Origin of the sequence: Boseongicola sp. (genome assembly GCA_014075275.1) — a bacterium.
Taxonomy (GTDB): Bacteria; Pseudomonadota; Alphaproteobacteria; order Rhodobacterales; family Rhodobacteraceae.
Genome location: CP046179.1, coordinates 1,106,668 through 1,221,331, shown reverse-complemented (window position 1 = coordinate 1,221,331; position 114,664 = coordinate 1,106,668). Strand labels below are relative to the sequence as shown.

Genomic DNA, 114,664 nt, shown 5'->3' with positions numbered 1-114,664 from the left:
CGCAACGCGCGGCGCATCAATCGACGGGGGCAGATGAGCCAAAATCCCAATCCAGACAAGGCTTTTGCCCGTCAAATGCGGGTGATTTCTATTGTTATTGCGTCGACGGTCATCCTTTGGATGGTGGCGCAGTGGATTGGTTTGCGGATAGGCGTGCAGGAAAGATATTTTTTTCTGTTTGATCTTTTCGCGCTGGCGGGGTTTTTGTGGGCAATGATCGTGACCTGGCAAATCTGGCGCAAGCGCCGGAGTGACGATTGATCTGGAATTGGCTGATGGGTGCCTGGCACCTTGTTTAAGAGGTAGACATGCTGGACGACAAGGACCGCATTTTCACGAACCTTTACGGGATGCACGACCGCTCATTGGCAGGTGCCAAGGCGCGTGGTCACTGGGATGGCACGGCTGGCATCATTCAGAAGGGTCGCGACTGGGTCGTTGATCAGATGAAGGCCAGTGGTTTGCGCGGCCGTGGTGGTGCGGGTTTCCCGACTGGTCTGAAATGGTCGTTCATGCCGAAAGAAAGCGACGGGCGGCCTGCTTATCTGGTGGTGAATGCCGACGAATCTGAGCCTGGCACGTGTAAGGACCGCGAGATCATGCGCCATGATCCGCATACGCTGGTTGAAGGGTGTCTGATTGCCTCTTTCGCGATGAATGCGAACACCTGTTACATCTACCTGCGTGGCGAATACATTCGCGAGCGCGAGGCGTTGCAGATCGCAATTGACGAGGCTTATGACGCTGGTCTTTTGGGCAAGAACGCCGCTGGCTCTGGCTGGGACTTCGATCTGTTCCTTCATCATGGCGCTGGGGCGTATATCTGCGGTGAAGAAACCGCTTTGTTGGAATCGCTGGAAGGTCGCAAGGGGATGCCCCGGATGAAGCCGCCGTTTCCGGCAGGTGCGGGGCTTTATGGTTGCCCGACCACTGTGAACAATGTGGAATCGATTGCTGTTGTGCCGACCATTCTGCGTCGGGGGCCGGAATGGTTCGCCGGCTTTGGTCGCCCCAACAACACCGGGACCAAGCTGTTTGCGATTTCGGGGCATGTGAATAACCCCTGTGTCGTCGAAGAAGCGATGTCGATTTCGTTTGAAGAACTGATCGACAAGCATTGCGGTGGTATTCGCGGTGGCTGGGACAATTTGAAGGCGGTTATTCCGGGCGGTGCTTCGGTTCCGATGCTGCCGGGCAAGATCATGAAAGAAGAGTGCATCATGGATTTCGACTGGCTGCGCGAGCAGCGGTCGGGTCTGGGCACGGCGGCGGTGATCGTCATGGACCAGTCAACCGATGTGATCAAAGCGATCTGGCGGTTGTCGAAGTTCTATAAGCACGAAAGCTGTGGCCAATGCACCCCGTGCCGCGAAGGCACCGGCTGGATGATGCGCGTGATGGACCGGTTGGTGAAGGGCGAGGCAGAAGTCGAAGAGATCGACATGTTGCTGGACGTGACCAAGCAAGTCGAAGGCCACACGATCTGCGCGCTGGGCGATGCGGCGGCCTGGCCGATCCAAGGTTTGATCCGGCATTTCCGGGATGAGATTGAAGATCGTATCAAGGCGCAGCAGACCGGGCGGGCCAGCGCGGTGGCGGCGGAGTAATCTTTGCGTTTTCTGATTGTCATCTGTTCCGCATTTGCTCTTTCGGGGTGTGGCGTTGCGTCGGCTGTCAGCGGTTGGTTTGGTGGCGAAGGGTTGTCTTCGCGACCATTGCCATTCCGTGCCAGCTTAAGTCGTGGTGACGACGATCGGCGTGATTTTGTAGTGACGGTAAGTGGTGCAGCGGATGCGTCGCTGGAGGCAGTGCGCGAGTCGGCGCGTTTTCAGGCGACCCGGTATTGTCTGACCACATATGGCGGGTCTGAAGCTGGTTGGGTTGCTGACCCTGTCACGGGCGACTGGGCGTTTCGCCGGGAAGAGGACCGGATGATATTTCAAGGGCGGTGCGTGGCGCGGTAGCGAATGCGCAATCTAACGATATTTGTTTTGGGTGTTTCAGCTTTAACATGAGAAATTTGTTTGAGCGTTTCATGAATTGGCTGCAGGGTCTTGAAGTTCGCGCGCACGACGACAAAACTGGCGTCCCGGATTGGTGTCCGTTTTGTGGCGAAAAACCCTATCCAGCGGGGACTTGCCAAAACTGTGGCGCAACGCGCCCTAAGCCGCGCACATACAAGGTCTTTGCCAAAAACAGTTTGCCTGCTCTGTTGTTTGCGGTTGTTTGCCTGACTTTGGGTATGAGCTCGATAATCGCTCTATTTATCGTCAATTCTTGATCGGCGCGAGACGGAGAGGAACGATAAAAATGCACCTTGCTGAATTCAACATTGGCACACTTCGATATGACTGGGACGATCCACGCGTTGCGGATTTTCAAAGCAATCTTGATCGTGTGAACGGTATCGCCCAGCGCAGTCCTGGGTTTGTTTGGCAAATGTCGGGTGACCAAATGGGGGATGCGCAGCTTGATCCGGCAGGCCCGCTTGGCGGAAATCCACGCACCGCATCCACACTTTCGGTCTGGAAAGATGCCAAAAGTTTCGAAGCCTTTGTTTGGAACACAGTTCACAAGCAGTTTTATGATCGAAAAGCCGAGTGGTTTGGACAGCGTGATGGCGCGCGCCTGGTCATGTGGTGGGTCGTAGAAGGCCATCGCCCTACAATCGCAGAAGCCAAATCACGGCTTGATCACCTTGATATTCATGGTGACAGCGATGATGCCTTTGGGTGGGCTCATCTATCTGGTGCGCACCTATGGAAGACCAAGGTCTGCGAGGGCGCATCGGCATGACACATCATCTGGCAGAACTGAACATTGGCCGGCTTGTTGCCCCAACTGACGACCCGAAAGTTGTGGATTTCATGAGTGCGTTGGATCGGATCAACGGGCTGGGAAAGCGGATGCCGGGATTCGTCTGGATGATGGAAGGTTCGGGCGAGCCTGGGACGGGGAATACCGAGAACGCGATTGGGGATGACCCGCAGTTTGTGGCGAACCTGACTGTTTGGGAAAACGTTGAAACGTTGGAAAACTTCGTCTGGAGCACGGTGCACAAGCAGTTTTACGACCGGCGGCAGGAGTGGTTTGAAGTTCTGGGCGATATGCATTTCGTGATGTGGTGGGTGCCTGAGGGGCATCGGCCGACGTTGGAGGAGGGGTTGGAGCGGCTTGAATTATTGAAGTTCAACGGAAATTCACCGGAAGCGTTCGGCTGGGATGGGATTGAAGAGGCGACGCTGTGGCGGGATCGGTCCTGTGCCTCGGCCGCTGAATAGGCGCTTACCCTGCGTCAAACCCTCACAAAGTGTTACAAAGGTGGCGTGAACCTGCTTGGTTCGTGTTTTGCGGCTTAGAAGCCGCTTCGAAACCCCCTATATTGGTGCAACGGGCGGAATGCGGGCTGCCTGCATTGGAACTGGCAAAAGTGAAGCCTGACTATGAGACGAGTATTTGTCCCCGCTTTCGTGGCAGCGATAATTTTTTCTGCGCCTGTTTTTGCGCGCCAACCGCTGCATGAAAACCCCACTGTGATCGCCGGATTCTACGACATCGGTTTGGCCGATGAATTGCGTAAGAACTGTAATGATCTGCGGCCGCGATATTTTAGGGCGTATAACTATTTGAAAGCCTTGGAAAACTATGCGCGCGATCAAGGATATACCGATACCGAGATCGATGCATTGGTAGAAAATCGTGATGAAAAAGAACTGCTCAGACTTCGCATTCGCGCCGATCTGGCCAAGCGTGGTGCGACACCGGATTCCCCGGAAGGCTATTGCACTGTCGGCCTTGAAGAAATAGCCAAGGATAGCAAGGCAGGTCGACTGCTGCGCGCAAAATAACAGCCGCCCGGACAGAGGCGGCGGAACCCAAGGGGACCACGGCCAATGTCCGATCTGAGGAAGATCATCATCGACGATATCGAAGTCGAAGTTGATCCGGCGTTGACTCTTATTCAGGCCTGCGAACAGGTCGGGATCGAAATTCCACGTTTCTGCTATCACGAACGGCTGTCCATCGCGGGCAATTGCCGGATGTGTCTGGTGGAAGTTGTGGGTGGTCCGCCGAAGCCTGCGGCTTCCTGTGCGATGCAGGTGAAGGATTTGCGTCCCGGACCCGAAGGCCAGCCACCGGTGATCAAGACCAAGTCGCCGATGGTGAAAAAGGCGCGCGAAGGGGTGATGGAATTTCTGCTGATCAACCACCCGCTGGATTGCCCGATCTGCGATCAGGGCGGTGAGTGTGATCTTCAGGATCAGGCGATGGCCTATGGCGTCGATTTCAGCCGCTTCCGCGAACCGAAGCGCGCAGTTGATAACATGGACCTTGGGCCACTTGTCGGCACAGCCATGACGCGGTGTATTTCCTGCACCCGCTGCGTGCGGTTTATTTCCGAAGTCGCCGGTATGCCCGAGCTTGGGCAGACGGGCCGCGGTGAAGATGCCGAGATTACCAGCTATCTGGGTCAGACGCTGGACAGCGAGATGCAGGGAAACATCGTTGATCTTTGCCCGGTTGGGGCGCTGACCTCGAAGCCCTATGCGTTTACCGCCCGTCCGTGGGAGCTGACTAAGACCGAGACTATTGACGTGATGGATGCGCTGGGGTCGAACATTCGTGTGGACACCAAGGGGCGCGAAGTGATGCGGATCATGCCGCGCAACCATGACGGCGTGAATGAAGAATGGCTTTCGGATAAGTCGCGGTTTGCCTGGGACGGCCTGCGCCGCCAGCGTTTGGACCAGCCATACATCCGTGAGAATGGAAAGTTGCGTGCTGCTGGCTGGGACGAGGCGCTGGGTGCTGCTGCGGCTGCTGTCAAGGGTGCCAGCAAAGTTGCGGGTCTGGTCGGCGATCTGGCCCCAGTTGAAGCGGTTTATGCCTTGAAGGCCCTTGTCGAGGGTCAGGGCGGCGCCGTGGAATGTCGGATTGACGGTGCGAAGCTGCCTGCGGGCAATCGCTCGGCCTATGTCGGCACTGCGACGATTGAAGATATTGAAGACGCAGAGGCGATCATGCTGATCGGGACCAATCCACGGGCCGAAGCCCCGGTTTTGAACAGCCGTATCCGCAAAGCCTGGACGAAGGGTGCCAAAGTTGGGGTTGTCGGCGAAGCCGTTGATCTGACTTATGACTACTTCCATTTAGGGACGGGCCGCGACGGCCTGCGCAAGATCCTTGAGGGTCCGAAAGAAGACGCGCTGTCCAGAAATACTATTGTGATCGTTGGAATGGGTGCGTTGGCCGGAAACGGTGGCAAGGGTGCGTTGGCCGACGCAATGGCCTTTGCTGAAGCGACCGAGTCTAAGTTTCTGATTATGCATACTGCCGCCAGCCGCGTTGGTGCGCTGGATGTGGGGGCGGTTGCTAATGGCGGCGTTGACGGCGCGCTGGAGGGTGCGGACGTTGTTTTCAACCTGGGTGCGGACGAAGTGGACATTCAGGCCGGGCCGACAGTTATTTACCAAGGCAGCCATGGGGATCGAGGCGCGCATCGTGCCGACATCATCCTGCCGGGTGCCGCCTGGACCGAGGAAAACGGGTTGTTCGTAAACACCGAAGGCCGCCCGCAACTGTCTATGCGCGCCAGCTTCCCACCGGGAGAGGCCAAGGAAAACTGGGCTGTTCTGCGAGCGTTGTCAGGTGAGATGGAGGCGACGCTTCCCTATGACTCGCTGGCACAACTGCGCAGCAAACTGATCGAGGACGTGCCTCATCTGGGTGGTATCGATCAGGTTCCGGAAAACGAATGGACACCGGTCGAGGCCGGCGGCGAAGGCACTGGCGAGTTCACCAATGTCATATCGGATCATTTCCTGACCAATCCGGTCCTGCGGGCCGCCCCTTTGATGGGCGAATTGCAGGCCAATGCGCGGGATCGTAAGGCCGGGAAACTGGCCGCAGAATAGGCACTTCGGGGCTGGCACTTGGCCCCGGGATGTTGTTAACAACAGGGCGGCGACAGGTCGCTCAGAGGAACCAAAGACGTGGCGACAAATGGCTGAGTTTCTATCGACACCGCTGGGCATCTTCGTGACCATTCTGGTTCAGGTGCTTCTGGTCATTGGATTTGTGATGATCAGCCTGCTTTTCCTGGTTTATGGCGACCGTAAAATCTGGGCCGCTGTCCAGATGCGGCGTGGCCCGAACGTGGTTGGCCCCTGGGGTTTGCTGCAAACCGTGGCCGACGCGCTGAAATATGTGGTGAAGGAAATCGTCATCCCGGCGGGGTCCGACCGGGTTGTGTTCATGATGGCGCCCCTGGTGTCCTTCGTGCTGGCGATGGTGGCCTGGGCGGTTATTCCGTTTAACGACACATGGGTTCTGGCCGATATCAACGTGGCGATCCTGTATGTCTTCGCAATCTCCTCGCTGGAAGTTTACGGCGTGATTATGGGGGGATGGGCTTCGAACTCGAAGTATCCGTTCCTTGGATCGCTTCGGTCTGCCGCGCAGATGATTTCTTATGAGGTTTCAATCGGCCTGATTATTATCGGGGTGATCCTATCGACTGGTTCGATGAACTTCGGGGATATCGTGCGGGCGCAAGATGGGGCTTGGGGTATCTTTAGCTGGTATTGGTTGCCGCATTTCCCGATGGTTTTCCTGTTCTTCATCAGCGCCTTGGCGGAAACGAACCGACCACCGTTTGACTTGCCGGAAGCAGAGTCCGAGCTGGTGGCGGGGTATCAAGTTGAATACTCGTCCACACCGTTCCTGCTGTTTATGGCCGGTGAATACATCGCGATCTTCCTGATGTGCGCACTGACGTCGCTGTTGTTCTTCGGCGGCTGGCTGTCACCGGTTCCGTTCCTGCCGGACGGACCGTTGTGGATGGTCGGCAAGATGGCATTCTTCTTCTTCATCTTCGCGATGGTGAAGGCGATCGTGCCGCGTTACCGCTATGACCAGTTGATGCGTCTGGGCTGGAAATGGTTCCTGCCGTTCAGCCTGGGCTGGGTCGTTCTGGTGGCGTTCTTCGCGAAATTTGAGCTGTTCGGTGGGGCTTATGCCCGCTGGGCGATTGGAGGCTGAACATGGCTAACATCGACTGGAACCGCGCAGGGCGATATTTCCTGCTTTTGGACATCCTCGGCGGGTTCCGCCTGGGATTGAAGTATTTCTTCGGGCCGAAGGCGACGTTGAATTATCCCCACGAAAAGGGGCCGCTTAGCCCGCGGTTTCGTGGTGAACATGCGCTGCGGCGTTATCCCAACGGGGAAGAGCGCTGCATTGCTTGCAAGTTGTGCGAGGCGATCTGCCCGGCGCAGGCGATTACGATTGACGCAGAACCCCGCGATGACGGCAGTCGCCGCACGACGCGGTATGACATCGACATGACCAAGTGCATCTATTGCGGGTTCTGCCAAGAAGCCTGTCCAGTGGATGCCATCGTTGAAGGTCCGAATTTCGAATTTGCGACCGAGACGCGCGAGGAACTCTACTACGACAAAGAGAAGTTGTTGGAGAACGGCGATCGTTGGGAAGCCGAGATTGCCAGAAACCTTGAAATGGATGCGCCGTATCGCTGATGGGAACCTGGGGAGTTCATAGTTTTGACAATGACGACGCCGTGGAATGGGCGGCGGCCTATCGGAATATGGGGCTGGATGTTGCCGCGAGCACATTGAGTGTCGCCATTAACGATCATGTCTCGGACTCTTTAGACGCGGGAACGACTTACCGGGGGATTGCGGCCGTTGAGGCCGTGGCCTTTGCCCTTGGTCGCGGTTCAGCAGAGGCCAAGAAGCATTTTGAAGGAGCGCCGGACGCGAATGTTGCCGCTGCCCAGGCGTTGGTTTCGGATGCCGATCAGATGATCATGTGCGCGACAGGTGGATCTGAACTGTCTATTCTTTGGAGTGATGCCGGTGCAGGTGAAAAGGATAAGTGGGTTGCTTCCCTGACCGAGTTACGGGCGCGCGTGAACGGCAGCGCTGCAAGCTCTGCGGACGATGCTGCGCCTGTTGAAAAGGCTACTCCGGTCGAAATTGCTGCCGAAGATATGCTTGAGGGGATCCGCAAGGCCATAGGCGGCTTGGAATACGACATTCAGGTTCTGCGTCAGGAAATGAACGAAAATTTCGCACGACTTGAAAAGCGGGTTGAGGAGTTAGGCCGATGAGCGATCCTAAGAACCCATTTGATGCGATGATGAGCGCGGGTCAGGACTGGGCGAAATCGCTTAATCCGGCATTGGAGTCGTTCACGCCCAAAGGGTTCGAGGCGCTGTGGCCGACCATGCCCAAGGACATGATGGAAACTGTCATGGGCAAGACGTTCAACCCTGAAGGGTTGGATGCGAAAACCAAATTACTGCTGACGTTGGGCGCGCTGACCATTTTGGGTGCGCAGGCCGAGGCTCAGATCCGACTGACGGTGCGCCATGCACTGGAAGCCGGGGCGACGAAACAAGAAATTGCAGAAGCCATCGCGCTGGTTGGCGTCTTCGGGGGTGTCCCGGCGATGACGAAGGCGATGGAACTGGCCGGATCGGTGATGGACACCGACGGCGAGGAGGACGAATGACAGTGCATGTATTTGCTTTCTACCTATTTGCACTGGCGTGCATTACGGGCGGATTGTTCACAGTGATCTCGCGCAATCCGGTGCATTCGGTGTTGTGGTTGATCCTGTCGTTCCTGTCTGCGGCTGGGTTGTTCGTGATGCTGGGCGCCGAGTTCGTGGCAATGCTGTTGATCATTGTCTACGTCGGCGCGGTCGCCGTTCTGTTCCTGTTCGTGGTGATGATGCTGGACGTGGATTTCGCCGAATTAAAAGCGGAGATGGCGAAGTATCTGCCTTTGGGTTTGTTAATCGGTCTAGTGATCCTGATGCAGCTGGCGATGGCGCTGGGTGTTTGGTCGACTGCGGATGGTGTCACGCTGGCGGATCAGCCGGATGCGATTGCCGGGGGCGGTGCGCACAACACAGAAGCGCTTGGGCGCATCCTTTACGACAAGTATTTCCTTTTATTCCAACTGGCTGGATTGATCCTGTTGGTGGCGATGATGGGGGCGATCATGCTGACGCTGCGCCATCGCACTTACGTCAAACGTCAGGATCCATTGCAGCAGATGTTCCGCGATCCCGAAGCGACGCTGGAACTGAAAGACGTGAAACCGGGGCAGGGTCTGTAAGCGCATGGCAAAACGGCGCACAGGATTGTTTGGGGCTTTGGGAAGCCTTTGGCGTTGGACCATCTGGGGTCTGGCGGCAATTTTTGCCGTGGTCTTGTTTGTGAATTTCACTGGCGATAGCGAAGAGGTTGCAGCGGTTCAGCCCGAAGTCGTGTTGCCGGATCCTGAACCCGAAATTGTAGAGCCTGAGGCCGAACCGGAAGTAGTGGAAGCGCCGGTTGAAGAGACCGTTGAGGAAGCCGTTAAAGAAGTCGAAGACGTTTCAAAAGATGCGGTTGAAACCGTGGCCGAGGCGGTGGAAGAGGCCGTAGCTTCAGGTGATGACGACGTTGTTGCAACTGCCAAAGAAGCTGGTGCAGAAGCCATGGCCGAGGCTGGCGACAGCGTGGTTGAGGCCGCAAAGGATGCCATGGCCGACGAGTTGAAAGACGAGGCTGGCGAAGAACTGGCAGCGGTCGCTGAAAAGGCGGCAGGAGCTTTAGGTGATTTGGCTGGCGTGACCAAAGAGGCACCTGTTGAGGCTGCCACCATGATTGTGGTGCCGGGCAGCGATATTTCTTACAGCCTTGTGAATGCGTTTCGCCGTGACAATGGCTCAATCGAAGTGACGACGGAACAAACTGCGGGCGGCGAGGGGGCCACATTGTGGCTGGTAACTTGTGCGCCATTGGCGATGGGCACGATTGCAACCGGCGCAAGCGCCGGTGAACTGGGCCCGCGCTCGGAAGACCCGGAATTGACACGCATCACCCTTGGCCAGCCCGAGGCGATGATCGCCGCCACGGCTTGCGGGGTGATGAAATGACAGACGGAATGACGCGATGATCGGACTTGAACATTACCTCACCGTTGCGGCGACGCTGTTCGTCATTGGGATATTTGGCATCTTCCTGAACCGGAAGAACGTCATCATCCTGTTGATGTCCATCGAATTGATGCTGCTGGCGGTGAACATCAACCTTGTCGCGTTTTCGACCTATCTGGCCGATCTGACAGGGCAGGTGTTTACACTGTTCGTTCTGACAGTGGCCGCTGCTGAGGCGGCGATTGGTCTGGCCATTCTGGTCTGTTTCTTCCGAAATCGCGGCACGATTGACGTGGAAGACGTCAACGTGATGAAGGGGTAAGCGCAAATGGAAACCATCATCCTCTTTGCCCCGCTCATCGGTGCTTTGATCTGTGGCTTTGGCTGGCGGATCATTGGCGAGGTTGCGGCGCAGTGGGTTTCGACCGGCATGCTGTTTCTGGCCTGTTTCCTGTCGTGGATCGTGTTCCTGTCCTTTGACGGGGTGACCGAGCAAATTCAGATTTTGCGGTGGATTCAAAGCGGTTCACTGGCGACCGACTGGGCGATCCGGTTGGACCGTTTGACGGCGATCATGTTGATCGTGATCACCACGGTTTCAGCGCTGGTTCACCTTTATTCCTTTGGCTATATGGCCCATGACGACAACTTCCGCGAAGGCGAAAGCTATCGTCCACGGTTCTTTGCCTACCTGTCGTTTTTTACCTTCGCGATGTTGATGCTAGTGACAGCGGACAACCTTGTGCAGATGTTCTTTGGTTGGGAAGGCGTGGGTCTGGCGTCCTATCTTTTGATCGGATTCTATTTCCGTAAGCCGTCGGCGAATGCCGCTGCGATCAAGGCATTTGTGGTCAACCGGGTTGGCGACTTCGGCTTTGCCCTGGGCATTTTTGCGATCTTCCTGATGGTCGACAGCATCAACTTCAACGACATCTTTGCAGCCGCGCCTGAATTGGCCGAGACCGAGTTGAACTTCCTTTGGACCCAGTGGAACGCGATCGAATTGATCTGCTTCCTGCTGTTCGTCGGCGCGATGGGTAAATCGGCGCAGTTCATCCTGCACACCTGGTTGCCGGATGCGATGGAAGGCCCGACGCCTGTGTCGGCCTTGATCCACGCAGCGACCATGGTGACGGCGGGTGTTTTCCTGGTTTGTCGCATGTCGCCGCTGATGGAATTTGCACCTCATACGACAAACTTCATCATCATCATGGGCGCGGTCACAGCGTTCTTTGCAGCGACGGCTGGTTTGGTTCAAAACGACATCAAACGCGTGATCGCGTATTCGACCTGTTCGCAGCTTGGATATATGTTCGTAGCGGCTGGCGTCGGAGTTTACTCGGTCGCGATGTTCCATCTACTGACACACGCATTCTTCAAAGCGATGCTGTTCCTTGGCGCCGGTTCGGTCATCCACGGGATGCACCACGAGCAGGACATGCGGAACTACGGCGGGCTGAAGGATAAGTTGCCCTATACATTTTGGGCGATGATGATTGGCACGCTGGCCATTACGGGCGTCGGTATTCCGCTGCTTTACATCGGGTTCCCGGTTGGGTTTGCGGGCTTTGTGTCGAAAGATGCGATTATTGAAAGCGCCTTTGCGGCGACTGACCTTGCTGCGCGCTTTGCGTTCTGGTCACTTGTGGTCGCGGCGCTGTTCACAAGCTTCTATTCTTGGCGGCTAATGTTCCTGACGTTCTACGGTAAGCCGCGCGGCGATGCCCACACCCATGACCACGCCCACGAAAGCCCCATGACCATGGTTGTGCCGTTGGGCGTCCTGGCGGTGGGTGCGATCTTTGCCGGGATGGTTTGGTATAAGCCGTTCTTTGGCAGCGACGAGGCGGTCGATAAATTCTTTGGCGTCACCAAATCCGAACAACATGCACAGGTTCTGATGATCGGTGCGGCTTATGCAGCGGGCGAGGAGACGACGGACGATAGCCATGGCGATGACAGCCACGGGGATGATCATGGCGAGGCGGCGGTTCCGGGGCAGGGTGCGATTTATCGCGGTGCTGACAACCACGTCCTGCATGATGCGCATTACGTGCCGATCTGGGTGAAGCTGTCGCCGTTCTTTGCGATGCTGATCGGTTTCCTGACGGCCTATCAATTCTACATCCGGCGGCCTGATCTTCCGGGGCGCCTGGCCGCGAACCAGAAGCATCTGTATCAGTTCCTGCTGAACAAATGGTACATCGACGAGATCTATGACGCGGCAATCATCCGTCCGACAATGCTGTTGGGGCGGATCCTGTGGAAGCGGGGCGATGGAAATATCATCGACGGCTTCCTGAATGGTGTCGCCATGGGGGTTGTGCCGTTCTTTACCCGCCTGGCTGGCCGCGCGCAGTCTGGATACATATTCACCTATGCGCTGACCATGGTTCTGGGCATTGCAATCTTTGTCACCTGGATGACGTTGACCGGGGGGGCTGAGTAATGCTGGAAGGCAATATTCTTTCCATTATCACCTTCATCCCGCTGATCGCGGCGGGTATTCTGGCGCTGTTCCTGCGGGGTGAAGATGAAGCGGCGCAACTAAATGCCAAGCGATTGGCCTTGTTGGCCACGACGGTAACGTTCCTGGTGTCGTTGATCCTCTTGGCCAACTTCGAACCCTCGAACCCTGACTTCCAGTTTGTGGAAGAGGGCGAGTGGATACTCGGGCTGACCTACAAGATGGGTGTTGACGGGATCTCGGTTCTGTTTGTGATGCTGACCACCTTCCTGATGCCGCTGGTGATCTTGGCGTGTTGGGATGTGAACCATCGCGTCAAAGAGTACATGATCGCTTTCCTAGCGCTGGAAACCCTGATGCTGGGCGTTTTCTGCGCGCTGGATCTGGTGCTGTTCTATCTGTTCTTCGAGGGCGGCCTGATCCCGATGTTCCTGATTATCGGCATCTGGGGCGGAAAAGAGCGTATCTATGCTGTGTTCAAGTTCTTCCTTTACACCTTCCTTGGGTCGGTCCTGATGCTGGTCGCGATGATTGCGATGTATGTGGACGCTGGCACAACGGATATTGCGGCGCTTTTGAAGCATAACTTTAGCTCGGACATCCTGAATGTATTTGGTTTCCAGATAGTCGGCGGTTTGCAGACTCTGCTTTGGATTGCCTTCTTCGCCTCTTTTGCGGTGAAGATGCCCATGTGGCCGGTACACACCTGGTTGCCAGATGCACACGTTCAAGCACCAACTGCGGGTTCGGTGGTTCTGGCAGCGATTCTGTTGAAGATGGGCGGCTATGGCTTCCTGCGGTTTAGCTTGCCGATGTTCCCAATAGCTTCGGATTTGCTGGCAGATTTCGTTCTTTGGATGAGCGCGATTGCAATTGTCTATACCTCGCTGGTGGCGCTGGTGCAGGAAGATATGAAAAAGCTGATCGCTTATTCGTCGGTCGCCCATATGGGGTTTGTGACGGCGGGTATTTTCGCGGCGAACCAGCAGGGGCTTGATGGTGCGATCTTCCAGATGATCAGCCACGGCTCTATCTCGGGCGCGTTGTTCCTGTGTGTTGGCGTGATCTACGACCGGATGCATACCCGCGATATTGACGCTTACGGTGGATTGGTGAACCGGATGCCCGCATATGCGGCGATCTTTATGCTTTTCACCATGGCCAATGTCGGCCTTCCGGGCACGTCCGGATTTGTCGGGGAATTCCTGACGTTGATGGGCATGTTCCAGGCCAATACCTGGGTCGCAGCAGTGGCTGCGACGGGTGTGATCCTGTCGGCGGGCTATGCCTTGTGGCTGTATCGCCGGGTGGTCATGGGCGATCTGATCAAGGAAAGCCTGAAATCCATCACCGATATGACCGCGCGCGAGAAATGGATTTTTGCGCCACTGGTGATCATGACAATCTGGCTGGGTGTCTACCCCAGCCTTGTGACGGACATTATCAGCCCCTCTGTGGCGAACCTATTGGGTGAGTATCAGACGGCGGTGGCCGATTACGCGGCCCATAATCAGGTCGCGGCGAACGGAGGGGGCCACTGATGCAACCCGGTGATCTTTCAATAATCCTGCCCGAAATCATCATCTCGGTTTACGTGCTGATCGCGCTTTTGGCGGGAGCCTATGGCGGCAAGGACAAACTGGCTTCGGCAATGCTGTGGGTCACGTCCGGTTTGCTGGTTGCGGTTGGTCTTTGGATCGCGTTCCAGGGCGGTGGTCGCGGGGTTGCCTTCGGCGGCATGTTCGTGGACGACGGATTTGCGCGCTTTGCCAAGGTGACAATTCTGCTGTCGGCTGCTGCCATACTGATCATGAGCGAAGCCTATATGGAGCGGCGCGGGCTGCTCAGGTTCGAATATCCGTTGCTGGTCGCGTTGGCTGTTGTCGGCATGATGGTCATGGTGTCAGCGGGCGATCTGATCGCGCTTTATATGGGATTAGAGCTTCAGTCGTTGGCGCTATACGTGGTCGCTTCATTGCGTCGTGACAGTGTGAAATCGACGGAAGCGGGTTTGAAGTATTTCGTGCTGGGGGCCTTGTCTTCCGGTTTGTTGCTTTACGGTTCGTCGCTGGTTTACGGCTTTGCCGGAACAACAAGTTTTGCGGGGATCATTACGGCGGTCGAAGGTCAAGCCTCGGTCGGGGTGCTGATTGGCATCAGTTTTGTGGTTGCCGGACTTGCATTCAAAGTTTCTGCAGCACCGTTTCACATGTGGACGCCTGACGTTTACGAGGGCTCGCCGACGCCGATCACAGCGTTCTTTGCCACGGCTCCCAAGATGGCTGCCATGGGGCTGTTTGCGCGGGTCGTGCATGACGCCTTTGGTGGCGTTGTGGGCGACTGGCAGCAGATTGTGGCGTTCCTGTCGGTGGCCTCGATGTTCCTGGGCGCAATCGCGGCGATCGGGCAGACGAATATTAAGCGGCTGATGGCCTATTCCTCGATCGCGCATATGGGATTTGCGTTGATGGGTTTGGCCTCGGGCACAGTGTTCGGCGTTGAGGCGATGCTGGTCTATATGGCTATTTATGTGACGATGAATATCGGCACATTCGCCTTTATTCTGGCGATGGAAAAAGATGGCGCTCCGGTGACAGATATCTCGGCCTTGAGCATGTATTCTCGTCGCGATCCGATGAAAGCGCTGGCGATGCTGGTGCTGTTGTTCAGCCTTGCAGGGGTTCCACCGCTGGTCGGGTTCTTCGGCAAATACTATGTGCTTGTGGCTGCAGTAGACGCTGGCCTTGGCTGGTTGGCTGTTGCAGGTGTGATCGCCAGTGTGATCGGTGCGTTTTATTACCTGCGCATCGTCTACCTGATGTATTTCGGCGCGGACGAGAATGAGCTGGATACCGGTGGGTCGCGCATTCTCTGGGGCTTTCTGATGGCCTCGGCAGCGATCATGGTATTTGGCGTCATCAACCTGTTTGGCGTCGACGGATTTGCCGAGGCCGCAGCGGCAACGCTTGTCAATTAAACTGGTTTTGAAATTGAGGGTGCGGAAAACGCGCGTTTTCCGTTCCGATTTCTTCGAAGAAATCGGCTGTGCCCAAGGATGAGCCCGTTGCTTCCCTGGCCTGATAACACTGCCCGCATCGTATTGGACCAAGTCGACAGCACCATGGTCGAGGCTGCGCGTCGTGCGCCAACACTGGATCGTCCCACATGGATCATGGCCCGTCGTCAGACAGCGGCGCGGGGACGACGCGGGCGGTCTTGGACGGCCCCGGACGGCAATTTCGCAGCGACACATCTGATGAAGCCGGGTGGCGATCCAGCCACGGCGGCGCTGCGGTCTTTCATGGCGGCCAATGCTTTGTTCGAGGCACTTGCAATGAAGATCGACCGCACGCACCTGGCACTGAAATGGCCCAATGACGTGCTGCTGAATGGCGGCAAGGTGGCTGGTATCTTGCTGGAAAGCACAGGACGCGCAGGCGGCGTTGACTGGTTGGCCATTGGCATCGGCGTCAACTTAGTCAGCGCACCACCGCCTGACGAAGCCGCACATTTTCCCCCAGTCAGTCTGTCGGGCGAGGGTGGTGAGGCCACAGATCAGGACGAATTCCTGTCGCTGTTGGCCTCAAACCTGGCGACAGAAGAGGCGATCTTTACCACACTCGGTTTCGGCCCAATTCGCGACAAGTGGCTGCGCAATGCCGCCCGTCTGGGCGAAGTTATTACCGCGCGCACCACGCGCGACGAAATCACAGGAACATTTGAAACAATTGACGAAGCTGGACAATTGGTGCTGACAACGGCGAAAGGCCGCGTCACGATACCGGCAGCTGATGTCTATTTCTGAAAACGAAAGGAGGCCGCCCCATGCTGTTATGCATTGACTGCGGCAACACAAATACGGTCATGGCGATCTGGGACGGAAACCAGTTTCTGGGCACGTTCCGCACCTCGACCGAGACCCAGCGCACCTGGGATCAGTATTACGTCTGGCTGTCGACCCTGATGGAGCATCAGGGCATCCCGATGGACATTGACGAGGTTATCATCTCGTCCACCGTGCCGCGCGTGGTGTTCAACCTGCGTGTCCTTACGGACCGCTATCTCAACACCCGGCCTTACGTTGTCGGTAAACCGGATTGCCTTTTGCCTACAAACCCCCGTGTTGACCACGGCACCACAGTTGGCCCTGACCGGTTGGTGAACACGGCTGGCGCTTTTGATCGCCATGGCGGTGACCTGATCGTTGTCGATTATGGCACGGCCACGACGTTTGATGTGGTGGCCGAAGACGGGGCTTACGTTGGTGGGGCGATTGCGCCAGGCGTCAACACCTCGCTGGAAGCATTGCACATGGCCGCCGCCGCGCTTCCCCATGTGGACGTGACCAAGCCGCAAAAAGTCATCGGCACCAACACTATCGACTGTATGCAATCCGGCATCTTCTGGGGCTATGTCGGGCTGGTGCGTGGTGTGACCGAGCGGATCAAAGCCGAATGCGACCGACCCATGAAGGTGATCGGCACCGGGGGTCTTGCGCCCCTGTTCTATCAGGGCGATATGCTGTTTGACGTGATCGAGGATGATCTGACGATGCACGGGCTAACCGTGATCCATCGGCACAATAAGGAAAATTCATGAGTAAAGAACGCCTGATTTATCTGCCGCTGGGCGGCGCCGGCGAAATTGGAATGAACGCCTATGTTTATGGCTGGGGCAAACCGGATGAGGAACGTCTGATCGTGGTTGATCTCGGCGTGACCTTCCCGGACATGGAAGGCTCGCCCGGGGTTGATCTGATCTTTGCGGATGCCGAATGGCTGGAAGCCCGTGCAGACCGGATCGAAGGCATCTTCATCACCCATGCGCATGAAGATCACGTTGGCGCGGTTGGCCACCTTTGGCCCCGTTTGCGCGCGCCGATCTATGCGCGCAAATTTACGGCGCATCATGCAGTTCGCAAACTGAATGATCAGGGGCAGGACGACAATGCGGTCAACGTTGTGAACGCTTGGCCCGAGCAAGTGACCGTGGGGCCGTTCAAAGTTGGGCTGGCCCCCATCAGCCACTCGATCCCCGAAAGCTCGGCCATGGTCATCGACACGCCAGCGGGTCGGATCGTGCACACCGGCGATTTCAAGCTGGATGAAACACCCCTGGTGGGCGAGGCATGGGATCCCGAATTGTGGGACAGTATCGCGGCCGAGGGTGTGAAGGTGCTGGTCTGCGATTCAACGAACGTATTCTCGCCACTGCCGGGCCGATCCGAAGCCAGCGTTGGCCCTGAAATCGTCAAATTAGTCAGCAGTGCCAAAGGGATGGTCGTTGCGACCACCTTTGCGCCAAACGTCGCCCGTGTAAAAACACTGGCCGAGGCCGGGGCTGCCGCAGGGCGGTCAATCTGCCTTTTGGGCCGCGCAATGCGGCGTATGGTCGAAGCCTCGATCACGACCGGCGTGCTGACCGAGTTCCCGACAGTTGTGTCCCCGGAAGAGGCGCAGGATATCCCGCGTGAAAACCTGATGTTGCTGGTCACTGGCAGTCAGGGCGAACGCCGCGCAGCATCGGCCGGGCTGAGCCGTGGCAAGTATCTGGGGCTGCAAGTGGCCGAGGGCGATCTGTTTCTGTTCTCATCCAAGACCATTCCTGGCAATGAAAAGGGCGTGAACCGGATCATCAATGCCTACAGCGAAAAGGGCGTCGATATTGTCGACGACAGCTCCGGCCATTATCACGTTTCCGGTCATGCCAACCGGCCCGATCTGGACACGGTGCATGAGCTTATCAAGCCGAAGATGGTCATACCGATGCACGGGGAACATCGCCACTTGCGCGAACACACAAAGCTGGCAGCGGAAAACGGATTGGCCAGCATTCTGGCGACGAACGGCACCATGGTGGATATAACCGGGGATACGCCAAAAGTGGCCGAATACGTCGAAGCCGGACGCACCTATCTGGACGGCAACGTGCAGATCGGCGCGATGGATGGCGTTGTGCGCGACCGCATCCGTATGGCGATCAACGGCCATGTTTTGGTGACGCTGATTATGGAAGACCACGACGCCCTGGGCGACCCCTGGGTCGAACTTTCGGGGCTGCCGGAAACTGGTAATTCGAAGGCGCCGTTGGTGGATGTTCTGGAAGAAGACCTGAGCCAGTTTATTGGTCGTGCCAAGCGCAAAACGCTTGCCGACGACGGGGCTTTAGAGAAAGAACTGCGCCAGATCGTGCGTAAATCCTCGCAGGATGAGATAGGTAAAAAACCAGAAGTCACCGTTGTCGTTAGCCGCTTAAGTGATTGATATCGTTACTGTAATCTTCGATCTGGACGGCACGCTGATCGACAGCTTGCCGGACGTAACTAAGGCGGTGAACCTGCTTTTGGCAGACGAAGGATTGCCTATGCTTGGCACCTCTGATGTCAATAATTTCGTTGGCAGCGGCGAGCAGGTATTGATGCACCGGCTGATCGCGGCGACGGCTTTGAAGGCGGAAGATTTCGACCGGCTGATGCCGCGTTTCATAACGCACTACAAGACGGCGGCGCTTGATACGAAAGTGTTCCCCGGAGCGATGGATGCGTTGAAGACAATGCGGAACGCGGGCATACCCCTTGGCCTTTGCACCAACAAACCGCGCGCGCCGTTGGAAACAACTTTGGTTGCAGCGGGTTTAGACAATATATTTGATGTTGTGATGGCTGGGGACGATTTACCCACCCGCAAACCGGACCCGGCACCGCTGCTTGAGGCATTTCAAAGACTTGGTGCGCCGAAGGGGATTTACGTCGGAGACAGCGAAATCGACGCCGAGACTGCGGAAAGAGCGGGCGTTCCGTTTGTTTTCTATACCGAAGGCATTCGTGTCGCCGGGATCGACGAAATTCGTCACGACATTGCGTTTGACGATTTCGCCGCGCTTCCGGGTATATGCGAACAGCTGACCGCGAGTGGCAATTCGGGTGGTTAATCCGTACCGGATTTGATTTTCAAGCCGACATCGGTGGTCAGATTTTGACCACCATAGCCCCAACTTCCGCCTTGAACCTCGTGATTGCGGACGGAAACACTGTCATCCAATTTTCCGCCAGCGGCTTCGCCAAAGTCCTGCGTCACGCATTTAATGATGCGGACTTTTTCGCTTCCGTCGAATACACCTTCTAAAACTTTATATCTATCAATGACATAGGCGCAGCCTTGCTAATCACGTTACAGGCATGCTGTCCGGCATCAAGGGAAGTGTGGCGGGTTTAGCTTGCGCGACGTTCTTCAAAACTCATCGCGATAAAACTGGGCATGTGATCGCCCATGCCGACGACCTTGTTGTTGTCGCGGCGATCATTACCGCGGCGTCCCCGGCCTTGCTCTTTCTTGGCGGGCTTGGGCGCGTCGTCGTTTGCGGCTTCGACCGGCGGTTGGACGGCGACGGGCGCTTGCGCAACAACTGGTTCTGCTTCGGCTTTTTTGCGACGAGTAAGGCGCGGTTTTTCTTCTACCGGTTTGTCGTCTTTCACCGCATCTGCCTTTTTCGGCGCTGGTGTGGCACCGCCGGGCAGGTCGGCCCGCGGGATTTCTTTGCCAATCAAACGTTCAATTGCGCTTAGCAATTTCTCGTCGGCGCTGGCACAGATCATGACTGCTTTGCCATCACGACCGGCACGGCCGGTTCGACCAATCCGGTGCACGTAGTCTTCGGAATGCGATGGGACATCGTAGTTGAAAACGTGGCTGACCGAGGGAACATCCAATCCGCGCGCGGCCACATCCGAGGCCACCAGGATTTTCAGACCGCCTTCGCGGAAGCTGTCCAAAGTCTTTGTGCGTTGGGATTGGTCCAGATCGCCATGAATTGGTGCGGCATCAAAGCCGTGTTTTTTCAAAGACTTGGCGACTATGTCCACGTCAGTTTTGCGATTGCAAAAAACCATCGCGTTGGTCAGAGATTCGCCCTCGCGCGTGATCAAGTTGCGAAGAACATCCCGCTTTTCTTTTGCCAAACGGTCCCTGCGGCTGGCGCGGAACATGACAACTTCCTGAGCAATTGTCTCCGACGCAGTTGCCTGACGCGCGACTTCGATACGCTCGGGGTTTGACAGAAACGTGTTAGTGATCCGCTCGATTTCCGAGGCCATGGTGGCCGAGAAGAACAGAGTCTGGCGGGTAAACGGCGTCAGCGCGAAGATGCGTTCGATATCCGGGATGAACCCCATGTCCAACATCCGGTCGGCTTCGTCGACGACCATAATTTCGATACCGGTCAACAGCAGCTTGCCGCGTTCGAAATGGTCCAGAAGACGGCCCGGAGTCGCGATCAATACGTCAACACCGCGGTCGATCAAGACGTCTTGTTCCTTGAAACTGACACCGCCGATCAAAAGGGCTTTGGTCAGCTTGACGTGCTTTGAGTAAGTGTCGAAGTTTTCGGCCACTTGGGCGGCCAATTCGCGCGTCGGGCACAGAACCAGACTGCGGGGCATGCGCGCGCGGGCGCGGCCACGGGCCAGTTTGTGAATCATTGGCAGCGTGAAACCGGCGGTCTTACCTGTACCGGTTTGTGCGATGCCAAGAACGTCGCGGCCTTCCAATGCGGCTGGGATTGCACCTGCCTGAATAGGGGTGGGGGTTTCGTATCCGGCCTCGTCAACGGCCTTGAGGATCTTTGGCGACAGCGCCAGATCAGAGAATTTTGTCATCTCGGTCCATATGTTACGGACCAAATTCTAGGCCCGTCGTCAAAGCGGCATCGGTCCGGATGACCACTGGCTTATCCACAAGCCGCCGCAGGTGGCAGTCTACCTAGGGCAAAGACCCTATTTGGTCAACGTGTTATGGCGATTGGTGCACAATGATTTGATATGGTGTTGATTGTTTCCATAATTGGAATTCCACCCCTAATTGTCGGTTCGAGCCGCATTGCCCTTATTTCATGGGGATTCAAACATGCCAGCCTTTGAATGCCTCGAGAATGTAAGCGCTTTCTTGAATTTTATGCTTTGCTTTCAATGGCAAGACCAGAAAATCTCGATATTTTTAACTGATTTCAGGGTCAACTGTTCTAACAGCTAACGCCATCGATATTGACGCACAGACTTATCCACAGGCGTTCGTTAACTTTGGTTAATATCGTGCTGTCAAAGCGTTGAGCAATCTAAGTTGATTGTTGGCAACTGTCGCTCAAACACCAGATTCGTTCAACAAAGCTAAAAATACGCGTTTGCTCACGTCCAACACTAACAACTGATTGCCCGACTTGAGACCGAGCGTAAGTCCGGATTGTGCGAAATGCGCGACACTGCTTTTGGACATTGGAATATATCCCAGGATGGCATCGCCAGACGAGTTAGAGATACCAGTTGATTGAAAGGGAAAAGGGGTGCCCAATCCGTAAACGGCGGTGATTTCAGGAGCTGCATTTGTTTGAATTGCGTCCAGTCTGATCAACAGTTCCAGTGCGCCGTCGCGTTCAGCCATAACGCCTACGGCTTCGATCTGCCCGGCCTGCGTCTCAGAATGTGCGGTCTCGCTTGCGACGAACAGATCAACACCCGCGCGCGCAACGGGTTCAGACGGAGCAGGAGCGCAGGCCGCCAAAAGGCCCGCAAATATGATCACAACAAATCTCATGGCGGTCACGATGAGCCAGGATCATTAACATTTGGCGAAGGTGAGAATTTTACAGAACTTCGCTGAAAGTCTCACTCGGCAGATCGATTTTGTACACGCCGCGCGTGCCCATCAATTGAAGACTTAACCCTGTTTGCGCAAGTGCGCGAAAAGCCCGTTCGGTCATGGGGATATGGCCAGCTTCCTGCCAGTCGCCGGCAAAGCGGCGACGGTCGTCTTTCGTGTATGGCAGCAAGCGCTGATGGGACTAGGCGCTGGATATTCTGGGATAATTCCGGTCATTTCGGGTGACAAAGGTCTTCAAATACCATCGCGTGTCGCCGTTTTTATAAACCCGAATGGCGCTGACTTCGATACGGCTGGTGGCATCAAGAACCTTGATCACCGGGGCGGATCGCTGAACTGTAACCCCGGTGTGCCGGTTATGGTTGATTTCGCCCGTTGGCGCGCAGGAACAGACTATCGCCAAGGAAAGTTTTGCAAGTCTCAGCATGTGAGCAGTGAAACGCCTTCATGGTTAACCGCTGGTAAATGCGGTCACACCATCATCTCTTTCGTCGCACTTAACTTTAGATCGGGATAGTCTCGCTCGATCCTGTCGATGTCCCATTGCAATCGCGTCAGATAGACCAGATCGCCGTCGTTATCTTCGGCCATATGCCCCTTGTTGGCGTTGGCGAAGGCTTCAACTTTGTCTTTTGGGCCATGCACCCACCGGGCCGAAGTGAATTGCGACGGTTCAAAACGCACTGGCAGTCCGTATTCCAATTCGATCCGGCTGGCGAGCACCTCGAATTGCAATTGTCCAACCACGCCGACGATAAAACCAGACCCAAGCGTCGGCTTGAATATCTTTGCGGCACCTTCTTCGGCGAACTGCTTCAGAGCCTTGTCCAGATGTTTGGCTTTCAGCGGATCGCCCGCGCGGCAGTTCTGCAAAAGCTCTGGCGCGAAACTTGGGATGCCGGTGACTTTGATCACTTCGCCCTCGGTCAGCGTATCGCCGATGCGCAGCTGGCCGTGGTTCGGGATGCCGATGATGTCGCCCGCCCAAGCCTCTTCCGCCAATTCGCGGTCCGATGCGAGGAACAACACTGGGTTCGAGATCGCCATCGGCTTTTTCGACCGCACGTGGGTTAACTTCATACCACGTTTGAAATGCCCCGAGGCCAGACGCACGAACGCCACGCGGTCGCGGTGCTTGGGGTCCATATTGGCCTGCACCTTGAAAACAAACCCGGCGACCTTCGTCTCTTCAGGGCCAACGTGGCGTGGCTCGGCAGATTGCGGCTGTGGCACCGGGCCGAAATCACCGATGCCATCCATCAGTTCCTTGACGCCGAAAGAGTTAATAGCAGATCCAAACCAGATCGGCGTTAGCGTGCCGTCCAAAAATGCCTGCTGGTCGAAGGCGGGCAGTAATTCGCGGGCCATTTCGACTTCTTCGCGAAGCTGACCCAGCAATTCTTCCGGCACCAGTTCGGCCAGTTTCGGATCATCCAGCCCGTCGATCTGAACCGACTCTGCAACCTTGTTGCGATCTGCCCGCTCCATCAACTCCAACCGGTCGTTCAGCATGTCATAGGAGCCGATGAAATCGCGTCCGACACCGATGGGCCAGCTGGCCGGGGTCACGTCAATGGCCAGGTTTTCCTGGATCTCGTCAATGATCTCGAACGTCTCGCGGCTTTCACGGTCCATCTTGTTACAGAACGTCAGGATCGGCAGGTCGCGCAAACGGCAAACCTCGAACAGCTTCTGAGTCTGGCTTTCAACACCCTTCGCGCCATCGATCACCATCACAGCCGCATCCACAGCCGTCAGCGTGCGATAGGTATCCTCGCTGAAATCGCTGTGGCCCGGCGTGTCGACCAGATTGAAGCGGAATTCGCGAAAATCGAACGACATCGCCGAGGCGGAAACCGAAATCCCGCGGTCCTTTTCCATCTGCATGAAGTCTGAGCGCGTCCGCCGGGCTTCGCCCTTGGCGCGCACCTGGCCAGCCATCTGGATCGCGCCGCCATAGAGAAGAAACTTCTCGGTCAGCGTCGTCTTACCGGCATCGGGGTGCGAGATAATCGCAAACGTGCGCCGCCGGGCGATTTCCGGGGGCAGGGGGGCTGTGTTTGAGGCGCGGTCTGACATGGCTTGCGCTATAGCCATGGTCGCGAAGACACGCAATCGACCTTCGCCATAGGATTGACCGATTGCGCGGAATCGACCATCTTTGAGAACGTAACGTGAACAAGAAACTTAAGTGCTTTTGCATCCGCCAATAAGGAGAACTGAAAATGAGCACACAAGACATTGCCGACAAACTCTACCAACACTGCCGAAACCATACCGAGATGCAGGGTCTGGATGAGCTTTATGCTGAGGACGCCGTTTCGGTCGAACCGATGGCGCCGGAAGGGCAGAGTCCGGTGACTGAGGGGCGTGAGGGGATCAAGGGCAAGCACGAATGGTGGGCCTCGGCGTTTGAAGTTCATGATGTTGTCATGGAAGGACCGTTTGTGAACGGCGATATGTTCAGTCTGACATTTGAGATTGATGCCACTGACAAGTCGAACGGCCAGCGCTGGAAATCCAAGGAAATTGCTCTTTATGAGGTGTCGAATGGTAAGATCGTGCGTGAAACATTCATGATGCCGCCGATGGGGTGATCTTCTGGCGGAGCGCATGAGCAGTGACACAATCGCCGGTTGCGGGCCGGATTGTTGGCAAAAACCATCAAAATAGCGGGCGACCAGCGGTTATTTTAGCCGCTACAACAAGTCTTGCTTGATTTGCCTCTGCCCGATAGGTCCAATGCAACGGGTTTTATTGTTTGGGGGTCTGTTCAGATGAACATTCGTTTTGGAGTTACAGGTGCGGCTTTGTTTGCGCTGACGGCGTGCGGCGGCGGTGGTACAGGTACTTTGGTGGTTCCCTATGGGGATCTTGATACTGAGTATGATGCACTACAGCCGTTAGTTCTTGCGCTTTCTACGACGACCACGATGCCCGGAACTGGCTCGGCCGGGTATTCCGGAACAATTCTGATCGGCGACGATCTATCGACCGCGGGAACAGGTTATCTCGGGCGCGCAATCATTGGGGCTAACTTTCAGACCCAAACAATCGATGGCTCGGCAGGTAACTTCTATAATGTGAATTTGGACGGTTCGGGCGATCCGGATACGGTAATCGGCCTGGTTTCCGGTTCAATCGACATCGATTCTGTTGGTTTTTCCGGTGCTGATGGCGACGAGTTCAACTCCACGCTCACCGGAACAATCGCTGGAATGTTAATAGCTGGCGGTATTGACGGCGAATTCGTCGGCGCGACACCGCTGGGTGTCGTCGCGATCGACGATGGAACCGCGACGCTGGGCGGCACACCACAAGAAATTCTGCTTCTGGCGGACTAACCGCCCCCTTTGATCCCAGGATCAACAATGCTACCTCCCCTGTAACGCATACAGGGGAGGTTTTATTTCATGGATCTTGGCATCAAGGGTAAACGAGCGCTGGTTTGTGCGTCGTCAAAAGGTTTGGGGCGCGGGTGCGCCGAAGCATTGGCAGAGGCGGGCGTTGATCTGATCCTGAATGCGCGCGGGGCCGAGGCTTTGGAGGCAACAGCTGCCGAAATTCGCAGCGCCTACGGTGTAGAGGTCGTCACGGTCGCAGCTGATATTACCAGCGAGGACGGCCGCGCTGCGGTTTTGAAAGTCGCGGGTGACGTCGATATTCTGGTCAATAACGCAGGCGGCCCGCCACCGGGCATGTGGACCGACTGGGACCGCGATGATTTTATCCGCGCACTGGACGCCAATATGCTGACGCCGATCGCTTTGATAAAAGCACTGGTGCCAGGAATGATGGAGCGCGGCTGGGGCCGTGTGGTCAACATCACCTCGCAATCCGTGAAATCGCCCATTCCGGTGCTTGGTTTATCGAACTCGGCGCGTGCGGGGCTGACAGGTTATGTCGCTGGCACGTCTCGACAGGTGGCTGCCAGTGGCGTGAACATCAACAACTTGCTGCCGGGTATTCATGCGACAGACCGGGCTGTTTCACTGGATGGCGGGGTAGCCTCCAAAGAAGGCATCACGGTCGAGGAAGCACGGGTCAGACGCGAAGGAACAATTCCGGCGCGTCGGTATGGCACGCGCCAAGAGTTCGGCGCGACATGCGCCTTTCTATGCTCAACCCATGCGGGCTTTATTGTCGGCCAGAACATCCTGCACGACGGTGGAGGAGTAAACGCGACGTTTTAATCGCAGATTAATCTCTAAATGGAATGATCCGAGTTGGTTTTTCAGGAGCACGGAGACCTCGCTTGCGCCCACACCTCAACAATCTGTCCCCCTTGGCTATTGTATTTGTCTTGTCTGCTTGCAGTGCGGGAGATGATGGAAGTTTTCTGATCGATCCTTTAGTCACCGAAGCAATTGCCCTCGCTACGAAGTCGGACGGTCTAACCGTGTCAGCCAGTTTACCTGGTGTCGATGGTGTCGCGATGAACGGTATTATGGTTCTGTCCGATAACTTGGACACAACGGGCGAGCATTATATCGGCGACTTCACGGCAACTGCAAACTTCGCAAGCGGAAACATTAGCGGCGTATCGACCGATTTCGTTGTTGGTCTGTTCGATCCGGATGGAAATCCGACAGGGCCTCAGACTAGTGTTGGCGGGTCAATTACGACGGGTAGCATCGCACTGACACCAGGTTCAGTCCTTTTGGTGCATGCCGGGAATCTTGAAATAAATAGCCTAACAGAAATTGTCACCGGTTCAGGCACTGGCAGCTTTCTTGGTGCGGACGGCGACATGTTTTTGAGCAACGGCACCTTAACGTCGGGCACCAGCACGACCACGTTTTTATCGGCAATCATTGCGGATTGAGCGGTGGGTTTTCAATTTTGTTCACAAGGTTCAGGAGCTCGTTGGGGTAGCACAAGTTTCTGCCAGCTTTGATTGAATTTGAGTGCCAAGTCTTAACGGGTTGCAAAAAGTGTGGAGTTAGCCTCATATCTGCTGGATATACTTAAAGGGGCATTCCATGACTGAATTTCGACTTGCGATTGTTTCGTCGCTGACACTTCTTATTGGCTGCGGAGGTGGTGATCCGGAGCCGGTTCTTCCTGCTGGCCCGCCCGCCTATCTGGCATTGGCCATCGAAACATTGGACTTAAGTGATAAAACATTGGCGTTGCTAGACAGCGGCCCAATTGCAGTTCCACCACCTTCAGATGCAACCTTTGATGGCGTCATGATCGTTCTGGACGACGCGGACCCAGACTTTGGCGGATATGTCGGCGACTTTTCGGCGACCTATACCTTTGCGACCGAAACGCTGGATGGAGACGCGACAGGGTTTTTCTATGATGGCAGCACGGATCCAGCTGTTGCATCTACCGGCACTCCGGTAGCTGGAACGGTGACCGTGGATGGTTCTGGCATAGTGTCGGACGTCATCGCGGTGACACTTGGCGGAATGCTAGGTAGCGACGCGGTCACTGGCACAGGCGACGCATTGTTTCTGGGAGCCGATGGCGACATGGTTTTTGTTGAGGCCTTGGGAGTTACGATTGGCACGCGCTCAACAATGGGAGTGCTGGTATTGGCTGACTAACGCGGTTTCACAAGCACGTCATTTCAATGCATTAAAGCGCCTGGACTCTGGTCCGGGCGCTTTTTGCTTGTTAGCTGCAAAAAACACCGGTGCTTTCAGGAGCAGACAAGATGACCGCTTTTTGGACCATTCCTGTATTTGCAACAATCGTTGGCCTCAGTTTGGCAATGGCGCCGCGACGAGTTTCAGTCGAGGGGTTCTTTGGAGGCAGGGATGTCGCCGGAAAGGCACCGGGACTTTGGACTTTGGTCCTTAGCCAGGTAACCACGTGGATTTTTGCGCGATCGCTGATGAACGCCGCAATCTTGGGGTATTTCTTCGGTATTGCCGGGACGTTGGCCTATGCCGCCTATTATGGGTCATTCCTGTCTGGCGCATTTATCGTCGCCCGTATTCGCTCACAGGGCGGAATGAGCGTGCAGGACCATTTGTTCGCAAATTTTGGGCGCGCTGGCACCGGAACTTATAATATCGTTATCGCTCTCAGACTTTTATCCGAGGTCTTTTCGAATCTGCTGGTTGTCAGCCTGATCTTTTCGGCTCTGCTGCCAGAGACTGCCAGCGCTGGAACCATTGCGATTTTGGCGGTTGCTGGTTTGGGATTGGCCTATTCGGCGTGGGGCGGGCTTTCGGCAGCATTGCGGACGGATGTCGCCCAAATGACCCTGTTTCTGGTCGTGTTTGGCGTGGCTTTTGTTGCTCTGCTTTTGTCGCCGGACTTTTCATTGACGGCGGCTCTTACGGCGCCGGGGGTTTCGGGATCTACGAATGGATGGATTTTGCTGGCAGTCGCCGCACTTCAGGTTTTTAGCTATCCGGCCCACGATCCGGTTATGATGGATCGCGGATTTTTGGCCGATCCTGTCACGACGCGGCGGTCTTTCCTGCACACCTTCTGGATCTCGACATTGTCGTTCATCGCATTTGGGCTGTTCGGTATTCAGGCTTCGATCCTAGGCGCAGAATACGAAGGTCAGCTTCTGGGCACATGGGCGCTGATGTTCCCCGGTTGGGTTTGGTCGGCATTGTTGGTGTCGCTCTTGATCTCGGCACTGTCGACATTGGATAGCGCGATGGCTTCGGCGGCAGGTGCCGGTCTGGGCCTATCTGACCAGTTTTGCTGCGGCGATCTTTGGCGCCTATGCCTATTTTGCCCGCGACACCGAGATTTTGGTGATGATCCTGCCGGAAGGCCATAAATATGAACAACTTTTCTGGATCTGCGTAGTAGTTCTTGGCATCGGCTTTGCGGCGGTTCTGACTGCGACAAAGCGTGTGGCCGGGGTTGCGAGCGACGCCTGACGTTGCTATTTCGCCCTAATCCCGACCGGTTTTATCGGGATTAGAGGTGAGGCTGCGTTGAGCGACACACAATCGGGACTGATGGTTCAGGGGCTGACCCGTCGCTTTGGCGGGCGCGAAGTGGTGTCGAATGTTTCGCTGACTGTGGCACCGGGGCAGGTGATGTGCCTTTTAGGGCCTTCAGGATGCGGCAAGTCAACGACACTCAGGATGATCGCCGGGGTTGACCGGCAAGATGCCGGACAGATCAAAGCAAATGGAAAACTACTGTCTGGAGGGGCGACGCATCTGCCGCCAGAGGCACGTGGTGTCGGCCTGATGTTTCAGGATTTCGCGCTGTTTCCGCATTTATCTGTGCATGACAATATCGCGTTTGGGCTTCGGGGTCTGAAGGCTGAAAAGTCGTTGCGGGTCAGCGAGATGCTGGAGCGCGTTCACCTTGAAGACTTCGCCGACGCCTATCCACACGAACTATCAGGCGGCGAGCAACAGCGTGTGGCGCTGGCGCGCGCTATCGCTCCGCGACCGTCCATCATGCTGATGGACGAGCCGTTTTCGGGTCTGGATAATCGACTTCGCGATGGCATCCGCGATGACACGCTGGATATTCTGAAAGTGGAGAAAACCTCGGTTCTGTTGGTCACCCACGAACCGGATGAGGCCATGCGCATGGCAGATGAGATCGCGCTGATGCGCGACGGGCGCATAGTGCAGCATGGGGCGCCATACAACATCTATAATGCGCCCATCGATCGCGAGGCTGCTGCCTTTTTCAGCGATATAAATGTGATCCGGGGTGTTGTGGAAGGGGCGTTGACCGATACGCCATTCGGCGTGTTTCTGGCACCCGGTTTTGCTGATGGCACCGAGGTCGAGATTGTCATTCGCCCTCAGCACCTGCGCATTGACTTTGATCGACAAGGCCGTGGCCCGAACCCTACAGCAGAAGATGGCACACCGGCCATGGGCGAGGTTGTGCGCAGCCGCTTCATGGGCCGCGAAAGTCTTGTAGAGTTTCGAATGGAGCATGACGGCTCGGTCCTGCATGCCAATATACCGTCGGTATTCCTGCCTAAGCCGGGCACGCGGTTGTGGTTGATGATCCGGCGCGGGCGATGTTTCGTCTATCGGGCTAAGTAGGCATCAAAATCCGACACGGATTTTGAGATGGGGCTCTGCCCCGTCCCTGCCTGGCAGGGACTCCCCGAAGTATTTTAGGACAAAAGAAGCATTATTGGGTCTCGGCAATTTCCATGTAGTCGCCAAGGGTTTTACCGGGTTTTTCTTCGAATGTGTCTGATGTGATGTCGAGGGTTTGTATTCTGTCGACACGGAAGACGCGAAAATCCTCGCGGAGTTCACACCAACTGGTCAGAGTCCAGACGCGCCCCCAGTATTCCATCTGCAAAGGGCGAACGATGCGTTGGGTCTGTGTGTCATCAAGAGTTGTATAGGTGATCCGGGCTTTGCGTCGTGATCGTATGGCGGCGCGTAACGGAGCCATGTGGACGAACCCTCGCGCCGCTTCAGCAAAGGGATAGACGGCGAACCCCCAGCCCGAAGCTGGGGCGGCCCGGTCTTCGGGCAGAACGGCATCGACTTTTTTTGCCAAAGAGTCGGCGGCTGCCTGCAGTTCTTCATCGGCGGCCTTGGCAACGACTGTCAGACCCAGGTGCAGCGCCTCCAGCTCGGTCAGAGTGAGGTTAAGCGGCGGCAAGGTGATGGGGGCCGTCATCATATAGCCCAGCCCCCGTTCACCTTCGACGGGGATACCGCTGGCGATCAGCGTATCCATGTCGCGGTAAAGCGTGCGCAACGACACGCCCAGGTTTTCAGCCATATCCTTGCCACGGTGCAATCGCCCGTCGCGCAGGATCTGGATCAACTCGAAAAGGCGGTCGGTGCGACGCACTCGGTTACTCCATTCGCCACAGGATTGGTGCGTGGCTGAGGTTGACGGTTTCGGGATCGATCATCTGCATCAAAGGTTGGAAATCCGGTTCCTGCATCACTGCTTCTGCTGCGGATAACGCGGCTTCCATCGAGGTCCATTCAATCACATCCGACCATGTTCCTTCGCTGTCTTTGGTCAGAAAGCGCCGGATCAGGGCACCGCCGGCGCGCAACATTGCCTCGGTGCCACGCGCGGCTTCGATGAAATCGTCGTCTTCCGTGCCTGCGTTCAGGCGGAACTGGACCAATTCCAGCACGGGCGTGTCGTCACTGGCGGTAGATCGGGCAGCATCCGCCGGGGCCAGCGTAGGGGCAGGGGTGAAATGCAGGTGTCTCATGTTCGTCTCCGATTCGGGGTTTCAATACGACGCTTCTACGGCACCCCAACTGACAGTAACCTGTCAGTTGTGTTTCTGCACCGGGAAAATAGCGGCATTTCCACCAGTCCGGAGGATGGGTTCGTTTTTCGCGCTTTTCCTTCATGCGCCGAGACCCTACATACGCCGGGATACATTGGGAGAGAGAACCATGGGACTTGGTAATATCGGCCTTCCCGGCCTTCTGCTGATCGCCATCGTCGTTCTGGTCCTTTTTGGACGCGGCAAAATCTCGTCTTTGATGGGCGAAGTGGGCAAGGGCATCACCGCCTTCAAGAAAGGCGTCGATGACGGCAAGAAAGAGATTGAAGACGAAGCCGCTGAAGTGGCCCGCGATGTGACTCCGGAAGAAGAGGAAAAGGACAAGGTCTGAGCGACCTGTCCTGACCTGATCCATGGACATCGGCTGGAGCGAACTTCTGGTCATTGGCGTTGTGGCGTTGATCGTCATCGGGCCGAAAGACCTTCCGGGCATGTTCCGGACACTTGGCAGGTTTACTGCCAAGATCAAGCGCATGGCGCGCGAGTTTCAACGCGCGATGGAAGATGCGGCCGATGAAACCGGCGTGAAAGACGTAGCCGCGGATCTGAAGAGCGCGACTTCGCCCTCGAAGATGGGTCTGGATCGTTTGAACGAAGCCGCTGACAAGTTTGACAGTTGGGACCCGACGAAGCCCTCTGAGAAAGCCAAATCCATAGGTCCTGAAACTGCCAAGCTGGCAGAAGAGCGCGCCGAGACGGCCAAGAAAGCCCGCGCGAATGCCGAGGCAATGGCAAGCAAGTGGAAAAAACCGGAACCGGATGTGGTCGCTGATGCGCCCGCAGATGCGGACGCCCCGAAAGCTGACGCGCCCAAGCCCGGAGACACTGCATGAGCGACGCGACCGATCCTGACCCTGAAGACGGCATCGACGACAGCTCTGCGCCCCTGATCGAGCATTTGGCCGAACTGCGGACACGGTTGATCCGCTCCGTCATCGCTCTTTTGATCGGCATATCGGTGTTTTTCATCCCCATTCAGGGGGATTTCATCGCCGAACATGTGCTGCAATTCATGCTGCGTCCCATCGAAGAAACCCTGCGCGTTCTGGGCGACCCGTCGCCAACGCTGCAATATACCAGCCCGCAGGAATACCTGTTCACGCTATTCCGCATTTCGATGGTGTTCGGGTTCGCGCTCGCCTTTCCGGTGATCGGCTTTCAGATGTGGCGGTTCGTGGCACCGGGGCTCTATCGCAACGAGAAAAACGCGTTCCTGCCGTTTCTGATTGCCTCGCCGGTGATGTTCCTATTGGGCGCGTCTTTCGCGCATTTTGTCGTCACGCCGCTGGCGATGTCTTTCTTTCTGGGCTTTGCCGATGTCAGCTCGATCTTTGCCAATCTATTGTCCGGCGCGGTTGAAGATTTGCCGGAAAGTGCCGCCGTCGTTCCGGAAACGCAAAATGGTCTGCGGATCACATTCTTTGGTAAGGTCAACGAATCCTTAAGCATTTCGCTGACTTTCATCATGGCCTTTGGTCTGTGTTTTCAGCTTCCGGTTCTGCTGACACTGATGGGCAAGGCGGGTCTGGTGTCGGCGCGCGGCCTTGCCGATATGCGCAAATACGCCATGGTCGGTATTCTTGTTCTTGCCGCGCTGATCACACCGCCAGACGTGGTCACACAGGTTATTCTCTTTACGGTCGTTTACGGGCTTTATGAAATTTCGATCCAGCTAGTGAAACGGGTCGAACGCATCCGTGTCGAGACATTGCGCGAAGAAGGTGTCCTGGACGACGACGAAGACCTTTACGGCGACGACGATGAAGACGCCAGCGACGAGGATGCAAAGGCGTGATCGACGATCCGATGGACCGCATTGCCGCCGCGTTGGAACGGATGGCACCTGCGCCACTGGCGGCACCAGACTTCCACACCGCAGACGCCTTTGTCTGGCACGTGTCACCCGATCGGCTGGATCCGGTTAAAGAAGTAAACCGTATCGATGTATCGCTTCTGGTCGGGATCGACCGGGTGCGCGATATCCTCATGGAAAACACCCGGCAGTTCGCCCGAGGGCTTCCCGCCAATAACGCCCTTCTTTGGGGATCGCGGGGCATGGGGAAATCCAGCCTTGTGAAGGCGGCCCATGCAGCGGTTCTGTCCGAAGGTTTGTCATTGAAAATCGTCGAAGTGCAGCGCGAAGACCTGCCCTCGGTCGGGCGGCTTCTGGGCCATCTGCGGGGCTCGGATGCGCGGTTCCTGTTGTTCTGCGATGATCTGTCGTTCAGCCATGATGATCAACATTACAAGTCGTTGAAGGCGGTTCTGGATGGCGGGATCGAAGGACGGCCCGAGAATGTGGTGTTCTACGCCACCTCGAACCGGCGCCATCTGATGCCACGCGATATGATCGAGAATGAACGCTCCAGCGCGATCAATCCCTCGGGAGCCGTAGAGGAGAAAGTATCGCTGTCAGACCGGTTCGGACTGTGGCTGGGGTTCCATTCCTGCACCCAGGACGAATATCTGGCGATGATCCAGGGCTATTGCGACGCCTATGGAGTTTCAGTTGCTGAAGATGAATTGCGGGCCGAGGCCATCGAATGGCAGGCGACACGCGGGGCGCGGTCGGGCCGGGTGGCCTGGCAGTTTTTTGTCGATCTCGCCGGGCGCAAAGGCGTTTCGCTTTAGAACTCACCAAGTTTTGCGCCGCCTGACGGCGTCGCGATGGTCGCGGGGGCAGAAACTGGCGTTTCTGCCCCCGCGACCGTTTTGAGTATTTATACCAGAAAGAAGATGCGATTGGTTACTGAAGGAAGGGCAGCGGATCGACGCTTTCGAAACCTTCGCGCACTTCAAAATGCAGGAACGAAGGGTTTCCTTCGCGCACCGTGGCGATCAGTTGGCCGCGAATGACTTTGTCGCCCTTTTCAACCGCAATGTTGTCGACACCGGCATAGACGGTCAACAGGTTGCCTTCGTGACGCAGCACCAGGATGGGTACCTGATCAGTGTCGCGGGTGATCGCAGCCACGGTGCCTTCGTCAGCGGCACCAACCTGTGCGCCAACCGCAGCGGCAATGCTGATCCCATCGTTGGTGCCCTTTTCGAAGGGACGAATGATGCGCCCCGATACTGGCATTCTAAGACGCGATGTGTCGGAAGCGGCGGTTTGGTCGGTTGCCGGAGCCTCTGCGGCCGGTCGCGACGCTGGGGCTGCGTTTTCCGTTGGCAGTGGATCTGTTGCTGACGGCGGCAATGGCGTTGCCGAGCCGACGCCCGGGGCCTCAAGAGGTGTCGCGGCAACTGCTGTCGACGCAGGGGCCTTAATCGGGATCAGCAGGAATTGACCGTCGCGCAGCGCAAGGTCAGACCCCAGACCGTTCCATTCTGCCAGTGCCGCAACCGGCACGTCGTATTGACGTGCAATCGAGAAGGCAGTTTCGCCCGGTGCGACCCGGTGGCGGGTTGGCTGATTGCCGGCGGGAAGGCCAGGGGCGGCTTCGGCACGGTCAATGGCCGAGCCGGCAATGGTCGCCACGTCCAGCGTTCCACCGCCATTGGTGGCCCCCGTTGCATCTGCGACCCGGACAGGCAGGGCGATGACCTCGCCCCCCTGCAGCGCCAGGTTTGGCGGTAAGGCGTTGTAGCTGGCCAGTGTGCCCCCATCCAGGCCGACACGTGCCGCGATTGTGCCGACTGTATCGCCGGGGCGTGCAACGGCAACCTGATAACCGGTATCCGAGATGACGCCACGCGCATCAGGTTGGGGTGCATTTCGCACGGCATTGCGTGCCGCATCCGAAGTATCAAATTGTCCGGCCCCGCCGCGCAGGTCGAAATCCAGATCGCCCAGACCGCCACAGGCTGAAAGTGCCAGTGCCGCTGTGCCCATTGTCAAAAAGTGTAATGCTGTGCCTGTTTTTTTCATCGCTCAAAATTCCTCATACGCAAATGCCTGCCCTCTTGTTTCGGGACTATGGCAATACAAACCCGGATCATTCCTGACCCATCCCTTCGACCAAAGGCACAAACCTGACAGGTCGAAGTTCTTCATAATCATAGCCAGTTTCGGTGCGGGTGACCTTGATCAGGGTCTGCACCGCGTCTGACTGTCCCACCGGCACCACCATGATACCGCCTGTTTTCAGCTCTGCCAACAAGGGACCGGGTGGGTCCTCTGCCGCTGCTGTCACCAGAATGCGGTCAAAGGGGGCCTGTTCAGGGAACCCGCGCGAACCATCTGCGGCCAATGCAGTGATATTACTCAGATCCAGAGTATCGAAGGCGGCCTGCGCCTGTGCGACCAGCCGCTTGTGGCGATCAACTGTGTAGACGCGCCGTGCCAGATGGCTGAGAACAGCAGCCTGGTAGCCTGAGCCGGTTCCCACCTCCAACACCTTATGGCGGGGTTGAACATTCAGCGCTTTGGTCATCAGGCCGACAACCGACGGCTGGCTAATCGTCTGGCCGCAGGCAATTGGCAGTGGCATGTCTTCATAAGCCCGGTCCGAGAACAGGCCTTTGACAAAGGCGCCACGGTCCACCTTTTCCATTGCATTCAATACACGCACATCGCGCACGCCCCGTTGACGCAGGGCAAAGACGAATTGCATCTGGCGTTCGGCAAGATCTTCGGTCATTCCAGCCGATCTCTCAATGCTGCAAGTTCGTCGTGCGCCGTCAGATCGGCCCTAAGTGGTGTGACCGAAATATAACCGTCAAGGTTCACAGCTGCGTCAGTGCCGGGTTCTGTTGGATGATGCTGAGGTCCACCCTTAACCCAAAGAAACATTCGGCCCGAGGGCGCAATATGGGGTTCGGCGCCAAATTTGGTATCGCGGCGATACCCCTGCGCAGCAACCTTAATGCCCTTCACTTCTTCGCCTGGCAGTGGTGGGAAATTAACATTGTAAAAAGTGCGGTAATCGCGGTCGTGCCAATCGCCGTGGCGCAAGAGACGCCGCACAGTGTCGACACCGTGCATGGCCGCTGCCTCGAACGGATTGTCCAGGGTGTTGTTGTCGGGCCCGTAAAACTGGCTGAGCGCGATGGCGGGTAACCCTTGAAGGGCTGCCTCCATGGCGGCACCAATGGTTCCCGAATACAGCACGTTCTCCGCTGAGTTATTGCCCCGATTCACACCAGACAAGACCAAGTCAGGGCGCGCATCTTTCATGACCTGATGCAACCCGGCCAGCACGCAATCAGCTGGTGAACCTTCGGCCGCAAAACGACGCTCTTCCAACTGGATCAACATTGTCGGGTGAGTATAGCTGATTGCATGGCCGACGCCGGATTGCTCAAAGGCCGGAGCAACAACCCAAACCTCGCCATCGTCGCCCGCGATTTCGGCGGCAATTGCCTCCATGATGCGCAATCCCGGGGCGTTGATGCCGTCGTCGTTGGTAATCAGGATGCGCACTACGGTTGACCTTTTGAAATTGCCTTGTCCAAACCTGATTAGGTCAGTGTTGCGGGGCGGGCAAGGTTAGTGCGTCATCCGCAAGGGGCTGAACAGCGTTTTTCGCACCGCACAGGGTCAGATCTGTTTCAGAACCTGCAATGCGGCGACGTTCGCGGTGGTAAGGGCGTCGCGGTCCTCGCCCGGAAAGAAGCGTGCCCGCGTTGCAGTGGGCATAGGCGGCGGGGTGATAATGCGCACATTTGGGCCGGTATTTGCTGTTTCCGCCTGCCAACTGCGGGCCAACGCCATTTGGGCTGCTTTTGTGGCGCCGTACGCGCCAAAAAACTTCTCGCCAACATGAGGATCATCAAACAAAACGGCTGTTCCGTTTTCGGCGGCCTCCAGCAGAGGTGAGACCATGGTGATCAGGCTGGACGTGGCTGTTACATTGGTGGCCAGTGATTTCGCCAAATCCTTGCCGTCCACATGATTGGCAGGCGCTAGTGGCGCGGCATGAATTGCAGCATGAACCCAGACATCGACCTTGCCCCAGCGGTCATGGATGCCCCGGCATAGCTGAGCCATCGCATCCGCTTTGGTCACATCCATCGGAGCAAGGGTCGCAGCACCACCGGCGGCCTGAATACGGTCGTCCAGTTCTTCCAGCGCGCCGACCGTTTTGGCGACGGCAACGATGTGGTGATCAGCGGCAAGCGCTTCGGCCATTGCGGCACCAAGACCGCGCGAAGCACCGGTTATCAAGGCTATCTTTGTCATGGGCGCGGTTTGGCCGTGCAGGGCAGTGGCGTCAAGAGGATTGCGGCGTTGTTTACTCTGCCGCCTTCAGCACCATGCCTTTTTCGATCATGTCGCGTGGCTCAACCGGATATTGGCCCGAGAAACAGGCATCGCAATACTGTGGGCTGTTAGGATCGCGACCCTTGGCCTCGCCTACGGCACGATAAAGGCCGTCCAGCGAAATGAACTTCAGACTGTCGACACCCAGATGGCTGCGCATTTCTTCGGCAGTCATTGTTGCTGCCAGCAGCTTTTCTCGTTTCGGGGTATCGACGCCGTAAAAACACGGCCAGGCTGTCGGTGGCGATGCAATGCGGAAATGCACCTCAGCCGCGCCCGCATCCAGGATCATCTCTTTGATTTTTCGGCTGGTTGTGCCGCGCACAACGCTATCGTCGACCAGTATGACCCGTTTGCCGCGGATCAGCGCGCGATTCACGTTCAGCTTCAAACGAACACCCATGTTCCGAATTTGCTCGGTCGGCTCGATGAATGTGCGACCCACATACTGGTTGCGGATGATCCCCATTGCGTAGGGAATGCCGCTTTCCAGCGAATAGCCGATGGCCGCGGGCGTGCCGCTGTCGGGCACTGGACAGACCAGATCGGCATCGACCGGAGCCTCTTTCGCCAATTCGCGCCCGATGGACGAGCGCGTTTCGTAAACCGACCGACCGCCAAGGGACGAGTCCGGACGCGAGAAATAGACATGCTCAAAGATGCAGAACCGGGATTTCCGGGTTTCAAACGGGCGGTGGCTTGAAACTTCGCCATTTGCGATCACAACCATTTCGCCGGGATCAATCTCGCGCACAAACTCTGCGCCGATGATATCCAGCGCGCAGGTTTCAGATGCCAATGCCCAACCATCGCCAATCTTGCCAAGAACAAGTGGGCGAACTCCAATCGGGTCGCGCACGCCGATCAGCTTGGTGCGGGTCATAGCGACAATGGAAAAAGCCCCTTCGACACGACGCAATGCATCTTTCATCCGCTCTGGGATGTTTTGCTGAAGCGATCGGGCCATCAAATGGATTATGCATTCGCTGTCAGAGCTTGACTGAAAGATCGAGCCGCGCTCAATCAATTCGCGGCGCAATGCATCAGCGTTGGTGATGTTGCCATTGTGGGCGATTGCAGCCCCACCCATGGAAAACTCGCCTAAAAACGGCTGCACGTCGCGAATTTGTGTTGGCCCTTTCGACCCAGCGGTCGAATAGCGAACGTGACCGATACCAATCGGACCGGGCAGCGTGTTCATGATGCCCTGACTTGTAAAGTTATCGCGCACCAATCCGAACCGATGCGCAGACTGAAATCCGTTCTCAGGCTCGTAGGTGACAATGCCACCTGCTTCCTGGCCGCGATGTTGAAGCGCGTGCAGTCCAAGGGCCACAAAGTTGGCAGCGGAATTGACACCTATGACGCCAAAAATCCCGCATTCTTCGCGCAATTTGTCGTCGTCAAACGGGTTCGTCGTCAGGGATGATTCGGCCATGAGGGCTGGATGAAGTCCATGAAGCAGCAGATGCCGCCTTCTTAAAGGGTCGTCATCAAAGTGTCACGCTGTCTGTCGCCGAATAATGTGAAAAAAAATTGAAGGCCCGCGGCGGACAGGACGCGGGCCTTCTTCGAGCAATCTTGCACCGGATGATGACACTCGTACCTGGGCGGGAAATCTTTACACACACATCACACCAATTGCCCGAACTGGTTATGCCTTATGATCTTTCGATCAGGGCGGGGACTTGGGGAACTCTTTACGCAAGACCTGCGAACCACTGCCGTCTCGCTAACAAGAACTGTTATGCAGGGGTCCAAAGGCGTCAGTTGGGCGCAAATGCTCGGTTTCGGGGCGTCTTTGTGATTTGGGCTGCCCAAACAATTTGGCGCGAAAAGACACGAGTTCAGGTCAGGGTACCAACTCTGCCCCATATCAAAGTTGTGTGGCGACAAATGTCGGCCCAAGGCTCGGCTGTATCCGCAGCGTCGACAATTAGGGGGTATTTTGGCGTTTTCCGGCGTCGCAATTGCTGCCTCATTTCAATCTCGGCCGATATGGAAACGAACTGTTTCCATAAATGCGGTAAAATTTCAGGCGTTGAGGTCGTGCTGAAAAAGCAAAACGCGGCCTCGATTCGAAGCCGCGTTAGCAATTTCAGTAATTTGACGCTCTTAGGTTTCGGCTGCTTCCGAACACTGACCCATCAGATCTTCATAGCGCGCCATGACCCAAGTCTGCGGATCTTCTGGAATTTGATCCATGATCGTGTCCGAGACTTGATTGTAAACCGCAGCGGTGCGGCTTTCGTCGATAACAGCGATGGGATCATTCACGATCACCTGCTCGTAGATCATCATTCCAATGACGACCAGCAAAATGCCGCGCGCCGCACCGAAGAGAAAACCGAACCCCTGATCAATACCGCCAAGGGCCGAACGCTGAACAGCGCCAGCAAATAGCGGCGTAAAGACTGAGACGATGATCAACGCCACCGCAAAGACCACGGCGAATGCACCAATCATGGCCAAATCACAGGATCCTGCAATGAAATCGCGCAGGACAGGAACCTCTTTCATCAGCGGCTCGACAGTCGGTGCAAAAACAAAAGCCACAATCGCGGCCAGTATCCAACCACCTATTGCCAGCGTCTCGCGAACAAATCCGCGCGAATACGCCAGAACTGAAGAGAGAATGATTATGACGGCAACGATTCCGTCAAGAATGGTAAATGCTTCCATGTCTGCCTCGTCGTTCTTTTCCGGGGCGATCAGCCCGCACCAAATACATCACCCACAAGCGCCGTCAGATCCGGTAGTTTCCGCATACTCACACCACTCATCGCGCCAATTTTACTGCGGTCAGGGATCAAAGCATGGGTGAAACCCAGTTTTTGCGCTTCTTTCAGGCGCGACTCTGATTGTCCGACCGGACGCAGGCTTCCTGATAGGCTGATTTCGCCAAAAACGACAGTGTTCGCAGGCAGGGCCACATCTTCACGTGCGGAAAATAGCGCCGCTGCCACAGCCAGATCTGCCGCCGGTTCAGCGATCCGAAGGCCACCTGCCACGTTCAAATAGACGTCCAAACCCGCAAATGGGATGCCACAGCGCGATTCCAAAACCGCCAGGATCATTGCCAGCCGCGCGCCATCCCAGCCCACAACGGACCGTCGGGCCTGTCCTGCGGGGGCAGGGGACACCAATGCCTGAAACTCGCATAGCACCGGCCGGGTGCCCTCGATCCCGGCAAAAACCACTGATCCGGCGCTGGGCGTATCCCGTTCGCCCAGAAACAATGCCGAGGGGTTCGTAACTTCTGCCAACCCGGCCCCCGTCATCTCAAACACGCCGATCTCGTCAGCAGGTCCAAACCGGTTCTTCACAGCGCGCAAAATGCGGAACTGATGCCCGCGCTCGCCCTCGAAATAGAGAACCGTGTCGACCATATGCTCGACCACTCTGGGGCCTGCGATCTGCCCCTCCTTGGTGACATGGCCAACAAGAATCACGCTGATCCCTTTGCGTTTGGCGAATGTCGTCAATTCGTGCGCTGCTGCGCGCACCTGAGAAACCGACCCGGGAGCAGAATCCACCGTGTCCAACCACATGGTCTGAATGGAATCGATGATTGCCAGATCCGGTGCTTCCGCCTCAAGCGTTGTCATGATGTTGCGCAGGTTGGTGTCGGCGGCCAGTTTCACCGCCGCATTGCCCAATCCCAACCTTTGCGCCCGCATCCGCACCTGGGCCGAGGCCTCTTCCCCCGACACATAGATCGCCTTCAATCCCTGGCTGGTGAAGGCTGCGGCGGCCTGCAACAGAACAGTCGATTTCCCGATGCCGGGATCACCGCCCACCAGAACCGCCGAGGCCGGAACCAATCCACCGCCCAACACCCGGTCCAATTCGGCCATGCCCGACATAGTGCGTGGGGGCGGGGCCTCTTCGCTGGCCAGATCGCTCAACTCAATTGCGCGCCCGCGCGCCGCGCCCAAGCCTTTCGACTTCGGACCAGCCGACAAAGGCGTGTCTTCCGATATAGTGTTCCATGCTTTGCAATCGTCGCACTGCCCGGACCATTTGGTATGGACCGCGCCGCAGTTTGCGCATGTGAAGCTTGGGTTTTTTGCCATGTTCCCGCCGTTCTGCCTCAGGCAACAGGCGGCGTCAAACTATGAACGGCTGGGTCGCAGGAAAGGCAGATCCTTCAGATCGCTCATCGCGTCAGGTGGCGGCAGCAATGGGCGCAAACGGCGATTTTCGCTGTTTTCGCGCCCTCGCATGTCGCGAGCCACGGCCAATACACCGCGATAATCTATCGCGCTGGGCGTGTTTTGGTCATTTGCTGCGTTCGCCTTGTGACCACCATGCCGGAAAAGCAGTTTTGGCGCGTCCGGCCATTCAGGCTTCTCCAGAATCAGAGGCGGCTTTGGTGCATGCGCTGAACGGAATGACAGAACTGGTTCGTCGATTACTTCGTCGTCTTCCGCCACACGCGCATCATATTCAAATGTGCGATCCAAACCGCAGACGACAACGATGCCCAACCAAAGAACCGGGCAGATCAAGGCAAATACAATGAACAGCCAATTGAATGGCGCAAACCCGAACGCCCAAGGGGCCAATCCAGCCGTTGTAAATGCTGCAAACAACCCGGACGCCGCATAAAGCCAGCCATTGGCCGAACGCGACAACGCCAAACGTCGAAACGAAAGCCATGCCGTTGCAAACGGCACAGACAATAGAATCGTCTTCAGGACGATTTGAATAAGCAGCGTGACGGCATTCATGCGCGCCTCCAGACAGCCACCCCAAGTAGCACAAGACCGCATCATGGTTAAAAAAGGGTTGCGAGTCCCACATTGTTTCCAAAATGGAACCTAACTGTTGCGCTGTTGCAAAAGTGCTTTTTGGGGAACTGCGTCATGGTCCGCGCCCCGGGCCACAATACACATCCATTTCCACGGGTTATGCCTGCAACATCATTTACGGAATTGCGCCAAGGATGGACCTGGAAAAACTTGAAAATGCACAAATGGAACCTGCGAAGTGGCCCGCTCAGCGCACAGCTTCAATGGGTCCTTCGGCGCTGCCTGTGATGAACTGAGTGACATAAGGATCGCCGCTTTCGTCCATATCGGTGACCGGTCCTGTCCAGCGGATTTTTCCCCCGTGGAGCATGGCAACTTTATCGGCAATGGCGCGCACCGATGTCATATCGTGGGTGATAGTCATTCCCGTTGCACCCATCTCAACCACAATCTCGCGGATTAGATCGTTGATGACACCGGACATTATCGGGTCCAACCCCGTAGTCGGTTCGTCAAAGAAGATAATCTCAGGTTCCGCTGCAATCGCCCGCGCCAACCCAACGCGCTTTTGCATCCCGCCAGACAATTCCGCTGGAAACAGATCGGCCACATCCGGAGTCAGCCCCACACGGCGCAATTTCTCTATCGCAATCTCGCGCGCCTCGTCCTTCGGACGTTTCAAAGACCCGCGCAGCAACCGAAATGCAACATTCTGCCATGCAGGCAGACTGTCGAACAAAGCTCCGCCTTGAAACAGCATCCCGAACCGCGCCAGAAACGCATCGCGTTCGGATGATCCCTGCCGCAGGCGCGTTACGTCCTGACCTTCAACTGTTATTTCACCCCGATCCGCCGTGATCAGCCCCAACACGCTTTTCAACAACACCGATTTCCCCGTGCCGGACCCGCCAATGATCACCATGCTCTCACCACGCGGGATCTCCAGATCCACCCCGCGCAGAACCTCTTTCGAACCAAAAGCCTTATGAACACCGGAAAGATTTATCATGCCGCGAAAAACAACTCTGTCAGAATGAAGTTCGCCGCCAGTATCAGCACGCTCGCCGCTACAACCGCGCCCTTGGTTGCAGCACCCACGCCTTGCGCCCCGCGCCCCGACCGCATCCCGAAATAGCACCCCATCAGGGCGGCGATGAACCCGAATACTGCGCCTTTAGACAGGGACGAGATAATGTCCAATGGCTCAAGGAAATCCAGCGTGTTGGTAAGGTACGTCGCCGCGTTGAATCCAAGGCGGTTCACACCCACCAGATAGCCGCCCATGATCCCGATGATATCACCCACCGCCACCAGCACCGGCATTACCAATGTGGCCGCCAATACTCGGGGCAGGGTCAGATATTTCATCGGATTGGTCGACAGTGTCACCAACGCATCAATCTGCTCGGTCACCTTCATCGTCGCAATCTCGGCGGCAATCGAAGACGTCACCCGCGCCGCGATCATCAAACCAACCAGCACCGGCCCCAACTCGCGCACCATGCCAATGGCCACGATCTGCGGCACTACCGCTTCCGCCGAGAACCGCGCGCCGCCCGCATAGATTTGCAGGGCCAACGCGCCCCCGGTAAATATTGTCGTCAAACCAACCACGGGCAGCGAGAAATATCCGATCTGCAAGACTGAACTGGCAAATTCACGGGGATACCATGGTGGGCGCGCCAGATGTGTCACCGTTTCAAAGGCAAACTGCGCCACCCGCCCAATGGCCGCCAACATACCCAGAACGGCCGCCCCTATACTCGCCAGAAACTTCACGTGTCGCCCTCAAAATGTCGCTGATACCGATGGCCCAGCGACGTCAAAATCTCATATCCGATCGTTCCGGCCGCCTCAGCCAAATCATCTACAGACTGGTCTGGTCCCAATATATCCAATGCTTCCGGCACCGCGTCCAGATGGGTTACATCGACAGTTATTAAATCCATCGACACCCGACCCACCACAGGGCAGGCCACGCCACCGGCAAAAACCTGCGCCTGCGCTCCCATAGCGCGGATAAGACCATCAGCATACCCCGCTGCCACGGTCGCAATCGTGCGCTCGATATCAGCGGTCCAGGCATTGCCGTATCCAACCGTCTCAAAAGGTGTCACTTGCCGGGTTTGAATGACCGGCAGCGAAACTTGAACGACCGTCTTCGCGTCGCTGAACGGAAGCCCACCATACAGGCCAACGCCCGGGCGCACCAAGTCGAAATGATAATCCTCTCCCAAAAGTATCCCACCGGTCGCCGCCAAAGACCGGCGATGTGCGATACCATCGGTCATGCCCCGAAATGCTCGCAATTGCTGGGCGTTCATAGGGTGTTCGGGTTCATCGGCACAGGCCAGATGGCTCATCACCAACCGCGGACCAATGGCCATCAGTTCGTCTTTCAAATCATCCCAGTCGGCGGCTTCCATGCCCAGTCTGTTCATTCCGGTATCCAGCTGAATGCCAAAGCTGGTGCCAGGAGCATCTGCAAAATGGCGCGCGACCTGTTCAGGCGAATTCAAAAGCGGGATCAGATTCGCGGACCGGAGTACATCGGTGTCTCCCGCCATATGACCGGAAAATACATAAATATCTGCGTCTGCTCCAACAGCGCGCCGGACCGCCGCGCCTTCGCTGACCAATGCCACAAAAAATGACTGTGCACCCTCTGCGGCCAGCTTGCGCGCTACGTGTCCTGCATCCAGGCCATAGCCATTGGCCTTAACGACGGCACCGGTTTCGACATGATCACTGCTCAGAGCACCTAAAGCACGCCAATTGGCGGCCAGTGCATTCAGATCGATCTTTAAAGTCGCGGCGCTCATGGCCAAGGGTTTCCGCCAAGGGGCAAGGGGCGTCAAGGCCTGATGCACATCGCCATTAGCTAACCCAAACCAGCAGGCCGAAACCGGCCAATGCATAGACGACACCCAGAAACCATTGCCAGCCAGAGGTTCTGCCGCTGTGGATCGCGCCAGTTTTTGGGTCAAAGCTGCCGGACAACCGGTCCCCAACTTCATGAGCCGCAGACGATGCGACGATGCGCGACTGCCATTCCTTGCCCTGATGCGGTCCCCCGACCACGCGAAAAACCGGCGCAAACGTCGGCGAGTCGGCTTCATAGCCAGAACGTCCCTCAATCAAGTCGATGACATCGATTTCAACAGTGACTGATCGACGATGGTGCATCAGGCTGACAGCCAACATCCAGCCGCCCACCAGAATCAACCCAACAGCAATCGACAGGTAAACCCAGTCCAGGCTGTTCATGGAAGCTCGAACCAGCGCTGGCGTTCGCGTCGTTTCTTTTCACCGATCATGCAGTCCACTTTTGGCCGCGTATGCTCGGCGACTAAAACGACGTCTGGCGGACCGGCCAGCTCCAATACGATTTTGCGGCGAACAGCCAAAGGAAAATCCTCCCAACGATGGACCGGAATGACAAAAGCACCAGGTCCGCCAATCACACAGGCCTCATAGTAGAGGTTAAGATCGGGAATACCCCAAACTTCCTCTGGTTCCCAGGTCATCAGCGGCAATCCGTTGATAACAATCCCGGCCTCAATGGCGCGGTCGCGAGAGCGTTCAACTGGCGAGCCATCATTGTTCGGTCCATCGCCCGAGATATCGATGACACGCCGTAAGCCTTTGAAAGCATTGCCTTCAATGCCCTCGATACCGTATTTGATAGCACCGGAAATCGACGTTCGCCTCATGCCGAAGCCGCTATCCTCCCTCAATATCGCGGCAACCGCCTCGGCACTTTCGCGACCGTCGATAACGGTCCAGGGCACAATAAGACGCTGCGAGCCGTCGCCGGCCCATTCCACGTAGGTCAGAGCAATTTTCCCAGTGAATGAACTCAAAATAGCGTTAACAACTTGATCGCTGACCAGCGCCTCGGCATATCCCCGACGCTGCAAGCTCAATTCGTAAGGCGCCATCGAGCGGGACACATCCACCATCAGTGCCAACTCAACATCGACTTCTTCCGCAACTACCGACCCTGGCACAGCCAAAAGCCCGACACACAGGCCGCCCAAAGCTATCGCCATTGAGTGAAAATGGCGAAGGACCGAAACCAACCGCGGAAAGCACTGTCGCATGCCGAAATCCTGACCCTATCAGCGTCAAATTCCAACCCACACAGTCAAAGTTTTGCCAACTTTGCACGATATCGAAACAATCAACAAATTGTGGAAAGTCCAATGGAATATGGCGCTACCAGCGATCCCCGCCTTGAGTTCAAGGGGATCAAACAACAGATTGTGACCCCGTTGACGGCTGCTGTGGCTGCGCATGACGTGTTGTCAGTCGCGCTGGCTATCTACAGCGGATACCGGTTTGACCCCGGCATGGCGGGCCTCTTGGCAATGGTGCTGGGCATCCTTGTGCCTTGGTTCTTACTGGTGCTTCTGGTGCGCCGGGTTGTGCTTCTGGCCGTTCGCGACAAGTCGCAAAAACCAATTCAAGACCTGATAGGTATCCTCGTCGCCATGGCGAAAAATCGTGATCTGGTCATGGGTGGGGCTTTTCGCCTTCTGTTGATTTGCTTCTTCGTCGGCAGCTTTGGATACCAAAAAGAACTGGTCGCCGTTTTTCAGCCATTCGGATGGGATCAAGCCTTTGCTGAACTGGACAGGTTCTTGCACTTTGGCCGGGATTCTTACGTGCTTTTGCAACCAATGACCGGGTCGCCCATTGCGGTCACCGGACTGAATGCGGCCTATCATTTGTGGTTTTTCCTGATCTATTTCGCGGTCTTCGTCGCTTGCTTCGCCGCCACGCATCACCGCCAGTCTCGCAATTTCCTGGTCGCTCTGGTGCTGACATTTGCAATCGGCGGAAACCTAATGGCCATCGTCTTCTCGTCTGCTGGCCCCGTCTACTTTGAGCGGCTCGGATTTGGCACTGACTTCGCTCCGCTGATGACCCACCTGAACAACGTCGCCGAGGTCTCGCCGGTTTGGGCGCTGGGCGTGCAGGAAGATCTCTGGGCCGGTTATCAGCAAAACGGACAACTGGCCGGTATTTCAGCGATGCCCAGCATGCATGTGGCAACGTCAGTCTTGATGGCACTTTACGCCTTCACCCATACTCGCTGGTTGGGATGGACAATGGCCATTTTTGCCGGGTTGATCATGATCGGTTCGGTGCAACTTGGCTGGCACTATGCAGTTGACGGTTATGCTGGCGGCCTGATCGCTGCGGCCGCATGGTGGGGATTGCGCCGTTTCGCTTAAGTGCCGCGACCCATTTTCTTATTGTAAGAAAATGTCCAAAATTCTTTCATTCAAAGAATTTTTCTCCCGCACCAAAGAAATGTCAAAGGCTTAAAACCCGTCGTCTCTCTCGCCCTGCCAGGTCTTGGCCAGATTACCAAAGCGTGTGAACTGACCTTCAAAACTCAACTCAACGGTGCCGATGGGGCCATGGCGCTGCTTGCCGATAACAACTTCGGCGCGGCCGTGAAGACGTTCCATCTCCTCCTGCCACTTCGCCATGCCCTCCAGGTCGTGATCGCCGGGTTTCTCCCGTTCCTTGTAGTATTCCTCGCGGAACACAAACATCACGACATCGGCGTCCTGCTCGATAGAGCCCGACTCTCGTAAGTCACTCAGTTGCGGTCGTTTATCTTCCCGGTTTTCTACCTGACGCGACAACTGCGACAGGGCCACAACTGGAATATCCAACTCTTTCGCAATGGCCTTCAAGCCTTGCGTAATCTCGCTCACTTCATTGACGCGGCTGTCCTTCGCAGTAGCCGGACGCACCAACTGCAAGTAGTCCACAATCAGACAATCCAACCCATGCTCGCGCTTCAAACGTCGCGCCCGCGCCGCCAACTGACTGATCGGCAAAGCCGCCGTATCGTCGATAAACAAAGGACAGGCCTCCAATGTCTTGGCCGCCTCGACAAACCGCCGGAACTCGGTTTCCGTCATATCCCCGCGCCGGATCTGCTCAGAGGGCACCTCAGCCGCTTCCGACAAAATCCGGGCTGCCAACTGTTCCGCCGACATCTCAAGCGAGAAGAAACCGACCACGCCACCGTTCACCGCACCTTCGCTGCCGTCGTGCAGTTTTCCCTTGCGATAGGCCTTGGCCATGTTGAACGCGATGTTTGTCGCCAGTGATGTCTTGCCCATCGACGGGCGGCCAGCAAGGATCAGCAAGTCGGATTTATGCAATCCGCCCAGCTTCTTATCCATGTCGGTTAATCCGGTCGAAATCCCCGCCAACCCGCCATCACGCTGATAAGCCGCATTGGCTTGGTTTACCGCATCGGTAACTGCGCGCAGGAACGACTGGAACCCCTGGTCGGAATTTCCGGCCTCGGCCAGCTTATAAAGCGCCTGTTCTGCCTCGACGATCTGCTCTTTCGGCTCGCTCGCAACTTCAACTTTCGATGCCTTGGCAGAAATCTCGCGTCCCAAATCCATCAGCGAGCGGCGGATCGCCAGATCATAGATCATCTGCGCATAGTCTTTAGCCGCAAACGATGAAATCGCCGCACCGGCCAGCCGCACCAGATACGCAGGCCCGCCTAGTTCAGCCAATCCGGGGTCATCTTCCATGAACGCTTTCAGCGTCACGGGTGAGGCAAGTGCGTTTTTCGCGATCCGGGCCGAGGCGATCTCGTAGATTCGCGCATGGACTGGGTCGTAAAAATGCCCCTCATTTATGACGCCAGCGACCCGGTCATAAATTTCATTATTGGTCAGGATCGCACCCAGAAGCTGTTGTTCAGCCTCGATATTATGCGGCAGAGTTTCGCCCTCTGCTTCGCCCGTTTCACCTGTTCGGATCTGTGCGATCTCGTTCATTTCTGTCCTCGAATTTCACCCCTGCCGTGGGGAGCAGACATACGCTGTTGCGCAGGCCCGCGTCTATCGGGATATCTTGTGGATAGCCTGTGGATAGTTCGAAATCCACATCATCTTGTGGCAGTATATGCCAATTCATCAATATCGGCTATTGAGTAGGGAAATTAATTTTCCGCTCTAGCATCCTGCCATGCCCGCGGCGCCCGCAAGAACGCCTCAACTTCTCTCAGCGTGTCAGCGTCAAACATCTCGCCATCCCGTGCCACTTCCAGAACGTCCCACCAGGTGCACAAGTGATGCAATTGCACTCCATGGTTGGCCAATGTGTCGATCGTCTCGGGGAAAATCCCATAATAGAAAATCACTGCCGTGTGTCCGCAGGTTGCCCCGGTCTCGCGGATTGCATCCACGAACGACAGCTTCGATCCGCCATCCGTCGTCAGATCCTCAACCAGCAACACCCTCTGGCCCTCGCTCATCTCGCCCTCGATGCGCGCATTGCGCCCGTATCCCTTTGGTTTCTTGCGCACATAGGTCATAGGCAGTGCCATGCGTTCGGCAACAAGGGCTGAAAATGGAATGCCTGCCGTCTCACCGCCCGCAATATTGTCGAAGGCTTCGAAACCGGCGTCACGCATCACTGTCACGGTCATGAAATCCATCAGTGTCGAGCGGATGCGCGGATAGGAAATCAATTTGCGGCAATCGATATATGTGGGCGAGGGCAGACCCGACGCCAAAATAAATGGGTCCGTCGCATTGAAATGCACCGCCCCGATTTCCAACAGCATATTGGCCGATAGTTTGGCCATTTCTTCTTTGGTTGGAAATCCTGTCGGTATCATTTTAATGCCCCTCTCTCAGACGCAATCCGCGTCAATTTCACCCAAGCGCGGTCGAACGCGCGCCTATTTCACGACCCGCCAATGCAAAGACCGTCCCGGATCAAACACCGTCACTGGCCCGGCGCCGGTTTCAACTCTGTCCGGCAGATCGATCGCCGCGCCCTTCTCAAGCACGATCCGATCCTCATTCACGGACAGACCATAAAAGGCCGGACCATTCAGCGAGGTAAAGCCTTCAAGCCGATCCAAGGCACCAGCTTCCTCAAAAACTTCCGCCAGGCACGACAAAGCCACCGGCGCGGTAAAACACCCGGCACAGCCGCACGCATTCTCCTTTGTGTCCGTCGCGTGGGGCGCCGAATCCGTACCCAGGAAAAACCGCTTATCGCCGCCTGTCGCTGCACCCAGCAATGCCTCGCGATGGGTTCCACGTTTCAGGATGGGCAGACAATAGTAATGGGGTCGAATGCCCCCAACCAGCATGTCGTTTCGATCCAGCATCAAATGCTGCACGGTGATCGTCGCACCCAGATCGTCACCGCCGTCGCTGGCATAGGCCACAGCTTCGGCAGTGGTGATATGCTCCATCACCACACGCAATCCCGGCGTCGCCCGTCGGATCGGGTCCAGAACTTCATCGATAAACACGGCCTCGCGGTCGAAGATGTCGATCTCTCCGCGCGTTACTTCGCCATGCACGCACAGCGGCAATCCAATGTCGGCCATGCGCTCCAGAACGCCGCGCACCTTGTCGAAGTCTTTGACACCACTGGCAGAATTCGTCGTCGCCCCGGCCGGATAAAGTTTCACCGCCTTCACCAACCCACTGGCCGCTGCCAAGTCATCCGCATCCGTCGTTTCAGTCAGATACAACGTCATCAAGGGGTCAAAGGTCATGCCATCAGGCAGGGCGCGTAAAATCCGGTCGCGATAAGCCGCCGCATCATCGCCAGTCACAACCGGCGGCACCAGATTGGGCATGATGATTGCACGGGCAAAATGCTTGGCCGAAGACGGCAAAACCCCCTCCAACATGGCACCGTCGCGCAAATGCAAATGCCAGTCGTCAGGGCGGCGTATCGTCAGACGTGTCGTCATGCCCGTCCTCTAGCCCAAGCCCCGCCAAAGTGCCAGAGCCACCAGCCCTCAACGCCGGAAAATTCCTGCCCCCTTTGACACCATTGCGAATACCCGCAAAATGCCCCATCTGAATATCTGTCCAAGGGCCAACGCAGGCCCGAAAAACTTGCTTGGGAGGTTTCGTATGCTCGGCACTTTTATTCTTGGTCTTGCCGCTGGCTGGGCCGCACCTCACGCAGAGCCTCATGTTGTGGGGGCGTTGAAGAACGTATTGAAACTGGATGCTGATCCTGACCCTGTCGAAGCCCGCAGCTTCGCTCTTGCCGCGTGCTTTGTTGCTGCTGCCATCGCCTCTGTTCTGCTCGCCAAAGATGCCGCCGTCACCCTGGCAATAGGAACGCTGGTCGGCGTCGCCGTTCCCCGACTTATGCAGATGCGAAAGTCGGCAAAGACGCCGGACTACGATAGCTAAGGCGCACAATTCCAGATAGATTTCAGTGTAAGTGCCCGCACGTTAACCTATGGTTTCCAAAGGTTGACGCTTATTCCCGGGCAAGTCTCTCCCACTGGCTTTCAATTCAGCCTGTGCCATATCCAGAGCTTGCTGAAAACGCGGCAGACTATGCCGTTTCAGCACGGCCCGACAAAAGACTGCCGCAAGATAATGCCGTTTGTCGCGCATCAGACGCCCAAGAACAGATCGCAAATACTGGATGCTCTGCCTGCGCGCACGCATGACACCAGCAAATGCCGTCCGGTCCAGCTTTTCAGCCGCCGCTTGCTCACACAAAGCCGAAACCATGCCCAACTTGCGCAAGTCTGCATCAATTCCCGCCGCTCCACCGCGCCGATACCCGAATCGGTGAATATTGGCGCCGCGGAACATGGCCGCGTGCATGGCATCTTCGGTTTCACCCGGATCATATATGACAAAGGCAGCCTCGGCTGCTTCCAGCATATCCGGCGCAAATCCATAGCGGCTGGTAAAATCCATCTTCCGGGTGTGGCCAAAACGTGCGTCCCAGGTCGTCAGCCCGCGTTCCAGCGTCGCCTGCGGTGCCACCGAAATAACTGTCGCCCCCGGTGCAACTACGGAAAACGCGGCCGCCGCGTATCCGCACATTCCCGCCCCGTAAAAAAGGACACGGTCAAAGTCTTCAAAGAAGCCTTCATCAACTAATCTGTCAAAATAGCCGTAAACATGTCGGTCGCGATACCAGGTCTCGCCCAATGCCAGAACGGTCAGATGCGACCAACCCTTTTGCTCGCAAACATCGAACCCAAGCGGCAACCCGGTCTCGCTTTGCGACCGAACACCCACCATTGTCTCAAAACAAACGAATAATACTTCCTGCGAACGGTCCACAAAAACCGCCGCATGCATGTCACCCAAAGGTGAAAAATAACCCTCGGTCTCGCCGATTTCTTCCAGCTCTCGCAGCCATTGGAAATCAGAAAGGTCCTCAGGTAAAGCAGCCCCCACTACCATACCAAACATCCTCTTTACCGGCCTCGACCTTAGCGCCAATGCAGACGTAGTGGCAAGTCACTGACCTTGAACCGGGGAAAGTTTGGCAACTCCTTTATGCGTTTATCGTCTTCTTCTGTCTGAAAATACTTCGGGGGTCCCGGGGGCAGGGCCCCCGGCGGATCGCCGACGAAGTCGGGGAAATTAGAAATCTCCGGAACCTGTCCTCAAAACAAAAAAAGCCCGGCTGAACAGCCGGGCTCGTGCGCCATTAAGGATCGATAGGTCTACTTCGCAGGGCCGATCATCATCACCATCTGACGGCCTTCCATCTTGGGCATGTTTTCGACCTTGCCCAATTCCTGGATGTCATCGGCCACGCGTTCCAACAACTCACGCCCAAGGTTCTGGTGTGCCATCTCACGACCACGGAACCGCAAAGTGACTTTCACCTTGTCGCCGGCCTCCAGAAAGCGCGTCACGTTGCGCATTTTAACGTCATAATCGTGAGTGTCGGTGTTTGGCCTAAACTTCACTTCTTTAACGTCGATGGTTTTTTGTTTCTTGCGGGCTTCGCTCTCGCGCTTTTGCTGCTCATACTTGAACTTACCAAAGTCCATGATCTTGCATACTGGGGGCGAGGCATTCGGAGAAATTTCTACCAGATCAAGACCGGCGTCTTCCGCCAGTTCCATTCCGCGCTCCGGGGTCACAACCCCGACATTTTCTCCTTCGGCTCCGATGAGCCTGATTTCAGGGACACGGATTTTTTCGTTGATCCGGGGGCCTGTGTCACGCACCGGCGGTGCGTTGTGTGGTCTGCGAGCGATGATTGTCGTCCTTTTGTCGTTAATCGTCAGGTGGTTCAAAATAAGGCCATCCGCGTCAGCATTCAACAGGGATTTACGGGGAAATATGCCGATAATTGCCCCCTGATGCGCCAGTTCGTGCCCGTTATGACTCGGTCAGGCGCGAATCACTGGACTCTGGTTCAAACCAAAGGCAGATGGCGCAGATATTGTATTCAGGAGGACCCGACATGAGGGGCATGATTATTGCAGCACTGGTTGTCATTTTGGCAGCTGTCGGCTGGTTCGTATTTGGCAACCAAGACGACGCCACACCAACAAGCGCAGTCGAAGAAACACCCGCCGCCGTTGAAGAAACAGTGGAAGAGACAACAAGCACAGTAGAAGAAGCCGTAGAAACAGCCGTTGAAGAGGCCGAAGCGGTCGTCACCGAAGCTGTCGAAGAGGCGAAAGAAGAAGCCGCAGCAGCAGTGGAAGAAGTCAAAGAGGACGCCGCCGCCATGGTCGAAGACGCCAAGGACGAGGCCACGAGCCTGGTCAATGACGCCGTAGAAAACCTTGTCGGAGATGCTACAGAAAGCGTGGCAGAAGAGGCCGCAGAAAACGTCGTCGAGGAAGCCGCCGAAAGCGTGACCGAAGCCGCCACCGAGACAGCAACCGAAGCCGCGGCAGAAACGGCTACCGAAGCCGCGACAGATACGGCTGTTGAAGAAGCAGTCGAAGGTGCCAAAGACGCTGTCGAAGGTGCATTGGGCGACGCTTTGAGCACTGGAAACTGATCCAGCTTTCAGTTCCTCAGTCGAAAACCGAAAAGGCCGCGCTTATCAGGCGCGGCCTTTTTCATTCACTTCAGACGAATTCAGCCCACAAAGGCTTTCTCGACCACATAGTGTTTCGGGTCGCTATTGGCGCCTTCTTCCAGGCCGAAGCTCTCCAAAATTGCCTTGAGATCCGTGTTTAACCCAAGAGAGCCACACACCATGGCCCGGTCGGTTTCGGCGTTGATCGGCTCGATCCCCAAATCCTTAAAGAGCGCGCCGGTTGCCAACAAGGTGGTCACGCGGCCCATCTTTGGGCTCTCTTCACGAGTTGTCGTTGGATAGTAAATCAGTTTGTCCAGACCCGGACCCAGCAAATCCTGCATCATTTCATCGTTGCGGATATTCTCGATTAACTGACGTCCGTATTCCAACTCAGCAACGTCGCGACAGGTGTGTGTGATGATAACCTGCTCGTAATCCTCAAAAGTTTGCGGATCGCGCAAAAGCGACGCAAATGGCGCAAACCCTGTGCCGGTTGCGAAAAACCACAGCCGTTTACCCGGCAACAATGCGTCGTGTACCAGCGTTCCCACGGGCTTCGGGCGCAAGATCACCTGATCGCCCGGCTGAATGTGTTGCAACTTCGACGTCAATGGCCCGTCCTGAACCTTGATCGAGTAAAATTCCAACTCTTCGTCCCAGCTGGGGCTGGCAATAGAATACGCACGCAACAGCGGTTTCTGGCGCCCGGTGCTTGGATCAGGATCGCCCATCAATCCGATCATCACAAACTCACCCGAGCGAAACCGCAATGACGCCGGACGTGTCGTGCGGAAGGAAAACAACCGGTCGGTCCAGTGATGAACTTCGGTTACGGTCTGTGCGTCCGGAAGAACCACCGGTTTTGCGGCAATTTGGGTCAAGGGTCTTTGCTCTGTCATTAATTCTCAGCGGCACCATAGGGCCGCCCCTCGTCTTAAACGTTGATGTCGATCAAGGAAAGTCGGGATCAGGCGCGCAGCCGCGACTGATAATCATGGGACGCCCAATCACTGCGCGCTCGCCATTGGTTTTCAGGCTGCCGGTCCGCCAGGTCCTGAGAGATTTCAACCTCGTCAAAACCACATCGCCGCGCCATAGCATATTGATCTGTGATGACATGGCCACTGGCGCGAAGCCGACCCTGATAGCCCATCAGTCGTAGCCGCCGCGCAATGGTAAATCCGCGCCCATCGGCGAAACTGGGAAAATCCACACGGATCAAGTCGATCGAGTCCAGTCGCGTGCGCAACACCTCAGGGTCCGCGTTCGACGGCACATCCACCGCCAAAACTGGTTGGCAGTCGTTGGCCGCCAGATCGTCTAGGGCGGTATACCCATGCACCCAGTCATCGGCCTCAAAACCAGTATCCGTCACGATAACACTCATTGGTCTTTCTCCTCGGACCTGCGCACAATCTTTTCACCGTCAAAGTGGATGCCGCATTCCTGTTTTACCTGTCCGCGCCACCGACCGGCGCGTTGATCTTCACCTTCACCGACCCGCGTGGTGCAGGGCGCGCATCCAATGGATGGAAACCCCTTGGCGACAAGCGGATGACTGGGAAGACGGTTGTTCTGCATATAATCGCGTATGTCCTCAGGCATCCACTTTGCCAAAGGATTGATTTTGATGCGTTTTTCGTCTTCTTCCTCAAACAGCGAAAGCTCTGCACGCTTGCCGCCTTGAAAGCGTTTGCGCCCCGTCACCCAGGCGTCGAAATCTTCCAGTGCCCGGTTCAGCGGCTCGGTTTTGCGCAATGCGCAACACGCATCCGTATTAGTCGTGTGCAGTCGATTGTTCGGGTCTTTCAGAAACGCCTCGGTGCGATCCGGCGATGTCACCCGCACGTCCGTTAACCCAAGCCGCGCCGCAACCTCTCGCTGATAATCCAGCGTCTCGGGAAACAACATCTCGGTATCCAGAAAAATGACCGGCACAGTTCGATCGATGATCGACACCATGTGCAACAACACAACGGATTCCGCGCCAAAGGACGACACCAAAGCTGTTGGGCCGACGCTCGGATCGAACATAGCATGTTCCAGAACATCGATTGCCGAATGATGCGTATACCGCCGATTAAGATCAGCAACGCGATCTGCAATCAGATCGGGCGGTGACTCAAGCGGCATGAGACTGCTCTTTTTCCGGATACAACGCCGCCTTGAATGGCGGCAGCCCTATCCGACGGTATGTTGACAGGAACGTCTCGTCGTCACTCTCCCGCAGGTCAAGATAGGTCTCAATCAAACGCTCAACCGCAGGCACAATCTCTTCTGCTGTAAACCCAGGGCCAGCTCGTTCGCCAACGGTTGCGGTTTCAGTCCCGTCACCACCCAGCGTGATCTGATAGTTCTCAACACCAGCACGATCCAGGCCCAAAATGCCGATGTGACCCACATGGTGATGCCCGCAAGCATTGATGCAGCCCGAGATCTTGATCTTCAGCGCGCCAATCTCGTGTTCCAGCTTCAACTCGTCGAACCGCGTCGCAATCTCCTGAGCAATCGGGATCGACCGAGCCGTTGCCAACGCGCAGTAATCCATACCGGGGCACGCGATGATATCGCTGACCAACCCGATGTTTGCTGTCGCAAGTCCGTCCGCACGCAAGGCAGCGTAAACCTCGGGCAAATCCGATTTGTGAATATGGGGCATGATCACGTTCTGCTCATGGCTGATGCGTAGTTCGTCATGCCCAAACCGCTCTGCCAAGTCGGCCAAAACGCGAATTTGATCCGCCGAAGCATCCCCCGGCGTATCCCCGTGCTTTTTCAACGAGACTGATACAATTGCATAACCATCCGCTCGATGCGCGCTCAGGTTGGTATCGGTCCACGACCGGAACGCAGGATTGGCCGCACGATGCGCCTCATATCCATCTACTGAAGCATCACGGAACGCCGGCGGTGCAAACTGCGCTTCGATCCCGGCTAGCAGCTCTTGGTCAAAACCAGCAAATTCGGGCCGCAACTCAGCAAACCGCGCCTCAACCAGTTCTCGCACCTTTTCCAGACCGTTCTCGGCGACGGTGATCTTTATCCGCGCCTTATACTTGTTGTCGCGCCGACCAAGCAGGTTGTAGACGCTGACAATCGCTTCGCAATACGGCAGCAAATCGGCCTTCGGCAGAAACTCCCGAATGACTTTGCCGACCATCGGCGTGCGGCCCAATCCGCCGCCCACAATCACCTCAAACCCAGGCGCACCGGCGTCATTGCGCACCATGCGCAGACCAATGTCATGGGCCTTGGTCACCGCACGGTCATTCGGCGATCCGGTCACCGCAATCTTGAACTTCCGGGGCAGGAACTGAAACTCCGGGTGATCTGTTGACCACTGGCGCAACAACTCGGCCACCGGGCGGGGGTCTTCAATCTCATCCGCCGCAGCACCTGCAAAATGGTCCGCCGTCACATTGCGGATCGTGTTCCCGCTGGTCTGAATGGCGTGCATTCCGACGTCGGCCAATGCCTCAAGCATATCCGGCACGTCGCGCAGTTTCGGCCAGTTATACTGGATGTTCTGCCGCGTGGTGAAATGGCCATAGCCCTTGTCCCATTTGTCGGCGATATAGGCCAACTGCCGCATCTGCGCGCCGTTCAGCGTGCCATAAGGAATCGCTACCCGCAGCATGTAGGCGTGCAATTGCAGATATAGACCGTTCATCAGGCGCAGAGGCTTGAATTCGTCTTCCGTCAGCGAACCGTCAACCCGCTTTTCGACCTGTCCACGAAATTGCGCCACGCGTTCGCGCACAAAGGCTTCATCGAAGTCGTTGTAAGTATACATGCTTTATACTCCGGCCTGTTTGCCATGGTCATAGTTCGACGGCCCGCGCGTCCGAAAACTCTCGCGGAAATGCGTCGGCTCAGGGCCGCTATCTGCCGGGGCAGCATCCACCAGATACGCCCCACAGATCACATCCGGCTGAGAGATGGCGAACAACAACCGGTCCTGCGCAACCGCCTCGTCCTCAATCAGCTCGGCCTCGGCCATATCGCGGGTCCAACGATCATCGACCGTCAGCCAGACGGCATCGCCCTCCAGTAAATCATTCGCGGTCACAACCTGGGGTTTGAATGGCTTCCGGCTCATAATGCGATCTCCTGAAAATGGTTGGCCCGTAATTTGGGGGACTGAGCAAATACGCCCGCATCACGCGGAGCCAGCCCATAAAGGATCAAAGCGGGTCCATTGATATCCGCGTCTGTAATCGCGTCGGGCAGTGCAGCCAGAGTGGTGCCAATCACCTGCTGATCAGGACGCGAGGCATTGGCAATCACGCTTACCGGCGTTTCACCGCCCGCACCGTGCATCATCAAACGGCCTTGCACGAAGCGGGATGCCTTCTTGCCCATATAGATCGCCGCGACCGAGCCGTCATTGGCCAGCGTCCGCCAGTCCTGCTCCGCATAACCCTTCATGTCGTGGCCAGTGACAAAGCGAACCGAGGCATTGCGCCCCCGCTTGGTCAGGCTCTGCCCAAGCGAGGCAACAGCCGCCGAAGCCGAGGTGATCCCCGGCACAATCGAAAACTCCACACCCGCTGCTGTGCAAGCGTCCATCTCTTCATCCAACCGCCCGAAGATCGTCGGATCACCAGACTTCAGCCGCACCACGTGCGCACCGCCCAAGGTATGGGCTACGATCAACGCGTCAATGTGTTCCTGCTTCATCGACGGCCCAAAGCCTTCTTTTCCCGCGTCGACAATCAACGCCTCGCGCCGCGCCAGTTCCAATATCTCCGGCGTCACCAACCGGTCGTGGATCACCACGTCCGCTTCGTGCAATGCCCGCCGTGCCTTAAGCGTCAACAATTCCGGGTCACCCGGACCGGACCCCACAAAGCTCACACGACCCTCTTCAAGATCGCGGCTTTGGTGCGCTGCCAGGAGAGTTTGCAACGCAGGTTCCAGTCCGGCTTCCCCGTCAGCATCCAGCGCACGTGGCCCGACGCCAAAATAGTAATCGCTCCAGAATGCGCGTCGCTTGCGACCCATGGGAAGCGCTTCAACTGCCGCCCGAAAACCTTTGCCTACCCGCGCCAGAAGGCCCAAACCGCGCGGCAACCGTTCATCCAAATCGGCCTTGATGGCCCGCGCCAGAACCGGGGCCGCACCTTCTGTCCCAATCGCGACCGTCACCGGGTCCCGGTCCACAATGGCGGGCGTGATGAACTGGCTGTCCGAAAGGTTATCGACCCAGTTGACCAAAACCCCCTCGGTCCGCGCAATTGCCGCGACACGTGCATCCTCAGCGTCGTCATCGTTGGCAGCGTAAAACAGCACGGCGGCTTCAACGTCGCCTGCGATAAGGGCCCGCTCGACCAGAGCAATCCGGCCCTCCATGGCCAACCGCCGTACATCCTCAATCGGTTCTTCGGCATAGACGCAAATCGCCGCTTGCGTCTTCATCAAAAGCCGCAACTTTGCCAATGCAGCTTCGCCTCCGCCTGAAACAACAATCAGCTTGTTCTCGACTGCCAGAAAGATCGGAAAATGCTTCATACCTACGACTCCTCGTTCTTAGGCGTAGATATAGAATATTTTCCCATAATTTTGCACCACAGACTTTCAACTAAGAACATATATTCTAAAAGGACGCCCAAAGAGAACGAATACCCACAAATTGGGAAGGACTTGGAATGTCGGTGCGATTAGACGAACTGGATCGGAAAATTCTCAGGGCGCTTCAACAGGATGCCAGCCAATCTCTGGACGAAATTGCCAAAATCGTAGGCTCATCGAAAACCCCGGTTTGGAACCGGATTCGAAAGATGCGCGAGGGTGGGGTGATCGGTCAGCAGACCGTCATTCTCGATGCTGAAGCTCTCGGGTTCGAGGCGTGTTTCTTCGTCCTGATCCGCACGTCCAGCCACGAAGCAGATTGGCAAGAGAACTTCCTCAAAGCCTTGAAATCACGGCCCGAAGTTCTGGAGGCCCACCGTCTCGCAGGGGATATAGACTACATCTTGAAAGTCCGGGTGCGTAACGCCCGCGCCTATGACGAATTCTATCAAGCCCTGATTTCCGAAGTCCGCATTTACAACGTGACCGCGCTGCTTTCGATGGAAGAGATCAAGTCGACGACAGTTCTCCCGGTATGACGCATCCATCTTCCTGACACCGTACCATCAATCGTTCCAGCCCGCGGAAGTGATACAAATTCGCGACCGTCGGTTCTTCTGCCAGTTTGATACCGGGACATCGCGAGAACAAGGTGGGGAGTGCGATCTGCATCTCAAGCCGGGCCAATGGCGCGCCCACACAAAAATGAATACCCGCTCCAAAGGCGACATTCGGAACGATATCGCGGAACGGATCGAACTTGTCACCGTCCGGCCAAATGGCATCGTCATGACACGCCGATCCCAGCAAACACCCGATTTCGTCTCCGGGTTTGAATGACATTCCCATCATCTCGACCGGTTCATAGACGTGGCGCGTGAACATATGCAGCGGCGGATCAAACCGCAGACACTCTTCAACCGTGTATTCGATCCGATCAGGATGAACGGCCTCTTCACGTAAGGGATGCTTGATCAGATGGCGCACCGCATTTCCCAGCGAATGCACGGTCGCTTCATGTCCGGCGTTCAAAAGTAAAATGCAGGTGGAAATCAGCTCGTCCACCGACAGCTTTTCACCGCCAGCTTCGGCCTGGATTAATTGGCTAATCAGATCATCTCGCGGGCTTGCCCGTCGTTTTTCGACATAACCGCGCATAAATGCCGCGAATTCCCCTGCTGCATTCGACGCTTCGTTCTCAATCTCGACTGTCCGACGCGATTGATACATCGCGACCATCTTATTCGACCAATCAAGCAGTTGGTCCGACATTTCTTCCGGCACACCCAATAGGCGCGCAATGACAATAACCGGCAGTCGCCGCGCATAGGCGTCCAATAAATCAAATTCGCCTTTGGGAAACTCACTTATCAGCTGATCCGAAATCATGGATATTTCAGGCGCCATAACCAGAACTCGATTGCGCGTAAATTCCCGTAACACCAGCCGACGCAGCCGGGTATGCGCGGGGGGTTCCAGTTCAAGCATCGAACTGTCTTCGAGTTTATAAAAAGCCTCAAGACCAGCTCGAACGGGTTTGCGTTTTCCCGGTGGAATTTCCCGACCCATGGACTTGTGGCGAAGCACCGCTGAAACGGCCTCGTGTGTGACCGCCATGGGCAATCCATAGTCCTCCCAAAATACAAAATCACCGGTCGACCGGGCCTGATGATAAAACGGGTAGGGGTTCTGAACAAATCTGCCGTCAGTTGGCGATTGTTTCATTCTTTTCAAGATCATAGATATTCCACCGCCAAAGCGGATCTTTTCCTGTTCATCCCTGTCGCAAAACCTAGCGCGAACCAATATCCCGACAACATGCCCAATTAGACAGGCTGCGGGCCGTAGTGCCCGTAATCGGGTCCACGTCGTTCTGCAGCTTGTGACATCGACAGGACTGTGCGAAATCAGGGGCGTCAATGTCGAATAGGGCAGCGCGTATGAGTGGGCTACTGGCACTTTTGGATGGTGTGGCGGCAATTGCCAAAATGGCAGCCACGCAGGTTGACGACATTGCGGGGCAGGCGGCCAAGGTCGGCGCCACTGTTCTGGATGATGCCGCGAAAGCAGGCGCTAAAGCCGCCGGAGTGGTCATCGACGATGCAGCGGTCACTCCGAAATATGTTACCGGACTGCCTGCGGCGCGTGAACTGCCTATCATCTGGAAAATCGCTCGAGCGTCTTTTTTCAACAAGTTGGTCATTCTCCTGCCAGCAGCGCTGCTACTGAATGCATTCCTGCCTTGGCTCGTTACGCCTCTTTTAATGTTGGGTGGCTGTTACCTCTGTTTTGAAGGTGCCGAAAAGGTCTGGCATGTCTTGTTTCCCCATGGCCACACCAAGGCGGACGACACGCCCAATCTCGACCCCGAACACCTGGAAGAGCAACGTGTTAAAGGGGCTATCAAAACCGATTTTATCCTGTCGGCCGAAATCATGACTATTTCACTGGCCGCGATTGAGAGTGATGACTGGATTATTGCGGCGGCGGTTCTGGCCGTTGTTGCCATCGGGATCACGGCCCTGGTCTATGGAGCGGTCGCGATTTTAGTGAAAATGGACGACGCGGGGCTGAAACTAACCCAGATCGGCCGCTTGCAGGTAACCAGAAACTTCGGTCGCTGGATGGTGAAATTCATGCCGACCCTGATGACGATAATTTCAACTGTCGGCACAGCCGCAATGTTGTGGGTTGGCGGGAATATCATCGTTCACGGGTTGGAAGTGCTTGGATGGCATTGGCCTTACGACACAATACACCACATCGCCGTTTCCGTCGCTGACACTGTTGGCGTGGCAGTCGGTTTTTTGACGTGGGTGGTCACAGCAACGTTGGACGGCATCTTGGGATTGGCCCTTGGGTTTGCCCTTATCCCTGTTGTGACCCGGCTCATCTTCCCAATCTTCAGCCGGTTTTTTCCTGAGAAGTCGTCGGCGCACTAAGATAACTCGGCATTCTCGCTAAAGATCAGCGTGAAATTCTTCCATCAGTGACTTGGTGACAGCATTCATGGCCGCTCCATGATCATTTCCGTTTGCCATGGCCACTTCATAAACCGCCCGCTGACGGTCGGCGCTTGTCCCGGTCTCGATGATCCGCAGCACGCCGCGCGCCTCTTCAACACAGTCCAGAGCCTCTGCGTCTTCGCCAATCAACTCCAACAGTTCATCAACCAGTTCGGCCATTGGCACAATCTCACTGCGTCCAAAGTCGATCATCCCTTCGGCGATGCCAAACCGTTGCGCCCGCCAACGGTTCTCGCCCACCAGAAACCGGTCATAGATGCGCCAGCGTTGGTTGTTGCGCGACAATCGCCATAACATGCGCACCAGACATTGCGTCACGGCCGCCAGCGTCAGCGCATCCTCCATACGAGGCGAGACATCACAAATCCGGCTCTCAATCGTCGGATAGCGGTGCGAGGGGCGCAGGTCCCACCATATCTTCGTTGTATCTTCGATAATGTTCAGGTCCGTCAAAATACTGGCAGTGCGCTCATATTGCCCCCAGTTGTCCAGACGCGGGGGCAGACCGGTGCGCGGCAGATTGTCAAAGACCGTCAAGCGATAGGACGACAGACCTGTGTCCTGCCCCTGCCAATAGGGCGACGAGGTCGACATGGCCAAAAGATGAGGCAGGAAATAGATCATCTGGTTCATCAGATCGACCCGCATGTCCTTGTCACCAATCCCGATATGCACATGCATCCCCGAAATCAGCATCCGTCGTGCGACGCCACCTAACGTCTGTTCCAGTTCGTTGTAGCGTTCCTTGTCAGTGTGATGAGCCTCTTTCCAGTCGGCAACCGGATGGCAGGATACCGCAATCGGGGCCAGGCCATGTTCCGCTGCAATCGAAGCTACAGTCGACCGCAATCGTTTCAGATCGTCGCGCACTTCTGAAATCGTGTTGCATACATGGGTGCCGACCTCAACCTGACAGGCTTTAAATTCTGGGCTGAACTGTCCCGCCAGTTTCTCGGCGCAGGCCTCCATCATGGCTTCGGGTGCCGCCACTAATTCCCCGGTATCCGCCGCAACTAGCAGATACTCTTCCTCAACCCCCATCGAAAACGCTGGTGTGCTCGCTGCCATGCTTTAATTCCCGCCCAATGATGCTTCCACTAAAACAGGCCGCCAAATGTCCTGCAAGTCATCGATGTTTTCAAATTCCAGCCAAAATGCGCCGAACATTTCTTCTATTGTAAGGCCCCATTCCAATGCATTGCCAACAATCCTGCGCAACCACTGAACGGTGCTCAATTGCAGAAACAACCACCGCGAGAATCACCCAAGCCGCGATTCTGCTAATTTCCCGGAATGCTCTCTTTGCGACAGCCGTTCGTTTCGCAACAGGAAACAAAGCCGCGATTTTCGGGAAATTTGCTCGCAATAGGGGCACTTTCTCCTTGTTTTGAACAGATTTTCTTTGGATTCTCGCCGTATTCTTGTTGATCCCCGGACCCCATCCGTGCGACAAATCATTAAGACTTAACAAAGTGCCCGATTTGGATGGGTGCAGTATTTAAATGGTGGGGCCATGATGAACCTTACGAAAACACTCTTAGCAGCAGGTGCATTTGCACTCGTTGGCAGCACAGCTTCGGCGATGGTAGTGACCATTAATACGTGGGTTGAAGACGATCCGCTTTGCTTGACGACTGACATCATACCAAATTCTCTGGACTGTTTTGGCTTCGTCGGCGGAACAACTGACAGCGAAGACCCGGACACAGCAAGTCCTAACATGGATATGAACGTTGACTTGTTCGAGGATCGTAACGGCGTGACCACGACCGGGCTTTTCGACGAAACCACTTGGCAGTTTCTCGACAAGCTGACAACTGATGACGGTTACACGATCGATGGCAGCCTCGCCGAGTTTATCTTTGGTGATACTTCGGACTATTCGCACCTCGCTTACGTTTTCAAAGAAAGCAGCGGCGTAGCGATCTACCTCTACGAGAACGGCACGAAGATGGCCACGTATGATCTGGCCAAACTCTTCAGCGGCAGTACTCTGAGCCACTTGTCGATTTTCGGCATCCCTGGAACACCTACGACCAACGTGCCTTTGCCGGCTGCTGGTTGGCTGCTTCTTGCAGGTCTCGGTGGTCTGGCTGCAACACGGCGCCGCAAGGCATCGTAAGCCAAACGACATCTGAATTGGAAAAGGCGGCTCGTAAGAGGCCGCCTTTTTTCATGACTGAACATCAAACGCACAATATTTCGACCATCATCAGATAAGTTAATTGTTGCCCCTTTGGCCTCGATACCTTCATCGATCACGAAATGTTAAACGCTGCGTCACAATATCACGATATTTCCCCCTAGATTTTGCTACCCATCAGGATCAAGTGTATGCTGTTCTCCGTGAGGGCATGGGTGTGCCTGATCGTGTTTCCCGCGCTGTGCGGGGTGTAATGGTAGGGGCTGCCGTCATGTTTATACGAAGTATATCTCTGTCTGCCGTTTTGATCGCCGCAGCAAGTTCTGCCACGGCGGCAACTTATGCGTTTGATCTGCAGATTGGTGGCGACGACGCCAACATTACCGGCAACGTCATGACCGTCGTCCAGGAAGATCTCTCCGGTGTAGAGGGTGATCTTACCGGTACTTTTGAGGCTCGCTATTTTACCGGCGCAACTTACGTCGCTGACGAGGTCGCAACCGGAACAGATACCGATGCCCACTCCGTCCGCCGCTTCTACAACGGCATTGGTGTTTGTAATGACGGTCCTTGTTACACCAGTGATCCGCTCCATACAGTGGATGGAAGTTCCGGTGGTGGTACCATAAATGACTTCGTTGAAATGTCCTTTGCAATGGACGGCACCGAGGTCGAAGTTTCGCTCGTCAGCCTTGTTTTTGGATGGGTCGGGGACTTTGTCGAAGGTGGCGCCTCGGGGTATGGTGGGACCAACGGCTCCTATGAAGTGATCCTGGACACGCTCGAAATTGACGGCCAGATTGGTATCGGTGACGCATTGGGCGCAAGTGGTATAGCAAGCGTATTGGCAAGCCTGCCGGGCTATGGAACAGCCCAGGTCGACTTTGACGGAACACTGATCGACAGCATGTTTGGTGTCAAAGCCGGTGAAAATGGAAGCTGGAAACTCCGCACAGTCGTCGTAAACTACACGCCTACGGTCGTGCCGCTTTCGGCAGCTGGTTGGTTGTTGTTTGCAGGCATTGGCGGGCTGGCCGCTTTGCGTCGCAAATGCCGGTCGGCATAAGCCAATACTGACGATTTACAGACGTCAAACCGATGGTTTGGTCGCGGTCCTGTATCGTCGGCTGCAATCATCCGCTTTGGTCACGAATTGTTAAGGCGCGCCACCGCAAAATATCTTCAGGACCGATAGTCACCCGGCTATATTCCTGTCGCCTTGCGGCAGTAAGCCTAGAAATCACTGCGAATCCAGCACTTAACCGAAACCGAACTCATTATTGGCCCAGAAATATCCTCGCCGAAGGCACGCGGGCGTCCGCCCGCGCTCCGGATTTCGCGTGGAAATCCGTTTGCGTAATGGGTTAACAAAACCGTAAGCGCGGCTTAGACCCCACATTTCCCATGGCGTGTTGATATGCGATTCCGTCCCTTCATAGATTTGAAGGGCGTTTCTACATGGAAGTTGTGAACGAGTTTCTCGCAAGAATACCGCGGGGTTCAGATGGCAAGCGCCGTTGGCCTTTGGAGCTGAAGGCACGGATAGTCGCAGAAACGCTGATCGAGGGCGCGACTGTGAATGGGGTGGCCAAGCGATATGGCCTAATCCCCAGTAGCGTTTCAGATTGGCGGCGTATGGCGCGGGCAGGCAAGCTTGTTTTACCCAACTTAGATGGCATGGATTTTGCGCCGGTTCAGATTGAAGAGGCTAAGCCCGTTGAGGTGGTTCCAACCCCAGCTATCAATTTGACCAGTGTTGATGTGCTTAAAGGCGGCGTGACGATCCGCTTAGCCGCCGACACCCCTGCCGTGCGGATTGCCGAGATTGCGGCTGCGCTGTGATCCACCCGTCGCACGGTGTACAAATCTTTGTTGCGACCAAACCTGTGGACTTCCGGAAAGGCCACGATGGGTTGGCCGCACTGGTGCAGAGCCACTTAAAGAAGAAGCCCTTTGACGGTGCGGTCTATGTATTCCGCGCCAAACGCGCGGATCGGCTCAAGATGATCTGGTGGGACGGCACGGGCTTGGTGATGGCGTACAAACGGCTTGAACAGAACACGTTCAAATGGCCCGCCATCAAAGACGGTGTTTTACGGCTGGACGTTGCGCAATTTGAAGCCTTGTTTGCGGGCCTGGATTGGCGTCGTGTGACGGCATTAGAGACTCGCCCACCAGCTGCGGCAGAGTGACTCAGGTGGCGCTTTGCACGGGTGGATCGTCCCTGATTTTGATAGATCACAGGTATGACTTCTGCTGCTGATCTTCCCACTGATGTTGCTACTTTGCAGGCCCTTTTGATAGCCTCAGAAGAGCGCAACACGCGTAAAGAAGATCGCATCATTCGCCTTGAGAAGCTGCTCGCCGACTTCAAACGCGCGCTCTATGGCGCGAAGTCCGAGAAGGGCCACCCTGACCAATATCACCTCGCGTTGGAAGATATCGAAACGGCCATGGCCGTCGTCCATGCGGAAGATGAAGCAATTGATCCACCCAAGACATCAGGCGCGGCAAAGTCAGTCAAAGGGCGTGGTGTCCTGCCAAAGCACTTGCCGCGCATCGAAGAGATCATTGCACCGGACGTCACCTGTAGCTGTGGAAACGAACGCCACATCATCGGCGAAGATGTCAGTGAACGGCTGGACATCGTACCTGCCCAGTTCCGTGTCCTTGTAACCCGCCGTCCCAAGTATGCTTGCCGGTCTTGTGAGGCCGGGATTACCCAGGCACCCGCAAAGGCGCGCCTGATCGAAGGCGGTATGCCAACCGAAGCAACCATCGCCAGCGTGATCGTCTCGAAGTATGCTGATCACTTGCCATTGTATCGCCAAAGCCAAATCTATGCGCGTCAGGGCGTCGATATTGATCGTTCCACCTTGGCATTCTGGGTCGGCAAGGCCGCCCATGAATTGAAGCCTGTTCATGACGCGCTGCTGGACCATCTCAAAACAAGTTCAAAGCTGTTATGGATGAGACGCCCGCGCCGGTCCTCAATCCGGGAAGCGGCAAGACCAAGAAGGGATATTTCTGGGCATTGGCTCGCGATGACCGTGCATGGAATGGGCCGGAACCGCCCGGCGTGGCCTTTACCTATATGCCAGGACGTTCCGGCAAATACGCATCAGATATATTGCAGGGCTTTACTGGCATTCTGCAGGTCGACGGCTATGCCGGATACAACCGCGTGCTTGATCTGCGTGACAACCAACCAATAGGGCTGGCCTATTGCTGGGCACACGCCCGTCGCAAGTTATACGAGCTCACCCACAACAATGTCGCCCCCATCGCCGAGGAGGGTCTCAAGCAAATCGCGGCTCTCTATCGGATCGAAGCGCAGGCGCGTGGCACGTCTGCGAATGAGCGTCTGGCTTTGCGCCAAACCAAAAGCGCGCCCAAGATAACGGCATTCAAAACCTGGCTGGATCAGGCCAGATCACAGGTGTCCGCAAAGTCCCCGACCGGAGAGGCGCTCAAATACATTGCCAAATACTGGGACGGGCTGATCCTGTTCTTGAAAGATGGCCGCATCGAGATGGATAGCAACGCCGTCGAGCGCACAATCCGCCCCATCGCCCTGCAAAGAAAGAACGCGCTCTTTGCCGGTCACGACGCTGGTGCCCAAAACTGGGCCATGCTCGCGTCGCTCATTGAGACATGCAAATTGAATGGCGTTGAGCCGCACAACTACCTGACCGGCGTCCTCTCAGCCATCGTCAACGGCCATAAACAAAAGGACATTGACCAGCTGCTACCGTGGAACTTCAAAGGCTGAAGCAACGCTTACACAAAACCTGACCCCGCCGTGCGGCGGCACCGACGTAATACCGACACGATACAGACAGGCCGTGAAATGGTATTCCTTCTTTAAAATCAGACTAGTGACCATAATTCCGCCGCACCCAACAAAAAAGCCCCGCGCGGTCTGGTCAGAGTTTCTTAACCACAACGCACGGGGCCTGTCTTCAGCCAGGATCTGGCCGCGAAGTCTTAATCCATCTGCTTGAAGTGGAACTCCCCGCCTTCTTTTAGACCCGACGGCCACCGCGACGTCACCGTCTTGGTGCGGGTGTAAAACCGAAACGCGTCCGGTCCATGCTGGTTCAGATCGCCAAAGGATGACTTCTTCCAGCCGCCAAATGTATGATACGCCAGCGGAACTGGGATCGGCACATTTATACCCACCATCCCGATATTAATCCGATGGGCAAAGTCACGTGCAGTATCCCCATCCCGCGTAAAGATCGCGGTGCCGTTGCCATACTCATGATCCATGGCCAGCCCCAAAGCCTCTTCATAGGACTCTGCTCGCACTGTCGACAGCACCGGCCCGAAGATCTCTTTCTTGTAGATGTCCATGTCCTTGATCACCCGGTCAAACAGATGCGGCCCAACGAAGAACCCGTCTTCATATCCCTGCAGATTGAAGCCGCGACCATCGACCACCAGTTCGGCGCCCTGATCGATACCCGTCTCGATCAACCTTAGAATATTGGCTTTTGCAGCAGCGGTCACCACCGGCCCATAATCCACATCGTCGCCCGACGTATAGGGCCCAACCTTCAGCTTTTCGATCCGAGGCACCAGCTTTTCGATCAACCGATCGGCTGTCTCGTCACCCACAGGCACAGCTACGGAAACCGCCATGCAGCGCTCGCCAGCTGCTCCATAGCCTGAGCCGATCAAAGCATCCGCCGCCTGGTCTAGATCCGCATCCGGCATGACGATCATATGGTTCTTGGCCCCGCCAAAACATTGCACCCGCTTGCCGTTTGCGCAGCCGCGCCCATAAATGTACTCCGCAATCGGGGTCGAGCCGACAAAACCGATCCCTTCGATCGTCGGGTTATCAAGGATGGCATCGACGGCCTCTTTGTCGCCGTTCACAACCTGAAGCACACCGTCTGGAAGACCGGCTTCGGTCATCAATTCGGCCAGCATAATGCAAACCGATGGGTCTCTTTCAGAAGGCTTCAGGATAAAGGCGTTCCCGCAGGACAGGGCAGGGCCCATCTTCCACATCGGGATCATCGCCGGGAAGTTAAACGGCGTAATGCCGGCCACAACACCCACTGCCTGGCGCATGGAATACATGTCGATGCCGGGACCAGCACTGTCTGTAAACTCGCCCTTAAGCATCTGTGGGGCACCTATGCAGTACTCCATCACCTCAAGGCCTCGCTGCACGTCGCCCTTTGCATCCGGAATGGTCTTGCCATGTTCACGGCTCAAGGCTTCGGCCAGCTTCTCCATGTCTCGGTTCAACAACCGAACGAATTCCATCATCACCCGGGCGCGCCGCTGCGGGTTTGTCGCCGCCCAGGCGGGCTGTGCCGCAGCTGCTTTTTCGACGGCGTCGTTCAGTTCCTCGACCGACGCTAGCGGAACTTTCGCCTGAACCTCGCCGGTTGCAGGGTTGTATATGTCGGCAAAACGGCCGGATGTGCCGGCAACGCGGCGTCCGTTAATAAAGTGACTCAGCTCTTCCATGGAATCCTCCTTAATGTCTCCCTCACTCTACCCTTGCATTTTTGTTCGGAAAAGAGGCAGTTTCCCAAAGAGGTTTTGCAAAAATACATGGGTATCATATGACATTCGATTGGGACGACCTGCGCATTTTCCTGGCAGTGGCCCGCGCTGAAAGCCTGTCTTCCGCCGGAAAGTTCCTGCGACGCGACCCGGCAACTGTAGGTCGTCGCGTCGCCCGCCTCGAAGAGGTTGCGGGCGTTCCACTCTTTACCAAGTCACCACTTGGATATGCCTTGACCGAAAGCGGCGCGCGGCTTTTGACCCATGCCGAGCAAGTCGAACAATAGGTGACTCTTGGTCTGGACGATCTCGCAGGGCAGTCCGGCAGCCTCTCGGGGCAGGTGCGCATAGGTGCAACCGACGGCTGCGCGTCTTACGTGCTGCCACAGGTTTGCGCGCAAATATCGCGCCAACATCCTGACCTTGAACTGCAAATCGTTGCTCTTCCGCGTGTGATCAATCTCTCGAAACGCGAGGCCGATCTGGCGATTACCGTTTCACCGGCCCAGGCCGGACGAGTCAAGATCGAGAAAATTACCGACTACCATCTGCACCTCGCCGCCTCGACGGAATATCTGGCGAGCTCAAAATCAATTATCAATCGCAACGATTTGAAAAATCATACTTTTATTGGATATATTCAGGATATGATTTTCTATTCCAAGCTTGATTTCCTCGCTGAGATTGGCGTCGATCGCGTTTCTTTGGCGTCGAATCTGGTCTCGGTTCAATTGGGTTGTATGCGCCAAAATGGCGGCATTGGTGTGACCCATGACTTCGTTTTGCCCTTTGCACCCGACCTGAAAAGGGTCCTTGAAGACGACATATCGTTCACACGCAGTTTCTATCTGCTGCGCCATGCCGATGACGCTCGAGTAGAGCGTCTTAACCGCGTCGCAAGTGCTCTGATCTCAAGCATCCGGGACGAAGTGGCGCGCCTTGAGGGTATGACTTGACAGGGCAGTGTCTCGGATGGGACGCTACCCCGTAGGCCACGTGTAAAAAGGAGTGGATCATGCTTGTTCGCCAAATACTTGCCATGAAGGGCGGCGGCAACGTCGTGACCATTCCTCCTTCAACCACTGTTAGCGACGCCGTGGCAATGCTGTCGGAAAAACGCATTGGTGCGATCGTGATCTCTGAAAGCGGCTCAGATGCAGCCGGTATCTTGTCAGAGCGCGACATTGTCCGCGAACTTGGCCGCCGTGGCACAGGATGCCTCAGCGACACGGTTGGCGACATGATGACGTCGGATCTGAACAGCACCTCAGCCGACGAAACAGCCGATATGGTGATGGAAAAGATGACCGCTGGTCGGTTCCGCCACATGCCGGTCATGGACGGCGACACAATGATTGGTCTGATTTCAATCGGCGACGTCGTAAAAGCACGCCTTAGCGAGCTTTCAATGGAAAAAGACGCGCTAGAAAGTATGATCAAGGGCTTTTGATCCTTAAGCGCCTGATCTCATTTGGAATTCATGGCATTCAGGGCGATGCCTTCTTACTCACGGAGGGGCCATGCGGGTCGGTCTATACCCCGGAACTTTTGATCCGGTGACATTGGGTCACCTCGACATCATCCGTCGTGCCACAGGTCTGGTCGACAGGTTGGTGATCGGTGTGGCCATCAACCGCGACAAGGGGCCATTGTTCCCGCTTGAAGATCGTGTCGCCATGATCGAAGCCGAATGCAAATCCATTTCGGAAGACACTGGAATCCAAATAGTTGTCCATCCGTTCGAAAACCTACTGGTCAGTTGCGCCAGCGATGTCGGTGCTGGCATCATCGTTCGGGGTCTGCGAGCTGTGGCAGATTTTGAATATGAATTTCAGATGGTTGGCATGAACCGCGTTCTGGATGACAGTATAGAAACGGTGTTTCTGATGGCGGATGCCGAACATCAGGCAATCGCATCAAAGCTGGTCAAAGAGATTGCGCGCTTGGGCGGTGATGTATCGAAATTCGTATCACCGGCAGTTCGTCAGGCGCTGTTAGAGCGATTCAAGCAATAGTCTCAAGGGATACAGAGATCCAGAACGCGATCCGCGCAATACAATGTCGGGCAAGTGCTACCTGCCCGACGAAATTTCATCTGCGAAATGTCAGTCCGGATTAACGACCGTAAACTGCGTGGTGAGCAATCTCAGGGATATCTCCGCGATAGATATCCAGATCCAACCGTGTTTCCAGGGTTGTTTTGTTCAATGCGGCGACTGTAAGATTGTACATGGCGCGCTGTTTTGCAGACTGACGAATGTTCTCAAAAAGCGAAGTCATGTCCAGTTACTCCTTTGAAAGACAGGGTTACGCTTGCGCTAACATCTGGCAGATTTTTTGCCTGGAACAACTGATAAAGATGCAATGCCGCATTGCAGCACGGGCATGGCTGGATGGCGCTTTAAGTATTGACAATCGAGCAAAGAAAAAGCGCGCGATTTCAGGTCGCGCGCTTTGATTAGCTATTATTTATGAGGGGTTAAGCCTCGTCCATCAATTGAGCTTTTGCCTCTTTCATAAGCTCTTCCATCTTGGACCGAATTTCGGCTTCCGAGGCTTTGTCACCAAGATCGCCTGAGACTTTCCGATAGACGTCCTCATCACCGGCTTCTTCAAAATCTGACCGTATGACTTCCTTGGCATATTCATCGGCGGCGTCGCCATCTTTGCCCATAAGTGCGGCAGCCCAAAGGCCAAGCAACTTGTTTCGGCGGGCTTCGGCCTTGAACTGCATTTCAGCGTCGCGGGCGAACTTGTTTTCAAAGGCGTTTTCGCGGTCGTCAAAGGTGGCCATCTAGGGTCTCCGGTTAATATGCGGTTGCGTTAAACAAGATATGCCCCTCCCAGGCCCCTGCGACAAGAGGCTCATCTTGCCGCAACGTCGCAGTTGGCCTATAGCGGCGCCAAAGCGACGGACCGGTTTTGTCGCGGAAATTTGGGAACTCACACATGGCGCGGCGCAAGAAGGTCTACGAAGGCAAAGCCAAGATCCTTTATGAAGGCCCCGAACCCGGCACTCTGGTTCAGTATTTCAAAGATGATGCCACTGCATTCAACGCCCAGAAAAAAGAAGTGATCGACGGCAAGGGCGTGTTGAACAATCGTCTTTCTGAGTTCTTTATGAAGGGCTTAGCTCAGATTGGTGTGCCAACACATTTTCTGAAACGCCTAAATATGCGCGAACAGTTGATCCGTTCCGTCGAGATCATTCCGCTTGAAGTCATTGTACGAAACTACGCTGCCGGAACAATGAGCGAGCGTTTGGGCTTGGAAGAGGGCACTGCATTGCCCCGACCCATTGTCGAATTTTGCCTCAAAGACGATTCGCTCGGCGATCCCCTGGTGTCCGAAGAACACATTCTGGCGTTCGGCTGGGCCAGCCAGCAAGATCTGGATGACATGATCGCCCTTGCGTTGCGTGTGAACGATTTCATGTCTGGTTGCATGATGGCCGTCGGCATCAAATTGGTGGATTTCAAGATCGAGATAGGCCGTGTTTGGGAAGGCGAATTTCAGCGTCTGATCATCGCGGACGAAATCAGCCCAGACAGCTGCCGTCTGTGGGATATCGAAAGCGGTCAGAAGCTGGACAAAGACGTCTTCCGTCGCGACCTTGGTTCGCTGGCGGATGCTTACACCGAAGTTGCCAAGCGGCTGGGCGTTCTGCCATCCAACGTGACCCATGCAAACAAACCAACTCTCATAAACTGAAGGTCTCCCATGAAGGCGCGTGTCCACATCATGTTGAAAACCGGCGTTCTTGACCCACAGGGCGAGGCTGTGCGCCACGCTCTCGGGACATTGGGCTTTGATAGCGTCGTAGGTGTTCGCCAGGGCAAGGTCATAGAGCTTGAATTGTCTGAATCAGACAGTTCCAAAGCTGAAGCCGAAGTTGCCAGAATGTGCGAAACCTTGTTGGCCAACACCGTGATCGAACGCTACGAGGTCGAGATCCTCTGATGCGTGCTGCCGTACTCGTCTTTCCAGGTTCAAACTGCGACCGCGACCTCGCCGTTGCCTTCAAACAGGTTGGCTTCAATGTCGACATGGTTTGGCACAAGGACACCGAACTGCCCAAGGGTGTCGATATTGTCGGCGTGCCGGGAGGTTTCTCGTTTGGCGATTACCTCCGTTGCGGCGCGATTGCGGCCCAGTCCCCAATCATTGGCGCGCTCAAAAGCCACGTCGAAGCAGGTGGTTATGCTCTGGGAATTTGCAACGGTTTCCAGGTGCTTCTTGAAACAGGCCTTCTGCCCGGCGCGCTCATTCGCAATGCCGGTTTGAAGTTTATCTGCAAGCCGGTAAACCTCGATGTGGAAACCTCCGACAGTGACTTCACGGCGTCTTACACCAAGGGCCAGCGCGTCACCTATCCGGTTGCCCATCACGACGGAAACTACATCGCAACCGAAGAAACTTTGACCCGCCTGAACGGCGAAGATCGGGTTGCATTTCGCTACGCCGGGAATGTGAATGGTTCGGCCGAGAATATCGCCGGAATACTGTCAGAAAACCGCAGAGTTCTGGGTCTGATGCCGCATCCCGAACGCGCCGCTGATCCCGTTTTGGGCGGCTCGGATGGTGCCGGAATGTTTCAAACTCTTGCAAGAACAAGCGTCAACGCTTGAGCCGCGGCCACCAAGCCCCTAGATTCCCGATATGAGCGATACAGGCTCAAACACAAAAGAAGATCTCGAACGCTCGCGTTGGCCAATGCGGGCGATGATGATCCTTGTCATCTCGGTGGCAGTTTCCGTCGTTTGGATCACAAACCAACTTCTGACCGAGCGGTTTACCGAAAGCACACGTTCGCGTGCCGAAGTCCGCCTTGCCCTTTATTCCGGAAACATCTTCAGCGAGTTGCAGCGTAATCAGATTGTGCCGCAACTTCTGGCCCGCGATCCCACATTGATCGACGCCCTGAACTCCAGAAACTTCACCCAGTCTTCCGAACGTCTGGTGTCGTACCGAGACGAGATTGGCGCGGCCAGCATCATATTGCTTGAGGATGGTGGAAATGTTGTCGCGGCAACCAATACCGATCAATTCAACTCAAACCACGGCGAAGCGCCTTACTATCTTGAAGCCCTGGAAAGCTCAGCAACGGTTTTCACCACCAGCGTGACGGACTCTGGTGTTCGGCTGTTTTCATACTCTCGCAAAATGGAGTCAGAGGGCGAGATTATCGGCGTCATCGTTGTCGAACTTAATCTCGCGCAATTTGAAACTGCCTGGGCAGGCTTCACCGACGCGGTGATGGTCACGGATAGCGAAGGCACCATCTTGTTATCTACCGAAAGCCGGTGGCGTGGTCTGACCGAAGACGAAGCGCTAGAGCTTCGCTCGGCGCCTACAGCTATTCAACGTGCAATCCGGGCAACCACCGACTGGTCGGCACTGCCGATTGACGCCTACGTTAGAGGACAGGCGGTTATGCGGCAGGAGACCCGGATTGGATTTCAGGGCTGGCGCATGGCCAGTTTCACGACCTATGCCGGTGTTCGCGAGCGTGTGAACGCATTTATCGCGCTCGAGATCATGGGTTTCGCCATCATATTGGCGGTTGGATTTTATTTGGCCAGCCGCAAAGCCACGTCACGACTGGTGTTCTTTCAGCGCGAGTCGGCAGAGCTTCGCCAGTTGAACATCGCTTTGCAGCGGGAAATCGCTCAGCGTGAACAGGCCGAGAGACACCTTGAAGTGGCCGAACAAACGCTGCAGCAAAGTTCGAAACTGGCGATCCTGGGTGAGATGTCTGCGGCGGTCAGCCACGAATTGAATCAGCCCCTGGCGGCAATGAAAACATATCTGGCCGGAGCGAAACTGTTGTTGCAAAGACGTCGCCCCGATGAAGCCCTGACATCGTTCCAGCGAATTGATGACTTGATCGAACGTATGGGTGCGATCACACGCCAGCTAAAGTCCTATGCGCGCAAGGGCGGAGACGCATTTGAAGCAATAGACGTTAGGGATTCGGTTTCCAGCGCGCTGTCCATGATGGAGCCGCAGCTTCGTCAAAGGTCCATGGCAATCTCTGCTTCGCTGCCGCGCGAACCTGTGATTGTCGCCGCTGATCGCATTCGCCTTGAGCAAGTTCTGATCAACCTGCTGCGTAATGCACTGGACGCAACCAAAGGTATTCCCGAGCCCGAAGTGACGGTGATCCTTTCGGTCTCTGACGAGGTGCTTGTTACCGTTCGCGACAACGGTGTTGGCATTGACGATCTGGAGAACCTGTTCGAGCCGTTTTACACAACCAAGGCACCCGGCGACGGTGTCGGGTTGGGGCTTGCCATTTCGTCTGGTATCGTAAACGACCTCGGTGGGCGTCTGACTGCTTCGAATGGGCAGAAGGTCGGTGCGGTTTTTGAAATCAGCTTGCCATTGGCTGCATCAGCGGCAGGGCGGGCGGCAGAGTAACGCTAGAAGAGGTTCTTCATGGCTCAGGCAATGAAAATCGCCATCGTTGATGACGAACAAGACATGCGGCAATCCATCAGCCAATGGCTGGCGCTATCTGGGTTCGACACTGAAACATTTCCCAGCGCCGAAGATGCGCTAAAAAACCTGGGGTCAGATTATCCCGGTGTAGTGGTCTCGGACATCAAGATGCCAGGTATGGACGGGATGATGTTCCTGAAGCGCCTGATGAGCGTCGACAGCGCCCTTCCAGTCATCATGATCACTGGCCACGGTGATGTGCCAATGGCTGTCGAGGCAATGCGCGTTGGGGCGTTTGATTTCCTTGAAAAGCCATTCAACCCTGATCGCATGACTGAACTTGCCAAAAAGGCGACAAATGCCCGGCGGCTGACATTGGACAATCGCGCGTTACGGCGCGAGCTGTCGGACGGCTCTGGCATTATCAAGCGATTGATTGGCGCCTCGCCGGTTATGGAACGGCTTCGCGAAGACATACTTGATTTGGGCCAGGCCGATGGTCACGTATTGATCGAAGGCGAAACAGGCACGGGCAAAACGTTGGTGGCCCACGCACTTCATGCCGTTGGCGCGAAGGCCGGCAAAAAGTTCGTGCTGTTCTCCTGTGCCGCTCACGACGAGGAAACGCTGGCGAAACGCCTGTTCGGGCCAATCGAAGACGGTGACCGGTTACCACTTTTGGAACAAGCCCGCGGCGGGACATTGGTTCTGGAAGACATCGAAGCGATCCCCGAACGTTTACAAGCCAGATTGCTAACCTGGATGAACGAGCAGGGAACTCCTGCCGAGACGCGCATTGTCGCGATCTGCAACTTGCAAGAGGCCGGACGGACCTGCGAAGACGCTCTGCGCCCCGATCTGTTCTATCGATTGGCAGCGATGAAAATTACATTGCCGCCGTTGCGCCAACGCGGCGAGGATATATTGGCGCTGTTCCAAAAGTTCTCGGATCAGTTTTCGGAAGAATACGGCTGCGATACACCCGAAATAACGGCGCAGGAAGCGGCGCAATTACTGCAAGCTCCATGGCCCGGTAATGTCCGTCAGCTTCTAAACATCGCTGAACGCGCAGTGCTTCAGGCCCGTCGCGGTACCGGCACCATTGCTTCGCTGCTGATGGCCGATAACGATGAAATCGACATGAGTGTCACCACTGAGGGCAAGCCGTTAAAAGAATATGTCGAAGCCTTCGAGCGCATGTTGATCGACAACACAATGCGCCGGCACCGCGGCTCCATCGTAAATGTCATGGAAGAATTGTGCCTTCCGCGGCGGACATTGAACGAGAAAATGGCGAAATACGGTCTTCAAAGATCGGAATACTTGTAAATTTCCAACATTTTCCTCATTGCCCCAAGGGCGTTGTAAATAGGGTTCAGCGGTGTTCATTTACCGCTGGAGCTGATTTCAGACGAAATTCATCATTGTAATTTAACTGCTTCCGCACTTATGTTGTGTCGGAAGGGTTTTGTTTGGTGATTTACCCAACGACACCTTCTAAAAGTTTCGCTGTTCCAGTAGTTTAGGTCGCGATTTACGACCAACTGGTCCGGCATATGGCTGATGAAGCCAATTGATGGAATTGCCCGTGACGCGCGAGATTGCGACGCCGGGCCATGAACGGGCGCCTCGACCGCGAGGCGTCGGAGAAGAAACGCGATGACGCGCGTATTGGAAAGTTTTCAACTATCCCCGATCCGAAAGGATCGGCGCGAGACGCATGATTTGCGTCGCATCGCCTTAATCAGCCGCAACTTAATCAGCCGCAACCGAAATCGTCTTTTCGCCACCCGCGAAGGACCTGTTGTGTTGCGCGGAAAGTTAACATGTCAAAGAAAATGCTTATCGATGCCACCCACGCCGAGGAGACTCGGGTCGTGGTGGTTGACGGAAACAAGGTCGAGGAATTTGATTTTGAGTCCGAAAACAAACGGCAACTTGCCGGAAATATATATCTTGCCAAGGTAACACGGGTCGAACCGTCGCTTCAGGCGGCGTTTGTAGACTACGGCGGCAATCGCCACGGTTTCCTGGCTTTCTCGGAAATCCACCCTGATTACTACCAGATTCCCGTCGCGGATCGCGAGGCTTTGCTGGCCGAAGAAATGGCCTATGCCGAAGCCGAAGCAGCCGAGGAAGACAAACCAAAGAAGCGTCGTGGACGCGGACGCGGCAAGTCAAAAGCGGCAGAGGCGACCAAGGATGAGACGGTAACTGCCGAAGTTCCGGCAGAAGAAACACCAGCAGAAACCGAAGCCGCCGAAAGCGGCGAGGATGTTAAGCCTCAAACAGAGGCCGAAGTTGCTGCTGCTGACGATGCGGTTGTCGAGCCGGTTGCCGAAGAAGCGGGGTCGTCTGAATCTGAGGAAGCAGGGGCAAACGCTGAAAAACCGGAAGAGACGCCAGCCGAAGCCAAGTCGTCCGAGGAGTCCACGGCAGAAGAACCTGTTGCGGAAGACGCTTCAACTGAGGCGCCAGCTGATGGTGCTGATGCGAAATTAGCGGCAATTCCGGGTATGGACGTCGTCGATCTTGATGACAGCGATGACGAAGACCCCGCGTTTGAAGAAAAAGAATCTGCGTCCGATAAGGACTCGTCCATCGAGTCGGTGGCTGACGACGACACAACCGAAGAAATCCGCCCACGGCGCAAGCAACGTCCTCGCCGGTATAAGATCCAAGAAGTCGTTAAAGTTCGCCAGATCCTTTTGGTTCAGGTGGTCAAGGAAGAGCGTGGTAACAAAGGTGCTGCCCTGACGACTTACCTCAGTCTAGCCGGTCGTTATTGTGTATTGATGCCGAATACCGCCCGTGGCGGTGGTATCAGCCGCAAAATCACCAATGCATCTGACCGCAAGAAACTGAAAGAAATCGCGACCGAAATCGACGTGCCGCGCGGTGCGGGTTTGATCATTCGGACAGCTGGGGCAAAGCGCACCAAGACCGAGATTAAGCGAGACTATGAATACCTTCAGCGCATGTGGGAACAGATCCGTGAATTGACTTTGAAGTCGATTGCACCTGCGCAGATTTATGAAGAAGGCAACCTGATCAAACGCTCAATCCGTGACTTGTACAGCCGCGAGATTGAAGAAGTGCTGGTCGAGGGCGAGCTTGGATATCGCACCGCCAAAGACTTCATGAAGATGATCATGCCAAGCCACGCCAAGAACGTGAAGTTCTATGCCGAGCCAATGCCGCTTTTTGCGCGCTATCAGGTGGAAAGCTATCTGGCGGGCATGTTCAATCCGACGGTCCAGCTTAGGTCTGGTGGTTACATCGTGATTGGTGTGACCGAAGCACTGGTTGCGATTGACGTTAACTCGGGCAAGGCGACGAAGGAAAACTCGATCGAGGAAACGGCGCTGAAAACCAACCTTGAGGCTGCGGAAGAAGTGGCCCGACAGTTGCGTTTGCGCGACCTCGCTGGGTTGATTGTGATCGACTATATCGACATGGAAGAACGCCGGAACAACTCGGCGGTCGAAAAGCGATTCAAGGATCGCTTGAAGACAGATAGTGCCCGTATTCAGGTGGGCCGCATCTCTGGATTCGGCTTGATGGAGATGTCACGCCAGCGACTGCGCCCCGGCATGCTGGAGGCCACGACGCAACCTTGTCCGTCCTGCCATGGCACGGGCCTGATCCGTTCGGACGACAGTCTTGGTCTGACCATTTTGCGTCATTTGGAAGAAGAGGGCGTGCGCCGTCGTTCGCGCGAGGTTCTTGTCAAAGCGCCGGTTTCGATCATCAACTTCCTGATGAACCACAAACGCGAACATATAGCCCAGATCGAAGCGCGCTATGGTATGGCCGTGCGCCTTGAGGCCGATCCGTTCCTGGTTTCGCCAGACTTCACGGTAGAAAAGTTCAAGACCGCGACGCGTGTTATTGATACCAGTGCACCGGTTGTTTCGGTCGATGCCTCGCTGATGGCGGAGATTGAAGAAGAATTGGCCGAAGAGGCCGTAGCGGAAGCAGCTGCAACACCTGAAGCAGATGAAGGCGAAGAGCGTCCGAAGAAAAAGCGCCGTCGTCGTCGTCGTCGTCGTGGCGGCAATCGCGATGGCGAAGCGCAGGCTCAGACAGCCGAAGGGCAGGGCGAGACTGCCGATGTTGCCGCCACTGAGCAAGCCGCAGAGGCCGATGCCGAGCCAGCGGAAGCAGCCGAGGTGCCTGATGCGCCGGAAGCTGAAGAAGCTAAACCGAAGAAACGCACTCGTACCCGTCGTAAAAAACCTGCGAAGGATGCCGAAGTGGCTGCCGAAGCTACGCCTGAGGCTGCTGCCGAAGAGGCACCGTCCGAAGAGGTGAAGGCAGACACCGCTGAAGTGCAGGAAGAAGAGAAGCCAAAGAAACGAACCCGCAGCCGGGCCAAGAAAAAACCGGCCGCTGAGGAAGCTATGGCAGACGCGACACCTGTTGAATCGGCACCTGTCGAGGCCAACGGCGCCGCGGTTGTGGCCGAGGCCCCCGCGGTTGAAGCTGCGCCAGAGCCAACACCTGAACCCGCAGTCGTCGCTGAGGTGGCTGAAGCACCGGCGGAGCCTGCAAAGCCCCGTCGTCGTGGTTGGTGGTCAGTCGGTAAAGGCTAAGCGCGCGAGTTGCGACGAATGAAATAGGTCTGCACGCTGGTTTCCGTCCTTGACGATACCAGCGTGTGGCCTTGTTCATTGCAAAAATGCGGAACGTCGACGACCGCAGCCGGGTCATCGGCAATCATTTTCAGCACAGAGCCTTCGGCCATGCCCCGCAGCCGTTTCGCGGCTTTCAAGACGGGCAAAGGACACAAGAGTCCTGTAGCATCAAGTTCCTGATCAAATTCCATGCGCAAACCGCTAGACCTCATGTTACAGAATGTCCACCGAGTTGTGAGGCATCGTGTCGTGACCTTTTGCGTTGGAATGCCTAAGTCGGGACTGAAGGGGGATGCCCTATGATCGGTATCGACATTTTTGACGCCTCTCTGCTGCCCGCGATGATGGTCGCGTTGGCGGCCGGAGTATTGTCGTTCCTAAGTCCCTGCGTGCTGCCCATTGTGCCGCCATACATCGCCTATATGAGCGGAGTGACCGTTTCAGATATGGATGGAGGCGAGAGTGCACAGCGTCGCCGAACGATGGTTTCCGCCGCATTCTTTGTTCTGGGCTTGTCTACCGTGTTTATGATCCTGGGCTTTACTGCCTCGGCATTCGGACGGTTCTTTCTGACCAATCAGGATTGGTTTGTCATCGCCGCAGGGGCGGTGATCATGATTTTTGGCGCGCATTTCCTGGGCATTTACCGCATAGGGTTCATGGATTGCGAGTTGCGCGTAGATGCAGGTGATAGGGGTGGGTCTTCGTTTGGGGCTTATATTCTGGGTCTGGCCTTTGCATTTGGATGGACTCCCTGTATAGGTCCGATCTTGGGTGCCATTCTGTCCATCGCAGCCTCAGAAGCGGACGTAGCTCGTGGGACGACATTGCTGGCCGCTTATGCGGCTGGGCTTGGCATTCCATTCTTGTTGGTTGCGGCCTATTTCCCTCGCATGAAGGGTCTGATGGCGTGGATGAAACGTCATATGGAACGGATTGAGCGGATCATGGGGCTGTTGTTGTGGACCGTCGGACTGCTGATGCTGACCGGTAGCTTCACCGATTTTAGCTGGTGGTTGAACGAACAGTTTCCGGTATTGCAGACATTTGGCTGAGTCAGCACCCATTGTTTCCAACATCTGCCAAGACTCTTGATTGATCGCATTTCTGGCAGAATCGGGGTTCTCGGAAGGCATTCCTTACGATAACGTCTCGGCTATGAGGCCAATGGGGAAATCACGGGTGGGCCGACGCCGGGTTTTCTACATTCCCGGCTATGATCCCTATCCGCCCCGTCGATATCGCGAACTGTATCGGAGCGAGAGTCAGCGACAGGCTGAAATCTCAGGATACGAAATCGACCAAAAGTCTGAGCCGGGAGATACTGGCTGGCGCGTCCGGTATCGAGGGCACGGCGGTCAATCGATGGCGAAGATCGACGTCCTGGTTTAGAGCGATCTTGTACAGGGCTCGATGCGCGCGGGTATTGCTGGCACTTATGCGGCTTTGGTCAAGACCGCATGGACTTACATATCCTCGGGCACGTTGCGCCGTTTGACCTGGCTTCGAAAAGGGCCGGTAGTTGCGGCCCTCTATCCCGTAGTCATGCTAATAACGCAGATGCTCTTGAGCTTGTTGGGTGCGACCATCGTCGCGGGCGTGGCGGCTTGGGCAACCATTGGTGCGGCAGGTTCATTGGCGAGCACTCTCGGCGTGACATTGGATTCCGGCGGATGGACTGCATTGCTGGTGAGCGCCGCTGTTTTCTGGCTTTTGTTTCCGCTGCTTACCATCCATGCGCTTAGATGGTTCAAGGGCTGGGATCATAAGACGTTTGCCTACTATCTGATGCATGACTATGCCTATACAGCGTCCCGAAATGGCGCATACCCCGATGAAATTGAAGCACGTCTGCATGAGTTTCGTCACCGCATAGAAGCAGCTTTGCGTGAAGACATTGATGAGGTTCTGATCGTTGGTCACAGCTCCGGTGCTCAAATGGCTGCGTCTATCGTCGCTGACATCGTGAGGCTTAAACGCGTTGGCGAAAAAGGACCGGCCCTTTCGTTGCTTACGCTTGGACAGGTCATTCCAATGGTCAGCTTTTTGCCGAACGCCAAGCGATTGCGGCGGGATTTACGGCTTTTGTCGACATCGCAGGAAATCACATGGCTGGACGTTTCAGCACCAGGTGACGGGTGCTGTTTTGCGCTGTCTGATCCGGTTTCGGTATCGGGGGTTTCGCTAGGGCGCGAACAACAATGGCCGTTGATTATCTCCGCAGCGTTTTCAGACACACTATCCAAAGAGACATTAAAGAAGTTGAAACGCCGCTATTTCCGGCTTCATTTTCAATATCTCTGCGCGTTTGAAAAGCCTCGTGACTATGACTACTTTGCCATAACCGCTGGGCCGCTGAGCCTGGGCGCTCGGTATCGTGGGCGACGGCCATCGGCCAGCCGGATCGACGTGGTTGCGTCGCGGTTTACCTCAACTGTCTCATGATTGCGCCAAAGCCTGCCGCGCGGCCCGAAAAGATCTCTTTGTGGCGGTATTGGCGGTTGTTTCGGCGGGACATTTTGTCGGCGCAACCCGAGAAATTATATCGCGCGCGGATGGCTGAGTTTCGGACGCCGTTCTTTCGGTCTTTTCTGATCAATGAACCGGAGCTGATCCGGTTGGTGTTGCAAGAGCGACCCAAGGACTTCCCTAAGTCCAAGCGGGTGACGGCAGGGCTTCGGCCCTTGTTGGGGCAATCGGTGTTTGTGACCAATGGCGCGGTTTGGGAGCGGCAGCGTCGGATCATTGACCCGGCGTTTGAAGGTGGGCGCGTCAGGCAGAGCTTTGAAGCGATGTGGGCAGCGGGTTTGGCGGCGGCGGATCGGTTGGGCGAGGGCGACTGTGACGTCGAGGAATTGGCCAGCCATGCGAAGGCAGATGTGATCTTTCGCGCGCTGTTCTCGATTCCGATTGAGGATGCCGTTGCAGCGGAAACCTATAAGGAATTCAGGACTTTCCAACGCGCGCAACCGGTGGCCAATCTCGCGGCTCTGGTGCCGGGACTGCCGGTTATCCATCGTCGGGGTGCACGCGCGGCGGCGCGTCGGTTACGCGCGCTGATTGGCGAGATGGTGGCGCGGCGGCAGGCAGAGATTGCGGCTGGGACAGCGCCGGATGATCTGGCGACGAAGATTATGACGACGCCGGATCCAGAGACCGGTGAGGGGTTTGATGCGCAAGAAATGGTCGATCAGGTCGCTATCTTTTTTCTGGCTGGACACGAGACGAGTGCGGCGCTGTTGGGTTGGGCGATGTGGTTGTTGGCGGCTGCGCCTGATTGGGGAGAGCAGGTTCGCGGTGAGGCAATTGCGTTTGCGCAAGCGCCTGATTTCGCTGGGTTAAGCAAGATGGCGGTAACGCGGAATGTGTTGCGCGAGACGTTGCGACTGTATCCGCCGGTGCCGATGTTCGTGCGTGAGGCAACTGGTGCGGAGGAGTTTCGGGGCCGGTCGGTGAAGCGTGGATCGCAAGTGGTGATTTCGCCATGGCATCTGCATCGGCACGAGCGTCATTGGGATGAGCCGGATGCTTTTAACCCCGAGCGCTGGAATGGAACCCAGGCGAAAACAGCGGGGCGGGAAGCCTATTTGCCATTCTCCAGTGGGCCGAGGGTGTGTCCGGGGGCGGGATTTGCGATGGCGGAGGGTGCGGTTTTGCTGGCGGCGCTGATGTCGCGGTTTGAGTTTTCCATATTGGAAACACCGGTGCCGGTGGCGCATCTGACCTTACGGTCACGGGATGGAATACGGCTGGCGGTCAAACCGTTAGCGGCTGCGAAACCGGCGAAGGCAGAAGTATTTTCTGCCTAAAGCGCGTCTTGATAATGGGCCAAAACGTATAGGCGAATGGCGGAGGCGAGGCCGTATTTGGTGCCGCGCGATTCATCAATTTCGGCGGCTAATTCGTTGATTGCACGCTCTTTCTCGGAAGCAATTTTTCGAAAGGCGTCCCAGAATTCATCTTCCAGAGACACCGAGGTTCGGTGTCCGCGCAATGTGAGGGATCGCTTGACCGGACGGCTCATTCCGGGTCGCGTTTATGGTCGTCTACCTGTTTTTGGGCCTTCAATAGGGCAGCGGTGTCGGCTTGTTTCTGCGCTTTTGAACGCCCGAATTTCAGGGCGTTCGCATCGGCATTTTTACGCGAAGCCGCGCGGGTGTGTTCTTTACGTGCTTTGTTCAGATTAGCAGGAGTGCCGCTCATGATTTGGGTCCGATCATCTGTTCGGGGCGCACGACCTGATCGAAGGTGGCCTCGTCGACGAAGCCGAGGCGGATCGCCTCTTCTTTCAGGGTGGTGCCGTTCTTGTGGGCGGTCTTGGCGACCGTGGTGGCGTTGTCGTAGCCAATTGTGGGGGCCAGCGCAGTGACCAGCATCAGGGATTCACGCATTAGCTGGTCTATCCGGCTTTCATTGGCGCGAATGCCGCTGACGCAATTGTCGGTGAATGCGACGCAGGCGTCGCCGATAAGTTGCATAGATTGCAAAACGTTATAGGCCATCATGGGCTTGTAGACGTTGAGTTCGAAGTGGCCCTGGCTGCCGGCGAACCCGACGGCGGCGTCGTTGCCGATGACATGGGCGCAGACCTGGGTCATCGCCTCGCATTGGGTGGGGTTTACTTTGCCGGGCATGATGGATGAGCCGGGCTCGTTTTCCGGCAATAACAACTCATAAAGACCACAGCGCGGGCCGGAACCCAGAAGACGGATGTCGTTCGCGATCTTGAACAGGGCTGCTGCGGCTGCTTTCAGCGCGCCGGACATGGCGACCATGGCATCGTGAGCGGCCAAAGCCTCGAATTTATTCGGGGCGGTTACGAATGGCAGGTCCGTGATGCGCGCCATATTGGCGGCAACTTCTTCGCCCCAGCCAGGACGTGTGTTTAAACCGGTGCCAACAGCGGTGCCGCCTTGGGCCAATTCGTATATGTCACCGAGCGCCGCTTCGACGCGTTCGATGGATTTTGCCACTTGATGGGCGTAACCCGAAAATTCCTGTGCCAGTGTCAGCGGCGTTGCATCCATTGTGTGGGTGCGACCGATTTTGATGATACCGTCAAATTCCTTAACTTTCGCTTCCAGCACCGCGCGCAGCTTGTTTAGCCCGGGCAAAGTAACGTCGCGGGCGGTCATGGCAGCTGATATGTGCATGGCGGTCGGGAACGTGTCGTTCGACGACTGGCCCATATTGCAATGATCATTCGGATGCACCGGGTCTTTCGAGCCGATGGTGCCGCCCATGATCTCAATCGCGCGGTTGGCGATAACTTCGTTGGCGTTCATGTTTGATTGGGTGCCGGAACCGGTTTGCCAGACCACAAGCGGGAAATGATCGTCCAATTTGCCGGTCACCACTTCGTTGGCGGCTTCGATGATGGCATCGGCCTTTTCGGCGGCCAGCACACCGGCGGCTTTGTTGGCTTCGGCGCAGGCTTGCTTGATCACGCCCAGCGCGCGCACGACGGCGACCGGCTGTTTTTCCCATCCGATTGGGAAGTTGATCAGGCTGCGTTGGGTTTGCGCGCCCCAGTATTTATCACTTGGGACCTCTAGGGGGCCAAAGCTGTCTGTTTCGGTACGGGTCTGGGACATGGCAACTCTCCTCGGGGTGGACCGAAGAGAGGTGTAGGCAAGCGACCGGTTGGGTGCAACCGGTCTTGTTGACGCTAGTGATTAGGCCAGTCGGCGCGCAGTGGCGACTGATAAGCCGGGATCGCCCTGAAGCATGACGGCAAGTCCGGTTTTCATTCGCTGAAAGCTGTCACCGTAAAAGTAGAATATCGTCCGGTCGGCGCGTTGCGCCCAGCCGCGGTTGACGCAAACCCCATCAATGGCTTTCGAGCATGCACTGGCAACGACACGGCGATGATCTGCGTCAGGGGCCAGTGCGGTTGGAACGCTGAGTTCAAGGCCTTCGGTTGCGCCGAAAACCATCGGCTGGCCACCATCTGAAAGGCGGATCGAAGACCCTAGTGGCGCATGGAGATGCTCAAGGTATTCTGCGACCGTTTTCAGGCCAGCCTGACTGGCGTCGCGCAGGCCAAGATACAACGTAACACCGCATATGTCGCCGGGCGCGCTTTCATGCGCTCTGACGCTGGTTACGCCCCCAAGGCTGGTGGCAACCATTTGGCGGCTTAAGGGTTCGCCAAACACTTTTTTAGCGTCCCGGTGCCCCATGCGCACAGGCAATCGCACCTCGGCGGGTGTGACGTGCAGAGTTACATTCTTTTTGACGATCAGATCGCGGAAAAACATCAGGCTATCCCCATTAACTCGTGTCAGAGAGTCGCAAAGGAATATGTCCAGAGGCGTCGAAATTCGCGGCGGAAATGTGGCGGATTACTTGCGGAAACTGTCCAGGCTGACGACCTCGGCGTCGCCTTTGGATTTTGGCTCGTCATCCATTTCTTCTTTGGAAACAGCCACTACGGGCGAGGGCGTGGTTTCTTCTTCTTCGTCATCTTCCTGGGACTCGAAACGCAGGCCGAATTCGACAGACGGATCCACGAATGTACGAATGGCATCGTAAGGGATGTAGAGCGGTTCCGGCGAATCGCCAAAATTGAGGGTGACGGCAAAGCCGTCGTCGGTCACATCCAGGTTGTCGAACCAATGCTGCATAACCACGGTCATTTCTTCGGGGTAGCGATCAGAAAGCCAATCGGCAATCTCGACATCGGGGTGCATGGTGTCGAAGGTGATGAAGAAATGATGCTCGCCGGGCAGGCCATTTTCCGCGATGTCGTCCAACACCTTGCGGATCAGGCCACGCATGGCACCATGCATCAGTTTTCCGTAGTCGATCGTTCGGTCCATTTCGCCTCCCGGGGATTGGTCCCAGCATAGAAGAATCCCTTCCGATGGGAAGGCGATTTACGTGGAATTTTCAATGGGGTGAGATGAGGTTTTTGGAAGGGTGGCGTGCGGTGATGTTCTTATGCGGACGTCCGCTCTGAGCCCAAAATAGCAGATGCTGCGCAGTACTCGAATGTCGGCAATGCGAGAAATTCCTAGTTTAAATACACACCAGTAACAAACACTCCACGGTATTTACTGAGGGTTCAGTCCTTCAAAACAAACTCTAGCAGGTAAGATGCTTTTGATAAAACTTCTTTCATTTGGCCGTAGAACACGACGGCGGCGGGCGAGCGGTCAAATTTTCCATAGACTTGAATGACGACTTGGTTTTCCCTCTGCTCGGGGTAGTCGGAGTCCAATTAGCTATTCTCAATGTACTTGAGGTAGCAATTGACCTTCTCTTGTAGTTGCCAAAGGTGCTCATCATCAGACTTTCCGCCAACCCATTCCAGATGGTCCGTGATAATCAGGCGGGTCGTTTTTTCTGTCTGACTGACCTGAATGATATCCACGGAGTTTGGGTCCGATATACTCATAGAAAATTTCAACCTCTTTCTTTACGTGCGTGTGACTAGCGCACTCAAGACAGTCGATCAAAGGCAGACCTTTGATAGTCAATGGCGAACGGCAGCTAAATCCCGCAGAGCCGACACTGCGTTGCCTTTTCGCACAAAATCAACTTCGACACCCAAATGATGATTTTACGAGACACTTCGTGGACTTCCGTTGCCAAGTGCTCAATTTTTTTGAGATGAAAGTGCAGGCTTCTGTTGCCAGGTGCCTGCGAACCCCGCCCTAGACTGCAAAGCCTAGGGACTTAGATTTCAATAGTTCCGACTGCTTACGCTGCCATCGCCATTGGAGCTTTGTTGTCATTTGCAACTAGCTTTAACGGACCGATATCGGTGGTACCTCACCGAGACAAAGCAAACCCCTTTAGACGTCCGTCGATCCTATTTCGTCCCCATGATCCCCAAATGAAGGATGTTTGGTGGAGACGCCGGGTACCGCCCCCGGGTCCGATCCGCTTATTACGAGCGCGTTTATGTCCATAGTCCCGTTGCCGGAACGTAGTGAATATAGGGGCTGAGGCGACGGTTTGAAAGGGTGATTTGTGTCGAAGGTCGATTGTTTGGGCAGCTGTTGCTCTTGACGGCTGAGGGCTTTGAGACAAGGGTATGACCCATGATTACGCAAGAGCATTGCCACAATATGGCGCGGTATAATCGGTGGCAGAACCAAAGTTTGTTCGGGGCTGCTGATGGAATTAGTGACGAAGCCCGGAGACTGGACAGAGGGGCATTTTTTGGTTTGATCCATCGCACCCTCAATCATTTGCTATGGGCGGATGTGAGTTGGATGAGCCGGTTTGATGATTGGTCGCCGCCGGATGTCTATTTCGATGATGCGCCGAACTGGATTGGTGAGTGGACTGATATGCAGGCCCGTCGGGTTGATGTAGATGCGCGGATTTATGAATGGTCACAGCGTGTTGCGACAGATGACTTAATGCAGAAAATCCACTGGATTCATCGCGAGTCCGGCAAAGACGTCGAAGCCGTATTCGGTTATGCCGTCAACCATATGTTCAACCATCAGACCCATCATCGGGGTCAGGCGAACGCCATGGTGACGGCGGCCGGTGGTGTTCCGAGGGTGACCGATTTTTTCATGATGCCGGCGGACGCGTAGGCCCTTGAAGCAGATCGAGATCAACGGCCGGCAACTGGCTTATCGCAAGGGGGGCGACGGTGAAACGATCATCGCGCTGCACTGTTCGTCCAGCCATTCGGGCCAGTGGAAGCCGTTGATTAGCGCTTTGGAGCAAAATGCGCGCGTTATTGCGCCCGATATGCACGGATATGGGCGAAGTGAGTCATTTGTCGTGGATGGACGCCCGTGGTTTGAGCATGATGCGGAATATGTCTTAACACTGATTGAACAAAGCGACCGGCCTGTGCATCTGGTTGGGCATTCGTTGGGTGCAGCGTTGGCGTGCTTTGTCACTCGATCCCGGCCCGAAGCGGTTGCAAGCCTGACGATGATTGAGCCGGTTTTGTTTGCATTGCTGGAGGAGGCTGAAGCGCCTGAGGTGAAGGATGCCTGGTGGATTTCGTCGACTCTTCATGGGTTGTTGCGAGTTGGGCGCCAGGAAGAGGCGGCGGAAACGTTCGTGGACTTTTGGGCTGGGTCTGGCAGTTGGGACGCGACGGAAGACCACGTCAAAGCCTATGTTATACAGACAATTGGGCGCGTTGCTGACGATTGGGCCGGGATGGCGCAATTACTGGAAGGACAGGTTCGGCTGGCGGATATTGCCAGTTTGAAGATGCCGGTATTGATGATGCGGGGCACGGAAACACGGGCTTCGGCCTCGCGGATCGTGGATTTGATGTTGGAGCGGTTGCCGGATGGGCGGTTGGTCGAGTTTTCTGGTCTGGGACATATGGCGGCTGTCACGCATCCTGATATCGTGATGCCTGAAATCATTGGGTGGCTGGATGGTCATCTTAAGCAAAGTTAACGACGGGGAGACGGCGACATGCGGGCATTGCTGGTGGAAAAGGACGACGAGGGCAAAACGAGCGCCTCGGTTCAACAGATTGGCGAGGACCGTTTGCCAAAGGGCGATGTGACCGTTGCTGTGGAGTATTCGACCGTTAATTATAAGGACGGATTGTGCGTTGGACCCGGTGGCGGGCTGGTGCGGAATTACCCGCATGTGCCGGGCATTGATTTTGCGGGCACAGTCGAGGTCAGCGACGATGCGCGGTATGCCGCGGGCGATAAGGTAGTCTTAACTGGTTGGCGCGTGGGCGAGGCTTACTGGGGCGGATATGCTGAAAAGGCGCGGGTGAATGCCGACTGGCTGGTTCCGTTGCCGGATGGTTTGACGACGCGGGCGGCGATGGCGGTTGGCACGGCTGGCTTTACGGCGATGCTGGCGGTTATGGCGTTAGAAGATCATGGGATGAAGCCCGATCAGGGCGAGGTTTTGGTGACCGGCGCCGCCGGGGGCGTGGGGTCGGTGGCGACGGCGATATTGGCGAACCTCGGCTATGAGGTGGCGGCGGTGACGGGGCGGCCGGAGACGGGCGATTACCTGAGCGGGCTGGGTGCCAGCCGGATCGTGGCGCGCGAAGAACTGAACGAGACCGTGAAAAGGCCATTGGAAGCAGAGGCTTGGGCAGGCTGTGTGGATGCGGTTGGTGGTGCCATGCTGGCGCGGGTTCTCGGGCAGATGAAATATGGATCATCTGTTGCGGCTGTTGGACTAGCAGGGGGTGCGGGGCTGCCTGCGACGGTCATTCCGTTCCTGTTGCGCGGCGTTAATCTGTTGGGGATCGACAGTGTGATGCAGCCTTATGATAATCGCGTGCGGGCCTGGGAACGGGTGGCGCAAAACCTGCCGATGGATAAGCTGGAAGGCATGGTCCAGCCTGCAACGCTAGGCGATTTGCCGCGTTTGGGGGCGGAAATTTTGAAGGGGCAAGTTAAAGGGCGCGTGGTCGTCGATGTGAACGCCTAAGCGCCTTGTTTTACGGGACCAGATCGCCAAAAAAGCCGCCAACGAAGCGCGTGTTGCCGTCCAGCGGGGTGGTGAAATTGCCTTCGAATGTGCCGATTAAGTTTTCGTGACCAGCCCCATAGAGCCAGCCTTCGACATCTGTTCCGTTCAGCGGGACATTTGCGACGGGATTGATCAAGTCATCGTATGTGGCGATGAGAGTGCCGGAGACTTCGTTGCCGGTCAGCGTGCCTGCGGGGAAGACGTCGATTGTGATGGTTTCGCCAACGCCGCCGAGCATTTCGCCATGGTAGACAAAGCCGGAAAACAGGTTGTTGGCGAAATCCACTTCTAAGTTCGATGTGCCGCTTTCGACATTAACGGTACCGATGCCGTCGGTGACGATGAGTTCGCTGGTGCCTTCGAATTGGGCGAAATCAACGGTTGGTACATCGGCCGGATCGGTTTGGAAGCCATAGGCACCGATATAGACGCTGGAGTCGGAAATAATGTTAGATCCCAATGACCTGAGAGCCGGGGATAAATCGATCTGCGTCGATGAAATATCGATTCTTTCGTATTCACCTGGGGTCAAAGTTTCATTCAGAAGATAGGTGCGGCCATCGACCGAAACCTCGATTTCGGTAGCGCTAATGACTTTGATTGAACCGGTTCCACGAGTTGGATTCAGGGTGCCGCTGGCATCGACGCCAAGATAGCGGAAAGGGAATGTTTTGCCGATGTAGTCAGCAGCATTAATTGGTGCACCATCTGCCAAAACCGGGGCGACGACCGAGGTGCCGCCACCGCAAGCTGAAAGAGTGACTACTGAAAAAATTCCAGCGATTGCAGCTGGTTTGTTCCAAAATTTCATTCCCATATCCCGATACTATGCTTTGAGTTGAGTTCCATGTTTGCAGCTTGATGCTGGCGAATGCTGCGGGAAATACTGCAGGACATCTAGGCGAAACTGCAGGTGCATTGGTCCGAGCATGGGGGATATTGCCAAGAACCGTTAATGATGCGTGCGGGGTGTGGGTGTTGCGCGCAAAGGGCGAAATCGTAAATGTGTTGTTTCGTTGGGGTTTCGGTCAATTTGACCGTGTCTGTATCACGTCGGTATTACGTCGGTATCGCGTCGGTATTTTTGTCGGTGAGGCGGGGTCTTGCCGCTGATTTCGCGTCGCAGGTTAACGGTTCTTACCGCGCTGTTAAGGATTTGCCGGAGTGGGTATGGCCAGACCATTGACTTCGATTGTAAGTCCCGGTTGATCGGGAAAATCCATTTTGCCCGCAATCTGAAGATCGTCGTCGATTTGTGAAATCGCAAGCGTAGCTTTGGGGGCGTCTTCGGGGTCGGCGAACCCTCCGATACCGAGTGTGCCACTAGCAGTGAGGTCTGGAAGGGTACCGGAGATGGCGCCGGTAAATTCGATGGCCGGAAACGGGTCGAGTGCGGTTATGAGCGTGTCGCCTGATTGAGTGCCGTTGGAAGTCAGGAGCGCGAAAAAATCCAGTGTGCCGCTGGCCGCTCCACCGCGCGAGAGCGACAGTAGAAGCGACGTGTCGGCCTCTTCGGCGGTGGCGATGGTTTGGGTGGTTTCGTCAGCGATCGTCAATGTGAGCCTCTGAATTGTCCAGGATTGAGGGCTGTTCGCGGTGACTGCGCTGAGGCGCGCATTGCCTAGGGAAACGCCACCGGCGAGCGCCGCACACCATATGATTAGGGCGACCAGCGCGGGGATAACGTGGCGGCGGGCTGTTCCCGGGCCACGGGGTTTGCCTCGTGTCATGCGGGCCAGGGTGTCATCGCGGTCTATGATCGCGTGTTTCAACGCTCCGGCGATGTGCAGCAATATTGCAATTGCCAAGAGTTTGGTGGCCAGCCAATGAAAGCCACCCGAGAGTTCTGCCCAGGTGGCTGTTGTCGCGATAAAGGGCAAGGATTGCCCAAAGGGCCAAAGGATCGGGGCGAGGCCGGGAGACGCCGCGTGACTGATCCAACCAGAGAGCGGAACCGCGATGAGGGCAATCGTCAGCGTCCAATGTGTGGTTTCAGCAAGAGCGGTTTCCAGGCGGCGATCTGGGTGGATGGGAGCGGGTTTTTGTTGTGTGAGCGACCAGGGGATCCTCAGTATGCCTAATGTCAGAGCGGCGATACCAACGGTTTTATGAAGAGAAAACAGTGTGATGGCACGCGCAATCTCGGCATCGGTTGTGATGGGTGCACTGTTAGCGACCATGCCGAGGGGAAACGCTGTGAAGATCACCAATGCCGTTAGCCAATGTAAGGCACGGGTGAGGCTGCCGTAGGATTTTGCGTTGTTCGATAGGGCCATGGTGATAATCCCTTGCTGAAGGGGCGGTTTGGCTGCTTGTTCCTGCCATTGTGGTGGGTTACGACCAATAAAACAACATGAGGGAGCAGTTTATGAGCCTGGCATTTGTATTTCCCGGACAGGGTGCGCAAACGATTGGCATGGGTCGCGACTTGGCCGAAGCCTATCCGGCGGCGCAGGCGGTTTTCGACGAAGTTGACGATGCGCTGGGCGAGAAGTTGTCTGCGCTGATCTGGGAAGGCGAACAGGACGAGTTGACTCTGACCCAGAATGCACAGCCAGCATTGATGGCGACATCATTGGCGGCGATGCGGGCATTGGAGGCCGAGGGGGTTTCGGTGACGGATGCGGCCTTTGTGGCCGGGCATTCGCTGGGTGAGTATTCAGCATTGGCGGCGGCAGGCGCGTTTTCGATTGCAGATACCGCACGTTTGCTGAGGCTGCGCGGCAAGGCGATGCAAGCGGCGGTTCCTGTGGGCGTAGGTGCCATGGCAGCAGTGCTGGGCCTGGATATCGATGCCGTGCGGCAGGTTGCGGCAGATGCGGCAGAGGGTGAAGTTTGTGCGGCTGCCAACGACAATGACCCGGCGCAGGTCGTTGTGTCTGGCCATAAAGGCGCGGTTGAGCGTGCAGCGGCATTGGCCAAAGAGCGGGGAGCGCGCCGCGCGTTGATGCTGCCGGTGTCTGCACCGTTCCATTGTTCACTGATGGCACCTGCGGCAGAGGCCATGGCTGAGGCTTTGGCCAACGTAGAGATGCGCGATCCGGCGGTTCCGGTGGTGGCCAATGTTCTGGCGCGGCCTGAAAACAGTGCTGCGGCCTTGTCCGGGCTATTGGTCGAGCAGGTCACCCATTCGGTGCGTTGGCGCGAGAGTGTGGATTGGATGGCAACCGAGGGCGATGTGACCGGATTCTGGGAGATCGGGGCGGGCAAGGCTCTGACTGGAATGATCCGGCGCATCGCTAAGGAGGCTGAGACGCGGGCGGTTGGCACATCGGCAGATGTGGCTACGGCGCTTGAGGCACGGGGCTAGGGGCGCTGCCCCCGCCGCCCTGGCGGGCGGCTCCCCCGGAGTTTTTCTGATCAGAAGAAGGATAAAAGCATGTTCGATTTGACAGGCAAGGCGGCATTGGTGACGGGTGCGTCTGGCGGTATTGGGGCGGCGATTGCACGTGGGCTTCATGCGCGTGGGGCGACGGTTGGTCTGTCTGGCACACGGGTTGAGCCGTTGGAGGCTTTGGCAGCAGAGCTTGGCGAACGCGCCCACGTGTTACCTTGCAATCTGAGTGATGCCGAGGCGGTGGCGGCTTTGCCGAAGGCCGCGACCGAGGCCATGGGCAGCGTTGATATTCTGGTCAACAACGCCGGGATCACGCGGGACAACCTGTTCATGCGGATGTCGGACGAGGAATGGGCATCGGTTTTGCAGGTCAATCTGACCTCGGCCATGATTTTGTGCAAAGGCGCGATCCGGGGCATGATGAAGGCACGGTGGGGGCGGATCATCAATATCTCGTCCGTGGTGGGCGCGACCGGCAATCCAGGCCAGGCAAACTATGCCGCGTCCAAGGCCGGTTTGGTCGGAATGTCGAAATCGTTGGCCTATGAGGTGGCCAGTCGCGGGATCACCGTGAACTGTGTGGCACCGGGGTTCATTACCACCGCAATGACTGACAAGCTGACGGACGATCAGAAGGGCGGGATATTGGCGCAGGTGCCTGCGGGGCGCATGGGGGATGCTGATGAAATTGCGGCGGCCGTGATCTATCTGGCCAGTCAGGAAGCCGCCTATACGACAGGCACAACGTTGCATGTGAACGGTGGAATGGCCATGTTGTAATCGCCGGTGTGCGACGATGGATACTATTTGCTTTCGCAAAATTTATGGTATAGGCGGCGCACATCTTGACCGGAGCACGGGGTGGTCCGGTTTCGTTGTCCCTGTGGGGCAGAAAAGTTAACACACGGGACAAAACCCCGAAGAATTGTGAGGAAATGACATGAGCGACATCGAAGATCGCACACGTAAAATCGTAGTCGAGCACCTTGGCGTCGAAGGCGACAAAGTAACTGAAAACGCATCGTTCATCGATGATCTGGGCGCTGACAGCCTGGACACTGTTGAGCTGGTTATGGCGTTCGAAGAAGAATTCGGAATTGAAATTCCTGATGACGCAGCCGAAACCATCCAAAGCTTTGGCGACGCTGTGAAATTCATCAAAGAAGCTTCCTGATCTAAATCGGATCAAGGCGAGAGACGGCGTTCCTTTGGGGACGCCGTTTTGCGTATTACGCGCATGTTTCGTCGCTCATTACGATTGTGCCCGACTTTCTCTTGTTAACCCTATGGAGGCCGTATGATCATTTATCCGACTATCGAATTGCAGAATGGCAAATGTGTCAGCCTGAACCGGGGTGTGATCGAAGATCCGATGATCTGGCATGTTGATCCGGTGAAAATCGCCGGTAGCTTTGCTGATTCTGGCGCGGAATGGATGCACGTCACCGATCTTGATGCCATTGATGGCAGCGACGGTAATTCCGAGTTGGTGGCCAAGATTATTCGCACGGCGGGCATTCCGGTGCAGCTGGGCGGTGGTTTCCGGTCGCGAGATCAGGTGGAATATTGGATCGACAAGGGGGCGGGGCGCATAGTTGTTGGTTCACTGGCGACGCGCGATCCGCAACTGGTGAAGGCGCTGGCCAAGTATTACCCGGATCAGATCGTATTGTCGGTGGATGTCTGGCGCGGTCAGGTGATGATGGACGGTTGGCGGCGGGCCTCGGCGTTTACGCCTGAAAGCTTTATCCAAGCATATGCCAATACGCCGTTTGCGGCCATTGTCGTGACCGATGTGGATGCAGACGTTGATAACACAGATGGCTCGATAGGGCTGATCACCGGGATCGCAGAATCAACCCGCACGCCGATTATCGGCAGCGGGTTTGTTCGCAACGTTGACGATATCTCGCGGTTGCAACTGCTGCGCAGTGTGTCCGGCGTGCTGATCGGACGGGCCTTGTTCCGCAAGGACGTTGATCTGGTCGAGGCTTTGGCGGCGGCGACTGACCGCGTTGAGCGTCAGGCAGAGTTTATCTGACACGACCCAAGCGGGCGGGAAAATGCCCGCCCGGCCCATTTCCCAGTGATTTCGGCCCGAATTGGGCTGAAAGCCGCCATAGGCGGCCTTGCCCATGGGTTGGGGGACGGGGTATCTCTTGGGAAAATACAAATACGAAATAGGGGTGCAGACATGCGGCGAGTGGTTGTTACAGGGCTTGGCATGGTTTCTCCGCTGGCGAGCGGTGTTGAAGCTACGTGGGAGCGCATTCTGGCGGGTCAATCCGGTGCCGGACAGATCACGCGGTTTGATGCGTCCCATCTGGCGACGACCTATGCGTGTGAAGTGCCACGCGGTGATGGCTCGGACGGGACATTTAATCCTGACGACTGGATGGAGCCGAAAGATCAACGCAAGGTCGATGAGTTCATTGTTTACGGGATGGCGGCCGCTGAACAGGCGGTGCAAGACGCGGGCTGGGCCCCCACAGATACCGAGAGCCTCGAGCGCACTGGCGTAATGATAGGGTCCGGCATTGGCGGTTTGCAGTCGATTGCGGAAACAGCCATTTTGCTGAAAGAGCGCGGGCCGCGTCGGGTGTCGCCGTTCTTTATTCCGGGATCCTTGATCAATCTGGTGTCCGGGCAGGTATCGATCCGCTTTGGCTTTAAGGGGCCGAACCATGCGGTTGTGACCGCCTGTTCGACGGGTGCCCATGCCATCGGCGATGCGGCGCGGTTGATTATGCTGGATGATGCCGATGTGATGGTTGCCGGTGGCGCGGAAAGCCCGATTTGCGAGATCGGGATTGCCGGGTTCAATGCCTGTAAGGCGCTGTCGACCAAGCGCGGGAATGAGCCTGAGAAAGCCAGCCGGCCTTATGATGCGGATCGAGACGGGTTCGTGATGGGCGAGGGTGCTGGAGTCGTCGTGCTGGAGGAATACGAACACGCCAAGGCGCGCGGTGCCAAGATCTATGCGGAAATTTTGGGGTATGGTTTGTCAGGGGATGCTTATCACATCACGGCACCATCGGAGAACGGTGAGGGCGGCGAGCGCGCCATGCGCAATGCTTTGCGGTCAGCCAAGATCAGCGGTGCAGATGTGGATTACATCAACGCGCATGGCACATCGACTATGGCCGATACCATCGAATTGGGTGCGGTTGAGCGCGTGATGGGTGATGCGGCCAAGGGCGCAACCATGTCATCGACCAAATCGTCGATTGGGCACTTGTTGGGCGCGGCGGGATCGGTCGAGGCGATCTTCTGTATCTTGGCGTTGCGCGATCAAATTGCGCCGCCGACGATTAATCTGGATAACCCGGCCACCGAGCCGATGTTGGACCTGGCACCAAACGCGGCGCGTCGGCGGGAAGTTGGGATCGCACTGTCGAATTCATTTGGATTTGGCGGCACCAATGCATCGTTGGTTATGGGGCGGATTGATCGCTGATGTGGCGAAACCTGGCGTCTAATGTTCTGACTCTGTTGATTGTTGCGCTGGTTTTTGGTGCCGGAGCGCTTGGCTATGCCCAGCGGCAGTATTCCACAGACGGCCCGCTTGTCGAGGCGATTTGCTTGCAGGTTGCTCCGGGAAGCAACATGAGTCGGGTTGCGGATGATCTGGAGGCCCAGGGAGCCGTGACCAGTGCGATGTTGTATCGTTTGGGCGCGCAGTATTCTGACCGTTCGCATTTGCTGAAAGCCGGTTCGTTCCTGATCGACGAAGGCACGTCGATGCAAGAGATTGTGGCGCAGGTGACCGGCGACGGCTTGTCGACTTGTGGCACCGAGGTCATTTACCGGGTTTCGGTTAGCGGACAATCGGTGCGGGTGCGCGAGTTGAACCCTGTCAGCCAGGCGTTTGAGGAGACTGCAAACTTTAATCCACGCGATGAGGTTTTGCCGGACCCATATGTGAAGGCGCGAGACGATGTAGCAACGCGGTATCGTATCGTTGTGGCCGAAGGTGTGACCAGTTGGCAGATCGTTGATGCCTTGATGGCGTCGGATGTGTTCGAGGGTGAGGTTGCTGCTGTTCCTGCTGAAGGGACGTTGGCACCGGATGGCTATGAATTTCGTCCCGGTGCGGATCGGGCTGCGTTTTTGGCGCAGATGGAGGCGGCACAGGCCGTTCGGTTGGCCGAGGCTTGGGAAAGTCGGGGATCGGACTTGCAGATCGAAACGCCTGAAGAGGCGATGATCCTGGCGTCGATCATTGAAAAGGAAACCAGCATTGCCGAGGAACGGGAGATTGTCTCAAGCGTTCTGCACAATCGGCTGGATATCGGATGGCGGTTGCAATTTGATCCGACGATCATTTACGGGATCACGCGGGGTGTGGGCACACTGGGGCGTCCAATATCGAACGCGGACATCAGCGGGCGCACTGAAGAACGACGCCACGGTACGATCGAGTATAACACCTATCAGATCGACGGATTGCCGGCGGGGCCGATTGGGAATCCGGGCGAAGCGTCGATTATTGCGGCGCTAAATCCGGCAGAGTCACCGTTCCGGTTCTTTGTGGCCACGGGCGATGGCGGGCATGCGTTTGCCGTGACATTGGACGAGCACAACGCCAATGTTGCCCGATTGCGGGCTATTGAGGCCGAGCGGGCGAACTGAGTCGGATTTGACTGTCTGGCGGCTGGGTGATTCTGGAACATCAGTGATGTTTAGTGAGTTTTGGCGTGCCGGTTCGGCGCGGTTTGACGCCTTTGTTCAGCGGTGGTCGTTGATGTGCGTTGAGCTGTTCATTTTAGAAGCATTGTTTTGGGCCCTTGTTTGTATAGGTGTTAACGTTTTGGTAATTGGACCGAGCGGTATTATTCAATTCTATCAATAACTTAAGCCTTGACGGATCGAACGGTTTAGCCTATACCTTCAGGCAAGCTAGGACAGTTGGCAGAGCGGTCGGGACATGGTTCCCCGGCCGCTTTTGCGTTCCTGGCACTCCAAACAAGATTGGAACCTCTGCGATGACGGAAGACATTTCCAACAGAGCTGGGACCAATGGCGCGCGCGTGTTGCTGATGCATAGCGAGCAGGCATTGGAAGACGTGCTGGCGGCATTCGCGCTGCTGGCCAAGCGGATTAAGGACGGGGATCTGCCGTCAGACACCGACTTTGCACAATCGTGCAGGGTTCTGGCGAGGACGCGGATCACGTTGATTGAGGAGATTCAGAAACATGAAAAACGCGTCCTCGTTGCCAAGGGCAATGCCGCCGAAGCTCCGCTCGATTTCGATGCCATCAAAGACGAAATCGGGCGCAAACTTGATCGCCTCCGTGAGCAAAAGGGATCAGGCGGCGCTTCTAAGTGAGTTGTCGAATGATGCCATACGGGGGCTGCCGTATTTGTTCGAATTCTGGGCGCTGCCGCATCAGGTACCGCCAGAGGGCGATTGGAGAACCTGGGTGATCTTGGGCGGGCGTGGTGCCGGGAAGACGCGGGGCGGGGCTGAATGGGTGCGATCCGAAGTTGAGGGGGCCGGACCGAAGGATCCGGGACGTTCGAAGCGGGTGGCGTTGATTGGCGAGACCTTTGATCAGACGCGGGACGTGATGGTTTTTGGCGAAAGCGGCATTCTGGCCTGTTCTCCGCCGGATTGTCCGTCGTCAGGGTTTTGGGAACCAAGAGTTGCTTAAACAAGTAAAGAGTTTGGCTCGTCTGGTTGATGTTATTATGCGGCGCGCTGTCTGTGATGCAAGCGCCGCGCTTCGAGCGTCTTTCGTTTGATCCTTTCCCGTTGTCTTAGAATGGCTTTGTCACGCCCGAAGTAGACGTCGGCGGGTGTGACGTTGTTCAGGCTCTCGTGGTAGCGCTTGTGATTGTAGTGATCGACGAAGGCTTCGATCTGGGTTTCGAGGTCTCCCGGAAGGAAGTAGTTCTCCAATAGGATGCGGTTCTTCAGGGTTTGATGCCACCTCTCGATCTTGCCCTGTGTCTGGGGATGATATGGTGCGCCCCGAGAATGCTTCATGCCTTTGTCCTGCAGCCATTCAGCCAGATCGCCAGAGACGTAACTGGACCCGTTGTCGCTGAGGAGGCGGGGTTTGTGGATGACGTGAACCTGATCGCACCCTGATGCTTGTAGCGCCAAATCCAGGGTGTCCGTCACGTCCTCTGCCCGCATGTTCGTGCAGAGTTTCCACGAGATGATGTAGCGGCTGTAGTCGTCCAGGATTGTGCTGAGATAGAACCAGCCCCAGCCAAGCACTTTGAGATAGGTGAAGTCGGTTTGCCAAAGCTGGTTGATCGCAGTGGTCTTGTCTTTGAACTCGTTTGCCGCCTTGAGCACGATAAAGGCCGGGCTGGTGATCAGATCGTGGGCCTTCAGGGCCCGATAGACTGAAGATTCCGAGACGAAGTAGCGCTCCCGATCCGTGAACGTCACTGCCAGTTCGCGCGGCGACAGCTCCGTCTCCTGCAGCGCCAGCTTGACGACCTTGCGCCGGACTTCGTCGGGGATGCGGTTCCAGACATGTCTGGGCTTAGGCGCTTGATCCACAAGGCCAGCGTCGCCGCGCTGCCGATACCGATCATACCAACGGTAAAATGTGGTGCGGGGGATGCCCAGCTTTGCCAATGTTCGACGAGCAGACAAATGCGACCCCTCAACAAGCCGGATGATCTCCAACTTCTCAGATGCAGCATACCTCATTCTTGGTCGCCCCCACCGCCGGTCATGCTTTTTTTGAGAAGACGCAGTTCCAGTGTTTGCTCGGCAACGACCTCCTTCAGGTCTCGGGCTTCGCGGCGCAGGTCCTTGACTTCGTCGGTCGTAGCCGCACGCGCCGTATCTCCAGCAAGCCGCCGTTTGCCAGCTTCCATGAAGTCCTTGGACCATTTGTAGTAGATACCTTGAGATATTCCCTCACGACGGCACAACTCAGCAATGCTGTCTTCGCCACGCAAGCCATCCAGCACGATCCGGATCTTCTCTTCTGACGAATACTGTTTGCGCGTCGCGCGCTTGATCTCTTTGACGATCTGCTCGCCGGGGCTCCTGCGAGTTCCAGTTGTCTGTCTCATGTCCCACTCCTCAGTGGTTACGATGAGCCAACAAAACTCTCTTATCAAATTAACCTAATTGGACCCATAGGCGCTGACTTCAGACAGTTGCGGTGCATAACTGGAGTTCTGTTGGTGCTGCCCTTCGTCCAGCTACGGCGAGACTTGATCGCCTCATCCGTGATGCGCGCGTGACTGTATTTGATGACGATCTCGAAATTCTTATCCCTCATCATGAAGCTGTTACCTTGGATGCCAGTTTTGCAGAAGTGCTGGGTTTTCCACCGGTTGCGACGGCGTCCTGTCATCTTGATGCCCGCGGTCGCGTTGATCAGCCAGAAACAAACATTATTGCAAAATGGCGCGACAAGAACTTCAATCAGGTTCGTCCAGAGAGGCATGGCGCTTTTTTGCGATACGCTGGCCAGGACTGGAGGCTAACGCCCACAGTCTACGATCTCCTAAACGCAGTTGACGGATTTAACGCAAGCCAAGGTGACGACCCTATGACTAGGGTACAGGCTTGGGGTCCAGTTCAAGCGGCACTTAAGGTTGTTACTGGCGAAACGGTGGAGGCCGATCAATATCTTTCTAGTCTTACTATCTATCAGGCTGGCAGTTTTGCGCTCGACATTGAGCAGACCTCAGATGGATCCAATTTCGTGCCGGTACTGATGGCACGGGAAAAACGTCCGAAGGACGTCGACGAGACTGATACCCCTGAAGATGGAGAGTTTAGAGAAGACCCGGATGAGTTGCGCGACGAGGCTGCGGATGCGCTTCTCCCACCCGATTTCCAACAAGATTTCGTACGGCATCGATTTATTGCTGATCAAAGTGTCTCGCCAGCCTATGTACTGGGGCGCGGTCATTTCGTCGTCTTAGAACCATCGCTTCAAGCCGCCTTAAAAGTTGTTCAGGAAAAGCGCAAAGCGCCCGATGAAGATCGGCGCGATTTTATCAAGAACCCCCGAGTTTATCTCGCATCGGCCCTCGACGATGATTTGTCGGCAGCCAATCTTTTCGTAGAGACAACACAATACTCGGAGCGCGTAACGGGGCTGAAGCTCTGGGAACCAGTCGAATTGCCTTGGCTTGCAAAGTTCAAGACCGCCTGGTTGCCCGAGGGCGTTCCAATCGTCGTGGAGGGTGAAGAGCTGCTCCTGGCAGAGCCACCGGAAAGCCTGGCAGAGCGCGTTCAGCAGGCGAAATCCGCTTGTCAGGAAATGCTCGAAGTCAGTGGCCGAGAAATCAAGATTTCTGTACTTGAAGAGGCGCTTGAAGCCTTCAAACCTCAGGCGATGGATGAAAGAGCGGATGAGCCTGACGAACCGGCTTCTCCTGAGCCCTCAAGAGATGTTCTCGATATTGAGGACAACATCGAAGAGACAGGGTTCATCGTGGAGATGTCGCCCAGAAGCTCAAAGATCGGTGACGATATTGGCTTGAACTCCCGCGTTCTCTCATCCCCGAAAGTGCATCAAGTTGATGGCATTCAATGGCTCTTAGATGCCTGGAAGGCAGGATGGCCGGGTGTGCTTTTGGCCGACGATATGGGCCTCGGGAAGACCTACCAAACGCTAGTGTTTTTGGCATGGCGCCGCGCAGAAATTTTGGCAAAGGGTAAGTCGAATGCACCGATCCTTGTTGTTGCGCCTACGGCGCTCTTGAAAACCTGGATCGCCGAAGCGGAGGTACATCTTGCACCGAATACTCTTGGCGAATGCGTTGAGGCCTTTGGCGCCGGCCTTCGTGAGCTAAAGGCACCCAAAGGCCCGGGGTGGTCCCCGGAAACAGCACTGGACATGGTCCGCCTGAAGCAAGCCGGCTGGGTGTTAACGACCTACGAAACCCTCGCAACGTATCATCGGGCCTTTGCGCGCGTTGGGTACGACGTTGCTGTCTTTGATGAAATGCAGCGGATCAAGTCGCCGACAACGTTAAACACGCACGCTGCCAAGGCAATGAGCGCGGATTTCGTGCTCGGCCTCACGGGAACTCCCGTCGAAAACAGACTGGAGGACCTTTGGTGCATCATGGATCGAATTGCACCAGGGCTTCTCGGCGACCTTAGGCGGTTCAGTGAGAGGTACTCAGAAGCTGAAGAGCAACAATTGATCGAGCTGAAGGCCAAAATGGAAGACGCCAATTCGGCTCCCCCCGTCTTGAAACGCCGAATGAAAGTAGACATCCTCGATGGTCTTCCGGCAAAAAATATCCAGACCTATAGAGCATCGATGCCAGACAAGCAGGCGAATGCCTACGCGAAGACGGTCAGCGCTGTTCAATCCCTAGGGGCAAATAGGGCAACGATGCTCGAGGCGATCCATAAGTTTCGCGGAATTTCCATGCATCCGGAGCTTAATACGGACCTCGCCTTTGGTGATGTCTCTGCATTTGAAGCCTGGGCGCATCAATCTGCCCGGGTCAAACTTGCTTTGGATGTCCTGAACGACATTCGGGACAGAGGCGAAAAGGCCCTCCTGTTCCTTGAATACAAGGCGGCACAGCGCGTTATTGCGGCAGGGCTCGCCGCTCGTTACGGGCTCGCTTCAGAGCCAATGATTATCAATGGCGATGTAGCAGGGGCTAAGCGCCAGCCGATGGTGGCTGAGTTTCAGAGGCTGCCGCCCGGCTTTGATGTCATGATCTTGTCTCCACGCGCGGCAGGTGTCGGGCTCACGATTACAGCCGCAAACCATGTCATTCATCTCTCACGCTGGTGGAACCCGGCTGTCGAAGACCAGTGCAATGACCGAGTGTACCGGATTGGCCAAGACAAGCCCGTGACCGTGCACATACCACTTGCTATCCACCCCATGTATAAGGAGAAGTCCTTTGATCAGAAGCTAGACGAGCTACTCCAAAAAAAACGGGCTCTGTCGCACAATCTGTTGGCGCCGCCCGAAAGTAAAAGTGATGTCTCCGATATTTATTCAGGGGTTATCTCGAAATTATAGAAGCCGGTGTATTCTTAGGTGTCAAAGTTGAGGAAGAAGATTAATTTCAGCCCCCGTGGCGACTCCGTGGCGATTTAAACTACTATCGGTGATCTTGTCAGAAACAAAAAAGCCCTCAAGCCGTTGAGCTTAAGGGGTTGTTTTTGGCTCCGGCGGTAGGGATCGAACCTACGACCAATTGATTAACAGTCAACTGCTCTACCGCTGAGCTACGCCGGAACACGGCGTGCCGTATAGCAATCAGTTTTCGTCAGGTCCAGTGATAATCTGAACTATTTTTGGTCTTCAGGCAGCTGCCAATTCCAGCGAAATGTTGCTCTGGTCAAATTTTCCTCGCTGGAAATTACGTTATTTTTTTCAATAAGATAAATTAGGTGTGCCAAAACGTTTCTTTCGGCGGCCATGAAAAGTCTCGGTGACAAACTGCCGTAGATCCTGGTCGTCATTGCCGAGAGTGTTGTTTGGCCGTCTTTCAATTGACTGACAATTTCATTTTCCCGTTTCTCACGATGATGCAACAGCCAGTTCAGCCGTTCATTTGGATTGTCGATGGCCGCACCGTGACCCGGCATTAATCGTTCTAAGTTCATTCCAAGAAGCAATCGCGTTGTGGCCCTGAAATCCGCCAGATTGCCATCAGGAGGAGATATTACTGATGACGCCCAGTCAAATACGTGATCTCCGGAGAAAAGTGAGTTTTTTATTCGAAACGCAAAGTGTCCCGCAAAGTGCCCCGGTGTGTGAACTGCTGTTATTGTGCAAGAGCCGATCTCAAAGGCGTCACCACCCTCAACTATCACGTCAGGGCGTAACTCTGTGTCGATGCCTTCGCCACCGCCCAAATGATGTGCTTTGTTTGATCGCGACGCAGTGGCAACTTGCGCAGAAGCCAGAATGGGCGCGCCGGAAATCTCGGCCAACTGTATAGCCAGTTGGCAGTGATCTTTATGCGCATGGGTCACAAAAATATGGCTGATATTCTCGCTGTCTGTTGCTCTTAGTATGGCGTCAAGATGGTTTGGATCGGCGGGCCCTGGATCAATGATTGCGACTTGCCCCGTGCCAACAACATAAGTATTGGTTCCCCAATGGGTCATGGCCCCAGGGTTGGGCGCCAGTAAACATCGGACATCGCGTTGTATGGATATCGGTTGTCCGACCGGTGGTTTCTGCATGTTGGGCTTTCTCTTGCAGTTTGGTGAGACTAAGTTCTGTGTATGTCGCGCATTAACATAAAAAACCTTCTTCCGCGTTCGCTTTTTGGCAGGGCAGCGCTGATTTACTTTGTGCCTGTGTTGACGATTTTGGGTGTGGTCTCGGTGGTTTTCATCCAGCGGCTGTACGAAGATGTCACGCGCCAGATGACAATGAGCGCAATGGATGAAGTCGAACTGATCTTGTCAGAGATCAAGAGTGCGCCGAATAAATCAGCCGCAATTGAAAGATCCAGGCAGCTAGCTGGGCCTCTTGCGATTGAAGTCTCGTTTTCGGACGTTCGTGTCGACACGCGTCGAAGTTCTTTCGATCTTAGCGGCTCGAGAATATTTTCTACTGTGTTTGAACGCAGGTCAGATGTTTTGGGTATCGATCTGGTCGCGCGGGATGGCTGGGTTCGACTAAAATTTGCGTCCATCTACGGCGACTTGACCTTTGATATGCCAAGGACGCGGTTCAATGCGCGAAATCCACACCAGTTTCTTGTCTTGATGGGGTTCACAGCAATTGTCATGACATTAATCGCGCTTCTCTATTTGCGTGGTCAGGTGCGCCCCATTCGTAGACTTGCAGCGGCCGCGTCAGCGTTCGGCAAGGGGCATGTTCTGCCGTACCGACCGTCTGGGGCCCGAGAAGTAAGGGAAGCCGGTAGTGCATTCATTCAGATGCGAGATCGGATCGAAAGGCAGATCGAGCAGCGTACGATGATGTTGTCTGGGGTGAGCCATGATTTGAAGACACCGTTGACCAGGATGCGGCTGGCGCTTGGGTTGATGGACGACGATGAGACGACAAGGTCATTGAATTCCGACGTCGACGAGATGGATAGGATGCTGAATGCGTTTCTTGAGTTCGCGCGAGCTGGAAAACTTGATGATCCAGTCGAGCATTCTTTGGTAGAGACCGTGCAGCATTCCGTTGTGAAGGCTCAAAGAGCCGGATGGAACGTTTCTCTCGGACGAACAGATGAAATTGCTAATATGGTGGTGCGACCGCTTGCTTTGTCTCGAGCGTTAGACAATCTGATTGGGAACGCGTGCAGATATGCGAATTGCGCCATAGTCGAGTTGTTGGACAGGGATAACGTCGCGGTTATCAGAGTTTCCGATGACGGTCCGGGTATTCCTGTCGAAGAACGCGCGACTGCATTGAAAGCCTTCAGCAGGTTTGATGTCGCCAGAAATCAAAACGCGGGCTCCGGTGTTGGCTTGGGTCTGGCAATTGCCAATGAGATAGCACGCCAACACGGAGGACAGCTTAAATTGGGGCGCTGCGAAGACTTGGGAGGTCTGCGAGCGGAGATACTTATTCCGCGCTGACAGGACTGTAAAAACTTTGAAGGTGAAAGGCTTTGGAAAAGGTAGTCGCAGGAACTGCTTCAAACCCAAATAGTTTGTGTCTTCCAATGGTCTAATTGGCCAGCAGGTCGAACCCATTACCAAAAAAATTGGTAGTGCGTCCAGTCCTGCGCTAGACGGTCTGGGCCTGTTTCTCCTGATTTACTGGGAATTAACAGGGAGAATCGCGATAATTGCCCCAAGATCCTCGAATGTCGGTAGAGCTGGCTCTGATTGCTAACTGGATATCAAAGGCTTATGCCCAATTTCCCTGTTATTTTCGGATGAGGGAAATATCACATCCAGAACAGGGTATAATCGACTGCTATCAGGGAAAGAGGTGCGATTTAAAGGGAATGCATATTTCGTGCCTGTATTAGCGGAACTTTGGCATTCCCAGCTCTTCGAATTCGTTGTTCTCGGCCTCGCCATCATCTTGCCGTTCAACCAAGAGCAAAGTCACTGCGTGGCCGTCGCGACCGACGCGGGTCTGCTCCCACAGTTCCAAATCAGACGAGTCTGTCCAGGTCGTTGGATGGGCTTCGATGATGTCAGTGAGACCAAGGTCGCCGTTCGATATGGCCCGGAACGCACTCGTGGTTGGCGCGATGGTGCCGCCCGTTTTCGATTGATCCAGGGAAAGTCTGCCCCTTTATAATGATAGCGAACGCAGCTATTTTGTTACCAGACCGCCGCCAACGCTTCGGGGCGAAGGTCAATCATGCGCCGCACCGAGGCTTCAAGGCTAATGCCAAAAGCGTCTCGAGTGTGCTCGGCATATTCTAGGTCGGGATGGTTCGACAGCAAGGCCTCGAACTTGGGCGCCGGGGCCAATGGCTCGATGGCAAACTGATTGGCTTGAGATTCCTGTTTGAGCTCCCGGTGACCTTCCTGCGTCTCGCGCAAATCCTGCGAACGGCACCGGAAACCCGTCGCATCTGTCAATTGGTGCTTCTCCATCAGGAAATGCCCAAGTTCGTGCGCCACAGTGAACCGCGCGCGTCTTGGGCCCCGTCGCGTATTGGCGAGAATGGCACCGCTGCTGCGAACCGCATCAGTTATCCGAGATGTATCGGGCAGGGGCGAGATTGTGCTGGATGTTTTTGGTGGCTCAGGATCGACATTGATTGCTGCTGAGAGGACTGGACGGCGCGGGTATGTCTCCGAGTTGGATCCCATTTACTGCGATCGGATTATCGCGAGATGGCAGCAGTATGCGATTGATGATGCCGTGCAATTGGTTTGCGGTTGGTCGCCCGAGTTAAATCGGGTGTTGGAGGCCGCGGAAAGAGCGGGGGAAAGGTAAAACTGCCTGCCATGGGGCACAGCGCCTCTTATGATATTGGCTATGGAAAACCACCAAAGCAGACGCAGTTTGCACCAGGCAATTCAGGCAATCCCAAGGGTCGATCCAAGGGTGCGAAGAACAAACGACCGGCGTTACACGAGGAAAGTTTGAAGGAAATTGTGCTGGATGAGGCTTATCGCGACATCTCGGTCCGCGATGGAGATAACAACGTCTCCATGCCCATGGCACAGGCCATCATGCGGTCGCTCGCAGTGAACACAGCCAAAGGGCAGCATCGGGCCCAGCGTCTCTTTGCAGAAATCCTGACCACGACGGAACGACAAAACAAGCAACTCGCCGATGAATGGCTCAGCACTGCGATGGATTACAAGATCGAATGGGACGAAGAGCTCCGCCGACGAGAACGTCTCGGCATCACCGATCTGCCAGACCCACTGCCGCATCTCGATCAGGTGAAGATCGATATGAACACCGGCATGGCATGGGTTCAAGGTCCGATGACCAGGGAGGATAAGGCCAAACTTGAGGAATGGGTCAGAAAACAACACGGCTTCAGAGAGGATCTAGAATTTGTGCGTGAAGAGCTGGAGGTTGCCGAGGATAATGATTGCCGCGCGTCTCTGGAAGCTGATTTTGCCCACACGCGAAAGATGGTCGACGTGATCCAAAAGGTGTTGGACGTGCACGGATACAAGGACCCGGCGTAATTGGCCGGAATGAACCCAGGACCGGTCGTTCGGGCTTTCCGCGGCGAATGTCCGCTTTGAGCCGAGTGCCGCCAAATCCTGTCCATTCGACACAGATGCTGCGGCGCATCTGAGGTCAGATTCGAGCCGGCAGCCGATGCTGCTGTGTCTCTGAATGTCTGCTTGTTTGCATAAGTAAAGAGCGGTCAGACGGCCTACCTATCCGTTTGCGGACACCACCTATCCAATTCGCAACTTGGCCTAATGAGTGCTGTTAGCTGTTAATGTTGACATGTCGCAACGAATGTTTTGGTGTTCTGTTTCCTCCAATTCGACGAGGAGTTGGAACGTTGGGGTTCAATGGATTTTCGTTGCACTGACCGGCACCAGTGCCGCGGTTTGGATATGAGGAAGGGAAGAATTTGTCTGCATTCCTGCGAGGACTTGGCAGACCGGGAAGGACCGCATTGTTGGCGGCGCCTGGAGTGCTCTTCTTTGTCGTATTCTTCGTGGTTCCGCTCCTCTCACTTTTCCTGCTGTCGCTCGATAAACCAACGCTCGGAAACGCCAGCATTCAGTGGATGTTCGACTTTCGCAATTTTGAACGCTTCTTTGGACGCGCGATCTACTACGAGGCAGCGCTAAGATCGGCCGGCCTTGCAGCGCTTGTTTCGCTGATCGCGCTGATCTTGGGTTATCCATTGGCTTTCCTGATCGCCAAGACCACTGACGTGCGCCGCAACACCACTCTGATGATCCTTGTTCTGAGTGCGATGCAACTCGATATGGTGATCCGTCTTTTCGGTCTCATGGTGTTGATGGGGGACGTGGGGCTCATCAACGAGTTTTTCCGATGGGCCGGCCTCATTGGGGACGAGCCTTTGCCCCTGATGTACAATTTCGCGGGGGTCGTCGTTGGTCTGGTGCAGTTTTCGTTGCCGTTCATGATCCTCTCTCTGGTGGGCGTTATTCAGGGCATTAATCCAGCGCTTGAAGAGGCGGCCCGCAGTCTCGGCGCGACCCGGTCACAGACGTTCTGGAAGATTACAATTCCGATGAGCATGCCAGGTATTCTGGCAGGGCTTCTGCTCGTGTTCGCGATTTCATTCTCGTCCTACGTCGTGCCGACATTGATGGGCGGCTGGACCGTCGTGGTGTTGCCAATTCATATCTTCCAGCAGGTTGTCGAGCTGGGGAAGTGGCAGTTTGGTGCCGCAATTGCCGTGGTCATGTTCGCAATCAGTTTCATTATCATGCTGATCTATCAACGCGCCGCCGTTCGTGCTTCGGGAGGGCGTGTCTGATGGTCGAAGCACGAAAAAGAGTGCGTCGTGAGCGACCGGTTCCCCTGATTATGAGCGCACTTGCGATGGTCTCATTGGTCTTGCTGCTGGCCCCGGTGGTAGTGGTCATCCTTGCGGGCCTGAACGCTGGTGATCACCTGACCTTCCCACCCGACGGGTTGTCGCTCCGCTGGGTCGTGGCGTTCTTTCAATCCGGCGCCTTTTTGCCAGCTTATCTCTTCAGCCTAGTGCTTGCCGTTTGCACGATGTTTTTTTCCACGACGCTGGGGACGACGATTGCGTTGGTTCTTGCGCGCAACGAATTCCCGGGAAAACAGATGGCCCGGGCATTCTTCATGGCACCTCTTATGCTCCCGGGCATCGTTCTGGGTTTGGCGCTTTATCTGTTCTATCTCTCAAGTGGTCTTGGGTTAATCCGCACAATGCCCGGCCTCGTGATCGGTCATGTCCTTGTCACCTGCCCGTATGTCATCGGGACCGTGAATGCCTCGCTTGTGGGCTTCGACAAGAGTTTCGAGGAGGCTGCACGGAGCCTTGGCGCCGGTCCGATCAAAACCTTTCGCGCGATCACGCTGCCGATCATTTCGCCGGGGATCATTGCAGGTTCGGTGTTCTCGTTCATCGTTTCCTTCGGCCAGTTCGACGTATCGCTGTTTCTCACGCCACCCGACTACAATCCGCTGCCGATCGCGCTCTACTCGTCGCTTCGCTACACATTTGAGCCGACCGCCGCGGCGGCGGGCATCTTTGCGATCTTTCTTGTGGTGGTATCGATGCTGATTACAGCGCGGTTCACCAACTTGCGCAAACTTGCGAACGTAAATTTCTCATAATGTCAAAGACCCGATGAAACAGGAGAGTGAAATGACCGACACCAAAAAGTTGATCCAACAAAACAAGTCGCTGCTTGGCGTGAACCGGCGCCAATTGCTGAAGACCGGTGCCGCTGCCGGCGCAGTGAGCATGTTCAACATAAACCACGCCTGGTCGCAGGACGTCATGTGGGACGGCGAGCCGTTCGATGCAGGCGGAGCTACGATCCGCATCAACGAATGGGGCGGATTCTGGCAGGAATTCATGACGTCCAACATCATCGAAGAGTTCGAAAAGACATACAACTGCAACGTCGCCTACGATTCATCGTTCCCGTGGTTCCCGAAATATGTCGCCAGCGGACCGCAGGACCCGGCGTTCCACATGGGCAACTGGAATCTCAATGAGATCATAAAGCTCGGCAAGGCAGGAGATTACTTCCTTTCCACTGAAGAGCTGAAGGCCAACATGCCGAACGCGGCCGATTGCTGGGACTTCGCATTCGGTTCGGGCCTGGGTGTAACCTGGGGGTTCGGCCAATATGCCCACGTCTGGCGGACCGACCTGATCGATCCGGCGCCCGAAGGCTTTGCGTCGTTCTGGGAAGATCGTTTTGCCGACAAGCGGGCCACTTACATCACGTCGAACGGCCTGTTCATGACCTTCTTTATGACTGCGGCCGCCGAGTTCGGCTCGGGTCCTGACGATATGGAAGCGGGCTTTGAGGCCATGCGCGCTGCCATGCCAATGAAGATCAGTGATTTCACCGGCAACATGCAGACCCAGGTCGAGCGCGGCGAGGTCCAGATCGGTGTGCAGTGGGAGGGTGAAATCTTCCTCCAGATGGACAAGGGTATTGAAGTCGCACCGCTGACTTGGGAACAAAAGCCAATCCTGACACAGACCCATACCGTGTCGCGTTATTCGGATCCGGTGGAAAAGAAATTGGCATTGGCGCTTGTCAATGCCAAGCTCAGCCCCGAGTTCCAAACCAAGGCCGGCGAAGCATTCTATCTCAGACCGTCCAATAGCAAGGCGGCTCTGCCAGAGCGTTTGACAAACAAGGGTGTGACCAACACGGCCGATGCGCTGGAAGGACTGTGGATCCCTGATTGGGATTGGTATCTCGATAACGAGGACGAAATCGTCGAAACCGTGAACGAGATTTTCGCGGGTTGATCAATCAAACGATATCCCGGCGGGCGGGTCCGCCTGCCGGGATACGACACTGGAAGAATCTATGGCGACGGTTGTCCTTTCTAATCTGAGCAAGACCTTCGGTGACTTTACCGCCGTCGACGATATCTCTGTAGCCATCGAAGAGGGTGAATTCTTCTCGATGCTAGGACCGTCGGGCTGCGGGAAGTCGACGACCCTGCGCATGATCGCAGGGTTCGAAGAGACCAGCGTTGGGCGGATCGAGGTCGGCGGCGTCGACGTCTCTCAATCGCCGCCCGAAGAACGCGAAATCGGATTTGTTTTCCAAAACTATGCGATTTTTCCGCACATGAATGCCTACGACAACATCGCGTTCGGGCTGAAACTGCGTAAGTTGCCCAACGACCAAATTGACAAACGGGTTCGTGACGCGATGGAGCAAGTCGGGATGACCGGCTACGAAAACAGGTTCCAGACCGAGCTTTCCGGCGGTCAGCAACAACGCGTAGCCCTCGCTCGCGTCTTGGTCACGCAACCCCGGATACTACTTCTCGACGAACCGCTGTCGGCGCTGGACAAGAACCTTCGCGAAGAGATGAAGTTCTGGATCAAGGACCTGCAAAAGTCGCTTGGTATCACAACGATCTATGTCACCCACGATCAGGGTGAGGCACTTACCATGTCTGACCGCATAGCTGTCATGAAGGATGGCAAGATTTCACAGGCCGGTACACCGAAAGACATCTACGAGCGCCCTGAAAACCAGTTCGTGACCGAATTCATAGGCGAATCCAATCTACTGGCAGGCAAGGTGGTGTCTAGTCAGGGCGAGACCTGTAGTCTGTCAATCGGCACACATACGGTATCGGCGCCGGTGCGCGCGGGGACCAATTTGAACGACGAAGTAATGCTGGCAATCCGTCCTGAGCGCGTGCTGATCGCGGCGGAGGCAAAATCGGCCCCGGATAATGCGCTGCAACTACCCTTGAAATCTGTCACTTACCAGGGGGCGTTTATCCGCTTTCTGATGGACCTCGATGGGCAAGAGCTAGTGGCAGAAGTTCCGAACCGTTTCGGGACGCCCGACTTCGTCCCGGGCGCTATGATCGACGTGGGTTGGAGGACCGGCTGCGGTTGGATCATCCCCAAATAATGAGAGTGCCTTGATGCTGGATACGCTGAGGATAAACGCGCGTCTGGCTATGGCGTTCATATACGACTTTGCCAGATACCGGCGCTTCAGTTTTGTGGCCCACCAGACTTCGCGCGGGAACCGTCGTGCGATAATCCGGATTTTCACACATTATCTTGAAGGGGGAATGGCATTCCCGAATGTGCGTCTTGGCTACGGGCAAGACAAAGCGGCGTCCGTGATGACGAAGCTTCGATCATACCATGCTGATTTCGGTGTCGATGAGACTGTTTTGTGGGCACTCGCTACACTGAAGTCCTACTTCGCCTATCACGCCGAGCGGGACTTCGATTTGTCGGGATTGGCCCGTGACTTTGATGCCCTGAGCGAAAATTTTGCAGCGGTCGGGCAAGAAATTCGGGGCGGCACGGAAGAAGTGACAGCCGCAAAAATCCGTGCTGCGGGCATGATCGATTTTGAGCAGTTCATGCAGCACCGTCACAGCGTTCGGCAATACGCGCCCGGACCG

The 114,664-nt window shown here is 55.9% G+C and carries 116 protein-coding genes, 1 tRNA gene, 1 other RNA gene and 6 pseudogenes (1 of these 124 cut by a window edge); 74 read left to right on the top strand and 50 right to left on the bottom strand.

The annotated features are described in order from the left end of the window. The first annotated feature begins 33 nt into the window (after nt 1-33). The 21 genes from GKR98_06140 (at nt 34) to gph (ending at nt 19,348) form a co-directional block, all read left to right on the top strand. On the top strand, nt 34-261 hold the full coding sequence (locus tag GKR98_06140) for a hypothetical protein (GenBank protein ID QMU57811.1): 228 nt from the start codon (nt 34-36) through the stop codon (nt 259-261). 47 nt (nt 262-308) lie between these two features. Continuing rightward, on the top strand, nt 309-1,607 hold the full coding sequence (gene nuoF / locus GKR98_06135; GenBank protein ID QMU57810.1) for an NADH-quinone oxidoreductase subunit NuoF: 1,299 nt from the start codon (nt 309-311) through the stop codon (nt 1,605-1,607). A 3-nt stretch (nt 1,608-1,610) separates the two neighbouring features. Beyond that, on the top strand, nt 1,611-1,964 hold the full coding sequence (locus tag GKR98_06130) for a hypothetical protein (protein ID QMU57809.1): 354 nt from the start codon (nt 1,611-1,613) through the stop codon (nt 1,962-1,964). A 346-nt stretch (nt 1,965-2,310) separates the two neighbouring features. Continuing rightward, nucleotides 2,311-2,796 carry a DUF3291 domain-containing protein gene (locus GKR98_06125; protein ID QMU57808.1) on the top strand — a complete coding sequence of 162 codons (486 nt, stop codon included), beginning with the start codon at nt 2,311-2,313 and terminating at the stop codon, nt 2,794-2,796. Next, nucleotides 2,793-3,281, top strand: a complete 489-nt coding sequence (locus GKR98_06120; protein ID QMU57807.1) for a DUF3291 domain-containing protein — start codon at nt 2,793-2,795, stop codon at nt 3,279-3,281. The genes GKR98_06125 and GKR98_06120 overlap by 4 nt, the downstream gene beginning before the upstream one ends. 162 nt (nt 3,282-3,443) lie before the next feature. Further along, entirely contained in the window at nt 3,444-3,848 is a 405-nt protein-coding gene (locus GKR98_06115) for a hypothetical protein (protein QMU57806.1), read from the top strand. 45 nt (nt 3,849-3,893) lie between these two features. Continuing rightward, the gene (locus GKR98_06110; protein QMU57805.1) at nt 3,894-5,915 is read left to right on the top strand and encodes an NADH-quinone oxidoreductase subunit G; all 2,022 of its coding nucleotides are present in this window, start codon (nt 3,894-3,896) and stop codon (nt 5,913-5,915) included. A gap of 88 nt (nt 5,916-6,003) precedes the next feature. Continuing rightward, on the top strand, nt 6,004-7,041 hold the full coding sequence (gene nuoH, locus GKR98_06105; protein ID QMU57804.1) for an NADH-quinone oxidoreductase subunit NuoH: 1,038 nt from the start codon (nt 6,004-6,006) through the stop codon (nt 7,039-7,041). A 2-nt stretch (nt 7,042-7,043) separates the two neighbouring features. Then, nucleotides 7,044-7,538, top strand: a complete 495-nt coding sequence (nuoI, locus tag GKR98_06100; GenBank protein QMU57803.1) for an NADH-quinone oxidoreductase subunit NuoI — start codon at nt 7,044-7,046, stop codon at nt 7,536-7,538. Then, nucleotides 7,538-8,131: a DUF4259 domain-containing protein gene (locus GKR98_06095; protein ID QMU57802.1), complete on the top strand. Its 594-nt coding sequence runs from the start codon at nt 7,538-7,540 to the stop codon at nt 8,129-8,131. Before nuoI ends, GKR98_06095 begins: the two co-directional genes overlap by 1 nt. Next, nucleotides 8,128-8,535, top strand: a complete 408-nt coding sequence (locus GKR98_06090) for a carboxymuconolactone decarboxylase family protein (GenBank protein QMU57801.1) — start codon at nt 8,128-8,130, stop codon at nt 8,533-8,535. The genes GKR98_06095 and GKR98_06090 overlap by 4 nt, the downstream gene beginning before the upstream one ends. Before the next feature lie 2 nt (nt 8,536-8,537). Further along, nucleotides 8,538-9,146: an NADH-quinone oxidoreductase subunit J gene (locus GKR98_06085; protein QMU59991.1), complete on the top strand. Its 609-nt coding sequence runs from the start codon at nt 8,538-8,540 to the stop codon at nt 9,144-9,146. A gap of 4 nt (nt 9,147-9,150) precedes the next feature. Next, nucleotides 9,151-9,951 carry a hypothetical protein gene (locus tag GKR98_06080; protein QMU57800.1) on the top strand — a complete coding sequence of 267 codons (801 nt, stop codon included), beginning with the start codon at nt 9,151-9,153 and terminating at the stop codon, nt 9,949-9,951. Nucleotides 9,952-9,967: 16 nt separating this feature from the next. Then, a complete protein-coding gene (nuoK, locus tag GKR98_06075; protein ID QMU57799.1) occupies nt 9,968-10,273 on the top strand; it encodes an NADH-quinone oxidoreductase subunit NuoK in 306 nt (101 codons plus the stop codon). Nucleotides 10,274-10,279: 6 nt separating this feature from the next. Next, nucleotides 10,280-12,400 (top strand): NADH-quinone oxidoreductase subunit L, encoded by a 2,121-nt coding sequence (gene nuoL, locus GKR98_06070; GenBank protein ID QMU57798.1) that lies wholly within the window; start codon nt 10,280-10,282, stop codon nt 12,398-12,400. Next, a complete protein-coding gene (locus tag GKR98_06065; GenBank protein ID QMU57797.1) occupies nt 12,400-13,959 on the top strand; it encodes an NADH-quinone oxidoreductase subunit M in 1,560 nt (519 codons plus the stop codon). Before nuoL ends, GKR98_06065 begins: the two co-directional genes overlap by 1 nt. Further along, complete coding sequence (nuoN, locus tag GKR98_06060) at nt 13,959-15,395, top strand: NADH-quinone oxidoreductase subunit NuoN (protein ID QMU57796.1); 1,437 nt, start codon at nt 13,959-13,961, stop codon at nt 15,393-15,395. The genes GKR98_06065 and nuoN overlap by 1 nt, the downstream gene beginning before the upstream one ends. 78 nt (nt 15,396-15,473) lie before the next feature. Continuing rightward, nucleotides 15,474-16,223 carry a biotin--[acetyl-CoA-carboxylase] ligase gene (locus tag GKR98_06055; protein ID QMU57795.1) on the top strand — a complete coding sequence of 250 codons (750 nt, stop codon included), beginning with the start codon at nt 15,474-15,476 and terminating at the stop codon, nt 16,221-16,223. A gap of 20 nt (nt 16,224-16,243) precedes the next feature. Beyond that, complete coding sequence (locus GKR98_06050) at nt 16,244-17,017, top strand: type III pantothenate kinase (protein QMU57794.1); 774 nt, start codon at nt 16,244-16,246, stop codon at nt 17,015-17,017. Next, nucleotides 17,014-18,681, top strand: coding sequence for an MBL fold metallo-hydrolase (locus GKR98_06045; protein ID QMU57793.1), 1,668 nt, complete (start codon nt 17,014-17,016; stop codon nt 18,679-18,681). Before GKR98_06050 ends, GKR98_06045 begins: the two co-directional genes overlap by 4 nt. Before the next feature lies 1 nt (nt 18,682). Next, complete coding sequence (gene gph / locus GKR98_06040) at nt 18,683-19,348, top strand: phosphoglycolate phosphatase (protein ID QMU59990.1); 666 nt, start codon at nt 18,683-18,685, stop codon at nt 19,346-19,348. On the opposite strand, the gene GKR98_06035 is transcribed toward gph, so the two are convergent. The 6 genes from GKR98_06035 to GKR98_06010 form a co-directional block, all read right to left on the bottom strand. Continuing rightward, on the bottom strand, nt 19,345-19,560 hold the full coding sequence (locus GKR98_06035) for a 4-oxalocrotonate tautomerase (protein QMU57792.1): 216 nt from the start codon (nt 19,558-19,560) through the stop codon (nt 19,345-19,347). The genes gph and GKR98_06035 overlap by 4 nt on opposite strands. 68 nt (nt 19,561-19,628) lie before the next feature. Further along, on the bottom strand, nt 19,629-21,071 hold the full coding sequence (locus GKR98_06030) for a DEAD/DEAH box helicase (protein ID QMU57791.1): 1,443 nt from the start codon (nt 21,069-21,071) through the stop codon (nt 19,629-19,631). Between the two features lie 481 nt (nt 21,072-21,552). Continuing rightward, nucleotides 21,553-22,002 carry a hypothetical protein gene (locus GKR98_06025; GenBank protein ID QMU57790.1) on the bottom strand — a complete coding sequence of 150 codons (450 nt, stop codon included), beginning with the start codon at nt 22,000-22,002 and terminating at the stop codon, nt 21,553-21,555. A 49-nt stretch (nt 22,003-22,051) separates the two neighbouring features. Beyond that, on the bottom strand, nt 22,052-22,237 hold the full coding sequence (locus GKR98_06020; GenBank protein ID QMU57789.1) for a hypothetical protein: 186 nt from the start codon (nt 22,235-22,237) through the stop codon (nt 22,052-22,054). Nucleotides 22,238-22,249: 12 nt separating this feature from the next. Beyond that, a complete protein-coding gene (locus tag GKR98_06015) occupies nt 22,250-22,495 on the bottom strand; it encodes a hypothetical protein (GenBank protein QMU57788.1) in 246 nt (81 codons plus the stop codon). Between the two features lie 44 nt (nt 22,496-22,539). Then, entirely contained in the window at nt 22,540-24,147 is a 1,608-nt protein-coding gene (locus tag GKR98_06010; protein ID QMU57787.1) for a peptide chain release factor 3, read from the bottom strand. Nucleotides 24,148-24,293: 146 nt separating this feature from the next. On the opposite strand from GKR98_06010, the gene GKR98_06005 reads away from it, so the two are divergent. The 7 genes and pseudogenes from GKR98_06005 (at nt 24,294) to GKR98_05975 (ending at nt 30,065) form a co-directional block, all read left to right on the top strand. Beyond that, complete coding sequence (locus GKR98_06005) at nt 24,294-24,665, top strand: nuclear transport factor 2 family protein (protein ID QMU57786.1); 372 nt, start codon at nt 24,294-24,296, stop codon at nt 24,663-24,665. 180 nt (nt 24,666-24,845) lie between these two features. Then, the gene (locus GKR98_06000) at nt 24,846-25,412 is read left to right on the top strand and encodes a hypothetical protein (protein ID QMU57785.1); all 567 of its coding nucleotides are present in this window, start codon (nt 24,846-24,848) and stop codon (nt 25,410-25,412) included. 69 nt (nt 25,413-25,481) lie between these two features. After that, nucleotides 25,482-26,261, top strand: coding sequence for an SDR family oxidoreductase (locus tag GKR98_05995; GenBank protein ID QMU57784.1), 780 nt, complete (start codon nt 25,482-25,484; stop codon nt 26,259-26,261). Nucleotides 26,262-26,353: 92 nt separating this feature from the next. Continuing rightward, entirely contained in the window at nt 26,354-26,893 is a 540-nt protein-coding gene (locus tag GKR98_05990) for a hypothetical protein (GenBank protein ID QMU57783.1), read from the top strand. A 157-nt stretch (nt 26,894-27,050) separates the two neighbouring features. Beyond that, complete coding sequence (locus tag GKR98_05985) at nt 27,051-27,623, top strand: hypothetical protein (GenBank protein QMU57782.1); 573 nt, start codon at nt 27,051-27,053, stop codon at nt 27,621-27,623. 110 nt (nt 27,624-27,733) lie between these two features. After that, nucleotides 27,734-28,925: pseudogene (locus GKR98_05980) on the top strand (sodium:proline symporter). 81 nt (nt 28,926-29,006) lie between these two features. Next, nucleotides 29,007-30,065, top strand: coding sequence for an ATP-binding cassette domain-containing protein (locus tag GKR98_05975; GenBank protein ID QMU59989.1), 1,059 nt, complete (start codon nt 29,007-29,009; stop codon nt 30,063-30,065). Between the two features lie 91 nt (nt 30,066-30,156). Here the strand turns inward: GKR98_05975 and GKR98_05970 are convergent, their stop codons facing one another. Both GKR98_05970 and GKR98_05965 read right to left on the bottom strand, forming a co-directional pair. After that, nucleotides 30,157-30,837, bottom strand: coding sequence for a WYL domain-containing protein (locus GKR98_05970; GenBank protein QMU57781.1), 681 nt, complete (start codon nt 30,835-30,837; stop codon nt 30,157-30,159). Nucleotides 30,838-30,841: 4 nt separating this feature from the next. Beyond that, nucleotides 30,842-31,183: a hypothetical protein gene (locus GKR98_05965; protein QMU59988.1), complete on the bottom strand. Its 342-nt coding sequence runs from the start codon at nt 31,181-31,183 to the stop codon at nt 30,842-30,844. A gap of 223 nt (nt 31,184-31,406) precedes the next feature. Here GKR98_05965 and GKR98_05960 point away from each other — a divergent pair, with 223 nt between their 5' ends. The 4 genes from GKR98_05960 to GKR98_05945 are packed head-to-tail and all read left to right on the top strand — an operon-like array spanning nt 31,407 to nt 33,928. Beyond that, nucleotides 31,407-31,628, top strand: coding sequence for a Sec-independent protein translocase TatA (locus GKR98_05960; GenBank protein ID QMU57780.1), 222 nt, complete (start codon nt 31,407-31,409; stop codon nt 31,626-31,628). Nucleotides 31,629-31,650: 22 nt separating this feature from the next. Further along, the gene (gene tatB / locus GKR98_05955; GenBank protein ID QMU57779.1) at nt 31,651-32,130 is read left to right on the top strand and encodes a twin-arginine translocase subunit TatB; all 480 of its coding nucleotides are present in this window, start codon (nt 31,651-31,653) and stop codon (nt 32,128-32,130) included. Further along, a complete protein-coding gene (locus tag GKR98_05950; protein ID QMU57778.1) occupies nt 32,127-33,092 on the top strand; it encodes a twin-arginine translocase subunit TatC in 966 nt (321 codons plus the stop codon). The genes tatB and GKR98_05950 overlap by 4 nt, the downstream gene beginning before the upstream one ends. Then, nucleotides 33,089-33,928, top strand: a complete 840-nt coding sequence (locus tag GKR98_05945) for a DUF815 domain-containing protein (GenBank protein ID QMU57777.1) — start codon at nt 33,089-33,091, stop codon at nt 33,926-33,928. The genes GKR98_05950 and GKR98_05945 overlap by 4 nt, the downstream gene beginning before the upstream one ends. A gap of 115 nt (nt 33,929-34,043) precedes the next feature. On the opposite strand, the gene GKR98_05940 is transcribed toward GKR98_05945, so the two are convergent. From GKR98_05940 to GKR98_05880, 13 genes are all read right to left on the bottom strand, one after another. After that, nucleotides 34,044-35,132 (bottom strand): peptidoglycan DD-metalloendopeptidase family protein, encoded by a 1,089-nt coding sequence (locus GKR98_05940; protein ID QMU59987.1) that lies wholly within the window; start codon nt 35,130-35,132, stop codon nt 34,044-34,046. Between the two features lie 103 nt (nt 35,133-35,235). Then, nucleotides 35,236-35,880 carry a protein-L-isoaspartate(D-aspartate) O-methyltransferase gene (locus GKR98_05935; GenBank protein QMU57776.1) on the bottom strand — a complete coding sequence of 215 codons (645 nt, stop codon included), beginning with the start codon at nt 35,878-35,880 and terminating at the stop codon, nt 35,236-35,238. Next, nucleotides 35,877-36,662: a 5'/3'-nucleotidase SurE gene (gene surE, locus GKR98_05930; protein QMU57775.1), complete on the bottom strand. Its 786-nt coding sequence runs from the start codon at nt 36,660-36,662 to the stop codon at nt 35,877-35,879. The genes GKR98_05935 and surE overlap by 4 nt, the downstream gene beginning before the upstream one ends. Nucleotides 36,663-36,779: 117 nt before the next feature. Next, nucleotides 36,780-37,421 carry an SDR family NAD(P)-dependent oxidoreductase gene (locus GKR98_05925; GenBank protein ID QMU57774.1) on the bottom strand — a complete coding sequence of 214 codons (642 nt, stop codon included), beginning with the start codon at nt 37,419-37,421 and terminating at the stop codon, nt 36,780-36,782. A gap of 52 nt (nt 37,422-37,473) precedes the next feature. Beyond that, entirely contained in the window at nt 37,474-38,940 is a 1,467-nt protein-coding gene (locus tag GKR98_05920; protein ID QMU57773.1) for an amidophosphoribosyltransferase, read from the bottom strand. A 677-nt stretch (nt 38,941-39,617) separates the two neighbouring features. Then, on the bottom strand, nt 39,618-40,184 hold the full coding sequence (locus GKR98_05915) for a CvpA family protein (protein QMU57772.1): 567 nt from the start codon (nt 40,182-40,184) through the stop codon (nt 39,618-39,620). A gap of 29 nt (nt 40,185-40,213) precedes the next feature. Further along, the gene (radA, locus tag GKR98_05910; GenBank protein ID QMU57771.1) at nt 40,214-41,578 is read right to left on the bottom strand and encodes a DNA repair protein RadA; all 1,365 of its coding nucleotides are present in this window, start codon (nt 41,576-41,578) and stop codon (nt 40,214-40,216) included. Nucleotides 41,579-41,617: 39 nt separating this feature from the next. Continuing rightward, a complete protein-coding gene (locus tag GKR98_05905; GenBank protein QMU57770.1) occupies nt 41,618-42,235 on the bottom strand; it encodes a hypothetical protein in 618 nt (205 codons plus the stop codon). A 268-nt stretch (nt 42,236-42,503) separates the two neighbouring features. Next, entirely contained in the window at nt 42,504-43,265 is a 762-nt protein-coding gene (locus GKR98_05900; GenBank protein ID QMU57769.1) for an ATP-binding cassette domain-containing protein, read from the bottom strand. Further along, a complete protein-coding gene (locus GKR98_05895; GenBank protein QMU59986.1) occupies nt 43,262-43,996 on the bottom strand; it encodes an ABC transporter permease in 735 nt (244 codons plus the stop codon). Before GKR98_05895 ends, GKR98_05900 begins: the two co-directional genes overlap by 4 nt. A 35-nt stretch (nt 43,997-44,031) precedes the next feature. Next, nucleotides 44,032-45,078 (bottom strand): alanine racemase, encoded by a 1,047-nt coding sequence (alr, locus tag GKR98_05890; protein ID QMU57768.1) that lies wholly within the window; start codon nt 45,076-45,078, stop codon nt 44,032-44,034. Nucleotides 45,079-45,133: 55 nt separating this feature from the next. Then, nucleotides 45,134-45,523, bottom strand: a complete 390-nt coding sequence (locus tag GKR98_05885) for a hypothetical protein (GenBank protein ID QMU57767.1) — start codon at nt 45,521-45,523, stop codon at nt 45,134-45,136. Continuing rightward, nucleotides 45,520-46,308 carry a DUF1194 domain-containing protein gene (locus tag GKR98_05880; protein ID QMU57766.1) on the bottom strand — a complete coding sequence of 263 codons (789 nt, stop codon included), beginning with the start codon at nt 46,306-46,308 and terminating at the stop codon, nt 45,520-45,522. The genes GKR98_05885 and GKR98_05880 overlap by 4 nt, the downstream gene beginning before the upstream one ends. Before the next feature lie 3 nt (nt 46,309-46,311). Between GKR98_05880 and GKR98_05875 the strand changes: the two genes are divergently transcribed. After that, on the top strand, nt 46,312-47,496 hold the full coding sequence (locus GKR98_05875) for an inositol phosphorylceramide synthase (protein ID QMU57765.1): 1,185 nt from the start codon (nt 46,312-46,314) through the stop codon (nt 47,494-47,496). A gap of 90 nt (nt 47,497-47,586) precedes the next feature. On the opposite strand, the gene GKR98_05870 is transcribed toward GKR98_05875, so the two are convergent. The 3 genes from GKR98_05870 to pyrC form a co-directional block, all read right to left on the bottom strand. Then, nucleotides 47,587-49,080 carry a replicative DNA helicase gene (locus tag GKR98_05870; GenBank protein QMU57764.1) on the bottom strand — a complete coding sequence of 498 codons (1,494 nt, stop codon included), beginning with the start codon at nt 49,078-49,080 and terminating at the stop codon, nt 47,587-47,589. 164 nt (nt 49,081-49,244) lie between these two features. Further along, nucleotides 49,245-49,925, bottom strand: a complete 681-nt coding sequence (locus GKR98_05865; GenBank protein ID QMU57763.1) for an orotate phosphoribosyltransferase — start codon at nt 49,923-49,925, stop codon at nt 49,245-49,247. A gap of 63 nt (nt 49,926-49,988) precedes the next feature. Then, nucleotides 49,989-51,023, bottom strand: a complete 1,035-nt coding sequence (pyrC, locus tag GKR98_05860) for a dihydroorotase (GenBank protein ID QMU57762.1) — start codon at nt 51,021-51,023, stop codon at nt 49,989-49,991. Nucleotides 51,024-51,189: 166 nt separating this feature from the next. Between pyrC and GKR98_05855 the strand changes: the two genes are divergently transcribed. Beyond that, nucleotides 51,190-51,477, top strand: coding sequence for a hypothetical protein (locus GKR98_05855; GenBank protein QMU57761.1), 288 nt, complete (start codon nt 51,190-51,192; stop codon nt 51,475-51,477). Nucleotides 51,478-51,519: 42 nt separating this feature from the next. On the opposite strand, the gene GKR98_05850 is transcribed toward GKR98_05855, so the two are convergent. Beyond that, nucleotides 51,520-52,503, bottom strand: coding sequence for a phosphoadenosine phosphosulfate reductase (locus GKR98_05850; GenBank protein ID QMU57760.1), 984 nt, complete (start codon nt 52,501-52,503; stop codon nt 51,520-51,522). A gap of 257 nt (nt 52,504-52,760) precedes the next feature. Continuing rightward, nucleotides 52,761-53,303 carry a translation initiation factor IF-3 gene (locus tag GKR98_05845; GenBank protein ID QMU59985.1) on the bottom strand — a complete coding sequence of 181 codons (543 nt, stop codon included), beginning with the start codon at nt 53,301-53,303 and terminating at the stop codon, nt 52,761-52,763. Nucleotides 53,304-53,512: 209 nt separating this feature from the next. Here GKR98_05845 and GKR98_05840 point away from each other — a divergent pair, with 209 nt between their 5' ends. Continuing rightward, the gene (locus GKR98_05840; GenBank protein QMU57759.1) at nt 53,513-54,061 is read left to right on the top strand and encodes a hypothetical protein; all 549 of its coding nucleotides are present in this window, start codon (nt 53,513-53,515) and stop codon (nt 54,059-54,061) included. Nucleotides 54,062-54,141: 80 nt separating this feature from the next. Here the strand turns inward: GKR98_05840 and GKR98_05835 are convergent, their stop codons facing one another. The 6 genes from GKR98_05835 to cobA all read right to left on the bottom strand — a co-directional run bounded on the left by GKR98_05835 (nt 54,142) and on the right by cobA (nt 59,596). Then, on the bottom strand, nt 54,142-54,984 hold the full coding sequence (locus GKR98_05835) for a ferredoxin--NADP reductase (GenBank protein QMU57758.1): 843 nt from the start codon (nt 54,982-54,984) through the stop codon (nt 54,142-54,144). A 68-nt stretch (nt 54,985-55,052) separates the two neighbouring features. After that, nucleotides 55,053-55,472, bottom strand: a complete 420-nt coding sequence (locus GKR98_05830; protein ID QMU57757.1) for a DUF934 domain-containing protein — start codon at nt 55,470-55,472, stop codon at nt 55,053-55,055. Next, entirely contained in the window at nt 55,469-56,218 is a 750-nt protein-coding gene (locus GKR98_05825) for a phosphoadenylyl-sulfate reductase (protein QMU57756.1), read from the bottom strand. Before GKR98_05825 ends, GKR98_05830 begins: the two co-directional genes overlap by 4 nt. Beyond that, nucleotides 56,208-57,878, bottom strand: a complete 1,671-nt coding sequence (locus GKR98_05820; GenBank protein QMU57755.1) for a nitrite/sulfite reductase — start codon at nt 57,876-57,878, stop codon at nt 56,208-56,210. Before GKR98_05820 ends, GKR98_05825 begins: the two co-directional genes overlap by 11 nt. Before the next feature lie 3 nt (nt 57,879-57,881). Beyond that, complete coding sequence (locus tag GKR98_05815; protein QMU57754.1) at nt 57,882-58,184, bottom strand: DUF2849 domain-containing protein; 303 nt, start codon at nt 58,182-58,184, stop codon at nt 57,882-57,884. Beyond that, nucleotides 58,181-59,596 (bottom strand): uroporphyrinogen-III C-methyltransferase, encoded by a 1,416-nt coding sequence (cobA, locus tag GKR98_05810; protein QMU57753.1) that lies wholly within the window; start codon nt 59,594-59,596, stop codon nt 58,181-58,183. The genes GKR98_05815 and cobA overlap by 4 nt, the downstream gene beginning before the upstream one ends. A gap of 137 nt (nt 59,597-59,733) precedes the next feature. On the opposite strand from cobA, the gene GKR98_05805 reads away from it, so the two are divergent. Then, complete coding sequence (locus GKR98_05805) at nt 59,734-60,195, top strand: AsnC family transcriptional regulator (GenBank protein QMU57752.1); 462 nt, start codon at nt 59,734-59,736, stop codon at nt 60,193-60,195. On the opposite strand, the gene GKR98_05800 is transcribed toward GKR98_05805, so the two are convergent. Beyond that, a complete protein-coding gene (locus GKR98_05800) occupies nt 60,167-61,390 on the bottom strand; it encodes a cytochrome P450 (GenBank protein ID QMU59984.1) in 1,224 nt (407 codons plus the stop codon). The genes GKR98_05805 and GKR98_05800 overlap by 29 nt on opposite strands. Before the next feature lie 206 nt (nt 61,391-61,596). On the opposite strand from GKR98_05800, the gene GKR98_05795 reads away from it, so the two are divergent. After that, a complete protein-coding gene (locus GKR98_05795; GenBank protein QMU59983.1) occupies nt 61,597-62,598 on the top strand; it encodes a DUF808 family protein in 1,002 nt (333 codons plus the stop codon). A gap of 18 nt (nt 62,599-62,616) precedes the next feature. Here GKR98_05795 and GKR98_05790 read toward each other — a convergent pair whose 3' ends face one another. Then, a complete protein-coding gene (locus GKR98_05790; protein ID QMU57751.1) occupies nt 62,617-63,750 on the bottom strand; it encodes a carboxylate-amine ligase in 1,134 nt (377 codons plus the stop codon). 973 nt (nt 63,751-64,723) lie between these two features. Between GKR98_05790 and GKR98_05785 the strand changes: the two are divergent. From GKR98_05785 to GKR98_05765, 5 genes and pseudogenes are all read left to right on the top strand, one after another. Beyond that, nucleotides 64,724-64,804, top strand: a pseudogene (locus GKR98_05785) (VPLPA-CTERM sorting domain-containing protein). Nucleotides 64,805-65,012: 208 nt separating this feature from the next. After that, complete coding sequence (locus GKR98_05780; protein ID QMU57750.1) at nt 65,013-65,891, top strand: VPLPA-CTERM sorting domain-containing protein; 879 nt, start codon at nt 65,013-65,015, stop codon at nt 65,889-65,891. A 392-nt stretch (nt 65,892-66,283) separates the two neighbouring features. After that, nucleotides 66,284-66,667, top strand: coding sequence for a transposase (locus GKR98_05775; GenBank protein ID QMU57749.1), 384 nt, complete (start codon nt 66,284-66,286; stop codon nt 66,665-66,667). Further along, nucleotides 66,664-67,017 (top strand): IS66 family insertion sequence element accessory protein TnpB, encoded by a 354-nt coding sequence (tnpB, locus tag GKR98_05770; GenBank protein ID QMU57748.1) that lies wholly within the window; start codon nt 66,664-66,666, stop codon nt 67,015-67,017. Before GKR98_05775 ends, tnpB begins: the two co-directional genes overlap by 4 nt. Before the next feature lie 54 nt (nt 67,018-67,071). Further along, a pseudogene (locus GKR98_05765) lies at nt 67,072-68,597 on the top strand (IS66 family transposase). A gap of 215 nt (nt 68,598-68,812) precedes the next feature. On the opposite strand, the gene mmsA reads toward GKR98_05765, so the two are convergent. After that, a complete protein-coding gene (gene mmsA, locus GKR98_05760) occupies nt 68,813-70,312 on the bottom strand; it encodes a CoA-acylating methylmalonate-semialdehyde dehydrogenase (GenBank protein QMU57747.1) in 1,500 nt (499 codons plus the stop codon). 98 nt (nt 70,313-70,410) lie between these two features. On the opposite strand from mmsA, the pseudogene GKR98_05755 reads away from it, so the two are divergent. From GKR98_05755 to coaD, 3 genes and pseudogenes are all read left to right on the top strand, one after another. Further along, nucleotides 70,411-71,307, top strand: a pseudogene (locus tag GKR98_05755) (LysR family transcriptional regulator). Between the two features lie 59 nt (nt 71,308-71,366). Further along, the gene (locus tag GKR98_05750; GenBank protein QMU57746.1) at nt 71,367-71,801 is read left to right on the top strand and encodes a CBS domain-containing protein; all 435 of its coding nucleotides are present in this window, start codon (nt 71,367-71,369) and stop codon (nt 71,799-71,801) included. A 70-nt stretch (nt 71,802-71,871) separates the two neighbouring features. Beyond that, nucleotides 71,872-72,366: a pantetheine-phosphate adenylyltransferase gene (gene coaD, locus GKR98_05745; protein QMU57745.1), complete on the top strand. Its 495-nt coding sequence runs from the start codon at nt 71,872-71,874 to the stop codon at nt 72,364-72,366. A 464-nt stretch (nt 72,367-72,830) separates the two neighbouring features. On the opposite strand, the gene GKR98_05740 is transcribed toward coaD, so the two are convergent. Next, nucleotides 72,831-73,145, bottom strand: a complete 315-nt coding sequence (locus tag GKR98_05740; GenBank protein ID QMU57744.1) for a DUF1476 family protein — start codon at nt 73,143-73,145, stop codon at nt 72,831-72,833. 155 nt (nt 73,146-73,300) lie between these two features. On the opposite strand from GKR98_05740, the gene GKR98_05735 reads away from it, so the two are divergent. The 6 genes from GKR98_05735 to GKR98_05710 all read left to right on the top strand — a co-directional run bounded on the left by GKR98_05735 (nt 73,301) and on the right by GKR98_05710 (nt 81,387). Beyond that, complete coding sequence (locus GKR98_05735) at nt 73,301-74,062, top strand: phosphoribosylaminoimidazolesuccinocarboxamide synthase (GenBank protein ID QMU57743.1); 762 nt, start codon at nt 73,301-73,303, stop codon at nt 74,060-74,062. A 9-nt stretch (nt 74,063-74,071) separates the two neighbouring features. Next, the gene (gene purS, locus GKR98_05730; GenBank protein QMU57742.1) at nt 74,072-74,311 is read left to right on the top strand and encodes a phosphoribosylformylglycinamidine synthase subunit PurS; all 240 of its coding nucleotides are present in this window, start codon (nt 74,072-74,074) and stop codon (nt 74,309-74,311) included. After that, nucleotides 74,311-74,979 (top strand): phosphoribosylformylglycinamidine synthase subunit PurQ, encoded by a 669-nt coding sequence (gene purQ / locus GKR98_05725; GenBank protein ID QMU57741.1) that lies wholly within the window; start codon nt 74,311-74,313, stop codon nt 74,977-74,979. Before purS ends, purQ begins: the two co-directional genes overlap by 1 nt. A 31-nt stretch (nt 74,980-75,010) precedes the next feature. Further along, entirely contained in the window at nt 75,011-76,771 is a 1,761-nt protein-coding gene (locus GKR98_05720; GenBank protein QMU57740.1) for a sensor histidine kinase, read from the top strand. 18 nt (nt 76,772-76,789) lie between these two features. After that, nucleotides 76,790-78,121, top strand: coding sequence for a response regulator (locus tag GKR98_05715; protein ID QMU57739.1), 1,332 nt, complete (start codon nt 76,790-76,792; stop codon nt 78,119-78,121). A gap of 497 nt (nt 78,122-78,618) precedes the next feature. Then, nucleotides 78,619-81,387, top strand: coding sequence for an Rne/Rng family ribonuclease (locus GKR98_05710; GenBank protein ID QMU57738.1), 2,769 nt, complete (start codon nt 78,619-78,621; stop codon nt 81,385-81,387). Here the strand turns inward: GKR98_05710 and GKR98_05705 are convergent. Further along, nucleotides 81,384-81,620, bottom strand: coding sequence for a preprotein translocase subunit TatB (locus tag GKR98_05705; GenBank protein QMU59982.1), 237 nt, complete (start codon nt 81,618-81,620; stop codon nt 81,384-81,386). The genes GKR98_05710 and GKR98_05705 overlap by 4 nt on opposite strands. A gap of 108 nt (nt 81,621-81,728) precedes the next feature. On the opposite strand from GKR98_05705, the gene GKR98_05700 reads away from it, so the two are divergent. The 3 genes and pseudogenes from GKR98_05700 (at nt 81,729) to GKR98_05690 (ending at nt 85,238) form a co-directional block, all read left to right on the top strand. Further along, nucleotides 81,729-82,484, top strand: a complete 756-nt coding sequence (locus GKR98_05700; GenBank protein ID QMU57737.1) for a cytochrome c biogenesis protein CcdA — start codon at nt 81,729-81,731, stop codon at nt 82,482-82,484. 112 nt (nt 82,485-82,596) lie between these two features. Next, nucleotides 82,597-83,874 (top strand): annotated as a pseudogene (locus GKR98_05695) (hypothetical protein). After that, the gene (locus tag GKR98_05690) at nt 83,871-85,238 is read left to right on the top strand and encodes a cytochrome P450 (protein QMU57736.1); all 1,368 of its coding nucleotides are present in this window, start codon (nt 83,871-83,873) and stop codon (nt 85,236-85,238) included. Before GKR98_05695 ends, GKR98_05690 begins: the two are co-directional and overlap by 4 nt. Here GKR98_05690 and GKR98_05685 read toward each other — a convergent pair. The 7 genes from GKR98_05685 to ssrA form a co-directional block, all read right to left on the bottom strand. Continuing rightward, on the bottom strand, nt 85,235-85,453 hold the full coding sequence (locus GKR98_05685; GenBank protein QMU57735.1) for an aryl-sulfate sulfotransferase: 219 nt from the start codon (nt 85,451-85,453) through the stop codon (nt 85,235-85,237). The two genes, GKR98_05690 and GKR98_05685, sit on opposite strands and share 4 nt — an antisense overlap. Next, nucleotides 85,450-85,632: a DUF4169 family protein gene (locus GKR98_05680; protein ID QMU57734.1), complete on the bottom strand. Its 183-nt coding sequence runs from the start codon at nt 85,630-85,632 to the stop codon at nt 85,450-85,452. The genes GKR98_05685 and GKR98_05680 overlap by 4 nt, the downstream gene beginning before the upstream one ends. Beyond that, a complete protein-coding gene (gene fumC, locus GKR98_05675) occupies nt 85,629-87,023 on the bottom strand; it encodes a class II fumarate hydratase (GenBank protein QMU57733.1) in 1,395 nt (464 codons plus the stop codon). The genes GKR98_05680 and fumC overlap by 4 nt, the downstream gene beginning before the upstream one ends. A gap of 81 nt (nt 87,024-87,104) precedes the next feature. After that, a complete protein-coding gene (locus GKR98_05670) occupies nt 87,105-87,689 on the bottom strand; it encodes a hypothetical protein (GenBank protein ID QMU57732.1) in 585 nt (194 codons plus the stop codon). An 84-nt stretch (nt 87,690-87,773) separates the two neighbouring features. After that, nucleotides 87,774-88,250 carry a hypothetical protein gene (locus GKR98_05665; protein ID QMU57731.1) on the bottom strand — a complete coding sequence of 159 codons (477 nt, stop codon included), beginning with the start codon at nt 88,248-88,250 and terminating at the stop codon, nt 87,774-87,776. A gap of 401 nt (nt 88,251-88,651) precedes the next feature. Further along, nucleotides 88,652-88,828 carry a hypothetical protein gene (locus GKR98_05660; protein QMU57730.1) on the bottom strand — a complete coding sequence of 59 codons (177 nt, stop codon included), beginning with the start codon at nt 88,826-88,828 and terminating at the stop codon, nt 88,652-88,654. A gap of 220 nt (nt 88,829-89,048) precedes the next feature. After that, nucleotides 89,049-89,401: a transfer-messenger RNA gene (gene ssrA / locus GKR98_05655) on the bottom strand. Between the two features lie 76 nt (nt 89,402-89,477). Here ssrA and GKR98_05650 point away from each other — a divergent pair. The 3 genes from GKR98_05650 to GKR98_05640 are packed head-to-tail and all read left to right on the top strand — an operon-like array spanning nt 89,478 to nt 91,821. Next, nucleotides 89,478-89,984, top strand: coding sequence for a damage-inducible protein DinB (locus GKR98_05650; protein ID QMU57729.1), 507 nt, complete (start codon nt 89,478-89,480; stop codon nt 89,982-89,984). 4 nt (nt 89,985-89,988) lie between these two features. Next, entirely contained in the window at nt 89,989-90,816 is an 828-nt protein-coding gene (locus tag GKR98_05645) for an alpha/beta fold hydrolase (protein QMU57728.1), read from the top strand. An 18-nt stretch (nt 90,817-90,834) separates the two neighbouring features. After that, nucleotides 90,835-91,821, top strand: a complete 987-nt coding sequence (locus GKR98_05640) for an acryloyl-CoA reductase (GenBank protein QMU57727.1) — start codon at nt 90,835-90,837, stop codon at nt 91,819-91,821. A gap of 10 nt (nt 91,822-91,831) precedes the next feature. Here GKR98_05640 and GKR98_05635 read toward each other — a convergent pair whose 3' ends face one another. Together GKR98_05635 and GKR98_05630 are read right to left on the bottom strand one after the other, a co-directional pair. Next, nucleotides 91,832-92,674, bottom strand: a complete 843-nt coding sequence (locus GKR98_05635) for a hypothetical protein (GenBank protein ID QMU57726.1) — start codon at nt 92,672-92,674, stop codon at nt 91,832-91,834. 337 nt (nt 92,675-93,011) lie between these two features. After that, complete coding sequence (locus GKR98_05630; GenBank protein ID QMU57725.1) at nt 93,012-94,139, bottom strand: cytochrome; 1,128 nt, start codon at nt 94,137-94,139, stop codon at nt 93,012-93,014. Between the two features lie 92 nt (nt 94,140-94,231). Between GKR98_05630 and fabD the strand changes: the two genes are divergently transcribed. From fabD to GKR98_05590, 8 genes and pseudogenes are all read left to right on the top strand, one after another. Further along, nucleotides 94,232-95,173: an ACP S-malonyltransferase gene (fabD, locus tag GKR98_05625; GenBank protein ID QMU57724.1), complete on the top strand. Its 942-nt coding sequence runs from the start codon at nt 94,232-94,234 to the stop codon at nt 95,171-95,173. Nucleotides 95,174-95,242: 69 nt separating this feature from the next. Then, complete coding sequence (gene fabG / locus GKR98_05620) at nt 95,243-95,980, top strand: 3-oxoacyl-[acyl-carrier-protein] reductase (protein QMU57723.1); 738 nt, start codon at nt 95,243-95,245, stop codon at nt 95,978-95,980. Nucleotides 95,981-96,140: 160 nt separating this feature from the next. Then, nucleotides 96,141-96,374, top strand: coding sequence for an acyl carrier protein (locus GKR98_05615; protein QMU57722.1), 234 nt, complete (start codon nt 96,141-96,143; stop codon nt 96,372-96,374). Between the two features lie 123 nt (nt 96,375-96,497). Next, the gene (locus GKR98_05610) at nt 96,498-97,241 is read left to right on the top strand and encodes a 1-(5-phosphoribosyl)-5-[(5-phosphoribosylamino)methylideneamino] imidazole-4-carboxamide isomerase (GenBank protein ID QMU57721.1); all 744 of its coding nucleotides are present in this window, start codon (nt 96,498-96,500) and stop codon (nt 97,239-97,241) included. 153 nt (nt 97,242-97,394) lie between these two features. Then, nucleotides 97,395-98,657 carry a beta-ketoacyl-ACP synthase II gene (gene fabF, locus GKR98_05605; GenBank protein QMU57720.1) on the top strand — a complete coding sequence of 421 codons (1,263 nt, stop codon included), beginning with the start codon at nt 97,395-97,397 and terminating at the stop codon, nt 98,655-98,657. After that, nucleotides 98,657-99,832 (top strand): endolytic transglycosylase MltG, encoded by a 1,176-nt coding sequence (gene mltG / locus GKR98_05600; GenBank protein ID QMU57719.1) that lies wholly within the window; start codon nt 98,657-98,659, stop codon nt 99,830-99,832. The genes fabF and mltG overlap by 1 nt, the downstream gene beginning before the upstream one ends. A 353-nt stretch (nt 99,833-100,185) precedes the next feature. Further along, nucleotides 100,186-100,530 (top strand): hypothetical protein, encoded by a 345-nt coding sequence (locus GKR98_05595; GenBank protein ID QMU57718.1) that lies wholly within the window; start codon nt 100,186-100,188, stop codon nt 100,528-100,530. Next, a pseudogene (locus tag GKR98_05590) lies at nt 100,529-100,816 on the top strand (ATP-binding protein). Before GKR98_05595 ends, GKR98_05590 begins: the two are co-directional and overlap by 2 nt. Before the next feature lie 74 nt (nt 100,817-100,890). Here GKR98_05590 and GKR98_05585 read toward each other — a convergent pair. Beyond that, nucleotides 100,891-102,242, bottom strand: a protein-coding gene (locus GKR98_05585; protein QMU57717.1) for an IS3 family transposase whose coding sequence is annotated in 2 segments (ribosomal slippage) — nt 100,891-101,906 and nt 101,906-102,242 — 1,353 coding nt in all. Because the reading frame shifts where the segments join, the coding sequence is not laid out codon by codon here. 170 nt (nt 102,243-102,412) lie between these two features. On the opposite strand from GKR98_05585, the gene GKR98_05580 reads away from it, so the two are divergent. Continuing rightward, nucleotides 102,413-105,181, top strand: coding sequence for a hypothetical protein (locus tag GKR98_05580; GenBank protein QMU57716.1), 2,769 nt, complete (start codon nt 102,413-102,415; stop codon nt 105,179-105,181). A gap of 144 nt (nt 105,182-105,325) precedes the next feature. Here GKR98_05580 and GKR98_05575 read toward each other — a convergent pair. Both GKR98_05575 and GKR98_05570 read right to left on the bottom strand, forming a co-directional pair. After that, a tRNA-Asn gene (locus GKR98_05575) sits at nt 105,326-105,400 on the bottom strand. Nucleotides 105,401-105,453: 53 nt separating this feature from the next. Then, the gene (locus GKR98_05570) at nt 105,454-106,356 is read right to left on the bottom strand and encodes an MBL fold metallo-hydrolase (protein ID QMU57715.1); all 903 of its coding nucleotides are present in this window, start codon (nt 106,354-106,356) and stop codon (nt 105,454-105,456) included. 42 nt (nt 106,357-106,398) lie between these two features. Here GKR98_05570 and GKR98_05565 point away from each other — a divergent pair, with 42 nt between their 5' ends. After that, nucleotides 106,399-107,715 carry a HAMP domain-containing protein gene (locus GKR98_05565; protein QMU57714.1) on the top strand — a complete coding sequence of 439 codons (1,317 nt, stop codon included), beginning with the start codon at nt 106,399-106,401 and terminating at the stop codon, nt 107,713-107,715. A gap of 699 nt (nt 107,716-108,414) precedes the next feature. Here GKR98_05565 and GKR98_05560 read toward each other — a convergent pair. Beyond that, the gene (locus GKR98_05560; GenBank protein ID QMU57713.1) at nt 108,415-108,912 is read right to left on the bottom strand and encodes an ImmA/IrrE family metallo-endopeptidase; all 498 of its coding nucleotides are present in this window, start codon (nt 108,910-108,912) and stop codon (nt 108,415-108,417) included. On the opposite strand from GKR98_05560, the gene GKR98_05555 reads away from it, so the two are divergent. The 7 genes from GKR98_05555 to GKR98_05525 all read left to right on the top strand — a co-directional run. Continuing rightward, nucleotides 108,764-109,039, top strand: coding sequence for a hypothetical protein (locus tag GKR98_05555; protein ID QMU57712.1), 276 nt, complete (start codon nt 108,764-108,766; stop codon nt 109,037-109,039). The two genes, GKR98_05560 and GKR98_05555, sit on opposite strands and share 149 nt — an antisense overlap. A gap of 11 nt (nt 109,040-109,050) precedes the next feature. Continuing rightward, nucleotides 109,051-109,749, top strand: coding sequence for a hypothetical protein (locus GKR98_05550; GenBank protein ID QMU57711.1), 699 nt, complete (start codon nt 109,051-109,053; stop codon nt 109,747-109,749). 368 nt (nt 109,750-110,117) lie between these two features. Beyond that, the gene (locus GKR98_05545; protein ID QMU57710.1) at nt 110,118-111,032 is read left to right on the top strand and encodes an ABC transporter permease subunit; all 915 of its coding nucleotides are present in this window, start codon (nt 110,118-110,120) and stop codon (nt 111,030-111,032) included. A gap of 20 nt (nt 111,033-111,052) precedes the next feature. Beyond that, the gene (locus GKR98_05540; protein QMU59981.1) at nt 111,053-111,865 is read left to right on the top strand and encodes an ABC transporter permease subunit; all 813 of its coding nucleotides are present in this window, start codon (nt 111,053-111,055) and stop codon (nt 111,863-111,865) included. A 31-nt stretch (nt 111,866-111,896) separates the two neighbouring features. Further along, nucleotides 111,897-113,024 (top strand): extracellular solute-binding protein, encoded by a 1,128-nt coding sequence (locus GKR98_05535; GenBank protein ID QMU57709.1) that lies wholly within the window; start codon nt 111,897-111,899, stop codon nt 113,022-113,024. 61 nt (nt 113,025-113,085) lie between these two features. Further along, a complete protein-coding gene (gene potA / locus GKR98_05530; GenBank protein QMU57708.1) occupies nt 113,086-114,156 on the top strand; it encodes a polyamine ABC transporter ATP-binding protein in 1,071 nt (356 codons plus the stop codon). 13 nt (nt 114,157-114,169) lie between these two features. Then, nucleotides 114,170-114,664 carry the 5' portion of a nitroreductase gene (locus GKR98_05525; GenBank protein ID QMU57707.1) on the top strand. It continues 477 nt past the right edge of the window, so 495 of the gene's 972 nt are visible here — the first part of the coding sequence; its start codon is at nt 114,170-114,172; its stop codon lies off the right edge, out of view.

Coding starts and splice junctions, on each gene's coding strand:
- GKR98_05740 (QMU57744.1), bottom strand. CDS start 73,145: ATGGCCACCTTTGACGACCGCGAAAACGCCTTTGAAAACAAGTTCGCC.
- GKR98_05895 (QMU59986.1), bottom strand. CDS start 43,996: ATGTTGGCGGCCATTGGGCGGGTGGCGCAGTTTGCCTTTGAAACGGTG.
- GKR98_05915 (QMU57772.1), bottom strand. CDS start 40,184: ATGGAAGCATTTACCATTCTTGACGGAATCGTTGCCGTCATAATCATT.
- alr (QMU57768.1), bottom strand. CDS start 45,078: ATGAGCGCCGCGACTTTAAAGATCGATCTGAATGCACTGGCCGCCAAT.
- GKR98_06010 (QMU57787.1), bottom strand. CDS start 24,147: ATGTCAGACCGCGCCTCAAACACAGCCCCCCTGCCCCCGGAAATCGCC.
- GKR98_05560 (QMU57713.1), bottom strand. CDS start 108,912: ATGGGATCCAACTCGGAGACATACCCGCGCCGTCCAGTCCTCTCAGCA.
- GKR98_05570 (QMU57715.1), bottom strand. CDS start 106,356: ATGCAGAAACCACCGGTCGGACAACCGATATCCATACAACGCGATGTC.
- fabG (QMU57723.1), top strand. CDS start 95,243: ATGTTCGATTTGACAGGCAAGGCGGCATTGGTGACGGGTGCGTCTGGC.
- GKR98_06000 (QMU57785.1), top strand. CDS start 24,846: ATGAACATTCGTTTTGGAGTTACAGGTGCGGCTTTGTTTGCGCTGACG.
- nuoF (QMU57810.1), top strand. CDS start 309: ATGCTGGACGACAAGGACCGCATTTTCACGAACCTTTACGGGATGCAC.
- GKR98_06080 (QMU57800.1), top strand. CDS start 9,151: ATGGCAAAACGGCGCACAGGATTGTTTGGGGCTTTGGGAAGCCTTTGG.
- GKR98_05985 (QMU57782.1), top strand. CDS start 27,051: ATGACTGAATTTCGACTTGCGATTGTTTCGTCGCTGACACTTCTTATT.
- GKR98_05850 (QMU57760.1), bottom strand. CDS start 52,503: ATGTTTGGTATGGTAGTGGGGGCTGCTTTACCTGAGGACCTTTCTGAT.
- purQ (QMU57741.1), top strand. CDS start 74,311: ATGCGTGCTGCCGTACTCGTCTTTCCAGGTTCAAACTGCGACCGCGAC.
- GKR98_05670 (QMU57732.1), bottom strand. CDS start 87,689: ATGTTTTTCCGCGATCTGATCGTCAAAAAGAATGTAACTCTGCACGTC.
- GKR98_05920 (QMU57773.1), bottom strand. CDS start 38,940: ATGGCCGAATCATCCCTGACGACGAACCCGTTTGACGACGACAAATTG.
- mmsA (QMU57747.1), bottom strand. CDS start 70,312: ATGGAAGAGCTGAGTCACTTTATTAACGGACGCCGCGTTGCCGGCACA.
- fumC (QMU57733.1), bottom strand. CDS start 87,023: ATGTCCCAGACCCGTACCGAAACAGACAGCTTTGGCCCCCTAGAGGTC.
- GKR98_06095 (QMU57802.1), top strand. CDS start 7,538: ATGGGAACCTGGGGAGTTCATAGTTTTGACAATGACGACGCCGTGGAA.
- GKR98_05735 (QMU57743.1), top strand. CDS start 73,301: ATGGCGCGGCGCAAGAAGGTCTACGAAGGCAAAGCCAAGATCCTTTAT.
- GKR98_05870 (QMU57764.1), bottom strand. CDS start 49,080: ATGAACGAGATCGCACAGATCCGAACAGGTGAAACGGGCGAAGCAGAG.
- GKR98_05795 (QMU59983.1), top strand. CDS start 61,597: ATGAGTGGGCTACTGGCACTTTTGGATGGTGTGGCGGCAATTGCCAAA.
- mltG (QMU57719.1), top strand. CDS start 98,657: ATGTGGCGAAACCTGGCGTCTAATGTTCTGACTCTGTTGATTGTTGCG.
- cobA (QMU57753.1), bottom strand. CDS start 59,596: ATGAAGCATTTTCCGATCTTTCTGGCAGTCGAGAACAAGCTGATTGTT.
- potA (QMU57708.1), top strand. CDS start 113,086: ATGGCGACGGTTGTCCTTTCTAATCTGAGCAAGACCTTCGGTGACTTT.
- GKR98_05550 (QMU57711.1), top strand. CDS start 109,051: ATGGGGCACAGCGCCTCTTATGATATTGGCTATGGAAAACCACCAAAG.
- tatB (QMU57779.1), top strand. CDS start 31,651: ATGGACATCGGCTGGAGCGAACTTCTGGTCATTGGCGTTGTGGCGTTG.
- GKR98_06115 (QMU57806.1), top strand. CDS start 3,444: ATGAGACGAGTATTTGTCCCCGCTTTCGTGGCAGCGATAATTTTTTCT.
- GKR98_05975 (QMU59989.1), top strand. CDS start 29,007: ATGGTTCAGGGGCTGACCCGTCGCTTTGGCGGGCGCGAAGTGGTGTCG.
- nuoH (QMU57804.1), top strand. CDS start 6,004: ATGGCTGAGTTTCTATCGACACCGCTGGGCATCTTCGTGACCATTCTG.
- GKR98_05950 (QMU57778.1), top strand. CDS start 32,127: ATGAGCGACGCGACCGATCCTGACCCTGAAGACGGCATCGACGACAGC.
- GKR98_06055 (QMU57795.1), top strand. CDS start 15,474: ATGAGCCCGTTGCTTCCCTGGCCTGATAACACTGCCCGCATCGTATTG.
- GKR98_05840 (QMU57759.1), top strand. CDS start 53,513: ATGAGGGGCATGATTATTGCAGCACTGGTTGTCATTTTGGCAGCTGTC.
- GKR98_05615 (QMU57722.1), top strand. CDS start 96,141: ATGAGCGACATCGAAGATCGCACACGTAAAATCGTAGTCGAGCACCTT.
- GKR98_05680 (QMU57734.1), bottom strand. CDS start 85,632: ATGAGCGGCACTCCTGCTAATCTGAACAAAGCACGTAAAGAACACACC.
- fabF (QMU57720.1), top strand. CDS start 97,395: ATGCGGCGAGTGGTTGTTACAGGGCTTGGCATGGTTTCTCCGCTGGCG.
- GKR98_05630 (QMU57725.1), bottom strand. CDS start 94,139: ATGGCCCTATCGAACAACGCAAAATCCTACGGCAGCCTCACCCGTGCC.
- GKR98_05700 (QMU57737.1), top strand. CDS start 81,729: ATGATCGGTATCGACATTTTTGACGCCTCTCTGCTGCCCGCGATGATG.
- GKR98_06120 (QMU57807.1), top strand. CDS start 2,793: ATGACACATCATCTGGCAGAACTGAACATTGGCCGGCTTGTTGCCCCA.
- GKR98_05885 (QMU57767.1), bottom strand. CDS start 45,523: ATGAACAGCCTGGACTGGGTTTACCTGTCGATTGCTGTTGGGTTGATT.
- coaD (QMU57745.1), top strand. CDS start 71,872: ATGCGGGTCGGTCTATACCCCGGAACTTTTGATCCGGTGACATTGGGT.
- GKR98_05650 (QMU57729.1), top strand. CDS start 89,478: ATGATTACGCAAGAGCATTGCCACAATATGGCGCGGTATAATCGGTGG.
- GKR98_05565 (QMU57714.1), top strand. CDS start 106,399: ATGTCGCGCATTAACATAAAAAACCTTCTTCCGCGTTCGCTTTTTGGC.
- nuoK (QMU57799.1), top strand. CDS start 9,968: ATGATCGGACTTGAACATTACCTCACCGTTGCGGCGACGCTGTTCGTC.
- GKR98_06125 (QMU57808.1), top strand. CDS start 2,311: ATGCACCTTGCTGAATTCAACATTGGCACACTTCGATATGACTGGGAC.
- GKR98_05855 (QMU57761.1), top strand. CDS start 51,190: ATGCTCGGCACTTTTATTCTTGGTCTTGCCGCTGGCTGGGCCGCACCT.
- GKR98_05640 (QMU57727.1), top strand. CDS start 90,835: ATGCGGGCATTGCTGGTGGAAAAGGACGACGAGGGCAAAACGAGCGCC.
- GKR98_05665 (QMU57731.1), bottom strand. CDS start 88,250: ATGGACCGAACGATCGACTACGGAAAACTGATGCATGGTGCCATGCGT.
- GKR98_06050 (QMU57794.1), top strand. CDS start 16,244: ATGCTGTTATGCATTGACTGCGGCAACACAAATACGGTCATGGCGATC.
- GKR98_05815 (QMU57754.1), bottom strand. CDS start 58,184: ATGAGCCGGAAGCCATTCAAACCCCAGGTTGTGACCGCGAATGATTTA.
- purS (QMU57742.1), top strand. CDS start 74,072: ATGAAGGCGCGTGTCCACATCATGTTGAAAACCGGCGTTCTTGACCCA.
- GKR98_05825 (QMU57756.1), bottom strand. CDS start 56,218: ATGCCGCTTGAGTCACCGCCCGATCTGATTGCAGATCGCGTTGCTGAT.
- GKR98_05610 (QMU57721.1), top strand. CDS start 96,498: ATGATCATTTATCCGACTATCGAATTGCAGAATGGCAAATGTGTCAGC.
- GKR98_05660 (QMU57730.1), bottom strand. CDS start 88,828: ATGAGTATATCGGACCCAAACTCCGTGGATATCATTCAGGTCAGTCAG.
- GKR98_05595 (QMU57718.1), top strand. CDS start 100,186: ATGACGGAAGACATTTCCAACAGAGCTGGGACCAATGGCGCGCGCGTG.
- GKR98_05685 (QMU57735.1), bottom strand. CDS start 85,453: ATGAGCCGTCCGGTCAAGCGATCCCTCACATTGCGCGGACACCGAACC.
- nuoN (QMU57796.1), top strand. CDS start 13,959: ATGCAACCCGGTGATCTTTCAATAATCCTGCCCGAAATCATCATCTCG.
- nuoL (QMU57798.1), top strand. CDS start 10,280: ATGGAAACCATCATCCTCTTTGCCCCGCTCATCGGTGCTTTGATCTGT.
- GKR98_06065 (QMU57797.1), top strand. CDS start 12,400: ATGCTGGAAGGCAATATTCTTTCCATTATCACCTTCATCCCGCTGATC.
- GKR98_05535 (QMU57709.1), top strand. CDS start 111,897: ATGACCGACACCAAAAAGTTGATCCAACAAAACAAGTCGCTGCTTGGC.
- GKR98_06005 (QMU57786.1), top strand. CDS start 24,294: ATGAGCACACAAGACATTGCCGACAAACTCTACCAACACTGCCGAAAC.
- GKR98_05705 (QMU59982.1), bottom strand. CDS start 81,620: ATGGAATTTGATCAGGAACTTGATGCTACAGGACTCTTGTGTCCTTTG.
- GKR98_06015 (QMU57788.1), bottom strand. CDS start 22,495: ATGCTGAGACTTGCAAAACTTTCCTTGGCGATAGTCTGTTCCTGCGCG.
- GKR98_05880 (QMU57766.1), bottom strand. CDS start 46,308: ATGGCGATAGCTTTGGGCGGCCTGTGTGTCGGGCTTTTGGCTGTGCCA.
- GKR98_05715 (QMU57739.1), top strand. CDS start 76,790: ATGGCTCAGGCAATGAAAATCGCCATCGTTGATGACGAACAAGACATG.
- GKR98_05925 (QMU57774.1), bottom strand. CDS start 37,421: ATGACAAAGATAGCCTTGATAACCGGTGCTTCGCGCGGTCTTGGTGCC.
- GKR98_06110 (QMU57805.1), top strand. CDS start 3,894: ATGTCCGATCTGAGGAAGATCATCATCGACGATATCGAAGTCGAAGTT.
- GKR98_05935 (QMU57776.1), bottom strand. CDS start 35,880: ATGACCGAAGATCTTGCCGAACGCCAGATGCAATTCGTCTTTGCCCTG.
- GKR98_05750 (QMU57746.1), top strand. CDS start 71,367: ATGCTTGTTCGCCAAATACTTGCCATGAAGGGCGGCGGCAACGTCGTG.
- GKR98_05835 (QMU57758.1), bottom strand. CDS start 54,984: ATGACAGAGCAAAGACCCTTGACCCAAATTGCCGCAAAACCGGTGGTT.
- GKR98_05555 (QMU57712.1), top strand. CDS start 108,764: ATGGCACCGCTGCTGCGAACCGCATCAGTTATCCGAGATGTATCGGGC.
- GKR98_05960 (QMU57780.1), top strand. CDS start 31,407: ATGGGACTTGGTAATATCGGCCTTCCCGGCCTTCTGCTGATCGCCATC.
- fabD (QMU57724.1), top strand. CDS start 94,232: ATGAGCCTGGCATTTGTATTTCCCGGACAGGGTGCGCAAACGATTGGC.
- GKR98_05720 (QMU57740.1), top strand. CDS start 75,011: ATGAGCGATACAGGCTCAAACACAAAAGAAGATCTCGAACGCTCGCGT.
- GKR98_05900 (QMU57769.1), bottom strand. CDS start 43,265: ATGATAAATCTTTCCGGTGTTCATAAGGCTTTTGGTTCGAAAGAGGTT.
- GKR98_05805 (QMU57752.1), top strand. CDS start 59,734: ATGTCGGTGCGATTAGACGAACTGGATCGGAAAATTCTCAGGGCGCTT.
- GKR98_06045 (QMU57793.1), top strand. CDS start 17,014: ATGAGTAAAGAACGCCTGATTTATCTGCCGCTGGGCGGCGCCGGCGAA.
- pyrC (QMU57762.1), bottom strand. CDS start 51,023: ATGACGACACGTCTGACGATACGCCGCCCTGACGACTGGCATTTGCAT.
- GKR98_06025 (QMU57790.1), bottom strand. CDS start 22,002: ATGAGATTTGTTGTGATCATATTTGCGGGCCTTTTGGCGGCCTGCGCT.
- GKR98_05940 (QMU59987.1), bottom strand. CDS start 35,132: ATGGGCACAGCGGCACTGGCACTTTCAGCCTGTGGCGGTCTGGGCGAT.
- GKR98_05775 (QMU57749.1), top strand. CDS start 66,284: ATGGAAGTTGTGAACGAGTTTCTCGCAAGAATACCGCGGGGTTCAGAT.
- GKR98_05905 (QMU57770.1), bottom strand. CDS start 42,235: ATGAATGCCGTCACGCTGCTTATTCAAATCGTCCTGAAGACGATTCTA.
- GKR98_05790 (QMU57751.1), bottom strand. CDS start 63,750: ATGGCAGCGAGCACACCAGCGTTTTCGATGGGGGTTGAGGAAGAGTAT.
- GKR98_05710 (QMU57738.1), top strand. CDS start 78,619: ATGTCAAAGAAAATGCTTATCGATGCCACCCACGCCGAGGAGACTCGG.
- GKR98_05865 (QMU57763.1), bottom strand. CDS start 49,925: ATGATACCGACAGGATTTCCAACCAAAGAAGAAATGGCCAAACTATCG.
- GKR98_05830 (QMU57757.1), bottom strand. CDS start 55,472: ATGAGTGTTATCGTGACGGATACTGGTTTTGAGGCCGATGACTGGGTG.
- GKR98_06090 (QMU57801.1), top strand. CDS start 8,128: ATGAGCGATCCTAAGAACCCATTTGATGCGATGATGAGCGCGGGTCAG.
- nuoI (QMU57803.1), top strand. CDS start 7,044: ATGGCTAACATCGACTGGAACCGCGCAGGGCGATATTTCCTGCTTTTG.
- GKR98_06030 (QMU57791.1), bottom strand. CDS start 21,071: ATGACAAAATTCTCTGATCTGGCGCTGTCGCCAAAGATCCTCAAGGCC.
- GKR98_05635 (QMU57726.1), bottom strand. CDS start 92,674: ATGAAATTTTGGAACAAACCAGCTGCAATCGCTGGAATTTTTTCAGTA.
- GKR98_05690 (QMU57736.1), top strand. CDS start 83,871: ATGATTGCGCCAAAGCCTGCCGCGCGGCCCGAAAAGATCTCTTTGTGG.
- GKR98_05820 (QMU57755.1), bottom strand. CDS start 57,878: ATGTATACTTACAACGACTTCGATGAAGCCTTTGTGCGCGAACGCGTG.
- GKR98_06140 (QMU57811.1), top strand. CDS start 34: ATGAGCCAAAATCCCAATCCAGACAAGGCTTTTGCCCGTCAAATGCGG.
- radA (QMU57771.1), bottom strand. CDS start 41,578: ATGGCAAAAAACCCAAGCTTCACATGCGCAAACTGCGGCGCGGTCCAT.
- GKR98_05995 (QMU57784.1), top strand. CDS start 25,482: ATGGATCTTGGCATCAAGGGTAAACGAGCGCTGGTTTGTGCGTCGTCA.